83 protein-coding genes, 1 pseudogene and 1 riboswitch are annotated in these 86,825 nt (G+C 60.9%); of the genes and pseudogenes, 40 read left to right on the top strand and 44 right to left on the bottom strand.

The features are described 5' to 3' along the window. Nucleotides 1-185: 185 nt before the first annotated feature. The 8 genes and pseudogenes from AC2YI2_RS28475 to AC2YI2_RS28440 form a co-directional block, all read right to left on the bottom strand. Nucleotides 186-596 (bottom strand): annotated as a pseudogene (locus tag AC2YI2_RS28475) (allophanate hydrolase-related protein); the annotation flags it as partial. A gap of 58 nt (nucleotides 597-654) precedes the next feature. Further along, entirely contained in the window at nucleotides 655-4,188 is a 3,534-nt protein-coding gene (gene uca / locus AC2YI2_RS28470; protein ID WP_487389911.1) for an urea carboxylase, read from the bottom strand. A 2-nt stretch (nucleotides 4,189-4,190) separates the two neighbouring features. Next, nucleotides 4,191-4,841 (bottom strand): urea amidolyase associated protein UAAP2, encoded by a 651-nt coding sequence (locus AC2YI2_RS28465; protein ID WP_487389910.1) that lies wholly within the window; start codon nucleotides 4,839-4,841, stop codon nucleotides 4,191-4,193. 11 nt (nucleotides 4,842-4,852) lie between these two features. Continuing rightward, nucleotides 4,853-5,674 carry an urea amidolyase associated protein UAAP1 gene (locus AC2YI2_RS28460; RefSeq protein ID WP_487389909.1) on the bottom strand — a complete coding sequence of 274 codons (822 nt, stop codon included), beginning with the start codon at nucleotides 5,672-5,674 and terminating at the stop codon, nucleotides 4,853-4,855. Further along, on the bottom strand, nucleotides 5,671-6,510 hold the full coding sequence (locus AC2YI2_RS28455) for an ABC transporter ATP-binding protein (RefSeq protein WP_487389908.1): 840 nt from the start codon (nucleotides 6,508-6,510) through the stop codon (nucleotides 5,671-5,673). The genes AC2YI2_RS28460 and AC2YI2_RS28455 overlap by 4 nt, the downstream gene beginning before the upstream one ends. Continuing rightward, nucleotides 6,507-7,325, bottom strand: a complete 819-nt coding sequence (locus tag AC2YI2_RS28450; protein WP_487389907.1) for an ABC transporter permease — start codon at nucleotides 7,323-7,325, stop codon at nucleotides 6,507-6,509. Before AC2YI2_RS28450 ends, AC2YI2_RS28455 begins: the two co-directional genes overlap by 4 nt. Before the next feature lie 44 nt (nucleotides 7,326-7,369). Continuing rightward, nucleotides 7,370-8,443 (bottom strand): putative urea ABC transporter substrate-binding protein, encoded by a 1,074-nt coding sequence (locus AC2YI2_RS28445; RefSeq protein ID WP_487389906.1) that lies wholly within the window; start codon nucleotides 8,441-8,443, stop codon nucleotides 7,370-7,372. Nucleotides 8,444-8,520: 77 nt separating this feature from the next. Beyond that, a riboswitch (guanidine-I (ykkC/yxkD leader) is annotated at nucleotides 8,521-8,629 on the bottom strand. Between the two features lie 214 nt (nucleotides 8,630-8,843). Next, entirely contained in the window at nucleotides 8,844-9,800 is a 957-nt protein-coding gene (locus AC2YI2_RS28440) for a LysR substrate-binding domain-containing protein (protein WP_487389905.1), read from the bottom strand. Nucleotides 9,801-10,058: 258 nt separating this feature from the next. On the opposite strand from AC2YI2_RS28440, the gene AC2YI2_RS28435 reads away from it, so the two are divergent. The 3 genes from AC2YI2_RS28435 to AC2YI2_RS28425 are packed head-to-tail and all read left to right on the top strand — an operon-like array spanning nucleotide 10,059 to nucleotide 12,186. Further along, entirely contained in the window at nucleotides 10,059-10,868 is an 810-nt protein-coding gene (locus AC2YI2_RS28435) for a transporter substrate-binding domain-containing protein (protein WP_487389904.1), read from the top strand. Between the two features lie 2 nt (nucleotides 10,869-10,870). Continuing rightward, a complete protein-coding gene (locus AC2YI2_RS28430) occupies nucleotides 10,871-11,539 on the top strand; it encodes an amino acid ABC transporter permease (protein ID WP_487389903.1) in 669 nt (222 codons plus the stop codon). Next, a complete protein-coding gene (locus AC2YI2_RS28425) occupies nucleotides 11,536-12,186 on the top strand; it encodes an amino acid ABC transporter permease (protein ID WP_487389902.1) in 651 nt (216 codons plus the stop codon). The genes AC2YI2_RS28430 and AC2YI2_RS28425 overlap by 4 nt, the downstream gene beginning before the upstream one ends. Nucleotides 12,187-12,494: 308 nt before the next feature. Here AC2YI2_RS28425 and AC2YI2_RS28420 read toward each other — a convergent pair whose 3' ends face one another. The 4 genes from AC2YI2_RS28420 to AC2YI2_RS28405 all read right to left on the bottom strand — a co-directional run bounded on the left by AC2YI2_RS28420 (nucleotide 12,495) and on the right by AC2YI2_RS28405 (nucleotide 14,633). Next, a complete protein-coding gene (locus AC2YI2_RS28420; protein WP_487389901.1) occupies nucleotides 12,495-12,761 on the bottom strand; it encodes a hypothetical protein in 267 nt (88 codons plus the stop codon). 13 nt (nucleotides 12,762-12,774) lie between these two features. Beyond that, nucleotides 12,775-13,038, bottom strand: a complete 264-nt coding sequence (locus tag AC2YI2_RS28415) for a hypothetical protein (protein WP_487389900.1) — start codon at nucleotides 13,036-13,038, stop codon at nucleotides 12,775-12,777. A 302-nt stretch (nucleotides 13,039-13,340) separates the two neighbouring features. Then, entirely contained in the window at nucleotides 13,341-13,610 is a 270-nt protein-coding gene (gene rpsU / locus AC2YI2_RS28410) for a 30S ribosomal protein S21 (RefSeq protein WP_487389899.1), read from the bottom strand. 426 nt (nucleotides 13,611-14,036) lie between these two features. Continuing rightward, a complete protein-coding gene (locus tag AC2YI2_RS28405) occupies nucleotides 14,037-14,633 on the bottom strand; it encodes a TetR/AcrR family transcriptional regulator (RefSeq protein ID WP_487389898.1) in 597 nt (198 codons plus the stop codon). A gap of 102 nt (nucleotides 14,634-14,735) precedes the next feature. Here AC2YI2_RS28405 and AC2YI2_RS28400 point away from each other — a divergent pair, with 102 nt between their 5' ends. Next, on the top strand, nucleotides 14,736-15,779 hold the full coding sequence (locus AC2YI2_RS28400; protein WP_487389897.1) for a saccharopine dehydrogenase family protein: 1,044 nt from the start codon (nucleotides 14,736-14,738) through the stop codon (nucleotides 15,777-15,779). 579 nt (nucleotides 15,780-16,358) lie between these two features. Here the strand turns inward: AC2YI2_RS28400 and AC2YI2_RS28395 are convergent. Continuing rightward, nucleotides 16,359-17,684: an NAD(P)/FAD-dependent oxidoreductase gene (locus tag AC2YI2_RS28395; protein WP_487389896.1), complete on the bottom strand. Its 1,326-nt coding sequence runs from the start codon at nucleotides 17,682-17,684 to the stop codon at nucleotides 16,359-16,361. A 218-nt stretch (nucleotides 17,685-17,902) separates the two neighbouring features. Between AC2YI2_RS28395 and AC2YI2_RS28390 the strand changes: the two genes are divergently transcribed. Beyond that, the gene (locus tag AC2YI2_RS28390; RefSeq protein ID WP_487389895.1) at nucleotides 17,903-18,379 is read left to right on the top strand and encodes an Lrp/AsnC family transcriptional regulator; all 477 of its coding nucleotides are present in this window, start codon (nucleotides 17,903-17,905) and stop codon (nucleotides 18,377-18,379) included. Here AC2YI2_RS28390 and AC2YI2_RS28385 read toward each other — a convergent pair whose 3' ends face one another. From AC2YI2_RS28385 to AC2YI2_RS28360, 6 genes are all read right to left on the bottom strand, one after another. After that, on the bottom strand, nucleotides 18,380-20,035 hold the full coding sequence (locus AC2YI2_RS28385; RefSeq protein WP_487389894.1) for an ABC transporter ATP-binding protein: 1,656 nt from the start codon (nucleotides 20,033-20,035) through the stop codon (nucleotides 18,380-18,382). Then, nucleotides 20,035-20,886 (bottom strand): ABC transporter permease, encoded by an 852-nt coding sequence (locus tag AC2YI2_RS28380; RefSeq protein ID WP_487389893.1) that lies wholly within the window; start codon nucleotides 20,884-20,886, stop codon nucleotides 20,035-20,037. The genes AC2YI2_RS28385 and AC2YI2_RS28380 overlap by 1 nt, the downstream gene beginning before the upstream one ends. Continuing rightward, nucleotides 20,883-21,833 carry an ABC transporter permease gene (locus tag AC2YI2_RS28375; RefSeq protein ID WP_487389892.1) on the bottom strand — a complete coding sequence of 317 codons (951 nt, stop codon included), beginning with the start codon at nucleotides 21,831-21,833 and terminating at the stop codon, nucleotides 20,883-20,885. Before AC2YI2_RS28375 ends, AC2YI2_RS28380 begins: the two co-directional genes overlap by 4 nt. Nucleotides 21,834-21,919: 86 nt before the next feature. Beyond that, a complete protein-coding gene (locus AC2YI2_RS28370) occupies nucleotides 21,920-23,530 on the bottom strand; it encodes an ABC transporter substrate-binding protein (protein ID WP_487389891.1) in 1,611 nt (536 codons plus the stop codon). 216 nt (nucleotides 23,531-23,746) lie between these two features. Beyond that, entirely contained in the window at nucleotides 23,747-25,120 is a 1,374-nt protein-coding gene (locus AC2YI2_RS28365) for an aminotransferase class III-fold pyridoxal phosphate-dependent enzyme (protein ID WP_487389890.1), read from the bottom strand. 14 nt (nucleotides 25,121-25,134) lie between these two features. Further along, complete coding sequence (locus tag AC2YI2_RS28360; RefSeq protein WP_487389889.1) at nucleotides 25,135-25,965, bottom strand: GNAT family N-acetyltransferase; 831 nt, start codon at nucleotides 25,963-25,965, stop codon at nucleotides 25,135-25,137. 304 nt (nucleotides 25,966-26,269) lie between these two features. Between AC2YI2_RS28360 and AC2YI2_RS28355 the strand changes: the two genes are divergently transcribed. Next, nucleotides 26,270-26,938, top strand: a complete 669-nt coding sequence (locus AC2YI2_RS28355) for a haloacid dehalogenase type II (protein WP_487389888.1) — start codon at nucleotides 26,270-26,272, stop codon at nucleotides 26,936-26,938. 13 nt (nucleotides 26,939-26,951) lie between these two features. Then, entirely contained in the window at nucleotides 26,952-28,229 is a 1,278-nt protein-coding gene (locus AC2YI2_RS28350; protein WP_487389887.1) for an NAD(P)/FAD-dependent oxidoreductase, read from the top strand. Nucleotides 28,230-28,306: 77 nt separating this feature from the next. Here the strand turns inward: AC2YI2_RS28350 and AC2YI2_RS28345 are convergent, their stop codons facing one another. The 6 genes from AC2YI2_RS28345 to argE all read right to left on the bottom strand — a co-directional run bounded on the left by AC2YI2_RS28345 (nucleotide 28,307) and on the right by argE (nucleotide 34,900). Next, complete coding sequence (locus AC2YI2_RS28345) at nucleotides 28,307-29,764, bottom strand: NAD-dependent succinate-semialdehyde dehydrogenase (RefSeq protein ID WP_487389886.1); 1,458 nt, start codon at nucleotides 29,762-29,764, stop codon at nucleotides 28,307-28,309. A 15-nt stretch (nucleotides 29,765-29,779) separates the two neighbouring features. Further along, on the bottom strand, nucleotides 29,780-30,823 hold the full coding sequence (locus AC2YI2_RS28340; RefSeq protein WP_487389885.1) for a tartrate dehydrogenase: 1,044 nt from the start codon (nucleotides 30,821-30,823) through the stop codon (nucleotides 29,780-29,782). Beyond that, complete coding sequence (locus AC2YI2_RS28335) at nucleotides 30,820-32,295, bottom strand: aldehyde dehydrogenase family protein (RefSeq protein ID WP_487389884.1); 1,476 nt, start codon at nucleotides 32,293-32,295, stop codon at nucleotides 30,820-30,822. Before AC2YI2_RS28335 ends, AC2YI2_RS28340 begins: the two co-directional genes overlap by 4 nt. A 166-nt stretch (nucleotides 32,296-32,461) precedes the next feature. Then, nucleotides 32,462-32,815 carry a cupin domain-containing protein gene (locus tag AC2YI2_RS28330; protein WP_487389883.1) on the bottom strand — a complete coding sequence of 118 codons (354 nt, stop codon included), beginning with the start codon at nucleotides 32,813-32,815 and terminating at the stop codon, nucleotides 32,462-32,464. Between the two features lie 27 nt (nucleotides 32,816-32,842). Next, on the bottom strand, nucleotides 32,843-33,766 hold the full coding sequence (locus tag AC2YI2_RS28325; protein ID WP_487389882.1) for a 2-hydroxyacid dehydrogenase: 924 nt from the start codon (nucleotides 33,764-33,766) through the stop codon (nucleotides 32,843-32,845). Between the two features lie 9 nt (nucleotides 33,767-33,775). Next, entirely contained in the window at nucleotides 33,776-34,900 is a 1,125-nt protein-coding gene (gene argE, locus AC2YI2_RS28320) for an acetylornithine deacetylase (RefSeq protein WP_487389881.1), read from the bottom strand. 250 nt (nucleotides 34,901-35,150) lie between these two features. Between argE and AC2YI2_RS28315 the strand changes: the two genes are divergently transcribed. From AC2YI2_RS28315 to AC2YI2_RS28305, 3 genes are all read left to right on the top strand, one after another. Further along, nucleotides 35,151-36,026 (top strand): GNAT family N-acetyltransferase, encoded by an 876-nt coding sequence (locus AC2YI2_RS28315; RefSeq protein ID WP_487389914.1) that lies wholly within the window; start codon nucleotides 35,151-35,153, stop codon nucleotides 36,024-36,026. Between the two features lie 149 nt (nucleotides 36,027-36,175). Beyond that, nucleotides 36,176-37,171, top strand: a complete 996-nt coding sequence (locus tag AC2YI2_RS28310) for an ornithine cyclodeaminase family protein (protein WP_487389880.1) — start codon at nucleotides 36,176-36,178, stop codon at nucleotides 37,169-37,171. Between the two features lie 109 nt (nucleotides 37,172-37,280). Further along, nucleotides 37,281-38,252, top strand: a complete 972-nt coding sequence (locus AC2YI2_RS28305) for a threonine/serine dehydratase family protein (protein ID WP_487389879.1) — start codon at nucleotides 37,281-37,283, stop codon at nucleotides 38,250-38,252. Between the two features lie 437 nt (nucleotides 38,253-38,689). On the opposite strand, the gene AC2YI2_RS28300 is transcribed toward AC2YI2_RS28305, so the two are convergent. The 4 genes from AC2YI2_RS28300 to AC2YI2_RS28285 all read right to left on the bottom strand — a co-directional run bounded on the left by AC2YI2_RS28300 (nucleotide 38,690) and on the right by AC2YI2_RS28285 (nucleotide 41,521). Beyond that, nucleotides 38,690-39,691, bottom strand: coding sequence for an NADP-dependent oxidoreductase (locus tag AC2YI2_RS28300; RefSeq protein ID WP_487389878.1), 1,002 nt, complete (start codon nucleotides 39,689-39,691; stop codon nucleotides 38,690-38,692). An 87-nt stretch (nucleotides 39,692-39,778) separates the two neighbouring features. Then, on the bottom strand, nucleotides 39,779-40,234 hold the full coding sequence (locus AC2YI2_RS28295; RefSeq protein WP_487389877.1) for a DUF2147 domain-containing protein: 456 nt from the start codon (nucleotides 40,232-40,234) through the stop codon (nucleotides 39,779-39,781). A 109-nt stretch (nucleotides 40,235-40,343) separates the two neighbouring features. Continuing rightward, on the bottom strand, nucleotides 40,344-40,700 hold the full coding sequence (locus AC2YI2_RS28290) for a hypothetical protein (protein ID WP_487389876.1): 357 nt from the start codon (nucleotides 40,698-40,700) through the stop codon (nucleotides 40,344-40,346). Nucleotides 40,701-40,711: 11 nt separating this feature from the next. Further along, on the bottom strand, nucleotides 40,712-41,521 hold the full coding sequence (locus tag AC2YI2_RS28285) for an oxidoreductase (RefSeq protein ID WP_487389875.1): 810 nt from the start codon (nucleotides 41,519-41,521) through the stop codon (nucleotides 40,712-40,714). 101 nt (nucleotides 41,522-41,622) lie between these two features. Here AC2YI2_RS28285 and AC2YI2_RS28280 point away from each other — a divergent pair, with 101 nt between their 5' ends. Beyond that, nucleotides 41,623-42,210, top strand: a complete 588-nt coding sequence (locus AC2YI2_RS28280) for a TetR/AcrR family transcriptional regulator (protein ID WP_487389874.1) — start codon at nucleotides 41,623-41,625, stop codon at nucleotides 42,208-42,210. A 294-nt stretch (nucleotides 42,211-42,504) separates the two neighbouring features. Here the strand turns inward: AC2YI2_RS28280 and AC2YI2_RS28275 are convergent, their stop codons facing one another. Then, a complete protein-coding gene (locus AC2YI2_RS28275) occupies nucleotides 42,505-42,741 on the bottom strand; it encodes a hypothetical protein (RefSeq protein ID WP_487389913.1) in 237 nt (78 codons plus the stop codon). Between the two features lie 240 nt (nucleotides 42,742-42,981). Between AC2YI2_RS28275 and AC2YI2_RS28270 the strand changes: the two genes are divergently transcribed. Beyond that, entirely contained in the window at nucleotides 42,982-45,567 is a 2,586-nt protein-coding gene (locus AC2YI2_RS28270; protein ID WP_487389873.1) for an EAL domain-containing protein, read from the top strand. 277 nt (nucleotides 45,568-45,844) lie between these two features. On the opposite strand, the gene AC2YI2_RS28265 is transcribed toward AC2YI2_RS28270, so the two are convergent. Continuing rightward, nucleotides 45,845-48,307 carry a glycoside hydrolase family 3 C-terminal domain-containing protein gene (locus AC2YI2_RS28265; RefSeq protein WP_487389872.1) on the bottom strand — a complete coding sequence of 821 codons (2,463 nt, stop codon included), beginning with the start codon at nucleotides 48,305-48,307 and terminating at the stop codon, nucleotides 45,845-45,847. Nucleotides 48,308-48,493: 186 nt separating this feature from the next. Between AC2YI2_RS28265 and AC2YI2_RS28260 the strand changes: the two genes are divergently transcribed. The 9 genes from AC2YI2_RS28260 to AC2YI2_RS28220 all read left to right on the top strand — a co-directional run bounded on the left by AC2YI2_RS28260 (nucleotide 48,494) and on the right by AC2YI2_RS28220 (nucleotide 56,566). Continuing rightward, nucleotides 48,494-49,129 carry a TetR/AcrR family transcriptional regulator gene (locus tag AC2YI2_RS28260; protein ID WP_487389871.1) on the top strand — a complete coding sequence of 212 codons (636 nt, stop codon included), beginning with the start codon at nucleotides 48,494-48,496 and terminating at the stop codon, nucleotides 49,127-49,129. Nucleotides 49,130-49,133: 4 nt separating this feature from the next. After that, on the top strand, nucleotides 49,134-49,487 hold the full coding sequence (locus tag AC2YI2_RS28255; protein ID WP_487389870.1) for a hypothetical protein: 354 nt from the start codon (nucleotides 49,134-49,136) through the stop codon (nucleotides 49,485-49,487). A gap of 172 nt (nucleotides 49,488-49,659) precedes the next feature. After that, entirely contained in the window at nucleotides 49,660-50,679 is a 1,020-nt protein-coding gene (locus AC2YI2_RS28250) for a sugar phosphate isomerase/epimerase family protein (RefSeq protein WP_487389869.1), read from the top strand. A 26-nt stretch (nucleotides 50,680-50,705) separates the two neighbouring features. Next, nucleotides 50,706-51,758, top strand: a complete 1,053-nt coding sequence (locus tag AC2YI2_RS28245) for a sugar ABC transporter substrate-binding protein (RefSeq protein WP_487389868.1) — start codon at nucleotides 50,706-50,708, stop codon at nucleotides 51,756-51,758. A 62-nt stretch (nucleotides 51,759-51,820) separates the two neighbouring features. After that, nucleotides 51,821-53,332, top strand: a complete 1,512-nt coding sequence (locus tag AC2YI2_RS28240; RefSeq protein ID WP_487389867.1) for a sugar ABC transporter ATP-binding protein — start codon at nucleotides 51,821-51,823, stop codon at nucleotides 53,330-53,332. A gap of 17 nt (nucleotides 53,333-53,349) precedes the next feature. Continuing rightward, on the top strand, nucleotides 53,350-54,324 hold the full coding sequence (locus AC2YI2_RS28235) for an ABC transporter permease (RefSeq protein WP_487389866.1): 975 nt from the start codon (nucleotides 53,350-53,352) through the stop codon (nucleotides 54,322-54,324). Further along, a complete protein-coding gene (locus tag AC2YI2_RS28230; protein WP_487389865.1) occupies nucleotides 54,321-55,193 on the top strand; it encodes a MurR/RpiR family transcriptional regulator in 873 nt (290 codons plus the stop codon). The genes AC2YI2_RS28235 and AC2YI2_RS28230 overlap by 4 nt, the downstream gene beginning before the upstream one ends. Continuing rightward, on the top strand, nucleotides 55,190-56,074 hold the full coding sequence (locus AC2YI2_RS28225) for a ribokinase (RefSeq protein ID WP_487389864.1): 885 nt from the start codon (nucleotides 55,190-55,192) through the stop codon (nucleotides 56,072-56,074). The genes AC2YI2_RS28230 and AC2YI2_RS28225 overlap by 4 nt, the downstream gene beginning before the upstream one ends. 51 nt (nucleotides 56,075-56,125) lie before the next feature. Continuing rightward, nucleotides 56,126-56,566, top strand: a complete 441-nt coding sequence (locus tag AC2YI2_RS28220) for an RbsD/FucU family protein (protein ID WP_487389863.1) — start codon at nucleotides 56,126-56,128, stop codon at nucleotides 56,564-56,566. A gap of 94 nt (nucleotides 56,567-56,660) precedes the next feature. On the opposite strand, the gene AC2YI2_RS28215 is transcribed toward AC2YI2_RS28220, so the two are convergent. The 4 genes from AC2YI2_RS28215 to AC2YI2_RS28200 all read right to left on the bottom strand — a co-directional run bounded on the left by AC2YI2_RS28215 (nucleotide 56,661) and on the right by AC2YI2_RS28200 (nucleotide 60,470). Next, nucleotides 56,661-57,716 carry an Ldh family oxidoreductase gene (locus tag AC2YI2_RS28215; RefSeq protein WP_487389862.1) on the bottom strand — a complete coding sequence of 352 codons (1,056 nt, stop codon included), beginning with the start codon at nucleotides 57,714-57,716 and terminating at the stop codon, nucleotides 56,661-56,663. Beyond that, a complete protein-coding gene (locus AC2YI2_RS28210; protein WP_487389861.1) occupies nucleotides 57,713-58,600 on the bottom strand; it encodes an alpha/beta hydrolase in 888 nt (295 codons plus the stop codon). The genes AC2YI2_RS28215 and AC2YI2_RS28210 overlap by 4 nt, the downstream gene beginning before the upstream one ends. A gap of 21 nt (nucleotides 58,601-58,621) precedes the next feature. Continuing rightward, the gene (locus tag AC2YI2_RS28205) at nucleotides 58,622-59,527 is read right to left on the bottom strand and encodes a VOC family protein (RefSeq protein WP_487389860.1); all 906 of its coding nucleotides are present in this window, start codon (nucleotides 59,525-59,527) and stop codon (nucleotides 58,622-58,624) included. A gap of 94 nt (nucleotides 59,528-59,621) precedes the next feature. Next, nucleotides 59,622-60,470: a fumarylacetoacetate hydrolase family protein gene (locus AC2YI2_RS28200; RefSeq protein ID WP_487389859.1), complete on the bottom strand. Its 849-nt coding sequence runs from the start codon at nucleotides 60,468-60,470 to the stop codon at nucleotides 59,622-59,624. Between the two features lie 185 nt (nucleotides 60,471-60,655). On the opposite strand from AC2YI2_RS28200, the gene AC2YI2_RS28195 reads away from it, so the two are divergent. The 4 genes from AC2YI2_RS28195 (at nucleotide 60,656) to AC2YI2_RS28180 (ending at nucleotide 64,955) form a co-directional block, all read left to right on the top strand. Next, the gene (locus tag AC2YI2_RS28195; RefSeq protein WP_487389858.1) at nucleotides 60,656-61,387 is read left to right on the top strand and encodes a GntR family transcriptional regulator; all 732 of its coding nucleotides are present in this window, start codon (nucleotides 60,656-60,658) and stop codon (nucleotides 61,385-61,387) included. A 257-nt stretch (nucleotides 61,388-61,644) separates the two neighbouring features. Continuing rightward, nucleotides 61,645-62,760 carry an alcohol dehydrogenase catalytic domain-containing protein gene (locus AC2YI2_RS28190; RefSeq protein ID WP_487389857.1) on the top strand — a complete coding sequence of 372 codons (1,116 nt, stop codon included), beginning with the start codon at nucleotides 61,645-61,647 and terminating at the stop codon, nucleotides 62,758-62,760. 65 nt (nucleotides 62,761-62,825) lie between these two features. Beyond that, nucleotides 62,826-63,365 carry a cupin domain-containing protein gene (locus AC2YI2_RS28185; RefSeq protein WP_487389856.1) on the top strand — a complete coding sequence of 180 codons (540 nt, stop codon included), beginning with the start codon at nucleotides 62,826-62,828 and terminating at the stop codon, nucleotides 63,363-63,365. A gap of 6 nt (nucleotides 63,366-63,371) precedes the next feature. Beyond that, nucleotides 63,372-64,955, top strand: coding sequence for a bifunctional 3-(3-hydroxy-phenyl)propionate/3-hydroxycinnamic acid hydroxylase (locus AC2YI2_RS28180; protein WP_487389855.1), 1,584 nt, complete (start codon nucleotides 63,372-63,374; stop codon nucleotides 64,953-64,955). Between the two features lie 94 nt (nucleotides 64,956-65,049). On the opposite strand, the gene AC2YI2_RS28175 is transcribed toward AC2YI2_RS28180, so the two are convergent. Further along, entirely contained in the window at nucleotides 65,050-66,159 is a 1,110-nt protein-coding gene (locus AC2YI2_RS28175; RefSeq protein ID WP_487389854.1) for an alcohol dehydrogenase catalytic domain-containing protein, read from the bottom strand. A 156-nt stretch (nucleotides 66,160-66,315) separates the two neighbouring features. Here AC2YI2_RS28175 and AC2YI2_RS28170 point away from each other — a divergent pair, with 156 nt between their 5' ends. The 8 genes from AC2YI2_RS28170 (at nucleotide 66,316) to AC2YI2_RS28135 (ending at nucleotide 72,840) form a co-directional block, all read left to right on the top strand. After that, a complete protein-coding gene (locus tag AC2YI2_RS28170; RefSeq protein ID WP_487389853.1) occupies nucleotides 66,316-66,666 on the top strand; it encodes a DoxX family protein in 351 nt (116 codons plus the stop codon). A 156-nt stretch (nucleotides 66,667-66,822) separates the two neighbouring features. Continuing rightward, on the top strand, nucleotides 66,823-68,010 hold the full coding sequence (locus AC2YI2_RS28165; RefSeq protein ID WP_487389852.1) for a cytochrome P450: 1,188 nt from the start codon (nucleotides 66,823-66,825) through the stop codon (nucleotides 68,008-68,010). Then, the gene (locus AC2YI2_RS28160) at nucleotides 68,010-69,035 is read left to right on the top strand and encodes an amidohydrolase family protein (RefSeq protein ID WP_487389851.1); all 1,026 of its coding nucleotides are present in this window, start codon (nucleotides 68,010-68,012) and stop codon (nucleotides 69,033-69,035) included. Before AC2YI2_RS28165 ends, AC2YI2_RS28160 begins: the two co-directional genes overlap by 1 nt. Nucleotides 69,036-69,064: 29 nt before the next feature. Then, on the top strand, nucleotides 69,065-69,988 hold the full coding sequence (locus AC2YI2_RS28155; protein WP_487389850.1) for an ABC transporter substrate-binding protein: 924 nt from the start codon (nucleotides 69,065-69,067) through the stop codon (nucleotides 69,986-69,988). 25 nt (nucleotides 69,989-70,013) lie between these two features. Then, entirely contained in the window at nucleotides 70,014-70,685 is a 672-nt protein-coding gene (locus tag AC2YI2_RS28150; protein ID WP_487389849.1) for a 4-carboxy-4-hydroxy-2-oxoadipate aldolase/oxaloacetate decarboxylase, read from the top strand. Next, entirely contained in the window at nucleotides 70,678-71,235 is a 558-nt protein-coding gene (locus tag AC2YI2_RS28145; RefSeq protein WP_487389848.1) for a cupin domain-containing protein, read from the top strand. The genes AC2YI2_RS28150 and AC2YI2_RS28145 overlap by 8 nt, the downstream gene beginning before the upstream one ends. Before the next feature lie 4 nt (nucleotides 71,236-71,239). Then, nucleotides 71,240-72,481 (top strand): NAD(P)/FAD-dependent oxidoreductase, encoded by a 1,242-nt coding sequence (locus AC2YI2_RS28140; RefSeq protein WP_487389847.1) that lies wholly within the window; start codon nucleotides 71,240-71,242, stop codon nucleotides 72,479-72,481. A 38-nt stretch (nucleotides 72,482-72,519) separates the two neighbouring features. After that, complete coding sequence (locus AC2YI2_RS28135; protein WP_487389846.1) at nucleotides 72,520-72,840, top strand: 2Fe-2S iron-sulfur cluster-binding protein; 321 nt, start codon at nucleotides 72,520-72,522, stop codon at nucleotides 72,838-72,840. A gap of 81 nt (nucleotides 72,841-72,921) precedes the next feature. On the opposite strand, the gene AC2YI2_RS28130 is transcribed toward AC2YI2_RS28135, so the two are convergent. The 8 genes from AC2YI2_RS28130 to AC2YI2_RS28095 form a co-directional block, all read right to left on the bottom strand. After that, nucleotides 72,922-73,668, bottom strand: a complete 747-nt coding sequence (locus tag AC2YI2_RS28130; RefSeq protein WP_487389845.1) for an ABC transporter ATP-binding protein — start codon at nucleotides 73,666-73,668, stop codon at nucleotides 72,922-72,924. Beyond that, on the bottom strand, nucleotides 73,661-74,392 hold the full coding sequence (locus AC2YI2_RS28125) for an ABC transporter ATP-binding protein (protein ID WP_487389844.1): 732 nt from the start codon (nucleotides 74,390-74,392) through the stop codon (nucleotides 73,661-73,663). Before AC2YI2_RS28125 ends, AC2YI2_RS28130 begins: the two co-directional genes overlap by 8 nt. Continuing rightward, nucleotides 74,389-75,372, bottom strand: coding sequence for a branched-chain amino acid ABC transporter permease (locus AC2YI2_RS28120; RefSeq protein WP_487389843.1), 984 nt, complete (start codon nucleotides 75,370-75,372; stop codon nucleotides 74,389-74,391). The genes AC2YI2_RS28125 and AC2YI2_RS28120 overlap by 4 nt, the downstream gene beginning before the upstream one ends. Continuing rightward, nucleotides 75,369-76,235, bottom strand: a complete 867-nt coding sequence (locus tag AC2YI2_RS28115) for a branched-chain amino acid ABC transporter permease (RefSeq protein ID WP_487389842.1) — start codon at nucleotides 76,233-76,235, stop codon at nucleotides 75,369-75,371. Before AC2YI2_RS28115 ends, AC2YI2_RS28120 begins: the two co-directional genes overlap by 4 nt. Before the next feature lie 56 nt (nucleotides 76,236-76,291). Then, nucleotides 76,292-77,494, bottom strand: a complete 1,203-nt coding sequence (locus AC2YI2_RS28110) for an amino acid ABC transporter substrate-binding protein (protein ID WP_487389841.1) — start codon at nucleotides 77,492-77,494, stop codon at nucleotides 76,292-76,294. Nucleotides 77,495-77,859: 365 nt separating this feature from the next. After that, nucleotides 77,860-79,242 (bottom strand): aminomethyl transferase family protein, encoded by a 1,383-nt coding sequence (locus AC2YI2_RS28105; protein ID WP_487389840.1) that lies wholly within the window; start codon nucleotides 79,240-79,242, stop codon nucleotides 77,860-77,862. A gap of 246 nt (nucleotides 79,243-79,488) precedes the next feature. Next, entirely contained in the window at nucleotides 79,489-80,169 is a 681-nt protein-coding gene (locus AC2YI2_RS28100; RefSeq protein WP_487389839.1) for a TetR/AcrR family transcriptional regulator, read from the bottom strand. A gap of 216 nt (nucleotides 80,170-80,385) precedes the next feature. Continuing rightward, on the bottom strand, nucleotides 80,386-81,342 hold the full coding sequence (locus tag AC2YI2_RS28095; RefSeq protein WP_487389838.1) for a LysR family transcriptional regulator: 957 nt from the start codon (nucleotides 81,340-81,342) through the stop codon (nucleotides 80,386-80,388). Between the two features lie 117 nt (nucleotides 81,343-81,459). On the opposite strand from AC2YI2_RS28095, the gene AC2YI2_RS28090 reads away from it, so the two are divergent. From AC2YI2_RS28090 to AC2YI2_RS28060, 7 genes are all read left to right on the top strand, one after another. Further along, nucleotides 81,460-82,668 carry a cytochrome P450 gene (locus AC2YI2_RS28090; protein WP_487389837.1) on the top strand — a complete coding sequence of 403 codons (1,209 nt, stop codon included), beginning with the start codon at nucleotides 81,460-81,462 and terminating at the stop codon, nucleotides 82,666-82,668. A 12-nt stretch (nucleotides 82,669-82,680) separates the two neighbouring features. After that, the gene (locus tag AC2YI2_RS28085; RefSeq protein ID WP_487389836.1) at nucleotides 82,681-83,001 is read left to right on the top strand and encodes a 2Fe-2S iron-sulfur cluster-binding protein; all 321 of its coding nucleotides are present in this window, start codon (nucleotides 82,681-82,683) and stop codon (nucleotides 82,999-83,001) included. Between the two features lie 46 nt (nucleotides 83,002-83,047). Further along, the gene (locus tag AC2YI2_RS28080; protein ID WP_487389835.1) at nucleotides 83,048-83,215 is read left to right on the top strand and encodes a hypothetical protein; all 168 of its coding nucleotides are present in this window, start codon (nucleotides 83,048-83,050) and stop codon (nucleotides 83,213-83,215) included. 438 nt (nucleotides 83,216-83,653) lie between these two features. After that, nucleotides 83,654-84,520 carry a hypothetical protein gene (locus tag AC2YI2_RS28075; RefSeq protein ID WP_487389834.1) on the top strand — a complete coding sequence of 289 codons (867 nt, stop codon included), beginning with the start codon at nucleotides 83,654-83,656 and terminating at the stop codon, nucleotides 84,518-84,520. A gap of 17 nt (nucleotides 84,521-84,537) precedes the next feature. Then, nucleotides 84,538-85,122 carry a YceI family protein gene (locus tag AC2YI2_RS28070; RefSeq protein ID WP_487389833.1) on the top strand — a complete coding sequence of 195 codons (585 nt, stop codon included), beginning with the start codon at nucleotides 84,538-84,540 and terminating at the stop codon, nucleotides 85,120-85,122. Nucleotides 85,123-85,240: 118 nt separating this feature from the next. Then, nucleotides 85,241-85,384 carry a hypothetical protein gene (locus AC2YI2_RS28065; RefSeq protein WP_487389832.1) on the top strand — a complete coding sequence of 48 codons (144 nt, stop codon included), beginning with the start codon at nucleotides 85,241-85,243 and terminating at the stop codon, nucleotides 85,382-85,384. A 198-nt stretch (nucleotides 85,385-85,582) separates the two neighbouring features. Then, a complete protein-coding gene (locus AC2YI2_RS28060) occupies nucleotides 85,583-86,731 on the top strand; it encodes an extracellular catalytic domain type 1 short-chain-length polyhydroxyalkanoate depolymerase (RefSeq protein ID WP_487389912.1) in 1,149 nt (382 codons plus the stop codon). Nucleotides 86,732-86,825: the final 94 nt, after the last annotated feature.

Here is an 86,825-nt window from a genome sequence, read left to right as displayed (position 1 = left end):
AATCTTCTAAATATATCAACGCACTATCGGCCTCCCAAGGGAGGCCAAAGGCGTTTCTACCCCTATGGAAGATCGGCACTCACTGCTGGCGCGGCCGATGTGCACCATTTCGGACATCAAGCCGACACCTTCGAAACTCGAGAATCGGGCATTGCGGGCAGGCCATGCTGGGTCTTGCCAACTTCCTAGCCGCTTGTCTTGGTCATGCTTTCTATGTAGCTCCGCCAACCTCCGAGGTGTGTGACCTCCTTTGCGCCAGCGATCGCGTATGCTTCACAAAGAAATCCGGAGACCTGGCTGCCGTCATCCAGCGTTACCTTGCCGATGCCAAGTGGCGCGGGGATATTCTGGACGAAGCGACCAAACGCCGCCGCCGACACATGCCAGACTTCGACTTCCAAACCGGCTCCGGCGAAACCAGGTTCGCGGATCAGGCCGGGCTTCGGCGGCATCGTGTCCGGCAGAACGAAGAGGCGATAGTCGCCGGCCGTGCGGCAGGATCTAGCCAGCTTTCCCCCTGGCCCCGTCAGTTCGTGGTTGAGCGGCATGCCCGTCAGATGTGCGCCCACGACCACGATCGATACCAATCCGTCCTCGGGTTCTGCGGCATCCGCGGCGCGGAGTTTCGGGAGATCGGAAATTGTCGGCAGCATGTCAGTCTTCCTCCAGAACGACGATGATATCGCCAGCTTTGATGTTTCGGCCGGGCGCTGCTCGCAATTCCTTGACGCGCCCGGCGGCATGCGTGGTGATGCTGATCTCCATTTTCATGGATTCGACGATGGCGAGACTATCGCCCGCGGCAACCGTGGTGCCGGGCTCGACAAGCATCTTCCAGATGCTTCCGGGTACGGCGCTCGCAACGCCGAAGCAGCCGGCGGGAACGTCGCCATAGGGGGCCGCGTCGCCGCCGTCATCCGCGATGAACGTGTCGAGACCCTCTTCCTTCCAGCGCAGCTTTTCAGCTTCGAACGCCGATTGCTGCCTGTTCTTGAACGTGGCGATCGACTCCGCGTTGGCCAGCAATTCCGTCTCATAGCGTGCGTAGGAGAATTCGGTCTCCTCGATCCGCACGGGATAGCCCCCGTACGGGAAGGCAGCGCGCGCCTCCGTCAATTCGGCATTGCTCACCGGAAAGAAGCGGATCTGGTCGAAAAAGTTCAACAGCCATGGTTTGCCCTTGGCGAATTCCGGGGTCTGCCGCCAGGTGTTCCAGACCTGTATCGTCCGGCCGAACAGCTGGTATCCGCCAGGCCCCTCCATGCCGTAGATGCACATGTAGGCGCCGCCGATGCCGACGGCATTTTCAGGGGTCCATGTGCGGGCAGGATTATATTTCGTCGTCACCAGCCTGTGCCGTGGATCGACGGGCGTCGCCACCGGCGCACCGAGATAGACATCCCCGAGTCCCAGCACCAGGTAGCTGGCGTCGAAAACGATGTCCTTGACCGCCTGCTCGTCGGCCAGACCGTTGATGCGGCGAATGAATTCGATGTTGGATGGGCACCAGGGTGCATTCGGACGCACAAGTTCCTGGTATTTGCGCATCGCCAGTTCGGCATCGGGGTCGTTCCAGGAGAGCGGCAGGTGAACGATGCGGCTGGGCACAGTTACATCCTGCGCACGCGGCAGGGTCGTCTCGACCTCGGAAAGGAAAGCGAGAAGGCGGGCCCTCGTGAGCACGCTGCTCTCATAGTGAATCTGCAACGAGCGAATGCCGGGCGTAAGGTCGATCACCCCCGGCAGTCTTGCCGCGATAACCGCCTGCATGAGCAGATGAACCCGTAGTCGAAGTGCGATGTCGAGCGCCATCGGGCCATATTCGACCAGCAGGTTATCGTCGCCCTGCCGACGGTAGACGACGGGAACGGGGCCATCGTCGCGGCGGCCGACGATCGCTGAGCCGGCCTCGGCACGATCATATAGGCCTGGCCCCATGATCGCGTCGGCCGGTCGTGCCACCGGGTGGAAACGGATGGTGTCGCCGGGCTTGAACTGGCCCATTTTCCACTGCTCGTCATGGGCGATGACCGCAGGGCAGACGAAGCCGCCGAGGCTCGGGCCATCGGGGCCGAGGATGATCGGCATGTCTCCGGTGAAGTCGATTGCACCCACGGCATAGGCATTGTCATGCAGGTTGGAAGGATGCAGCCCGGCTTCGCCGCCGTCGTTGCGTGCCCATTTCGGGGCTGGCCCGATCAGGCGGACACCGGTGCGGGCGCTGTTGAAATGCACCTCGTAATCGCTCGTGAAAAGCGTCTCGATATCATCGTCCTGAAAGAAGTCCGGGGCGCCGTGTGGGCCGTAGACGACGCCGACATTCCAGCCATGCGTCAACTCCGCCGGGGCGATGGCTGCATTCGGCGTATCTTGCGCTTGCCGGGCGAGATGCAGGACGTGGCCCGTTTTCAACGTGCCGGTGGCATTGCCACCGAATTTTCCAAGGTCGAATGTGGCGCGCGACCCAAGCACGACAGGTGCCGAAAAGCCTCCCGCAACAGCGAGATAGGCGCGCTGTCCCGGTCCGTCGATCCGACCGACCGAGAGCGTCTGTCCGGCAAGGATGGTGACCGGTCGGGCATGTGGCAGGCGCTGGCCGTCCACCCTCATCGGCATGTCGGCGCCCGCGATCGCAATCACCGTCTCGGCATGGAATTTGAGCGTCGGCCCGGCGACGGTGAGTTCCAGTGCCGCGACTTTGTCCTCATTGCCGACCAGCCGGTTGGCATGACGAAAGGACCGTTCGTCCATCGGCCCGCTGGGCGGTACGCCGACATGCCAGAGCCCAAGCCGACCAGGCAGTTCCTGGATGCTGGATTGCGCTCCAGGCTCGAGGACCTCGATGATATCAGGGGTAAAGTCAAAGTCCTTCAGTGCGGCCGTCGACACGATGCCGCTTGCCAGCAGATCGGAGGCGGCGATGGCGCGGAGATAGTCGAGGTTGGTCTCGATTCCGGCGATGGATGTGTCCGCCAGTGCCGACTTCAGCTTCGCGATCGCGGTTGGCCGATCCGGGGCCGCGACGATGATCTTCGCGAGCATCGGGTCATAGAACGGCGTCACTTCGGTGCCGGTCTCGATCCAGCGGTCGACGCGGGCGGTTTCGGGAAACGCGACTTCGGTCAGCAGCCCGGCGCTGGGGCGGAAATCTGCGTGCGGCATCTCCGCATAGACACGCATTTCGATGGCGGCACCGGAGGGCCTCAAAGCTGCGGCTCCGGTCAGGACATCCTCGCCTGCGGCCTGGAGGATCATCCATTCGACGAGATCGATGCCGAACACGGCTTCGGTTACAGGGTGCTCGACCTGCAGCCGGGTATTGACCTCGAGAAAGTAGAATTCTTCCCGTATCGGATCATAGATGAACTCGACCGTGCCGGCGGACTCATAGGAAACCGACTTGCCGAGGTCCACCGCCGCCTTGTGGAGACGACTGCGTACGGCGTCCGGCAAGCCTGGCGCCGGCGTTTCCTCGACGACCTTCTGGTTTCGCCGTTGCAGCGAGCAATCCCGCTCTCCGAGTGCGACGACGCGCCCACGGCCATCACCGAAAATTTGCACCTCGACATGACGGGCTTCGGACACGAAGCGCTCGATATAGACGCGCGCATCACCAAAGCTTGCCCGCGCTGTCCGCTGCACGCTCTCGAAGCTCGCCTTGAGCGCATCGGCATCGGCGCAGAGCTGCATGCCGATGCCACCGCCACCGGCCGTGCTTTTCAGCATCACAGGATAGCCGATGGTCTCGGCTGCGGTCAGTGCCTCAGCCGGTGTTGCCAGCAGACCGGTGCCCGGCAGCAGTGGCACACCGCTTGCGCTGGCCAGTTCGCGCGCCCTGTGCTTGAGCCCGAAGGCGGACAGGTGCTCCGGCTTCGGGCCAATGAAGACGATTCCTTCGCTCGCCAGTCGTTCCGCGAAAGCGATATTTTCAGACAGGAAGCCATAGCCGGGATGCACTGCCTGCGCGCCCGTCGCCTTGCAGGCGGCAATCACGGCATCGACGTCCAGATAACTTTCGCTTGCCGGTGCAGGTCCCAGTCGCACGGCCTGGTCGGCGTCGAGCACATGGCGGGCAAAGCGGTCGGCGTCGGAATAGACCGCCACCGAGGCGATGCCGAGGGTTTTGAGGGTGCGGATCACCCTGACCGCGATCTCCCCGCGGTTGGCAATGAGGATTTTCGTGAACATGTCTATTCCTTGCCGTCCCAGATCAACACCCGGATCGGAGTCGGATCGAACCCGTTGCAGGGGTTGTTGATCTGCGGGCAGTTCGAGATCACGCAGAGCACATCCATGTCCGCGACCAATTCCACGAAGTCCCCCGGCGACGAAATCCCGTCGACAATAGTCATCTCGCCATTGGGCGTGATCGGTACGTTCATGAAGAAATTGATGTTGGGCACGATATCGCGCTTGCCCATGCCGTGCCTCGAGACCTCGAGGATGAAGTTGTCCCGGCAGGCATGGAGATATTTCGTGCCATGGCCGAAGCGCACGGTGTTGCTCTCGCAGGAGCATGCGCCTGCCGACGTATCATGCCGGCCGCAGCTATCGGCGGTCATGGTCAGCATCACCCGGCCTTCGTTGGACATGATCTTCGTGCCTGTCCCCACATAGGCGCCGCCCTGCTCGCGCATGGTGTCCTGGTTGGAGTAGCGTTCGGCGAAATCGCCGGCACGGTAGAACAGCGTGTCGATCGCCTGCTGGCCATAGCTGTCCTCGATGCGGATGGTCTGGCCCTTCTTCACCAGGCCGGACCATGGCGCCTCGGCGGGGATGAAGTGATCGCCAGCCGCATTCTCGATCGTGCGGGCGGGGGAGGTCTGGACAAAATCGTTCATCGGGTCGCTCCTCAGGCCTGCATCATGGTGTTGTTTTCGATGCCGCGGACGGCTTCGGCGGTCGCCGTCCGACACAGGTCGTCCGCTGCCGGAGGGGCCGCCCGGAAGCGGGTGATCGTCACGGGCTGCGGGTCGTAGACCGGACTTGGATCAAGCGGATGCGGGCAATTGGAGAATCCCAGCAGCAGATCCATCTCGGCGCGCAGTTCGGTATAGTCGCCGCTGTTGGAACGCTTCGATGTCCAGCCGAAGCTGCCGGCATCGTCCACTCGAACGGGCGCGAAGAGATTGAGCACGCCGGGCAGGTCGCGGCGATCGAGCCCAAGCTTTGCGGCGACGAGGATCAGGTTGTCGCGCGTGTTGCGGGATTTGGTGTCGGGATATTTCGCGGCGTTGGAGGCGGCCGTCGAGCCGCCCATCAGGCAGTCATGCGTGCCGGAACTGTCCTCGATCAGGGAGATCATCACCCGGCCCATGTCGGAGAAGATCACGCGACCTTTGGTGAGCGCCGTGGTCCATTGCACCTTGGCGGTATCGACCAGGTTGATCCGCTCGGTCGTATCATGGACATTCCAGGCCACGAGCGCAACGGTCGAATTGCCCTCGGCCTGGTCGATCCGGATTGCCTCGCCCTTCATCAGCTTCGTCGACCAATACCAGCCACCCGGAACGACCTCCCGGTGGATGATGGCGGCTGCATCGATCGGCGGCGCCGGCAGCGGGCTCGGCTCCGGCATCGCCTTCGGCGCGAATTCCAGACCCTTCTTCTGGTGTTCCTCGTAGCGCGCGCGGTTGCCGGCGATCTCCTCGGCGGATCGTCTGATATGCATCATGATTGATCTCCTGATGGTGCCGGGTCGTCCCGGGGGTGCCCCGGAGTGTTGACCGGGCCGTCCCGATCGAGGCTGTGGATGGCGGGGCTGTAGATGGAATGCACGCCGGCCACGCGCGGCGGCCATATGGCAATGTCCCTGGTGATCGTGGCGCCGTAGCGCAGCTTTTCCTCGGGCCGGTCCCGTCGGCGTTCGAAGGCGACGACGCGGCTCGCCAGCGTGAATGCCTCGCGCATATCATGCGTGACCATGACCACTGTCATCTGTGTCTCGTTCCACAGCCGCTTCATCAGCTTGTGGATTTCAGCCCTGATGCCAGGGTCGAGCGCTCCGAAAGGCTCGTCGAGCAACAGCACCTTGGGCTTCTTGAACAGTGCCTGCGCCAGTGCCAGTCGCTGCTGCATGCCGCCCGAGAGCTGGGCGGGATATTTGTCTTCGGATCCGGCAAGCCCGACCTCGGCTATCATCTGGCGTGCTTCGTCCAATACCTGGCGGCGAGCGGCACCGAAAAGGCGCGCACTGAGCGGCGCGGCGGCGAATTCCTTGCCGAGCAGAACATTGCCGAGCACCGTCAGGTGTGGAAACACCGAATAGCGCTGGAAGACGACACCCCGATCGGGGCCGGGCTCGCCGGGCAGCGCATTGCCGTCAAGCAGGATCGTGCCGCGCGTCGGACGTTCCTGTCCGAGCAGCATTCGGAGAAAGGTGGACTTTCCACAGCCCGATGGACCCACCAGCGCGACGAAGGCGCGCGACGCCACCTTCAGCGACACGTCTTCCAGGACGATCTGGTCGCCATATTCCTTCCAGAGATTGGAGATCACCAGTTCGCTCATGCCGGCTTCTCCAGCTCCGACCACGGGAAGAGCGAGACCCGAAGACGATCCAGCAGGATATTGGCGACGACGGCGAGAAGGGTGATCCAGACGACGTACGGAAAGATGACATCCATGGCCAGATAGCGGCGCACCAGGAAAATGCGATAGCCGAGCCCGGCTTCCGACGAGATCGCCTCGGCGGCGATCAGAAACAGCCAGGCCGGTCCGAGCTGCAGTTTCACGCAGGTGATCAGTCGCGGCAGGATTTGCGGCAGCACCACGCGTAGCGCCACCTGCCAGGAATTGGCGCCCAGCGTCTCGGCTTTGACAATCTGCTCGCGTGGCAATTCAAGTGCCTTGCCGGCGAGGTCGCGGATCATCGCGGGTGCCACGCCGATCACGATCAGCGCGATCTTGGATGCCTCGCCCAGCCCCATGACGATGAACAGGATCGGCAGCAGCGCCAGCGGCGGCACCATGGAGAAGACGGCGACGAACGGTGCCAGCAGTGATCGCAGGTAAGGCAGCATGCCGATCAGCATGCCGATGACCAGCGCCAGCGCCGTTGAAATGCCCAAGCCGACGAGAAGGCGGGCAAGGCTCGCCTTGGTATCCATCCACATCAGGTATTCGCCGGTGCGCTGGTCCGGCACCAGCGCCATGCGTTCGATGGCCGCAGCGAAGCTCGAAAGCCCCGGCAGCAGCTTGTCATTGGCGTTGTCGGCCAGCCGCGCGGCCGAGCCCATGGCGTAGAGTGCGATCAGAATCGCGAAAGGCAGCATCAGCAGGAACAACTGCATTCCGCGACTTGGTCGGGCATTGATCCAGCGCATCGGCTCGGGTCCGGTCTCGGGAGGGTGAGAGGTTGAGACGGCGCTTAGAGACCGCCGTCCGCCGCAGCCTTCATGTAGACCGACGAGAAGCGGAACTTCACGTTGGCCTTGTCGCCGAGAACGGTGCCGTCGGGCATTTCGATGCCGATCACGTCGGCCGACGCAGCACCACTGCCGAGCAGGGCCTTATCGAACAGGAACTTGCGCACGAGATCCATCGTCTTGGGCAGTTCGGCGGAGGTGGTGAAAGCAAGCGCGTCAGCGGGCTTGGCGTACAGTTTCGTCGCAGCCATCTGGCTCTCGAAGCCAGCGAGGTCGGTGCCGGATGCCTTGCCCATCGCCTCGCGCGCCGCCTTGCCTTCGGCAGAGTCGGCGATCATCAGAGCAGCCGTCTCATACCAGATGCCGGCCAGTGCCTTGCCGAAATCCGGATTGTCCTTCAGGACCTCGGTATTGGCAACCATCAGATCGATGATCTCGCCTGGCACCTGGGAACTGTCGAACACCTTCTTGGCCGAGGGGTCCTCGAGGATTGTTGAGACGAGCGGGTTCCAGGTGACGACAGACGTCACTTCAGGCGTCTTGTAGGCGGCGACCATGTCGGCGTCGGAGGTGTTGACGACCTTGACGTCGCGTTCGCTCATGCCGATGCTTTCAAGTGCGCGGGCCAGGAGATAATGCGACACCGAAAATTCGACCAGGCTGACATTCTGTCCCTTGATATCGGCCAGCGCTGCCTTGTCCTTGAGAATGACGGCGTCATTGCCGTTGGAAAAATCCCCGACGATCACGGCAGTCGTGTCGACACCGCCCGCGGCCGGAATGGAGAGGCCGTCCATGTTGGTCAGCGTCACGGCGTCGAAGGCGCCGGCCGTGTATTGGTTCATCGACTCGACGTAGTCGTTGAACTGGGTGACATCGATCTTCAGGCCGTATTTGTCAGCCCATTTCTTGACGATGCCATGATCGTTTGCATAGCCCCACGGCATCCAGCCGACATAGATCGACCAGGCGACCTTGAATTCCTTCTTCGGTGCAGCGTCGGCCAAGCTCGCGGTTCCGAGCGCCAGGGTTGCCGCCACGACCGAGATCGAGAAAATTCTTGAAAGTATCTGCATTTCATCATTCCCCTTTTTGTTTCACTCAAAAAGGGATCGGCATCGACCATCGCGCCGCCAATCCCTTGGCCAACGAGGTCTCCCGGGCTTTTCTCCCGCCGTGCACCCGGTGGGATGTCTCCCCAAACCGGTGGCAGCTCTCGGACCAGCACGTTTTTCAACGCCGGAACCCTAGCCACCAACTCTGCGAGCTTACACGCAAGCTCCGTGCCAAGAGGGTGGACACGGGAATTTCAACACTTGCGCTCACAACAAGCCAAATCTGTTGCTTAAAAAAATAGCCTAAAAACTGCCGATGGAATCAAAATAGGCAACTCAGATTAGTTGCATGCAATCGAGCCTTTCTCGATGACATGACGATAGGCATGGGCGATCGACGGCTGCACTGGCCCCGGGCCTATTATCCCGGTGTGCCAACGAGAGGCATCTTGCTGCGTATCAATGTGCGCGCGGCATGTTGCGGCCCGGGCATCGGATCGCTCTCGAGCGCTGAAAACAGCCAGTCGATGAAGACCTTGACGATCGGGGCGGCGCGAACGTCGTTGCGGCAAGCGACGTAGAAGGCATTGTTGGCAGGCACCGTCAGGTCGAACGGCGCGATCAACTCGCCTTTGGCGATCAGACCTCCTGCGGTGATCGTGTCCCCCAGCGCGACCCCCTGATTGTGCAGTGCCGCTTCTGTCGAAAGGCGTGCGTCACTCATGAAATGCTGGCGGCGGCGCGGGACCACCCCGCTGTCGGCGGCGGCAAGCCATGTGTTCCATTCCCGCCCGTCATCTGCGTGAAGAATGACGTGATCGCTGAGATCGCGAATGGTGCGAAGGGGCTGCATGTTCAACAGCGCCGGGCTGACGACGGGAAACAGCACCAGCGGACTCCAGAGCCGCGACCAGTGGTCCGGCCAGTCGCCATTGCCATAGAGCAGGCAGAGATCGACATCTGGCGAATAGAGCTGCGCCAAGTCATTGGAGGCGATCAAGGTCAGACTGATATCGGGGTACTGGTCGGTGAACTCGTGCAAACGCGGGATCATCCAGAACGACAGCAGCGCCGGCACGCACGCAAATCGCAACTGCCCGCTGGTGGTCGGCCGTGTCATGGCTGCCGTCGCTGCCGCGATTTCTTCAAACGCATGCGTGACGGCCGGCAAGAGAAGCGCACCCTGCGGGGTCAGTATCAGGCGCTTGCCCCCGCGCACGAACAGCGAGACATTGAAAGAGAGTTCCAACGCCCGGATCTGATGGCTGACGGCGCCATGCGTTACATTGAGTTCGCGCGCGGCAGCCGACACTGATCCGCGCCGCGCAGTCGCCTCGAAGGCTCTCAATGGGTTAAGTGGCGGCAGACGGCTTGACAACGACGGTTCTCCGAACTGAACAAGATGTGAGTTTTTCTCACACCGCAGCCGACAACATTGTCAATTGATTTTCAATTCGATTTGCCACCTAATATGCAGAACAGGGAAAAAAACTGGGAAATGCCTCAAAGTGTGAACTTTGGCTGGGTCGCAAAGCCAGAGGCGCGATCTTTGAAGCTTGGCCGAATGTGATGCGGCAATTCGTGTGGCAACTGACACGAGGCCTAGATTCCAAAATAGCTCAAAAAGGGGAATAAGATGACAACCAAATCCAAATTGAAATTGTCGTTCGCGGCACTCGTCCTAGTCGGCGGTGCAATTCTTGGCATGGCAACAAGCAGTGCAAATGCCGATGCACTTGACGACATCGCCAAAGCCGGCGCCCTGAATGTCGGCGTTTTCTCCGACTTCCCGCCCTTCTCGTCCGCCAGCGCCGACATGAGCCTCAAGGGCTATGACATGGATGTCGCCCAGGCGATCGCCGACGCGCTGAAGGTCAAGCTCAATCCGGTCAGCGTTACCGGCCAGAACCGTATCCCATACCTGACGGAGCGTCGCGTCGACCTGCTGATGAGCGTCGGCTACAGCAAGGAGCGCGCCGAGGTTCTCGACTATGCCGCAGCCTATGCACCCTACTACATCGCCGTCATCGGTCCCGCTGCCCTCGAAGTCAAGGCTGCGGCAGATCTCGCCGGCAAGAGCGTCGCGGTCAATCGCGGCACGCTCGAAGACACCTCCCTGACAGCAGCCGCTCCTGCCGACGTCGATATCAAGCGCTTCGACAACTATAATTCCGTCATCCAGGCCTTCATATCAGGCCAGACGCAGTTGATGGTCGTCGGCAACGACGTCGGTGCCCAGGTGCTGGCAAAGCAGGACGCGTTGAAGCCCGAGCAGAAGTTTCAGCTGATGACGTCTCCCTCGCATATCGCGGTCAACAAGGGCGAGGATCGCCTCAAGAAGCTGATTGACGACACGATCGCCAATATGCTGGCCGACGGTTCCCTCAGCAAAAGCTCAGAGGCCTGGTTGAAGGTGCCGCTCAATCCTGACAACCTCAAGGATTGAGGATGGGCTATGCGCTCGATTTCGGCTGGCTAGAAGAAGCGGTCGGAGCAATTGCCAACGGCGCGGCCATGACGGTCTTCCTGATCGCCGTGACCTCTGTGCTAGGCATTGTGTTGAGCATTCTCGGGGCGGCTGCCAGGCGCAGCCGCTACCGGATCTTGCGTAGCGTGATTTCGGCCTATGTGGAGGTGATCCGCAACACACCCTTTCTCGTCCAGTTGTTCTTCATATTCTTCGGACTGCCGCGCTTCGGCATCCGGCTCGATCCGGTCGTCGCTTCGATGCTTGCCATGACGCTCAACATGACCGCTTACACGATAGAAATCGTCGGGGCCGGTCTCGATGCCGTTCCATCGGGCCAAAAGGAAGCTGCGACGGCACTCGGCCTGAGGCCGATCCAGGTCTTCATCAAGGTCGTCCTGCCGCAAGCGCTGAAGGTCATCTTCCCGGCGCTGACCAGCCAGATCGTCATCATGATGCTGGAATCCTCCGTGGTCTCGCAAATCGCGGTGCGGGAACTGACCTACGAGGCGGACATGCTGCAAGCCCGCACCTTCCGTGCCTTTGAGACCTATTTCATCATCACGCTGGTCTATCTCGGCCTGAGCATCGGCCTGCGCAGATTGTTGTTTGCCGCCGGCCGGAAGATGATACCCGGGGGCATGGCATGATCGAGTTCACCCTCTGGGACATTGTCCGCAATCTGCTGCTTGCCGCGCGCTGGACCATCATGCTGTCGATCGTGGCCTTCGCGGGCGGGTCTATCGTCGGTATTCTCATCCTGTTGCTGCGCATATCCAAGCGCCCCTGGCTGCGTCGATGCGGCGAGTACTACATCGGTCTGTTTCAGGGTACGCCGTTGCTGATGCAGCTTTTCCTGCTGTTCTTCGGCCTGCCGTTGCTCGGCTTTCGCATCGAGGCATGGACGGCGGCAGCGCTCGGACTTACGCTCTGTGCGAGCGCCTACCTCGCGGAAATCTGGCGGGGTGGTGTGCAATCTCTGCCGACAGGTCAATGGGATGCCGCCCAGAGCCTTGGCCTGCATTACATATCGCAGCTTCGCCTGATCATCCTGCCCCAGGCCTTTGCCATCACGCGCGCTCCAATCGTCGGCTTTCTGGTGCAGTTGATCAAGAGCACTGCGCTGACCTCGATCATCGGTTTTGACGAACTGGTCAAAACATCCAACGCCATCAACAACGCGACCTTCGAACCATTCACGGTCTATGGTCTCGTGGCGGTGATCTATTTCTGCCTTTGCTATCCGCTGACACGACTTGCAAGACGGCTTGAGCTTCGTACTGAACTTCGTAGCTGATCGCCTGGATCGTCACGCTCCCCGCTGCGGCGGCAATCTCCGCCTCGTTCTACTTCGTTGCCTCAATTTTCCAATTGATGCACACCGCCGACGCGCTCACCCCGATTTACTCTGGCCTGTATGAACTGCTTTGCGAACCAATCCGAGTCTTTCGCGCCGAGTACCCAAATGCCCGATTTCGCGATGGATTTTCCGACAGCAGACGGTCTGCCCGGCTCCAGCTCAGACATTCGCTCAGGCCAACACATGACGATCGGGCGCTGTTGAGACAACTGGGAGAGACCCACGGAATAGCGTAGTGAGGCCGATCAGAAAGCTCCCGCATTCTGAGCTCGATAGATCACTAAGACGGCGATAATGGCAAGCAGCAGCACTGCTGCGACAAAATAGGCAAGCGCCAGGCGCGCCGCGTCACTCTGCCGGCGCTCCAGCGTGAGCAAAAACGGGATCGCAACAACCGAAACAACGAGACCATACAGCAGCCAGGTCGAGGCGCTCCGGCCTTTCCATTGCGCGATGCCTGCCGTGATCAATCCTAACGCGAGCGCAGCGAGGAAGATGAGCACTGAGGTCATGGACCGAGGTCCTTCAATGGGCAGACCCCTCATTTTTGCCATGGCTCTCAAGCAGGAGCCCTACATCCGTCTCACCGTGTGTGAACTCATCCCAAGCTGCCTGGTCTGTTGCGAACGTGGTACTCCACTCGATAGATGTCTCTTCATCGACGACGAGTTCAAGCGTCCAGCCGTCGCTACCTTCTAGTTTGTAAATTTGGACGTCAACTTTGATGCCGTTGTCAGTGAACTCTTCAGAAAGTGGGGAGATCTCGACCTTCGGGACAATGCCCGTCATTCTACTTCCAATCTATAGGCCGGCAATTTGCAGGCTCTCAGTCGATATCTGGAACACGACTCCCGCGCAATCAGAAACGCAAGCAATCGCCTTTGACGAGACTATGGGATCGACGGAACTCGGTTTCCGTCTCTCACGGACCAACGAAAAGATTCTCCATCTTCATCGTCCGTTCTCGCCCCGAAGCACCGGGGAAGCTTGCCGCAGTCCGTGCGGTAAGTCGCTTGAATTGGATAGTGTGCTTGGTTCGCTGGCAAAACACGGCGCCGCGGGCGAGGCCGTCCAAGAATGGCCTATCGCGATCAACTCACCTTCGTCTCATCGGACTTCTTCGCCCGAACAGGAGACTTAGGCTTTTTTGGAGCAGAGATCCCGCTTTCGCGTTCAAGCTTCTTGCGGGCCATTTTCCTGACGCGACGGATACCTTCTGCCTTCTCGCGCGCGCGCTTTACAGATGGCTTCTCGAAATGCTCCCGCAATCGCATTTCACGGAACACGCCTTCGCGCTGCAGTTTTTTCTTCAGAAAACGGAGAGCTTGATCTACGTTATTATCGCGTACCAGAACCTGCAATTTCGACTCCTTGCACTGAGCGTCTCGTACTAAATCAATATCGCCTCACTTATCAAGAGGGGGGTCGATTCACGTCGAGCGCTGTGCCACCTTAGCGATCTGTTGTCCGACGCTGCTTTCGGACCGCCTCCTGCGGAGGGCGAGATCATTGATACTGGAGCTTTGACGCTCGAGATGGGTGCGTCCCCGGGAGACGAATATCGCGCGGAGCCTATGGGCATTGCCTTATCGCCGATAGATTCGGGGCCGGATGATGTCCGTCCGATTTCGCCCGATCCAAGCGAAAAACTCGCTGTTTGACGCCAAGCTGCGATTAGCTTTGGCGACATCATACTGTCCGATGGCCGGCAATCCCGGACTTCGAAAGCGGGGGCCCAAGACGCCGGTCCATAAAGTCACCATATCGTTTAACAGCCGTGAGTCTAATCAGTCGCGGCCTGCCGCGATCAGAGCATGGGCGGCATCGCGCAGCAAACCGGTTGCCTCGCCAGGTTCAAAAAGCTGCATGCTGACAAAGGCGCCGTTGATCAGGACTGCGAGCTGACCGGCGAGCCGGTCGGGTTTGGCAACCGCCAGCCCCTCGGCTATGGCCTTCAGGCGCCGCCGCATTTCGTGCATATGGGCCTCGGCTACCTTGCGGGCGGGGTGATCCGCCTCAGGAAACTCGGCCGCCGTGTTGATTTGCGGGCAACCCCGGTAGTTGTCCCGTCCGACCCGCTCGCCGATCCACTCGAAATGAGCGTCGAGCTCGGCTAAGGCATCGTCCGGATGCTGTTCTCTCACCCGGTCCCAGGTGCTCCAGAAATCCAAGTCCTCGCGCTTGAGAAAGGCAGCGATCAAGTCGTCTTTCGTACCGAAATGGCGGTAGAGGCTGGTCTTCGCGACACCGGATTTTTCCACCACCAGATCGACGCCCACAGCGCGCACGCCTCGTCGATAGAAGAGCTCCGATGCGGTCTCTAGAATTCTGTCCCGCACCTCGTTGGTAACGGAGGCGGGAGAGTTCGCTGTATTCTTTGCCATGTCTCGATCTCCAATATCTTCCCTTCTAGCAGAAAGTTGGTTGACACGCTACAGACCTGTATGTTTATTGCTACAGACAGGTCTGTAGCGAAGGAGAGAGCGATGACCCCTAATCAAACCAATGTCACCAACACACAACAGCGCGTAGCGGTCATAGGCGCGAACGGCCATACCGGCCGCTTTGTTGTCGCCGAACTAATACGGCGTGGGCTTAGGCCGGTCGCCATCGGCCGGAGTGCTGGAAGACTGGCCGATGCGGGTTTTCCCGAGCGCGGTGTGGAATGCCGCGAAGCTGCGGTGGAAGACGACGCGGCGCTGGATCGGGCACTTGCCGGGGTGGCAGCGGTCATCAACTGCGCTGGACCATTCATGGATACGGCCGACGCAGTGGTGCGCGCCGCGTTGAGGGCGGGCATCCACTATCTCGATGTGACGGCCGAACAGCCGAGCGTGCAGGCCACATTCGAGCGTCACGAGCGCGCAGCCCGGGACGCAGGCGTCGTCGTCATCCCGGCGATGGGCTTTTACGGCGGCCTGGCCGACCTGCTCGTCGCAACCGTCATGGGCGAATGGGATCACGCCGACGCCATCGAAATCCACGTTGCGCTCGACAGCTGGCTCCCTACCAAGGGCACACGGGTGACCGGGGAAAAGAACACCGCGCGGCGTCTTGCAATCAGCGGCGGACAGTTGACCCCGATGCATCAGCCACCTGCTGAAAAGGTATCCGTCCTACCTGCCCCGTTCGGCCGGCAGACCTTCGTCGAGCTTCCCTTCTCGGAAGTGCCACTGATCGCCAAGCATGTCCGGACAAAGGAGCTGCATGCCTTTCTCAGCACGACAGCGCTACGGGATGTGCGCGATCCATCGACATCTGCGCCTCAGGCTGTCGATGAAACTGGACGTTCGGCGCAGCGATTCGCCGTTGAAGTGATCGTCACGCTAGGGGGAATGCGCCGCCGGATCATCGCGCAGGGCCAGGACATCTACGCCGTCACGGCGCCGATTATCTGTGAAGCGGTGCAGCGCATACTGTCGGGCGACATCCGCGATACCGGCGCAAAGCCGCCAGCCGCGATTTTCAATGCCGCTAGCTTCCTGCGCGCCCTCGACCAGCACCTCTCGGTCGAGATAGCAGAAGCGTAACCGGTCGGGCGAGATCCAAGTCCTTGCGCCCGATGCATTGTTGGCGGACGTCGGAGCGGTGTTTCAACATCTGCCGTCTACCTCGGTGTCTATGGCCCGGTCATGGTCAAGATCGCAAAATCTGTTCAAACGCATGGTGACACAGCCAGAGGAAAGAGGTCACTTCTCCAATGAGTCGGTGCCAACAATAGAGACGGCGACGACCAGGCAGGGATAGACCATCGCGGTGCCCGCACCAAGCGGGACGCTACAAGCCAACGACCACCCGAAATGGCCAACGGGTGCGGCGAGCAAAATGCGCAGGCTGGCGACTTTCCGTCATGTTATGGAGTTACTCTCTCAAGCGGTGTCAGCGACCGTCTTAATGATCTCACGTGTGAAATATCGGATGCTACGGCGACGGGCGGCGAGCATAACACGAATGCAACCAAATCGCAGTGATGCGTGCAGCCCTCATAACCTACGACCCCGAACAGGCCGCCCTGTCACGAGATGGCACGGATCGTTCTTCACGCGGCGGCCACCTTGGATTGCCGAACGAATATCAGTTGCAGCGAACCCGCAACCGGCGAGAAGGCGCTAAAACTCAGCGACGTTGCCCCAGGCGGAGGAGGTGAGACGCTCCGGCCTGTAGGGAACAGGGTCGACAAGGGGTGAGCAACCGGTGACGATATCCGCGATCAGATGGCCGGCACCGGGGCCGATGCCGAAGCCGTGCCCGCTAAAGCCGGCGGCGAGTACGAAGCCAGGAATGCGGGGAATGTCACCCACCGCGGGTACACCATCGGGAGTGCTGTCGATATAGCCCGCCCATTTCGACGCGATCCTGGCTTTTGCGAGAGTCGGCAGCAAATGCCGGGCCCGGCGGAGTATTTCGGAAATAGTGCTCTCATCAACAGCCGGATCGAGAATGCGCATCTGCTCCATGGGTGTGGGTTCGTCGAGCCGCCAGCGCGTGCGCGATTCATGTCCCGAGCGCCAGCCTTCAAGCCCGCCGGGCGCAAGGTTCCGCCAGCGGCGGGCGAACATCGGCACGAAATATCGGGCAAACCGCACCTGTTGTGCCGTAACATCGACCCTGGCGCGGCCGCTGATCGCCAAGGTGTAACCGCCATCCGCACGCCGTGTCGTGGAAACCTCCGTCGTATGGAGAGCATCCGGCAGGCCCTCGACACCAGGTTCGACAGACAGGATTGACGACCGGACCGAGGCCTGAGGGAAACGCACATCCAGGTTGTTGCAGAAGGATGAGGCCCAGGCGCCGCCGGCAAGGACGGCGATTTTTGTGCGGATTGTACCCTTCTCGGTGACGACAGCGGAAAGCCGACCGCCACTTGTCTCGATGCCGCGGGCTGCGCAATTCTGAAGCACGATGCCGCCCGCACCGATGATCGCGCGTGCCACCGCCGGCGCTGCCTTCGATGGATCGGCCGTTCCGTCAGAGGGAGAAAAGACGCCGCCTTTCCAAGGCTTGCCGGTGGCTTTGCCACGCTCGGTGGCCTCCGCGGAGGACAGCATGAGGGTGCTCACGCCGACGGTGCGAGCGAAGTCCCGCCAGCGTGCCCAGCCATCCAATTCCTTGTCGCTGTTGGAGAGATAGAGAAGGCCGCAGCGCCGGAAGCCCGTATCCTCTCCCGATTCCGCCGCGAACTGATCCCAGAGATCAAGGCTCTTTGTGGCGATCGGCAGTTCACGGGCGTCGCGGTTCTGTTGCCGGCACCACCCCCAATTGCGGCTCGATTGCTCAGCACCGATCAAACCCTTTTCGACGAGAACCACTTTGAGGCCGCGGCGAACAAGGTAGTAGGCCGCAAAAACGCCGATGATGCCGCCACCGATGACGACCACATCTGCAGTCCGGGGCTGGGAGGCCGTGGTTTCGATACGAACGAGCGGAGCAGGCATGATCATCTCCATCGAGGCAGATCCCATCCTATTTTGGATCCGACCGAAGGGGCGTGCGCAATTCCGCGGCGAACGAAATAATGTTCTGCAATCCCGCCCAGCACAACACTTTATGCCGGCTCGATGTTTTCTTCCGAAAATGGACAAGGCGGGCGGCTGTGGTATCCTCGTCGGAATAATCTGCTGAAAGGGGGCCGATACGGCCCGGGGAGACCCGCATGAAGCTCGACCGCATCGATATCAAGATCCTCTACGAATTGCAGAAGAACGGCCGGATCACCAATGTCGAGCTCGCCGAGCTGGTTCACCTGTCGCCGAGCCCGTGTCTGATGCGGGTGAAGAAGCTGCAGTCGGAAGGTTATATCGACGGCTACTCCGCCCATATCAACACCGCCAAGCTCGGCCAGACCATGACAGTGTTTACCGAAATCACCCTGAAGAACCACCGGCAGATCGATTTCGCGCGCTTCCTATCGACTGTCGAGAAGATCGACTCGGTCATCGAATGCCACCTGATTTCGGGCGGGTACGACTATCTGATTAAATTTGTCACCAGCGGCATCGCCGAGTATCAGGAGATCATGGAGCGCCTGACGGACATGGACATCGGCATCGACAAGTATTTCAGTTATGTCGTGCTGAAATCGCCAATCGTCAAATCGCACTTGCCGCTGACCAGTCTGTTTCCCTTGTGATTATCGCCCGCTGAAGGCGCGGACCAATTCCGGATCCTGCTTCAGCCCGTCCAGCCAGGTCGGGTCGAGCTGGGGAACAGACGAGAACAACAGCTGGGAATAGGGGTGGCTCGCGCTGCTGCCCATGGCGGACGGCGGAAGTTGTTCGATCTTTTCTCCCGCATACATGACGGCGACCTCGTCGCAGATCGCCTCGACCACGGAGAGATCGTGGCTGATGAAGACGTAGGAGAGCGAAAGCTCGCGCTGCAACTCCTTCAGGAGGTCGATGACCGCGGCGGCGACAACCGTATCGAGCGCTGACGTCACCTCGTCGCAAAGGATCAGTTTCGGCTCGGCGGCAAGGGCGCGCGCAAAGTTGACGCGCTGCTTCTGGCCGCCGGAAAGTTCGGACGGGCGGCGATGCTTCAAGGCGCGGGGTAGGCGAACCATGTCCAGGAGTTCGTCGATCCGCTTCTCGCGCTTCTCCCCCGCCATGTCATGATAGAAGGTGAGCGGCCGGCCGAGGATATCGCTGATCGATTTGGCCGGATTGAGCGCGGTGTCGGCATATTGGAAGACGATCTGCAGCTCACGGAGTTGTTCGCGTGAGCGGTCGCGGGCGGCAGGCGCCAATGTCTGCTCGTTGAACGTGATCTTGCCCGCGGAAGCCGGAATGATTCCCGCGATCGTCCGCGCCAAGGTGGACTTGCCGCAGCCGGATTCGCCGATGATTCCCAGATTGCGGCCGCGCTCGACCTCTACACTCACGGATCGGAGCGCCTTGATCATCGGCGTGCCGTCGGCCTGGATCGGGCCATAGCCCGCCACGAGATCCTGTACCTGCAGGATCGCTTTGCTCTGCTGCGGCTCAAGACTTTTCGCCCGCGCTTCGGGCTTGAAAGCACCCAATAGCTGCTTGGTGTAGGGATGCTGGGGGGTGGAGAGGATCTGCTCGGTCTTGCCGATTTCCTGGATTTCACCGCCCTTGAGGACAACGATTCGGTCGGCGATCTGGGCCACAACCGCAAGATCATGCGAGACATAGACTCCGCCGATGCGGCCCTTGCGCATCACGGACTTGAAGGCGCGCAGCACCTCGATCTGTGTGGTCACGTCGAGCGCAGTCGTCGGTTCGTCGAAGATAACGAGCTTCGGATCGCCGATCAGGGCCATCGCCGCCGACAGGCGTTGCAATTGCCCGCCCGAGACCTGATGCGGATAACGCGCACCGATCGTGTCCGGATTGGGAAGAGAGAGCGCCTTGAACAGTTCGATCGCGCGAGCGCGTGCCTGCTCCGGGGGCATCAGGTCGTGGATGCGGGTTATCTCGATGACCTGTTCCATGATCGTCTGGGACGGGTTGAACGCCGCGGCGGCACTTTGCGGCACATAGGCCACTTCGGTCCCCCGGATCTTGGCCCGTTTGCGTTCCGGCAGGTTGGCCATGTCCTGACCGTCGAGAATGACCGAGCCGCCGCTGATCCGACAGCCTGTCCGGGCGTGCCCCATGAGCGTGAGCGCGATCGTCGTCTTGCCGGACCCGCTTTCGCCGATCAGGGCAACGATCTCGCCTTCGCCGACGTCGAAACTGACGCCGCGGATGATTTCGACAATACGGCCGGAGTCGGTCTTGGCTTCGACCTTCAGATCACGGATTTCGACAAGGTTAGCCATCATTCGCTCCGGTCACGGATTTTGTGGGGGAGGTTGTCGATCAGCAGGTTGACGCTGATCGTCAGCGTGGCGATGGCGATCGAAGGGAAGATCACCGCAGGCGCGCCGAAGGGCAGGCCGCCGATGTTCTCCCGCACCAGTGCGCCCCAGTCCGCATAGGGTGGCTGCACGCCAAGGCCGAGGAAGGAGAGGCCGGAGAGTAACAGCACGATGAACACGAAACGCAGGCCGAGATCGGCCAGTACCGGCCCGACGATGTTGGGCAGGATTTCCGACGCGACGAGATAGAGCGTGCCCTCACCGCGCGCGCGGGCCACGGTGATGAAGTCCATCGTGTTGATGTTGACGGCAAGAGCACGCGCGAAGCGGTAGGAGCCCGGCGTGTAAATCACCGCAAGCGTCAGCACCAGGACGGGAATGGAGGAACCGAGTGCGGCGACGACAACGAGGCCGAAGAGCTTGCTTGGGATCGAATTCATGGCGTCGAGGAAACGGCTGAGCAGGGTGTCGACCCAGCCGCCCGAAACCGCCGCGATCATGCCGAGCACGACACCGGAGAAGCAGGCGATCGTAACGGCCACGAGTGAAATGCCCACGGTGTAGCGCGCGCCCATCAGGATGCGCGAAAGCATATCGCGTCCCAGATAGTCCGAACCCAGCCAGAACTGCTGGCTCATCGGCCCGAAATAATCGAAATCGACGATCTCGCCGACCGGATAGGGAATGATCCAGGGGGCGATCAGAGCAATGATCGCCCAGAAGGCAATGATGGCAAAGCCCGCCATGCCAACAAGGTTCATGCGATAGGCGAACTTCCGGCGCTTCACGGTATGGGTCTCGATCGTGGTCATCGCAGCCTCGGATTGGCAAGAATGGCAATGATGTCGGCGGCGGTGATCAGGATGAGATAGCCGACGCAGAAGATCATCGCGCAGGTTTGGATCAGCGGCAGGTCGCGGGTCGCGACCGCGTCGACCATCAGTTTGGCGATGCCGGGATAGTTGAAGATGGTTTCGACGATGATCACGCCGCCAAGCAGGTAGGACAACGACAGCGCAACCGCGTTGACGATAGGGCCAAGTGCATTCGGCAAGGCATGTTTCAGCACGACGCGGCTGCGCGACGCACCCTTCAGCAACGCCATCTCGGCATAGGGCGTATTCAGCGTCTCGACCACTGCGGCCCGGGTCATGCGGATCATCTGGGCAGACACGCCGAAGGTCAGCGTGATGACAGGCATCGCATAGACCCTGAGCATATCGGTAAAGGTCTTTGCTTCGTTGGTGAAAGAGATGGCGGGGAGCCATTGCAGATAGACCGCAAAGAAGAGGACGGCCGAGGTCGCGATCATGAATTCGGGCACCGATATGACTCCGATCGTCAGCACCGTCACCGTTCGATCATAGAGGGAGCCCCGCATCATGGCGGCGGTAACGCCAAGTGTCAGCGCGATCGGAACGGCCAACAGGGCGGTGATGCCGGCGAGCTTCATCGAGTTGGCGAAACGCCCGCCGATCAGGTCGGCAATCGGCATGTCGTTGGCGTAAGACGTGCCGAGGTCGCCCGACAGCAGGCCCATCATCCAATAGGTGAAACGCAGGAAGGCCGGCTCATCGAGATGCATGGCTTTGCGAAGCCCTTCGACTGCCTCGGGGGTCGCGGCCTGCCCGAGCAGGATCGACGCCGTGTCGCCGGGAAGCATCGTCGTGGCGAAGAACACCGCGAACGAGACGATCAGAAGCGTGACGACGGAGATGAACAGTCGACTGGCAATAAGGGATAGGACTGGATTCTTCATGTGCAGACCTCCCGTCGGCCGTTGGCTGACAGTGTATCACGAAACGGGCGGACGACCGGGGGCTTGTCGCCCCCGGCATGTGCCGATCAGCCTTCCAGCCAGATATATTCCGGGAAGGAGTAGCCCATCATGCCGCCGAGCGGATTGGTCTCGAGGCCCTTGATCTTGGAGGACACGGCATCGACGTTGGAGAGGTAGGCCGGGATGATCGTGCCGGCTTCTTCCGACACCATGACCTGCATCTCGTTGTAGATCTCGCGGCGCTTTGCCTCGTCGAGCGACCCGCGCGCTTCGAGGAGCATCCGGTCGAACTTCTCGGACTTGTACTGGCTCTCGTTCCACGGTGCATCCGACGCATAGAGAAGCGAGAACAGAATGTCGGGCGTCGGACGCGGATTGATATTGCCGAAATGGATCGGGGCCTTGAGCCAATAATTGTCCCAATAGCCGTCGGACGGCACGCGTTGTACGTCGAACTTCATGCCGATCTCGGCGCCGGCGGCCTGGACGATCATCGCCATGTCGATGGCGGAGTTGGCCGCATCGGAGGCGATCACCGGGATCGACTGGCCGAGAAGGCCCGCTTTGTCGAACAGGAACTTTGCCTTTTCCGGATCGAACGCTTTCGGCTTCAAGTCGGCATTGTGGTAGAAATTCGATGGCGAGATCGGCTGGTCGTTGCCGATTTCCGCGAGACCCCGTAGCGCCGATTTCTGAATCTGTTCGCGGTTGACCAGATGTTTCATGCCCTCGACGAAACCCTGCTTGTCGCCGGGTGCCATGTCCAGGCGGATATTGAGGTTCGTGTAGTTGCCTGATGTCGTCTTGGAGAGGAAGACGCCCTCCTTGCCGTCCACCAGCCGCACGGAGCGTGGATTTATGGCGGCTGCAAGGTGGATATCACCCGCAAGCAGCGCGTTGACGCGGGCATTGTCCTCGGCGATCGCGAAGAATTCGAACGAGTCGACATTCGGCTGGTTGGGCTTCCAGTAGTTCTTGTTCTTGAGACCGACCGAGCGGACGCCGGGCTCGAAGACCTCGCGGACGAAGGCGCCGGTGCCATTGCCCTTGGAGAAGTCGGTCGTGCCGTCGGCGACGATCATGAAGTGGTGCATGCCGAGGATCATCGGCAAGTCGGCATTGGGACTTTCCAGGGTGATCTCGACCGTCAGCTTGTCGACCGCCTTGAAGCCGGTCATCTGCTTGGCGATCTTGGCGACCTTCGAGCCGACGGCCGGGTCGAGGTGGCGCTTCATCGAGAAGACGACGTCCTCGGCCGTGAGCGGCTTGCCGTCGTGGAAGGTGACGCCGCTGCGCAGCTTGATCGTCCAGACCTTTGCGTCCTTGCTTTCGACCGACTCGGCGAGCTCCATTCGCGGCGTGCCGTCCGACTGGATGTAGGTGAGCCGGTTATAGAACGCGCAGCAACGCACGTAATCGGTGGAGAGAGATGCCTTGGCGGGATCGAGCGTGTCGGCGGTCGACGACGACCAGCCGGCGGCCTTCAATGCGCCACCGGAAACCGGTGTCGCAGCAACCGCCTTGGTCGCGCGGCCGAGCACGATGCCGCCGGCAGCGGTGGCGACGCCGCCAGCCAGCAACATCTGGAGAAGTTCGCGGCGGGTCGCACCGCGTCGGATTGCGCTTTCGACGATGGCATCGTCGGTGCTGGTCCAGTTGGTGATCTGGTCGGTCATAGCATTCCCCTTTGTTGATCAAGATTGGGTTGGCGTTCCGGCTTGTCGCCGCCGGTTTCGCCGGGCTCTGTGCGGGTCGGCCTGCGCCGGACTGCCGCCTCTCTTTCTGTCAGTTTGGCAGTATCGCCGCGTCGGAGTCGCTGAATGGGCGGAGCGCCACGGCAGAAAATTGCGAATTTGGGAGCAAAGCGGTATTTCGCGCCCACCGTGCTACCGTCATGCCACGAGCGCCCGGACATCCCTGTCTTCCAGCGTCTGGTCGAGCGTCTTTCGTGTGCGGGCGACGATCGCGTCGATGTCCTCGTCGGTGCAGCAAAGCGGCGGCGCATAGCCCAGCACGCCATTGCCGAAGGCGCGGATGATGAGGCCGTTGTCCCAAGCCCGGTCGAAAATCCGGCGGGACGGATCGGCCGCGGCCGGAAGCGGCGTCTTCTTCGCCTTGTCGGTGACGAGCTCGATCGCCGCCAGCATGCCCCGGCCTCTGATGTCGCCGACGAGGGGATGGTCGGCAAGGCTCTGCAAGCCCTTCATGAGGCGCTTGCCGGCCGTGCGGCCATTGTCCAGGAGCCCGCCCTCATAGAGGCGCAAGACCTCGAGCGCGACTGCCGCGCTCACCGGATGGGCGGAATAGGTATAACCATGGCCGACCAGGGAAGTGCCGGCCCCGTCCGCAATCGTGTCATAGATGTGGTTGGTCATGAAGACCGCGCCCATCGGCACATAGCCGGAGGTCAGGCCCTTGGCGACGGTCAGGAAATCGGGAACGATGTCGTCTTCGCTGCAGGCGAAGAGCGGGCCGGTGCGGCCGAAACCGGTGATCACCTCGTCGGCGATGAACAGGATATCCAGTTCACGGCAGAGGTCGCGCATCGCCTTCATCCAGCCCTTGGGCGGCACCAGCACGCCGCCCGAGCCCTGGATCGGTTCGGCATAAAATGCCGCCACTCGTTCGGAGCCGATTTCCTCCACCTTCTGCCGCAGCGCCTGTTTCGACGCAGCGATGATCGCTTCCGGGTCAGTCCCGACCGGATTGCGGTAAGCGTAATGCGAGGGAATCTTGTGCTGCCAGTCGAAGGGGATGCCGAAGCCGGCATGGAAGGCCGGAAGAGCCGTCAGCCCGGCCCCGACGGTCGAGGAGCCGTGATAGCCCTGTTCGAGCGAGATGAACTGGTCTTTCTGCGGCGTTCCCTTGGCATGATAGTAATAGCGGATGAAACGCACCGTGCTGTCGATCGCGTCGGATCCGCCTAGCGTGAAATAGACATGATTGAGATCGCCGGGAGCCCGCTCGGCGAGTTCTGCGGCGAGACGGATCCCGGGCTCGGCGCCGAGACCGAAATAGGCAGTGGCGTAGGGCAGTTCGCGCATCTGCCGCGCGGCCGCCTCGACGATGCTTTCATGACCGTATCCCGCATTGACGCACCAGAGGCCGGCGAAGCCATCGACGAGTTGTCGACCGGTGTTGTCGGTCACCGTGGCGCCGGAGGCGGATGACAGCACGCGCACGCCGAGCTTCTCGTGAGTGCGATAGGACACGACCGGATGAACGAGATGGGCACGGTCGAGTTCGATAAGGGAGTTGCTGAGCATCTTTGTCTCCGAATTCAGCCGAAAGCCTGATTGGCTAGGGCAAAGGTTTTGACACGGGGAGAGGGATCGACTTTGCCGCCCCGCCGCATCGCCGTTCCGCCGCCCACATGGGCGAGGCCGTGTTGGTCGAGCCAGGTCGAGAGGGATGTTGTCGTCGTATCGACGCGGACGAAAATGCCGGCGCAATCGGCCATCAGAAAGCGAATGAGCTTTTGGACGTGGTCGGTGTTTTCGGCCACGACCGGGCCGATGACCTTGCCGCGCCCGAAGTCGCGCAGGCATGAATAACCGATCGGAACACCACCCCTCCGCAGGATGGCGAGGCGGCCCACATTCTGCAGATAGGAAAGGAGCATGCCGCGATCGGCAACGAATGCCTCCCGGTCAAGCGCTGCGACCGCGGACAAGTCTCCAGAGGTGGCCCATTCGACATCCGCGGGTGCGGCTATTTCAGGGCAGATCCCCTGATGCTGGAGGATGATCCCGGCCTCTCGGAATCCAAGCTTCCTATAGAGCGGCAGGCCCTCCTCGGTGGCGATGAGGCGGCATGGCAAGTCGCCGGCTGCTTCCAGGCCGGCCTGCATGAGCTTGCGTCCCAAACCGCGGCCACGCATGGACTCGGCGACGATCACCATATTGATCGTCGCGCAATCATTGCCGTAGCGGGTGGTCAGGGTCGTGCCGACCACGCTTTCCCCATCCAAGGCCACGACGCCCGTGCTGAGCGCCAGCGCCATCTCCCAGTCTTCGGGACGATGCGGCCAACCGGCCTGGCGCGAGAGCATGAGAGCGCCTTCCAAATGACCGTGCTCGAACGGCACGAGATCGAGTTGGGTTGCCTGCATTGCTGAATTCCCTTGCTGCTTTCGAAAAGCATAGTCCCGGGCGCGTAGCAGATCGTCCCGACTGTCTCGGTCGGCCGGTATCTTTCTCCGTCTATTGCTCTGCTGACCGCATCATCTGCCGAATGGCCGCATCACCGGCACCGCTCGCAACTTTGGAGGCGCTCGCTGCGCAACTCTCTGCCAAACCGGCCGGAAGATACGGAAGATTCTGCTTCCTGTGCCGCCAAATGCGGCCATTCATCCGGATCGGGAGACCTATGATGAAGGGGAGGAAAGCGCCTCGGGCACAGCAAGGACCAACACGATGACCCAGTTCCGGCCGAAATACATCACCTTCGATTGCTACGGCACACTCACCAATTTCCAGATGGCGGAGGCGGCCCGCGATCTCTACGGCGAGCAGCTCGACGAGCCCTGCATGCAGCAGTTCATCAAGAACTTTGCGGCCTATCGGCTCGACGAGATCCTGGGCGATTGGAAGCCCTATAATGAAGTGGTGCACAATGCCATCGAGCGCACCTGCCGCAAGAACGGCGTGACCTTCCGCGACGAAGACGCCCGCATGGTCTATGAGCGGGTACCGACCTGGGGACCGCATCCCGATGTTCCGGCCGGGCTCGCCAAGGTCGCCAAGGAAATTCCACTGGTGATTCTGTCGAATGCGATGAACTCACAGATCATGTCGAATGTGGAGAAGCTCGGTGCTCCCTTCCACAAGGTCTATACCGCCGAGCAGGCGAATGCCTACAAGCCGCGGTTCCAGGCCTTCGAATATATGTTCGACATGCTCGGATGCGGCCCGGAAGACGTCCTTCATTGCTCGTCCTCGTTCCGCTATGATCTGATGTCGGCGCATGACCTCGGCATCAAGAACAAGGTCTGGGTCAATCGCGGTCACGAGCCGGCCAATCCCTATTACGGTTATGTCGAGATCAAGGGCATTTCCGAACTGCCCGGCGTTGTCGGCCTCTAGCGGAGCGCGGGCGATGAAGTTCGAATCCTACTGGCACGATACGGCACCGGAATTCTCGGGCGCAGCGACCGGTCCTGTTGAAGGTGACTTTGACGTTGCCGTCATCGGCGGCGGCTTCACGGGCCTTGCCGCCGCGCGACAGCTCGCGAAGTCGGGCGCCCGGGTTGCCGTGCTGGAGGCGAACCACATCGGTTGGGGTGCATCCGGCCGCAACGGCGGACATCTCAACAACGGTCTTGCCCATAGCTTCATCGCGGCCAAGGCAGAACTTGGGGGCGAGCGCGCGGTGGCGCTTTATCGCGCGTTCGACGACTCGATCGACACGATCGAAAGGATCGTCACCGAGGAAAAGATCGACTGCGATTTCCGCCGGGCGGGGAAACTGAAGCTCGCGTCGAAGCCACAGCATTTCGACATAATCGCCCGCAATTTCGAAGCGGTGCATCGCGAAGTCGATCCGGACACTGCGCTCCTGACGGCGGATGATCTCAAGACAGAAGTCGGCTCGCTCTTCCATGGTGCCATGCTCTCCAGGAAGAGCGCCGTGATGCATATGGGCCGGTACGTCGTGGGGCTGGCCGAGGCGGCGGCGCGGCACGGCGCGACGTTATTCGAAAACGCCCCGGTGACGCGTCACACCATATCGGGGCCGAAGCATCAGCTGAAGACAGCCCGCGGCGAGGTGACCGCCGACCATGTCCTGGTCGCGACCGGCGCCTACACATCCGGAACCTCCTTCAACTATTTCCGGCGCCGCATCATCCCAGTCGGCAGTTTCCTGATCGCGACCCGGCCTCTGACCGCGGCGGAAGTGGCCGCCACGATGCCGGGCAACCGAACCTGCGTGACGTCGATGAATATCGGCAACTATTTCCGCCTGTCGCCGGACAACCGGCTGATCTTCGGCGGCCGCGCCCGCTTTGCCGCGACGTCGGACCAGCGATCGGACGAGAAGAGCGGTGCCATCCTGCGCGCCAGCCTCGCCCAGATCTTCCCGCAACTCGCCGACGTCGAGATCGACTATTGCTGGGGCGGCCTGGTCGACATGACCAAGGATCGCTATCCGCGTGCGGGCTATGTCGACGGTGTCTGGTATGCGATGGGCTATTCGGGCCATGGCGCGCAACTCTCGACCCATCTTGGCATGATCATTGCCGACGCGATCCTCGGCAAGGTTGACCGGAACCCGCTTCATGATCTCGAATGGCCCGCCGTGCCCGGCCATTTCGGCAAGCCATGGTTCCTGCCGCTCGTCGGCCTCTACTACAAGGCCCTCGACAGAATTCAGTAAGCAGCTCCTCCTCCCAAGCCGCCAACTCAAAGGCGCGGATCTTGCGATCCGCGCCTCTTCTTTTGATGTCGATGGGCTCAGGCGAGCCCACCGATATGGAAGCTCTTCACCTCCAGATATTCCTCAATGCCAAGCTGCGATCCTTCGCGGCCGAGCCCTGATTGCTTGACGCCGCCGAAGGGCGCAACCTCGGTGGAAATTGCCCCGGTATTGAGCCCGATCATGCCGAATTCCAGTGCCTCGGCGACCCGCCAGGACCGCTTGAGGCTTTCGGTGTAGAAATAGGCGGCGAGGCCGAAGGGCGTGCCGTTAGCGATGTCGATGGCTTCTTCCTCTCGCTCGAAGCGGAAGAGCGGCGCAACCGGGCCGAACGTTTCCTCATGCGCGAGAAGCATGTCGGTCGTGGCGCCGGTCAAAACGACCGGTGAGGTATATTGAGCACCGCCGGGCAGGGCGGGCCTTGTTGAAACGATCGTGGCACCCTTGGCCAGAGCGTCCTCGACATGCCGGTTGATCTTGTCGATCGCCGCCTCGTTGATCATCGGCCCGATGTCGACGCCGTTCTCTGTGCCGGGACCGACCTTCATGACCGAGACGCGGGCAGCGAGCTTGGCGGTGAATGCGTCATAGACACCCGCCTGCACGAGAATCCGGTTGGCGCAGACGCAGGTCTGGCCACCATTGCGGAACTTCGAGGCAATGGCGCCTTCGACGGCAAGGTCGAGATCGGCGTCGTCGAAGACGATGAAGGGCGCATTGCCCCCGAGCTCGAGGCTCAACCGCTTCACGCTGTCTGCCGCGCCGCGCATCAGGAGCGAACCGACGCGGGTGGAGCCGGTGAAGGAAATCTTCCGCACCGTCTCGTTGGCCATCATTTCGTTGCCGATCTCGGTTGGCATGCCGGTGACGATGTTGATCACGCCTGCCGGGATGCCAGCGCGTTCGGCCAGGACGGCGAGGGCCAGGGCCGAATAGGGAGTGAATTCCGACGGCTTGATCACCACGGTGCAGCCGGCGGCGAGCGCCGGTGCCACCTTGCGGGTGATCATCGCATTGGGGAAGTTCCAAGGCGTGATGATCGCCGACACGCCGACCGGTTCTTTCAGGACCACGATCCGCCGGTCGCGCATCGGTGACGGAATGGTGGTGCCGCCAATGCGCCTTGCTTCTTCGGCGAACCATTTGACGAAAGATGCGCCATAGCGGATCTCGCCGCGGGCTTCCGACAGCGGCTTGCCTTGCTCCAGCGTCAGCAGCAGCGCCAGATCCTCGAGATTGTCGATCATCAGATCGTGCCAGGCCTCGAGCATGGAAGCGCGTTCGGCATGGGTTGTCTGCCGCCACGGGCGGAAGGCCGTTTCTGCCGCCGCGATAGCGGCACGCGTTTCCGTCCCGCCCATATCGGGCACCGTGCCCAGCACCTTCCGCGTTGCCGGGTCGATCACCTCGATTGTCTGCTCCGACGCGGCATCGCGCCAGGATCCGCCGATCAACCCCTGTTGGCGAAAGAGGCTCGTGTCCTTCAAATTCTGCATGTTCCAGCCTTTCTCTTAGCCGATGAAACCGAGGACGACCCTTGTGATCGCCTCGGTCTTGTCTTTTCCAGGAATGGTGCCGATCCCCGCCTTCGTCGCCGCTTCGATGGCCACCATGATCCGGGCCGCGCCGTCTCTTTCGCCGAGATGGTCGAGCATCATCGCGCCCGACCAGATGGCGGCGATCGGGTTGGCAATGCCGAGATGGGCGATGTCGGGCGCCGAGCCATGGACCGGTTCGAACATCGACGGCGCGGTGCGATCCGGATTGATGTTGGCCGAAGCAGCGAAGCCGAGCCCGCCCTGGATGGCGGCCCCGAGATCGGTGAGGATATCGCCGAACAGGTTGGAGGCGACGACGACATCGAGGGTTTCCGGCGCCATGACCATTCGCGCCGCCATCGCGTCGATGTGATAACTCGTCACCTCCACGTCGGGATACTGGAGCGCCAGCTCCCGCGTAATCTCATCCCAGAACACCATCGTATGTTTCTGGGCATTGGATTTTGTCACCGAGGCCAGCTTGCCGCGGCGCGCGCGCGCCCGCTCGAAGCCGAAGCGCAGGATGCGCTCGACGCCCTTGCGGGTGAAGATCGCGGTCTCGATAGCCACCTCGTCCGCGGTTCCCTGATGGACCCGGCCGCCTGCGCCGGAATATTCTCCTTCGGTATTCTCGCGGATGCAGAGGATATCGAAATCGCCACTCTTCAGTGGGCCGGAAACACCGGGCAGGAGCCGGTGCGGGCGGATATTGGCATATTGCGTGAAGGCCTTGCGGATCGGTAGCAGGAGCCCGTGCAGGGAGACGGAGTCCGGCACTTCCGCAGGCCAGCCGACGGCGCCGAGCAGGATCGCGTCAAAGCGCCTGAGGGTTTCGATGCCGTCAGCCGGCATCATGGCGCCGCTCTGCCTGTAGAAGTCGCAGGACCACGGAAAGGTCGTTCCTTCGAGGGCAAAGCCCGACACCGTGGCGGTCGCCTGCAGGACATGCCAGGCGGCCTCGGTGACGGGTTTGCCGATGCCGTCCCCCGGCAGAAGCGCGATGGAATAGGTCTTCATGTCTGATCCTGGAGGTTGATGAGCACGCTCTTGCTCTTGCGGTTGGCATGATAGGCTTCGCGGCCGAGATCCTTGCCGATGCCGGAACGCTTGTAGCCGCCGGTCGGCAGGATATGGTCGCGGGAGCGGCTGTAGCGATTGACCCAGACGGTGCCGGCTTGCAGCTGTCGCGTCACGCGGATGGAGCGCGAGAGATCGCGGGTGAACAGGCCGGCCGCCAGTCCATAGGTCGGGTGATCCGCGAGCGCGAGCGCTTCCTCTTCATCCTTGAAGCTCTGCACCGTCAGCACTGGCCCGAAGATTTCCTCGATGACCGCCGGGGAGTCCTGGTCGACGTTGGACAGAAGAGTCGGCGCGTAGAAATAGCCGTCGCGTTCGAGGCGTTTGCCGCCGGCCAGGCTTTCTGCTCCAGACTGGCGTGCGGCCTGGACGATGGCGTCGATACGAGCGATCTGGCGCTCTGAAATAACAGGCGAATAGTTGCTTGTCTCGTCCCAGGTCGGACCCGGCCGGATCGTCGTGACTTGTGACAAGATGGCCTCAATCAGCGGCTCCATCACCGATTGCTCGACGATGACGCGCGAGCCCGCGACGCAGGCCTGGCCGGCATTGACGAGGATGCTGTTGGCGATGGCATTGGCGGCAAGGGTCAGGTCGGCATCGGCAAAGACGATCTGCGGGCTCTTGCCGCCGAGTTCGAGCGTCATCGGCTTGACGCCTGTCCTGGCGATATTGGCCATGATTGCCGAGCCAGCCGCTGTCGAGCCGGTGAAGCTGATCTTGGCGATATCCGGATGGCCGGTCATTGCCTGGCCGGTGGTCTGCCCGTCGCCGAGCACGATATTGATGAGGCCCGCCGGAATGCCGGCCCGCACGGCGAGCTCGGCGAGGTAGAGCGTCGAGAACGGCGTCATTTCGGATGGCTTCAACACAATGGCATTGCCGGCGGCAAGTGCCGGGCCAAGCTTCCAACCTGCCATGGAGAGCGGGAAGTTCCATGGCGTGATCGCACCAACCACGCCGTAAGGCTCGGTCATGATCATGCCGACGCTCGCGTCGTCAGTCGGCACGAGGTCGCTGCCTTCCTTGTCGGCGAATTCGGCAAAGAAGCGTATCTGCTCGGCTGTGACCGCGACATCGCCCTGTAGCAGTTGGCCGATCGGGCGGGTGGAGGAGACCGCCTCCAGGCGGGCAAGGGTTTCGCCTTCGGCCTCGATCAGGTCGGCCCAGCGATGCATGGCATTGGTGCGCTCGCGCGGGCGGCGGGTGGACCAGCCGCTCTCGCGAAGCGCCGTCTTCGCGGCCGACACCGCTTCATCGACGAGGTCGGCGCCGGCGATAGGGCAGTCGGCATAGGCGACCGCATCGGATGGGCGTCTCATCGGAAGCCCATCCTTGGCCTCGATATAGCGCCCGCCAATGAAATGGCCTTTTGGCAACGCAATATTGTCGGGGTCGAAACTCAGAGCCATGACCGTGTCCTTGCGGATGATATGAGCAAGTTACTCCCAGGAGCTCGGCACGATGCATCGTCTGGATTTCGGCGACGGAGGAAAACCCTGTTTTTCCGCCGTGCGACAGACGATTGTTCGTCCGCGTCGATCGGGCCGCCGCGCTTGCAGGACGGCCCGCTGGCAGTCACATGACTGTCACGTAAATCTTCCTGACCGTTTCGATGGTGCGCCAGGTGCCGGTGAAGCCCGGCTTCATGACGAAGCTGTCGCCCGCCTTGTAGGTAACCGGCTCGCCACCATCCGGTGTGAGCTCAACAAGGCCTTGGAGGATATGGCAGAACTCGAAGGTCTCGCCCTTGACCGAGCGGGTAAGACCCGGCGTCGCTTCCCAGATACCGGTATGGACGAGCCCGTCCCGGGCCACATCCTGGGCCCAGGTCTTGAACGACGGATCGCCCGAGATCAGCCGCTCGGGGAGTGGTCTGGATTCGCGCGGCGTCTCGGTGCTGTTCGGATCGATGGTCTTGAGAAGGGACATGGTTTCTCCTTGCTGTCCTGCCGTGTTTCAGTAGCCGCGGCCGCGGTCGACCAGTCCGATCGGGTCGAGCCCGGCCTGATGGCGTTTGATGTTTTCGATGACCGAGCGGGCTGCGCTTTGGGGTTGCGTCACGCTGGCGATATGCGGCGTGAGCAAGATTTTGGGATGGCGCCAGAACGGATGTTCGGGCGGCAGGGGTTCGGGTTCGGTGACGTCGATCACAGCGCCCGACAGCTGGCCCGCGTCGAGCGCATCGATGAGGGCTTCATGATCGAGCTGGGCTCCGCGGCCGACGTGAATGAGTGCCGTGCCCGGCCGAAGGGCCGAAAAGAGCCGCGCATCGAGAATGCCGCGCGTCTCGTCCGTGAGCGGCAGAAGGCAAACAAGGATGTCCGCCTCTCCGAGGAAGGAGGCGAGGGCCTCAGTGCCGTGATAGCAGCGCACGCCTTCGATCTGGCGCGGAGTGCGGCTCCAGCCCGAGAGCGGAAAGCCGAATGGGGTCAATCGTTCGATGACCGCTTGGCCGAGCATCCCGAGACCGAGCACCGCGATCCGCCGGTCAGTGGCCTGTCGGGCGGCCAGTGCTTGCCATTTTCCCTCCGTCTGCTGGGTGAGATAGGCCATGAGATTGCGGTGAAGTGCCAGCACTGCAAGCGTCACATATTCCTGCATCATGCGCACAATGCCGTCTTCGACCATCCGGACGAGCATCACCCCTGGAGGGAGGTTCCCAACCCGGAACTGATCGACGCCGGCGCCGATCGAAAAGACGATTTCCAGATTTTTGAATCGGTCGAGATCCGGCGGCGCGGTCCATGTCAGCACGTAACGGATGTCATCGGGGTCGACCTGCGTCGCATCCATGATGAAGGGGAGATCGGGCAGTTCCCAGGCGAAGGCTTCGGCAAAGACACGCCCCCTCTCGCGGTCGGAGTTGAACCAAAATGCCATGGAGATCCCTCAGTGTCGGAGTTTTTCGGCGAGCCGCTCGATCATCGCCTGACACGCGGTGAGTTCGTCGACGCGGATGAACTCATCGGCCCGATGGGCTCTCGCGATGTCACCGGGGCCGCAGATGATCGCGTCGATGCCGGCTGCCTGATACAGCCCGGCCTCAGTTCCGTAGCTGACGGCGCCGAGCGTTTCGGTGCCGGTCAGTTCTTCCATGAGCCGGGCAAGCGACGCATCGGCGGCGAGCGACAATGCGGGGTAGCTGCTTAGAAGATCCCACTTCGTCTGGAACCCTCGCTGCTCAAGGGCGACTGCGGCAAGCCTTACCGGCTCGAGGAGATCGGTAGGGGTCACTCCCGTGATGGCGCGCGCCTCGATTTCCGCCGTGAGGACATCCGGAATGATGTTCACTGCCTGCCCGCCAGACACTGTTCCGACCTGGAGCGAGGAATAGGGCGGCTCAAAGCTCGGGTCCAACCGGCTGCTCAGCAGCGCGTCTCCGGCACGAACGGCGGCGAGCAGAACGCATGCAAAGGCATGGATCGCATTCAGGCCTTGATCGGGCCGCGACGAATGGCCAGAGCGCCCGCGGATCTCGACTCTTGCAGCGGCCTTGCCCTTGTGGGCGCGGATCGCGCGCAGGCCGCTCGGCTCGCCGATGATCGCACCGATCGGCTTGGCACACAGTTCGGGCAACCGACGGATGAGATGGGGAACGCCCCGGCAGCCGGCTTCCTCGTCATAGGAAAATGCTAAATGGAGGGGGCGCGCGAGCGACATGTCGGCGATTGCGAGCAGTGCGGCCAATGCGGCCGCGAGAAAGCCTTTCATATCGCTGGTGCCCCGACCGAAGAGCAGATCGCCGTCCGCCCGCAGGCGAAAGGGATCAGATGTCCATGTAGGCTCCCGGGCGGGAACAACATCCATATGCCCGGAGAGAATATAGCCGGGCACATGATTGGGACCGATCGTTGCGAACAGATTGGCGCGGTCGCCTTCCGGCCCCGGCAAAACAGTCACCCTGGCACCGCAGCGCTCGGCAAAGTCCCTGATCGATGCAACGATGCCGTCGTTCGGCGTGCCGACGACAGAGGGAAAACCGACCAGCCGGTCGAGTATCTCCGTGGCGTTCATCGCAGGTCTCCTTGACGTAACCTTCCAGCCGGCGCTTTCATCCTCCAGACTAGGGTTCCACAGGGTCTTTTCCTGCCGAAAGCCTGCTCGCTTCAGTGGATTCTGTCGAATTGGGCGGCATTTGAAGCGGAATCTACGGCGCGGCTTGATCTATGGTGCCTCAAATCGATCGTGAGGTCCGCGGCCGATTGCACGTTTTGACAACCCTGTCGGGAGGTATTGGAAAGTGACTTCGCCTGCAGCCGGTTCGATGCAGCTCAATTCATTCAAGCTTGAATTGACCGACGTCGCCAAAGTCGATCTCGAGAAGCTGCATGCGCTGTCGATCAGCGTCGGATGGCCGCATCGTGCCGAGGATTGGCAGTTTCTGCTTGAGTCCGGCCAGGGTATCGCAGCGCTCGATGGCATCGGCCGCGTTCTCGGTTCGGCCATGTGGTTTCCCTATGGCGACGATTTCGCCACCATCGGCATGGTCATCACCACACCGCGGTTGCAGGCCAGGGGTGCCGGCCAGTGGTTCATGGAGCACTTGTTCAGCAAGGTCGGCGATCGGAGCCTCGGTCTCAGCGCCACGCACGCCGCGCGCCGGCTCTACCTGTCGCTCAATTTCCAGCCGGAAGCGATCGTCTATCAGTACCAAGGCGAAGCCATCGAGCCGCCCGCCGTGCCTTTGCCAGCGAGCACCACATTGAGGCCTCTTGGACCGGGCGATCTGGAGGAGATTGCAGCGCTCGACGAAGTGGCGTTCGGAACGGATCGAAGCGCGCTTCTTGCTCGCCTCGCGGCCCGCTCGAAGGGCGTCGTGCTGGTTCGCGATGGCCAAATCGCTGCTTTCTCGCTCTGCCGGCGCTTCGGCCGTGGGCACGTGGTTGGGCCGGTGGTCGCCGCCGATGATGCCGATGCGATCGCTGTCGTCAGGCCGCATGTGGCAAGGCATGCCGGATCCTTCCTGCGTCTCGACACGCGCGAGAAGAAAGGAGACTTCGCCGATTTCCTGGGCGGATGCGGACTGTCCGTGTTCGATACGGTTACCTCGATGTCGCTTGGGCGCACATGGCCGCCGGCGCGGCCCGCCGATGGCTCTGCACCCCGAACCTACGGGCTGGCGAGCCATACTCTCGGATAGGCGCTGCACGGGAAGGACGCGCCGGGCGCCGCGTTTGAGGACTTCGAAGACCACATGGTAGCGGACGGAGAACGGGGGTCATTCCAAAGCCGCGGGGCTTTCGGCCGCGCATATGCGGCTCATGTCGAATCTGGAACGGGAGTTGATGCGTGAAAACCCTGCTGCTTAAGAAAGAGGAAGTGAGCAGCCTGATCTCCGTGACCGAGGTCATCGACGCGGTTGAAGAGGCATACAGAGCCTTCAACAGTGATCAGGTGGAACAGCCCGGCTATATGGGGATCCACCTCCCGTCGCCCCGTGGCGAAATCGACTTCAAGCTCGGCTATTACAAAGCCAGCGAAATGATTTCCATGAAGGCGTCTTCAGGAGGCTTCGTCGACAACCCGACGGCATACGGATTGCCCGGCGGCATGGGAACAATACTCCTGTTCGACGCCAGGAGCTGCGCATTGGTCTGCATCATGGATGGAAGTCTGATCACCGGTCTGCGGACCGGGGCGGCTGGAGCTGTTTCCGTCAAGGCGCTGGCACGGAAAGACGCGAAGAAAATCACATCGATCGGGACCGGAAACCAGGCGCGAATGCAGATCCGGGCGATATCCGAAATCATGAAGATCGAAGAGATCCACGCCTGGGACAACAGCCCGCAGTCGTTGTCCGCCTACAAGAGGGATATCGAAAGCGAATTCGGCATTCCCGTCGTGATGGCGAGTTCCAAGAAGGCTGCGGTCGAGCAGGATGATATTCTGATCACCACGACCCGTGGAAAAGGGTCGCTCGTGGAAGCGGATTGGGTGAAACCCGGCACGCATATCGTCGCCATCGGTACCGACCAGCGCGGCAAGCAGGAACTGGATCCGGAAATATTCAGGAACGCGAAAGTCGTCGTCGACTCTCTCTCGCAGTGCATCGAGAAGGGTGAAACCTGGCACCCTCTCGATAGCAATATCATTGCCAAGGGCGGCATTCACGCTGAGATCGGCGAGATATTGCTCGGAAGAAAGCCGGGAAGAGAGAGTGACGCGGAAGTGACCATTTTCGACTCTACAGGCATGGCCATACAAGACGATATTACCGCCCGCAAAATATACTTCAATGCTGTGGAGAGAAACACCGGCACATACTTTGAGTTCTTAAAGACATGACCGAGTGTGCTCACACGAAGCGAGTGGAGCCAAGCCAATAGTAGCCAAAACAGATCCAGCCTTCCTCATGGACGCTGGGAACGTATGTCGGCAAGAAGAAGGCCAAGCGATGCGCAGCTATCCAACCATCGAAGATATCCTGGAAGCCCGCGAAAGGCTCAAGCCTCACATCAGACATACGCCGCTATTGCGCGCGGAAAGGATCGAAGAAGCTGTCGGATGCCAAGTCTATCTGAAGCCGGAAACGTTGCAGATCACCGGCGCCTTCAAGATCCGCGATGCCCTGAACAAGGTGCTTTCGCTTCCAAGGGAAGCGATCGCAAACGGCATCATAGCGAGTTCGTCGGGCAACCATGCCCAGGGTCTCTCATACGCGGCCCGTATGCTGGGCGTGAAGGTGGTTCTGGTTCTCCCGACTACAACACCCAAAATCAAGATCGCCAATACGCAAGCCCTCGGCGCGGAAGTCATCCTTTTTGACGGCGATACCGCAGTCAGGTGGAAAAGAGTCTACGAGATTGCCGCGGCAAACAATTATGCGACCGTCCACGGTTTCGAGGATCCCCTGGTCATGGCCGGGCAGGGAACCATAGGGTGTGAAATACTGGAAGACTTGGAGGACGTGGACACGGTTATCGTTCCCCTGGGAGGTGGAGGCTTGATCTCGGGAATTGCGACCGCCATCAAGGAAACCAAACCATCGGTGCGTGTCATCGGCGTTGAGCCTGCGCTCACGCCCAAATACTATCAAAGCCGGATCAACGGCGAGCGAACCTCTTTGCCTCTGAAGAACACCATTGCGGATGGCCTGAGAATCAGCGTTCCGGGTCAGAACCCGTATCCCATCATCGAGAAATACGTCGATGAGATCATTCTCGTCGAAGATGGGCACATTATCGCAGGCATGCGCGCGCTTGCCCAGGACGCTAAGTTGATCGCTGAACCGGCCGCTTCGATTGGTATCGGAGCTCTGCTTGCGGGCTCCATCCGCTTTAGGACGGACGAAAAAGTCTGCGCGGTGTTGACTGGAGGAAACTGGGATTTGTGTGATCTTGCTGAGGTATACAAAGGCGCAAGGTGAACGTTATGCCGCCCACCGAGCTTCCCCACTCCAAGTGGGCAGGAGAGGTTGGCTACATGCGACAAGCCATGATTAGTCCTCTTTGTAAGTCGCCTGGAAGCGGTCCACGTCAGCACCCCGGAGACACAAACCTCCGGTCTGCATGGTCCTCGGCACTGACGGTCTACCGTTCTACTCTCTTCAACAGCATATCGCGACCGCCGGTGGCGCATCAGCGCATGCCGCATCGACCCCTGTTGGCGGCGGAAACGTCGGTATTGCAAGCGGAAATGATATCCGCAAATCGCTTGCTACTTAACTGAATTTACAAGCCTCTGTGCGTTCGGGCCCCCCAACCAGATTCCAAGGCCCGTCTGCAGAAGTGCGGCGGGCTTTTCGTGTCCTCTAACCGCCATCGCGACCACCGCTGCAGAGATGAAGTCCTGGATCCAGGCCACTTACCTGACCTTGACGACCACCTTGCCTTTCGCGCGGCCCGTGTCGACGTAAGTAAGAGCTTCCTCGGTCGCTGCGAACGGAAAGGTCCGATCGATGACCGGCCGTATGTCGCCGGAATCGATGAGCGCAGTGATCTCGCGCAACTGATCGCCGCTTGCGCGCATGAACAGGAATGAATAGCTCACGTGATGGCGTTTTGCTTTCTTCCTTATGCCGTAGCTCAACAGGCGCATGACGGTTCGCAGGAACCAATTCGCCCCCAGCTCCCTCGCAAAATCAGGATCAGGCGGGCCCGAGATCGAGATCAGCTTGCCACCGGGCTTCAGCACCTGGAGCGATTTTTCGAGCGTGTCCTTGCCAAGGCTGTTCAGGACGACATCATAGTCTTTAAGGATCGTCTCGAACTTCTCCTTCTTGTAGTCGATGACCACATCGGCGCCGAGATTTCTCACCAGCGCAACATTAGCGGTGCTCGTCGTCGTCGCGACGGTAGCGCCGATATGCTTTGCCAGCTGGATGGCGAAGGTTCCAACCCCGCCCGAACCGGCATGGATCAGGACCTTCTGACCCTTCTTCAGGTTGGCCCTTTCGATCAGGGCCTGCCAGGCTGTCAGGCCGACGAGCGGAATAGATGCCGCTTCCTCCATGCTGAGACTGCTCGGCTTGAGCGCGACATCGCTTTCATTCATGGCGATCAGTTCCGCGAAGGTTCCGATGCGATCCTTGTCCGGTCGCCCATAGACTTCGTCGCCGGGCTTGAACCGCTTCACCTTGGGGCCGACCCGGACGACGACGCCAGCCGCCTCATTGCCCAGGACGAGCGGCAGGCGATAAGGCAGGATGAGTTTGAACTCGCCAGCCATGATCTTCGAATCGAGCGGGTTTAGACCGGCGGCATGGACCTGGACCAGAACATCGTCGTCCCTGAGCTGCGGGTCCGGCCTCTCGCCGATCCGTGCGCCGCTGTTCTTGCCGTAGCGATCGATGAAAAACGCTTTCATGCCGTGTACTCCTGTATGGTATTCTGCTTTCTGGTTCTGCTGATTGCATGAAGCTCACCACCGGTTTCCCGGTGGTGCGGCATCCTGTTACTGACGTATCCAGGTCTGCGAACGGCCGAGCAATGATACGCCGATATAGCCGCGCACGCTGAGTTTGTTGCCGCCATCGATCAGGTGCAGATTGCTGCTGTAAACCTCACCATTTTCAGGGTCGAGGATTTCGCCGCCGGTATATTCGTCGCCGTCCTTTTTCAGGCCGGACAGAATCCGCAGGCCGACGATCGGTGCGTTCTTGAGGGCGCCTTCACACTTCTCGCATTTCGGATTCTGGTCTTCGTCGGGGCCTGGGAAGACCTTTATCACCGTACCCCGCAGGGTTCCGCTCGTCTCGCTAATGCGGATCAGTGCTCTCGGCTTGCCACTGACATCGTCGATGTTCTTCCAAACGCCGACCGGCGACGTGTTGTCCGCTCGCGCGGCGGAAGACATGAGTGTAGCCGCCAGGGTGATCGCGAGGACGCCTGCATGTTTGAAAGTCAGCATTGTCTTGTCTCCAGGAGTTTGGTCGTTGTTTGGTTAAGAACCAGCCGCCGCCGTGTTGGATCTGGATGGCGGAATTGGTGTTTCCGGCCGGCGCAAGGCCGGTCGATTCTCACTCGCAGCCCTTGGACTGGATCGCGGCATCGATCGCTGCGAGCTCGCCCTTGCCGCGCGCGACTTCGTCCTCCCGGTCCTGGCCGGACATTGAGGCGACAGGAATGTGGATGACACCCATGGCTGCCTTGTCGCGCTCTGCAGCCTCGTGCTGCGCCTGCTCCAGTCGCGCCTGTTCGGCCTTCTTGCCGGCTCGGCTCCCCAACAGCTCGGCGCAGGACATTGGCAGATAACGATCCGTGGCGACCGGACTTGGCGCGATCTGGTCAGGCTGTCTGGCACAGCCGGCAGCAAGCAGCGCCATCGCGCAAAGAACCATTCTTTTGATGTGGATTTTCCCAAGGGTCACACGCATGCTCATCAACCTCACGCGAGACCGAGTTGCTTGCGCAGGCTCTTGTCGAAAGCGGAGGCCGGCACAAACCGCCTCAACAGGCTCAACTGAAAAGCCAGTTTGCCGACCGTGTATCGCTTCCTGGGTGCGGCGGTGGTTGCTGCCTTGACAACGGCCTCTGCCACCAAACGGGGATCGTCGGCGGTCTTCATGGCTTCCTGGACAACGGTGGCCACCTGCTGGCGTGCCGTTTCATAGAAGGGGATCGGCCGGTCCGGGGGCACTGCATTCTGATCGAAAGCTGTCCTGATGTAGGCTGGTTCGATGAGGATCGCGCGGATGGCATGCGCGCGCAATTCGTGGTCCAGGGACTCGGTGTAGCCCGCCAGCGCGTGCTTTGTGGATGCGTAGAGTGCCGAGAAGGGAGCGGGAATAAACCCCAGCACGGAACCGATATTGATGATCCGGCCGCGTCGCTGCTTTCGCATATGCGGAAGCACGGCATTGGTTATCCGGATAACGCCGAACAGATTGACATCGAACATGGCCTGCGCTTGCGCCACCGAGGATTCTTCGGCGCCGCCGATCAAGCCGAGGCCCGCATTGTTGACGAGAATGTCGATCCGGCCGGTCTTCGATAGCACGGTTTCGACAAGGGAATTGACCGAGGCATCATCGGTGACATCACAAACCAGCATCGATACGCCGTCCGGACCGTCACTGCCCGCCCGGCGGCTTGTCCCGAAGACCTTGTATCCCGCCCGCGCCAGGGCCTCAGCGCTGGCGCGGCCGATGCCCGAAGAGGCGCCTGTCACAACAGCAGTTTGCGAATGCACATCCATTCAATTCTCCAATCCGCGATCCGAAGATCTTCATTCTTTAAATTATGATCGTAATATTAGATAACACTCGTAATTCAATTTGAAAAGCCCTAAAACGAATCATGCGCTACGAAAAAGGTCGGAAGGACGCATCGCGTCGCCAAATCATGAAAGTCGCAAGCGAACGCTTTCGCTGCGACGGCATTGCCGCATCCGGATTGGCCAGTGTCATGAGCGACGCCGGTCTGACCAACGGGGCGTTCTATGCCCATTTCGACTCCAAGGCGGAGTTGGTGCGCGAAACAGTCGCGGCGGCGCTCGAGGATCTGTCGAAGCAGGTGGAGGACGCCGTCGCCGCCGGCGGGTTGGCGGCGGCTGTCGCAACCTATCTGTCGCCGCAACATCGAGACGATCCGGCGCATGGCTGCTCATTCGCAGCGCTTCTGCCGGAGCTCGCCCGTCAGCCAGCCGAGGCGCGCCATGTCTACACCGAACGGTTCCTGACTCTCGTACGCCAGCTGGCGTCGGCGTTGCCGCCGCAAACCCCAAATCCAGAGAACACGGCCATGGCGATGCTCGCCACTCTCATCGGCACGCTTCAGTTTGCCCGCACAGTGGACGAGCCGGAGCTTTCGGGCCGCATACTGACAGCAGGTTCGGATGCGGCGCTGCGGCTGGCCAACCCGCCTCAGGGGGGAACGACCACCTAGAGTTCAGCGGCTCGCCGCTCTCGCAATTTCGATCGCAGGGAAAGCGTCGGCCCTCAAGCGTCCGCAAGAAACCAAAGCTGCGCCGGAACGTGACATCGTTATATCGATGGATCGAGTCATAAACGTGCGTGCAAATGGCCGCATTTTGGCGTGAAGCTGCCGCTTGGAGGTGACGGCCAACAGCACGGAACGGACGCGGCGCTTCAACTCGCGTTGGAGGGCTGAAGCTTGGTTTCACGCCCATGGAACGTCATCAGATCAGCGGTCACATCGGCTTGCTTGACGCCATAAGGCTCAGGATGCCGAGTATTTGACCGTGACTCCGCGTTGCCGGAAATAGGCCTGCATCAGCTTCCTGCCAGAACGGTTGTTGTGCGCGAGCTTAGCCGGGTCGAATACGGCCTCCTTCAAACCCGCGCGCGTCAATGCTGCCTTAAGAGTCGCGATATGCATGTCGATGTCGGCATTGTCCGCCTGAAGCGATTCATAGATGCGGTTTGTTGCATCTGCCACGGTCGGTTCGCTCACTATTACACTCCTGCTATTGTTTGGCAGGCGCTTACCATATTTTTCCGCTTGAATTGAAAAAATCTCTGGCGACTAAGGCCGGAAATTTTCGCCGTAAGATTGGTGTCACCTCTGCGATAGGTGCGATCGCCTATGCCGCACCGTTAACGGGAGATTTAGCGAATCTTGATATTGGTGCTTATTGGAGCCGGCCCAAGGATTAGATTTCTTGCTCAGGAGACCATCAATCTGGAGGCAGCACATTTGAATCCGGCAACAGAGGGCTGGTTTTCATCGCCGAAAATCACCAAACGTCTCCTTCACCGTAGACTGTCTGACGCGTTGCGCGCCGGCCACATTTGGCCCGCTTTCCAGCCTATCGTGGATATGCAGCGGGAAGAAATCGTCGGCTTCGAGATTTTGGCGCGATGGACGGACCCAGAATTCGGCGAGATTGGTCCCACGACATTCATCCCGTTGCTGGAAAGGCATCATCTCATCGACGATTTGTCGAAGGCGCTTGTCCGTTCGGCGTGTTCGGCGGCGATCGATTGGCCGGGCAACCTGCATCTCGCGTTCAATATGTCACCCGATCAGCTTCTCTCGGGCGATCTACCCGATTGGATCGCCACGCTGGCTGCCGACATTCGCTATCCGCTCGATCGACTTCAAATTGAAATCACGGAAGGGTCATTGCTCTCTGATTCCGAGCAGGCCTATACGACCCTCCGGAGGTTGGACGCCCTTGGCATAAGCGTCTCGATCGACGACTTTGGAACCGGCTACTCGAGTCTCGCCCGCCTGGAGGCATTTCCTTTCCGCACGTTGAAGATCGATGCACGCTTTGTGCGCGGTGTCGATCAGGATCAAGCCAAGAGACGCATCGCTGCGGCGATCATCGGGCTTGGTCAAAGCCTGGGCATGACCATCGTGGCTGAGGGTGTGGAGACCAGGGCCGAGGAGGCGATCCTTCGTGACCTCGGTTGTACAATCGGGCAAGGCTGGCTCTATGGGCGAGGGACACCGGCACGCGATGCCGAGACAATGCGGACCAGATTCCGCAGCGAGCAAATATCGACGACATCCCTGGATGCCTCACCATTCCAGCAACTGCACCAACTTCGTACCCTCTATCATCAGGCCCCGGTCGGGCTCTGCTTCCTCGACATGCAGTTCCGGTATGTGCGCACGAACGACGCCTTTGCGTCGATGCATGGATTGTCGGCAAAGGAACTGGAAGGCAGGGCCGTCAACGACGTCATGCAAGGGGCCTTGCTTGATCGCTTCAACGCGCTGTTGGTTCAAACACTCGACCAAGCATTGCCGCCGCAGGACTACAAACTCAACGATCATGATTTTCGCGTCTTTGCACAGAAGGTTGTCGATGTCGGGGGTGATGTCATCGGCATTTCGATCGTTTCCATCGACATCACCCAACAGAATCTGCTCCTGGAACACGTGACGCTCAGCGAGCAGCATTATCGGCAGGTCATTGAGTTGGGCCCAAACATAGCTTGGGGCGCCAACGCCCAAGGCGTGGTCGATTACATGAGTCCCTCCGCCGACGACCCGCCTGACGATACACTCCAGAATCGCATCGAGCGCTGGTACACAACAATGCACCCGGTGGATCGCCTGCGGGTACGGGCGGAATGGCTGCATTGGATCCCGTCAGGTGTGCCATTTCGCACGAGCTTCCGCATACTTTGGCGTGATGGCCTGTACCGGTGGGTTGAGAGCCGCGCGCATCCGAAGTTCGGTCCGAACGGGTCGATCGATCGGTGGTGTGGCATGATCTGCGATCTGCCGATCGATCTTACATCCGCGGGCCCAAGGAGCGCGGCAGGTCTGGAATTGATCGGGGCAGACACGATCCATGCTCGAACGGATCAGGGCGCACACCCCGCGCCAGACCCGATGGCTCTGCTATTCGAGGGGATCTCCGCCAGCGACGCGCCCATCGCGATCTTCGCGCCCAATGATCGGCTGGTCATCGCATCATCGGCATTTCGGGGAATCTACGACCTCCAGCCCGGCGAACAGACGTTCCAGAGCATTATTCGGCATTGCCACGCCACGAGGCGTGGAGTGTTGGTCGAGGCCAAGGATATCGACCAGTGGCTCGGTATGGCGACTGCCAAGCGACGTTCGCAGACGCACAGGAAGTTCGAAATAGACTTGATTGACGGTCGTTGGTTCTGGGCCCTGGAAACCACCTTCAATGACGGGTGGATCATCATGACCATGACGGACATGACCGCGCTCAAGAAGACGGAAGCGGATTTGCGGCTTGCGCGTGACGCAGCAATCCATCAGGCCGAAACGGACGCGCTTACCGGCCTCCGCAGTCGACGGGCAATTATGGGATATTTCGAAGACTGCCTCACGGGCGCGACGCCAAGCTCTCCTGTCAGCATTGCCATTCTCGATATCGATCATTTCAAGCATATCAACGACCATTACGGCCATGACGTCGGCGACTTGGTTCTGGAGGAGTTCGGCGCCAACTGCCAGCGCATGTTCCGTGATAGCGACTGGATCGGCCGCGTTGGCGGGGAAGAGTTCTTGCTCGTCATGCCCAACACGAGCGAAGCGTCCGCAAGGAAGGCCCTGGAGCGGTTTAGCGGATATGTGAAGCGCATCGGTTACAAGGAACTCGGCGGCCGCCATGTGACATTTTCGGCAGGCTTGATCCAGCATAGATTGGGGGAGACAGTCCAAGACACCTATAAGAATGCCGACAAAGCGCTCTATGAAGCAAAGACGTCTGGTCGCGACCGAATATCGTCTCTTGATACGGGACAAGAAGGTGCAGCGCGAGCGGCCGATTACGGCTCAATTCGTCGATAGCAACCAGACTGGCCGGCAAGCGAAGGTCGGCAAAGCATGACCGCAGCAATGGTTCGATCTGCTGGGCGTTGCGTAACAGCTACGCGGGTTCTCTCCAGATCGTTCGCGAGAGTTCGGATTCTTCTCCAATTCAACAGAATACAGGCCCCAGTCGACGGGGCGCACTTCTCGATGTGATGGCTGGGCGACAGGCGTCATTGCTTGTTGGCGACGCTTTGGGGTGGGGTCGCATCAAGTCGAGTAACGGTGATTCAGTCGCAATCTTGCCAGACCGTTGCTAGCACGAAGGCGGTAGCACGTAGCAAAACGGCGACGGCAGGTCGACCACGGACCTAGTGTCGGCGGCATTCGCCGCCACGACCAACTGGTAATTGCCTGCCTCGGCTCGGAAGGCTCCGGCCTCGATATCGAAATAGGCGAGGTCGCGCGGCATGATCTTCATCACGGCAGTGCCGGTTTCGCCGGGCGCAAGCGAAAGCTTGGCAAAGGCGCGCAGTTCCTTGTCCGGCCGCTCCACCTTGGTTTTTGGCGATCGCACATAGAGCTGCACCAGTTCCGATCCGGCGCGGGCGCCGATATTGGTCAGGTCGACGCTGACGGTCACGCCGTCAGGCCCCATTTCGCCGGCTGACAAACGTGGCTCGCCCCAGCTGAAGCGGGTATATCCAAGGCCGAAGCCGAACGGGAAAAGCGGCTCGACGGCACGCGTATCGTGATGCCGGTAGCCGACGAACACGCCTTCGGCATAGCGTACATGCCCGTCTTTGCCGGGATAGACGGCAGGGTCGCCGGTGATGGCGGAATTGTCGGCGAGCCGCTTGGGGAAGGTCTGCGGCAGCCGGCCACCGGGTTCGACGTCCCCGAACAACACGTCGGCGACAGCATTGCCCAGTTCCTGGCCCGGATACCACATCTGCAACACGGCCCGCACCCGGCCGAGCCAGGGCATCTCCACGGGGCCGCCGGTCTGCAGTACGACGACGGTGTTCGGATTGGCGGCGGCGACCCGCTCGATCAGTTCCTCCTGCCGACCCGGAAGCCGCATATCGGGCAGGTCGAGACCCTCGGTGTCCCACTCGCCGTCGCGGCCGACGAAGAGGAGCGCCACATCGGCATTGCGGGCTGTCTCGACCGCTGCCTGAAGATCGGCCTCACCCAGTGGCTTCTCGACGCCGAAGCGAATGGCCGTGAGATTGATCCCTTCTTCAGTCACCGGCGACGGTTCGTAGTCGACGGTGACCGCATAGGCCCGGCCTGCCTCAAGCAGGACCGCGCCGCGCTGTTCGTCATTGGCGGTGCCGAAATAATTCTCCCCGCGCGTCCAGCCATCATGCCCGTCGACCGTCAGCGTGCCATCGACGAAGAGGCGTGCCAATCCGGCATTGGTCATGCCGAACACGTGCTCGCCACTCTCCTCGGGAACGAACTGCATCGACATCCGGGCCGAGAAATTGGTCGGGTCGAGCTCGCCCGACGGCAATTCGAACCAGAAGAATTCCCCCTTGTCGACGGTTTCGACATAAGCAGGCTCGCCCTGGCAGCCACGCCCCCTAAAATACTCGACCGTCATTTTGCCTTTGAAGACGTCGATCAGGCGATTGTGGCGGCATCCGACCGCGTGGCTGATGCTGTTGGCATTGGAAAGGGCCGCCCGGATGCCTTCGAGCGGACTGACCGTGTAATGCGCCGCGATCTGGGCACTGCCGCCGCCCATGACACGCGCAGTCGCCGCATTTGGTCCGATCACGGCAAGCCGGTCGAGCGAAGTTCTGGTGAGAGGCAGGATGCCGTCGTTCTTGAGGAGGACTGCGCCTTCCGCGCCAAGACGCCGGATCAGCGCCCGGTCCTCCGGCAGATCGACTGCCTGTTCGGTGAGGTCGGGTCTCGCCTCAAACGCACCGACCCGCTCAAGCAACAGCAATATTCGCCGCGCCGCTGCCCGCACTGTGGAGGCATCGACCTCGCCTTCGCGTACCGCTGCAACCAGCTTCTCGCCGCGATCACGCGCCGGGCCTGGCATTTCGAGATCGAGACCGGCATTGATCGTCTCGGCGGTCGAATGCGAGCCGAACCAGTCGGACATGACGATGCCGTCGAAGCCCCACTCTTCGCGCAGCACTTCGGTGAGCAGCCAGGGATGTTCGCTCGTATAGGTGTCATTGAGACGGTTATAGGACGACATCACGGCCATCACCTTGGCGCGTTTGACCGCCTGCTCGAAGGGCGGCAGGTAGATCTCGCGCAGCGTCCGCTCGTCGATATCCGAGGACATGGTCTGCCGCTCGATCTCGGATTCGTTGCCGGCGAAGTGCTTGATCGTTGCTGCGATCCCCTGGCTCTGCACGCCCTGGATATAGGCAACGGCCAATTCCGCGGTGAGCATAGGATCCTCGGAATAGCATTCGAAATTCCGCCCATTGAGCCCGGAGCGGTGGATGTTCACCGTCGGTGCCAGCAGCACGGCGGCGCCCTTGCTTTTCGCCTGACCGGCAAGCGCCACGCCCATCTGCTTGACGAGGTCAGGATTCCAGGTGGCGCCGAGCGCGATGGCGACCGGAAAGCAGGTTGCCTTGACGCCGCCGACCAGAGAGCCGGCCCCGCGCGCGCCATTCGGCCCATCCGTCACCTTGATCTTCGGCACGCCAAGCCGCTCGACGGGAACGGTGGTCCAGAAGTCGGCACCGGATAGCAGCGAGACCTGCTCTTCGAGTGTCATTTGGTCGAGGATGGAATCGATCATGCAAACCTCCCAGCGTGACAAATTCTCGGAAACGAGAGCGCTGCTACCATTTCACCTTAAACCTACCGATTACTCGGTATTTTTAATATGTCAACTGCTCGAAGCTGATGTATGAATGGCGAAGCCTCGGAATCGGATACGGGTTTTGCCGGTCGTACCGTTGGCGGGAAAGGACGGAGAGAGCGGATGGCGGAGTTTTCCGAATTGGGGGCCGGGCAAGACGAAAAGCGGCGGCGCAAATCCCGCAAGGGCGAAACACGCCGCGAGGAGATCCTGACAGCCGCGATGCGCCGCTTTGCCGAGGACGGCTACCAGAGTGCCGCGATCGGTGACATCGCCCAGGACGTGGGTCTGTCCCTGCCGGGTCTGCTGCATCACTTTCCGACGAAGGTCGATCTCCTGCTCGCCATTCTGGAAAGGCGTGATCTCGAAAGCGCCGGCATCATCGACCATCGCTCCGACCTCCCCACGCTGCTCGCGGGCCTGGTCGAGGTGTTCCGCCGCAACGCCGAAATTCCGGAGGTTGTTCGAGCCTTCGCGATCCTGAATGCCGAAAGCCTCACAAGGGATCATCCAGCAAAGGCATGGTTTCTTGAACGTGCCAACCAGCTGCGAAAAAGCATCGCCATGACATTCGACCGGGCTGTTGCCGACGGCACGGTGGACGGCAACATCGACGGCAGTGCGATGGCAGCCGAACTGATCGCCGTGATGGACGGCCTCCAGATGCTTTGGCTAAGGGATCCGGACCGGTTTGACATGGTCGCCGGCCTGGAGGGATATGTCAGGCGTCTGCTGGCAGATCTTGATCTTGATGACTGAGTCAATGTCTTATGATCGCGAAGTCACATGCGACGGCACCAAGCACCGTCGTGGCCAACCAGACGTTCTCGTGCAGCATATTGCGACCCTGGTGGTCTGGGGCGTGGGCCAGATAACGTCGGACTGCGTCGTCATGGAGAGCGGCGTGATCACGCCCCTGCCACTCAAGCAATGGTCTGTGGGCCGCCCGATTGACCTGAGGGCCAAGGCCCGCCGTGATGCTGACGGCATTTCCACCGCAGGCCTTGGCAGTGTCCCGATGGTAGCCGGAAACGATTGGGCAATCGGCGCCGACGTCATCGCCGAGGTCGCTGCGCGTTCCACGGCCCGAAAGCACCCGGGAACAACGCCTGAGTAGGACGGCTACGTCGTTGTTCGTCGTCACCTGAACAAACCGTCCCCGCTGTCCATTTTCTCTTCGCGCCGCTGCACGGGTGGTGGCAGTCGGAGTTTGATGCTGCTTTGCAGCATAAATTTCATGTTGCGCATCAAAGTTTCGACTTTACAAACAATTATGAATATGTGAAGTAATGCACAATTTCACAGATTGGACCGATGCCTTGAACTCGACGCGCTTTGCCACCCGGCTGAACTCATTCGCTTCCGCTTCCCACATCGAATGGCCGGGCCAGTCGTCGAAGCCTTCGGTCATGCAGATGGCTGAACGTGCCGCTCGGGTGAAGGGGCTCACAGACCTCGACCTGAACTATCCCGATCATGTGAAAGAAAATCCCGCGGAATTGGCACGAAAGCTTGGCGATCTCGGCCTCTCGATCAACGGCTTCGCCATGCGCTACTATACCAACCCTGCCTTCAAGCTCGGCGCTTTCACGCATCCTGATGAAGCCGTCCGCCGTGAAGCGATCGACTTGACGAAGAAGGGGATCGATGCAGCCCGTGAAGCAGGCGCCAACCTGATGACCATCTGGCTCGGTCAGGATGGCTTCGACTATGCCTTTCAGGCCGACTACGCCAAAATGTTGCAACACGAAATAGACGGGATTCGTGAAGTTTGCGCGCATGATCCCGATTGCCTGATCTCGATCGAATACAAGCCGAACGAGCCCCGGTCCTACAGCCTGATGCCCGACGCGGCCACAACGCTGCTCGCCATCAAGGAAGTCGGGGCCGACAATCTCGGCGTCACGCTCGACTTCGCCCATGTCCTTTATGCCGACGAGCAGCCCGCCTTCGCGGCCGCCCTGATCGCCCGCCACAGTCGCGTACTCGGTGTCCATCTCAACGATGGTTACGCCAAGCGCGACGATGGCCTGATGGTCGGCGCGGTGCACACGCTCCAGACGATCGAACTGCTCCGCCAGATCCGCCGCGACGGTTATGACGGCGCGATCTATTTCGACACTTTCCCCGATATGACCGGGCTCGATCCGGTCCACGAATGCGAGGTTAACATCAAGACCGTCCAGCGGATGTTGAAGGTCGTCGACCGCCTCGAGCAGGACAATCGCCTTCAAAGCGCGATTGACCGACAGGACGCCGTATCCACGCAGTCCATCGTTCAGGAGTTGATGTTCGGCGCGGAGCAATAGACCCCAAGAACCTCCGGGAGGAAAACATGAAGAGAATTTTTGCTGCGGCTCTCGCCGCAACCCTTTCTGCTGGCCTTTTTGCTGGCATCGCGACCGCCCAGGACCTCAAGCCGCTCAATTCCGACTCCGAACCTGATCGCATGGACTGGTCCGATCTCGAAGCCAAGCTCGGCGCGTTGCCGAAGCTGCCCGAAGGCCTCAAGGTCGGCGGCGTGTCCAAGACGCTCACCAATGAATACTGGCGCTCGCTCGGCGAAGGCTATCAGAAGTTCGCCGACAAGGTCGGCGTGACCGTAGCCTACCAGGCCGCCCAGAGCGAGGGCGACCAGCTCGGCCAGTTGACCATCGCCGAAGGCATGGTGACCCAGGGTTACAATGTCCTGCTCGTCTCCCCGCAGACCGACGCCAACCTCCAGCCGGTGGTTGAACAGGCGAAAGCGGCCAACGTACCCGTCGTCAACGTCAACGACGCGGTGATCCCGCAGGCCGAGCATTATGTCGGCAACGTCCAGCGCGACAACGGCGTCCGCGTCGCCAAGTGGTTCATCGACAACCGTGCCAATGGCGGCAAGGTCGCGATCATCGAGGGTCAGGCCGGCGTCTACGCTGCCGTGCAGCGCACCGATGGCTTCAAGACCACGATCGAGGAAGGCGGCAAGTTCACCGTCGTCGCCAGCGTGCCGGGCAACTGGGATCGCCAGATGTCCTATGACGCTGCGACCAACATCCTCCAGCAGCATCCCGATCTCGTCGGCTTCTATTGCAACAATGACGGCATGGCGCTCGGTGTCGTCGAGGCTGTGAAGGCCGCCGGCCTGCAGGACAAGGTCGTCGTCTTCGGCACAGACGGTATCTCCGACGCCTACAAGTCGATCGAAGCGGGCGAACTCACGGGTACCGTCGACAGCTTCCCGGTCCTGACGGGCGAGGTCGCGATGGAAGTCGCGCTGCGGCTGGTCTCTGGCCAGAAGCTGCCGCGCGTCGTCGCAACCCCGCAGGCACTGATCACCAAGGACAACATCAAGGAATACCAGAGCGACGACGTCCGCTCGGTTCTGATGAAGGCAGCCGGAAAGTAAACGCCTGCCAAGCGGGACGGTCGGCGGAGCCGGCCGTCCACTCTCTCAAAGGTTGGACTTTCATGACCACTGCCAGACTGGCGTTCGACAACATTTCCAAGGCATTTCCCGGCGTCAAGGCGCTCTCCGACGTGTCCTTCGAGGTTGCGCCCGGTGAAATCCATGCGTTGCTGGGGGAAAACGGTGCCGGCAAGTCGACCCTTCTCCGCATCCTCTCGGGCGTCTTCCGCCCGACCGAGGGCGACATCAGGATCAATGGCGTTGTTCATCACTTCAGGCGCCCTGAGAGTGCCCGCCAGGCCGGGGTCGCCATGATCCACCAGGAACTCCAGCAGGTGCCGCATCTCAGTGTGGCCCAGAACATGTTCCTCGGTCATTCGCTCACTCGCTTCGGAGGCATGATCGTCGATCGCCGCGAACAGGAAAGGCGGGCAGCCGAGGCGCTTGCGATGATCGATCCGTCGATCGACCCTTCGGTTCCCATTTCGACCCTGAAGGTTGCTCAGCGGCAGGTCGTCGAGATTGCCAGAGCCCTCCTCGACAAGGCCAAGATCATTGCCATGGACGAACCCACGTCCAGCTTGACCCCAAGCGAATTCGAACGGCTCGCCGAGGTCATCGAGCGGTTGGCGGCGAGCGGGGTCTCGATCATCTACGTGTCCCACAAGATGGATGAGGTCTTCCGTGTCTGTCAGCGCGCCACGGTGATGCGCGACGGCAAGGTTGTCGGCATAGGTGTCGATCTGAAGACGACCTCACCGGAAGACGTCATCGCCAAGATGGTCGGCCGCGAGCTCTTGTCCGAGGAACATCACTCCCACACCACCGATGCCGTGAGCGCCGAGGTCCGCAACCTGTCGACCCATCGCATCCGCGACGTGTCTTTCGACCTTCACACCGGTGAGGTCCTTGGCGTCGCCGGACTTGTCGGCTCGGGCCGCACCGAACTGCTGCGCGCGCTTTCCGGCGCAGACAAGGTCGTCTCCGGCACGGTCAAGGTCGACGGCAAAGCCCTGACGCTCTCCAACCCCCGCGCCGCCATTGCCGCGGGCATCGGGTTGCTTCCCGAGGAGCGCAAGCGCGAAGGCATCATTCCGGGCCGCTCCGTCAGCATCAACATGGCGCTGCCGTCGATGAACCGGTTTTCGAAGGCCGGGATCATCAACCACCGCAAGCTCAAGCGCACGGCGGAAGACCTGCTCAAGCGCGTCAACCTGCGACCTTTCCAGCTCGACAGGCAGATCAGGCTGTTTTCCGGCGGCAACCAGCAGAAGGCGATCATCGCCCGCTGGCTTGCGGCCGGCTCGCGCATCCTGCTGTTCGACGAGCCGACGCGCGGCATCGACGTCGGCGCGAAATCCGAAATCTATCACCTGATCGAAGAACTCGCCGGCGAGGGACATTCGGTGATCGTCGTCTCCTCCGAGCTTCCCGAGGTGATGCGGGTCTCCGACCGCGTGCTCGTCATGCGCGACGGCGCTGTCGTTGCTGAACTCGGCCGCGGCCAACTCTCCGAAGAAACCATTGTCTCCCACGCTGTTGGGAAGGCCGACAACCGCCGTGGTGCGGCATGACCAACAGGAACTTATCCATGTCTGACACGACCCAGAATGCCGCAGTGCCTACGTCCAAGCTGTTCGGCTCGTTCTCGGTACGCGACGCCGGCACCCTGATCGGATTGGTCGCCATCGTCGTCATCTTTGGATTGTTGGCACCCGACTTTCTGTCGCAACGGAACCTGCTCAACATCCTGCAGCAGTCGAGCATCAATGCGTGCCTGGCGCTAGGCATGACGCTGGTCATCATTTCCGGGGGCATTGACCTCTCGGTCGGCCCGACCGCTGCGATCTCGGCCGTGATCACGGCGACGATGCTTGTCGCCGGGGTGCCCGTGCCGCTTGCCATCCTGGCAGGTCTGGCGATCGGAGCCATCTGCGGCCTCGTCAACGGCGTGCTCGTCGCCTATGCGGGCCTTCAGCCCTTCATCGTCACACTCGGCACGCTCAGCACCTATCGTGCCATCGCGCTGATCTACACGGGCGGCAATCCAGTGCTGGGCATTCCCCCGGGTTTCCGGTCGCTGTTCAACGGGTCCCTCGTCGGCCTTCCTATTCCCGTCATTATCGTTGCTGTCGTTGCGTTGGCCGCCTGGGTTCTTCTGAAGAAGACGCCGCTCGGCGAATATCTCCTCGCTGTCGGCGGCAACGAGGAAGCCGCCTATGTCGCCGGCGTTCCGATCGCCATTACCAAGATTACCGCCTATGTCATCTCTGGCGTCCTGGCGGCCCTCGCTTCGATGATCCTGATCGGCCGCCTCGGCGCTGCAGAACCCATTCTCGGCAACCTCTGGGAACTCGATGCTATTGCAGCTGCGGCGATCGGCGGAGCCTCCCTCATGGGTGGCAAGGGCAGCGTCATCGGCACAATCCTTGGTGCTGTCATCCTGGGTGCGATGCGCAATGGACTGACGCTGATGAACGTCCAGGCCTTCTATCAACTCCTGGCCACTGGTCTTATTATCCTTGTCGCGATGATGATCGATCGCGTCACAAGGGGAAGAGGATGAATTCTGCAAATGATCCCAAGGCGGTAGGCCCGCGCATCCGAATGATGATGCCGCAGCTCACCCCTCTGGAGGCACGTGTCGTGGAAACGGTGTTCGGATTGAGGGATTTTTCGGAGGATACCGCATTGAAGGACCTGGCGGCGGAAGCCGGCGTCTCCGAGGCGATGGTGGTCAAGATCACCAAGAAGCTCGGCTTCAGCGGGTTCCGGGATTTTAGGTCTGCGGTCTCCAGCTATAACAGGCTGCCGACGGCCGAGATGCATCAGGAACTCTCGGTCGAGGACAGTTCGAGGGAGATCATCCAGAAGGTCTTCCGGACGTCGATCAATGCGCTCGAGGAAACGCTGGCGATCCTGGACGTCGACGGCTTCGACCGTGCCGCCGACATGCTGGCGAAGGCGGGGCAACGTGACTTCTACGGTGTTGGCGGCTCGGCGCAGATCGCGCGCGATGTAGCCCACAAATTCCTGAGGATCGGCGTTCGCGCCAATGTTCAGGACGACTCGCACATGATGCTGATGTCGGCGTCGCTGCTGGGGACCGACGACATCGCGATCGGCTTCTCCCATTCGGGGAACACCACCGCCGTGATCGATGCCATACAGCTTGCGCGCAAGTCGGGGGCGCGGACGATCGCCATCACCAATTACGGCGGATCGCCGCTGGCGCAGATCGCCGACATTGTCCTGTGTTCCACCGCGCAAGGCTCGCCCCTGATGGGCGAGAACGCCGCGGCCCGGATCGCACAGCTCAACATCCTCGACGCGCTCTTCATGGCCGTCGCACAGCGAAACTACCAGGCGGCGGAGAGAAATCTCGAAAAGACGATGTCCGCCGTAACATCCAAACGCAAGGACAGGTTTCCATGAGTTCCGCATCGCCCTCCGTCGTCGTCTTCGGCAGCCTGCACTATGACATCATGGTGCATGGCCCGGCACGACCTCGGAAGGGGGAAACCGTGACGGGAGATCGCTGGCACCCGAAATGCGGCGGCAAGGGTGGCAATCAGGCTGTGTCTGCGGCGAAGACAGGGATAGCCACGTCGATGGTCGGCGCGGTCGCCGATGATGACTTCGGCCATGCCCTCACCGACAACCTCCGGCGCAACAAGGTCGATCATCGCTTCGTCAAGGAAGTGAGCGGTGTCGGCAGCGGCATGAGTGTCGCGATCTTCGACAGTGAAGGCGATTACGGCGCGGTCATCGTCTCCGGCAGCAATTTGACCCTTGGTCAGGGGGATGTGGGCGCAGCTGCCGAAGCGTTCGTCGACGGCGCGCTCTTGGTCCTGCAGAACGAAGTGCCCGATCACGCCAACGTCGCCGCAGCCAGGGCGATGAAGGCCGTGGGCGGAAAAGTGGTTCTCAATGCAGCACCCGCGCGGCCTCTCTCCGCCGACCTTGAGCAGTTGGTTGATGTTTTGGTCGTCAACGGCATCGAGGCCGAGCAACTGGCCGAGCTTCCGGTAGTCGATACGCTCGAAGGTGCGGCGAACGCCGCGAAACTGCTCGCGGAGCGATATCCAGTAGTGGTGGTGACTGCCGGTGGGGAGGGCGTCGCCTGTGCGACCCATGAAGGCGAAGCGTTCTTAGTCGAGGCGATCAAGGTGGAACTCGTGAATACTCATGGCGCGGGCGACGAGTTCACCGGCGTCCTCGCCTCGGAACTCGCACGGGGCAGGGCAATCCGCCCCGCGATTGAGTCTGCAAACCGTGCGGCGGCGGTTCTGGTGAGCACACCGCGCTCACGCTGAGTTCCTCATCGAAGATAGACTTCGCGTCAGTGATTTAGGGGGCATTGTCGAATGTTGATGGGTATCGATCCGATTATTCATGCGGAGCTGATCTACGCTCTGATGTTGATGGGCCACGGCGACGAGTTGGTCATCTGCGATATCAATCATCCGGCACAGACAATCGCCAAAAACACGACCTACGGCAAACTCATCGATCTATCCGGGTGCGGCATCCCGCGCGCCGCGCAGGCCATCCTGTCGCTGTTCCCACTGGACACGTTCGTAGATGCGCCGGTGAAGCGGATGAAGGTGGTCGATGATCCCGACAAGCAGATGCCGATCTTCGACGCCATCCAAAGGGTCGTCAATTTCGCGCACGGCAGTCCCGTGTCCATCGAACCCTTGGAACGCTTCGCATTCTACGATGCCGCCAAGAAGTCGTTCGCCATTGTAAGGACATCGGACCCCGGACCGTACGGTTGCTTCATTTTCAAGAAAGGCGTCGTCTGATGGGTCACGTTTCGCTTCGCTTCGTCCGGATCGATGAACTGAACGTCCGGTATAAGGTTCGATTCCACTTCCCTTTACCCAGGTCAAAAGCAATTCACAAAAGTGCGGACGGAATTTGAACCGAAAGCTTTGAAGCCTTCTCTTTCAGCTTGGCAATCGTGCCGGCAACAAGAGGGATGCCTTTCGCCTCGCGCTCGGCCGCAAGGTCGAAGCCGCCCTCGCCCGGAAGGCGAACCCGTCCCGGACCTTCCGCCGGAGGCAAGTCGTGGATAGCGTCGGCAAGCTTGTCGACATCGTCCGTGAAAATGTGGCCCAAGGGGAAAGCTTGCGGATTGATCGCGATCGCAAGGCCATTGAAGCCGGCATCGCGCTTATCCGTCAAAGCCGCGGAAATAAGCGGATTGCCGGCCAGCACGCTCACCAGGATCTCGATCATCAGCGAGAGGCCGGAGCCTTTTGGCCCGGCCATCGGCAGCACGGCCTTGGCCTTGGCGGGATCGGTGGTGGCGGCACCTTCGGCGTCGACAGCCCAGCCTTCTGGAATGGACTTGCCGGCATCCTTCGCCGCCATGATCTTGCCGAGCGCGACGGCGGCCGTCGACATGTCCAACAGGATCGGCCGTTGTCGATCTCCCGTGGGCACGCCGATCGACAGTGGATTGGTGGAAACGCCTTGGGTGCGGGAGCCGTGGTAGATCATCAGCGGCTTGGAAGCCGACATGATGAGGCCGATCTTGCCGGCCTTCGCAGCCCGCTCGGCAAAATACCCGATTGCGCCGGCATGGCTGGTGCGCAGGATGGAGCAAAGACCGATGCCAAATTTCCCCGCCAGATCCACCGCCTTGTCGGTCGCCATGATCATGCCGGAGGCGCCGGGCACGCGGTCACCCTCGATAACTGCGATGGCTCCGAACTCTGAGGAGGTCTTCGGAACGGCCTGGCCGTGGACAATGCCTTGCTCGGTCATTTCGATATAGCGGGGAATGCGCAGGACGCCGTGGGAGTCGGCACCGCGGAGATTGGCCCAGACCAGGAGTTCGGCGGTCTGCCGGGCATAATCAGTTCGAAAGCCACCGGCTTCCAGAAGCGATGCGGCAAAGGTTTCAAGCCCCCTCTTGTCGATCAGCCTTTTCGGCGCGGCCACATTCATGACGCGCTGCCAAGCGGCGAGGGGAAAAATTTGTCGAGCCAGCCCTTGATCATCATCTTGGTGCGCGGCGCGTCATTGGGGGCGAGCGGAAAATGCGCGGTCGTGTCGATCAGCATGAGTTCGGTCGGCTGGCCGGCCTTCTCGAACATCTGGATGGATTCGACCGTCGGCGTGATGATGTCGTTTGCGGTATGGAAGAGAAGCAGCGGTCGTGGCGCAATATTGGCGATCACATCGTCGGCGCGGAAATTGAACATCGACCATGCCGTCTCGACCGGAATTTCCATGATCGCCTTGGGCGAGAGGTTCTTGCGCAATTGTTCAGGGATCGGGACTGCGTCGAAGCGTGACATCCACAGGCTCTCACCGGTTTCCTGTTTGTGCTTGCGCCCCTTTTCCAGAATGCCCATGAACTTGTCCCAGGATTCCGGTGTGGGATGCTGGCCGCGGAACTTGCGTTCTCCATTGCCCCAGCCGCAGGAGGAGAGGCAGCAGGCGACGCGGTCGTCGACGCCGGCTGTGTAGACCGAGACTGCCGCGCCGAAACTGTGGCCGGTGATGCCGACCCGCTTCGGATCGACCTCATCACGGCCGGCGAGGAACGTCAGCGCGTTCTTGGCATCCGCCACCTGGTCGAAGCAGCGCACCTGGCCGCGTTCGCCATCGCTCTCGCCGCAGGAGCGGAAATCGAAGCGTAGCGCGACATAACCGAAGGCTTCCAGCATCTCGGCCTGGATCTGCGCATGGCTCTCGTCCTTGGAGCCGACGAAACCATGGCAGACGATGAAGGCCGGCAGGCGCTCGCCGGATTTGCGTCCGTCCGGAACGTGAAGGACGGCCGAGAGTTTCAGCCCGTCGGACATGAAGGAAAGCTTTTCCTGCATTTCAATTCCTCGATTTGGGGCTCAGCCGATCTTGGCGAAGGGGTGGAAATATTCGCGCCACTCGACAGGCGCGGGCGTACCCCAGACATTCATGTCGCGGACATTGCCGGGACGATCGAGATTGGTGATCACGTTGGGCGTGAAGTCGGCATCGTCGGCGATGTGTGCCATGACGCCCGAGCACTCGATCATCATGCCGCTGGCATCGGTGTAGTAGGCATAGGTATTGTCGCCCGGGCGGTGCCGACCCGGTCCCCACATCAGCTGGCGGTCGAACTGGTCGAGGATGTCGCCCAGCCTGAGATACTGATTGAATTCCAGGAATTCGAAGGAGACATGGTGCAGGCCGGCGGCCTCACCTTTGACCAGTCCCAGCACGTGGTGCTGCCGGTTGCCGCCATACATCCAGCTCAGCGCGTCGTTGACCATGCGCTCTGACAGTCTGAGGCCGCCGATCGCCTCGAGCTGGGCGCGGGTGGCGGCAGGATCGGGCGTGATGAGGTTGATATGATCGAGCCGGTTGGGACCGACACCTGTCGTCGGATAGCGCCGCCCATAGGTCTTGTTGCGGATCGGCGTATGGATTTCGAAGCGCAATCCTTCCGGCGTCGCGAACGTCACAGCCGCGGCGATGCAGTCGAGGCTCGGCTCGCGCGAGAGGATGCGGCATCCTGCGGCCTCGATACGGGAGGCCGCTTCGGTGACCAGCTCGGGTGTCAGGGCTTCGAGCCCGATCGTGTGGGCGGAATTCTCGTTTCCATGGATCAGGACGAGTTCAGCGGCGCGGCCATTCGAGCTCAACCATGTCTGGTTGTCGTCTTGCCGTGTAACATGCAGGCCAAGAATCTCCGTGGCATCGCGGACAACCGCCTGTGGATCGATGACATTGACTTTCATGTGCCCGACGGCATGCACGATGTGCGTCATGGCTTCCTCCCGAATTCTGAAATCCATCGTGCTCTGTGATACTTCAAGGATCGGATGATATCAAGATATTTCGAAATAAAAAAAATTATCGAAATTATGAAAAGGTGTTTGTTTCGGCTGTGACGACATTTCTCAGCGTGCCCACTCTCTCGATCTCAACCTCCACGACATCGCCGACATCAAGAAAGACGGGAGGTTTGCGTGTCGAGCCGAATCCCGATGGCGTGCCTGTCACGATGACGTCGCCCGGTTCGAGAATGGTGAACTGGCTGACATAGGAAATCAGCCAGGGAATGGAGAAAATCATGCGGCTGGTATTGTTGCTTTGCCTGATTTCTCCGTTGACCCGCGTTGTCAGCTCGAGGGCGGTCGGGTCAGGAATCTCGTCGGCGGAAACCATCCAAGGGCCGAAGCCGGCGGTTTGGACAAAATTCTTGCCGGGAGTGAATTGGGTCGAATGCTTCTGCCAGTCGCGTACGCTGCCATCGTTGAAGCAACTGTAGCCAGCGATATGGAACAGCGCGTCGGCCTCCGCGATCCGTCGTCCCTCGCGTCCTATGATGACTGCTAGTTCGCCTTCATAGTCGAATTTGTCCGATATGAATGGCTTCACAAGCGGTTCGTCGTGACCAGTCTGCGAAGCGGCGAAGCGGGAGAACAGCAGAGGATATTCCGGCCGCTCCGTCGTTTCGTCATCGTGCTCCCGGTAGTTGATCGCGACGCATAGGACTTTCGACGGGCGGGGAATGACCGGGAGGTATCGAATTTCATCGAGCGGGATGTCGGGGCGAAGTCCCTTCTCCGATCCGAGTTGTGCAAAGTGGGTACCGAGATAGCTGGCGAGGTCGGGCTCGCCACTACGCGAGCGAAGATCCGCGACGCCGCCTTGCACGATGCAGCCATAGCTCGCCCGATCGCGATGGATGAAGCTGAGAAAGCGCATTGCCGATCTACTTTTCGAAAATATTTGGACTATCGTAAACATTGAAGGCCGCGACGTGACAAGCCCTTGATCAAGGGCAAAAGGTGGAGAATTTCAACAACATTGATTTTTTTCGAAATTTTCTGTAATCCTTCGAGGCAATGGCTGGACGCGGCGGTAGCGCTCGAGGATGTGGGAGAAATCGCGTGGAAACTCAAAAGGCTGGCGGAGAGACGAGGGCGGGCGATGTCCTGCTACGCATGCGGCTTGATATCATCAACTGTGTCCTGAAGCCGGGCGAGAAGCTCCGCTTCGAGGCCCTGAAGACCCTGTACAATGTGAGCTTTTCCACGCTGCGTGAGGCGCTCTCGCGGTTGGCTGCGGAAAATCTCGTCGTTTCCGAGGGACAGCGCGGCTTCATGGTCGCGCCCGTATCGATCTCCGATCTCAACGACCTGACCAATGTGCGCGTCCTCATCGAGCGCGAGGCGCTGGGCAAGGCGATTCGCAATGGCGACGATCGCTGGGAAGCCAATATCCTGTCGACCTATCACCGCATGGACAAGCTGCAGCAGCGGTTGGGCAAGGAATATTATCTCTCAGAGGAGTGGAGCGCCGTGCATGGCGAATTCCACTATTCACTGGTCTCGGCCTGCGGGTCGCCCGTGCTGCTTGAAATTCGCAGCAAGCTTTTCGAGCGTGCGCATCGCTATCGGCGCATGTCTTCCCAGTTCCGCACCCAGTGGCGCGAGAAGGGCGCCGAGCACAAGATGATCGCGGATGCTGCGCTGGAACGCGACGAAGAGAATGCGTTGCGCCTTATCGATCGCCATATCCGCGAGACGAGCGAGAATGTGATCGAGTTTGCCGGCCACCTGTTCCCCGACCTTCCGGCTGCTCCTTCAAAATCCAAACGGTTCGACGCGGCGGCTGAATAGCTGCAAGCTGTCGCCAGTCTCAGATTTCTAATGACTGAAGATCGATCGCAGCGTGCGGTCGTGCGGCATAGTGCATTGAAAAAGAATAGCAATTTCCGGCATTGAAGTGATTCTGACGCGATACTGGATCCTCGGATGAAAAACAATTTTTACGAAAAGACTTGAAATTTCGAAAATTTTGGAATACCAACGTCCTCAGGCGGAGGAGCGCCAGACCCATCAAGGTCTTCTTGATTTTGGTATACGAGGAGGAATTCATGACTATTTCGCAGACAATGACGGCCGCGCGCATGCATACCGTCGGCGGCGCGATGAAGGTCGAAACGCTGGAAACACCGAAGCCGGGCGACATGGATGTCCTCGTTCGGGTGAAGGCCTGCGGTATCGTTCCCAACCTGCACAACATTCTCGCCAACTGGCCGACCTGGTTTCCGCACATGCCGCAGCCCCCGCTTCCGGCTGTCTTCGGCCTCGACCCGGCCGGTGAAATCGCCGCGGTCGGACGCCAGGTCCATGGCCTGAGGGCCGGCGACCGGGTCTATGTCAATCCCGGACGCAGCTGTGGCACCTGCCGTCACTGCCGTCGCGGCGATTCAATTTCCTGCAAGCACTATGCCTTCCAGGGATATTTCGGCTTCTCCGAACATGCGATGCAGACCTTCGCGGACTACCCGATCGGTGGCCTGAGCGAATATATGGTCGCGCCGTCCTCTGCGATCGTGAAGATCCCGGACAATATGGACTATGGGCAGGCTGCGCGTCTGGGCTACCTCGGCACGGCCTATTCGGCGCTCAAGAAGGTCAGTGCCGGACCCGGCGATACGATCCTCGTCAACGGCATCAGCGGCACGCTCGGTATCGGTGCTGCGATCTTCGGCCTTGCCATGGGGGTTAACAAGATCCTCGGCACCGGCCGCGACAAGAAGCTTCTCGAAGAGATCAAGGCGCTGGCGCCGAACAGGATCGAGGTCTTCTCGATCGACGATGGTTCCGTAACGGATTTCGCTCTGGCGCATACCGATGGCGAGGGTGCGGATGCCTTCATCGATTGCCTTGGCCCGGGCGCCAAGCATGAAACCTTCCTGCAGGGGCTGCGGGGCATGCGCCGCGGTGGCATTGGCGTCGACGTCGGGGCAGTGGCCGGCGAAGTCGCGCTCGATGTTCACTGGCTTATGGATCACAATCAGCGACTCTATGGCTCGGCCTGGTTCACCACGCAGGAAGGGCAGGAAATGGCCGACATGGTCGCATCCGGGGTCGCAGATCTGTCCATATTGGAAACGCAGCGCTATCCGCTCTCGGAGGTCAATTCAGCAATTTCGGGCATCGCGCAGCGCCATGGCGGCTTTTCCAACTATGTGATCTGCCCCTGATTTTCATCTGCCCGCCGAAGGCGGCGGGCATTCCAGCTTTTCGACATATGACGTGGGAGGATGTCATGACTTTCAGACGCGTGGTTACTGCGAAGAATGCCGCCGGCAAATCGGTCGTCGTCAGCGACGGGGCTTCGCCCCGGGAAATGGCACTCAAGCATACGCCGGGTTTTATCTCTGCCCCTATCTGGACGACGTCGGACGTGCCGTCGCTGCCTCATGACGGCAAGGATCCGATGGCTGATAATGGAACGCTGCTCCAGCCGGCGGGCGGCTCGACCTTCATCATCGTCACCTTCCCGCCGGACGCCGTGATGATGTCGCCCAACTTCCGACCCGAACTTGCGGGCCCGGAACATGCGATGGCAGCGCCCGGTATCGCCGAGACCTTTGAGATGGAGCATCCCGGCATGCACACGACTCCGACCGTGGATTTCGGGGTGGTTCTTTCCGGCGACGTCGTGCTTGAACTGGACGACGGAGTCACGGTCAAACTCGCCGCCGGAGACACATTCGTGCAGCACGGCGCGCGGCACGCCTGGCGGAATCCTCACAATTCTCCTGCGACGATTGCCGTTGTGCTCGCGGGCGCGAAGACAAACTGACTTGCCATGCAAATTTCCGACACGTCCCCGTATGCTGTTGTTGTCGGGCTCGGTCCTGTCGGCATAACGCTCTGCAATATCCTGGGACGTTTGGGAATTGATGTTCTGGGCGTGGATACCAGGGAGGACGTCTACGCCCTGCCGCGCGCGATCGGCATGGATCACGAGGTGATGCGTGTCTTCCAAAATATTGGCGTTGCCGATCAACTGGCGGAGGTCGTCGGGGAATACAGGGATTCCATCTATCGTGCGGCCGATGGCACTGTCTTGCGCCGGTTCGTTTCGCCACCACCACCTCACAAGCTCGGCTGGCCGGCATATCTCACATTTGTCCAGCCGCAGCTCGAAAGAGTTCTGCGCGACGGAGCCAGGGCGCAGGACAGTGTGACGCTTCTCACGGGTGTCGAACTCACATCGCTGAAAAGGCCCGAAGCGCCGATCGTCAACATCAGGGATGTCGAAAGCGGCGACAGCGCAGAACTGCATCCGCGCTTTGTCATCGGCTGCGACGGTGGCCCGAGCTTGGTGCGCTGGACCCTCGACATCAAGTTCGAGGACCTGATCTTCGACCAGCCGTGGCTGGTCATCGATGTCATCGTTGGCGAAGACGTGGTTGGTCTTCCCGAGACCAATATGCAGTTTTGCGACCCCTCCCGGCCTCACACTTTCGTCGTCCTGCCGGGTCGACTGCGGCGCTGGGAGTTCATGCTGCTTCCCGGCGAGATCGCGGAGGAACTCAATCGACCAGATCGCATCTGGGAGCTGCTTTCGCCATGGCTCAAGCCGAGACAGGCGAAAATCTGGCGCTCTGCGACCTATCGCTTCCATGCGCTGGTGGCTGAGACCTGGCGCGTGGGAAACGTATTCCTGGCCGGTGACGCATGTCACATGACGCCGCCATTTCTGGCTCAGGGCATGGTCCAGGGTATCAAGGATGTCGCCAATCTCGGATGGAAACTCGCTGCGGTGCTGAAGGGCGCGCCGGACGCTCTGCTGGACACCTACGAGCAGGAGCGGCGTCCGCTGGTTCATAAGGTCATTTCCATCACCAAGGAGTTGGGCGAGGTGATATGCGAAATAGACCCTGCCAGGGCCGAAGTGCGCAATGAGAGAATGAAGGCTCTCGCGCAGGAAGGAAAGGGTGTGCTCGTCAGGCAGGATCTCTTCCCGCCGATATCGGACGGCCTGATCGCGCGTGATACTGCAGGAACGCCCGCGCCTGGCGCCGGCGAAGTGTGTCCTCAGCCGTGGATCGGTGTCGAGCATGGCCGAAGCCGGCTCGACGACCTTGGAGGCAACGGCTTCACCCTCATGACCTATGGTCTGGATTTGACTGACGCCGAGAGATTGCGCGCAGGTTGGCTCGACGTCGCCATTCACGAATTCGGGGATGCGTTGGGTGATTTGCGCGAGGAGGACGGCGTTCTAAAGACCTGGCTGTCTTCTTTCCAGGCTCTCGCGGTGCTGGCTCGTCCCGATCACGTGGTTTTCGGCGTGGCGTGCAATCACGACGATCTGGCAGAACTGTTTGATCAGCTGGAAGCGCGGATGGGCCGATCCGTCGTTTCCCGCCTTGCCCTTCCTGCCTGAAGCCCTCGCCATGGGGGTGAGCGTTCAAGGCAGCGAATGCGCATCCCTGCGGAGATGGCATGGAGAGGTCGTCGTCCATGCCTTGCTCGCGGGATCAGATCGTCACCGCATAGTATGTGAAGCCGCCGTTCTCCTTGGTGACGCCGGAAATCGCTTCGTTGATCCGTTCGAGCGGCCAGACCATCGGCTCCATTACCGAGAGGTCGATGACACCGCTGTCGACCATGGCAGCAATCTCCATGCCTTCAGCGGCAGTGAACCAGACCGAACCGATCAGTTCCATCTGCTCGTCCATCCACCATTTGACATCGACCGGAAGATCGCCCGCCGTGCCGCCGATATTGACGATGCGGCCGCCGCGGCGGACGCCCTTCATCGCGTCGAGCATGGATTCGAGGGGCGCCTTGGCACCAAGCGTGTCGAGCATCAGATCGGCGCCGACGCCATTCGTCTTCGCCTTGACGAAATCGGCGGTCGAGCCGGTGCGATTGGAGAAGGTTTCGATCCGGTCCGGCGCGAGCGCCTTGAGGCGGTCGAGCAATTCTTCGCCGCGCGCCACGGCATAGATCTTGCCGACACCCATGGCCAGCGCGAAGAGCGTTGCGCCGACTCCGAGCGTGCCGCTTGCACCGTTGATGATCAGCGACCGGCCCGTCAGCCGCCCGCACTTTTTCAGCGCCGCATAGGACGTGCCGAGATAGCCCATGCGCGAGCCCTGGACATAGGACATGGTGTCGGGGATTTTGACGACCTGGGCCTGCGGCGCCAGCATGTGTTCGCAAAAGCCGCCATAGGGATAGCGCGCGAACATCTCCAAGCTCTTCGGGTTGTAGCCGAAATAGCCGCCGAGCGTCCAATGCTGGCAGGCCTGGGGACGGCCCGAACCGCATTCGTGGCAAGCGCCACAGAAGCGGCCCGGATTGACATAGACGCGGTCGCCAGGCTTCAGCGCCACAACCTGTTCCCCGACCTGGTGCACGATGCCGCATGGATCAAGACCGTGGATCGCCGGCCGCGGCGGCATCGGCATTTGCGGATACCAGGTTTCCCAGTTCGCCAGCACATTGGCGAGGTTGGGCACCATGCCGCAGGCTTTTACCTCGACGACCACATCGGTGCCCGTGGCGACCGGCCGGGGCACCTGGTCAATTCTCATCGGCTCACCGACGGTGTGCAGGCGCGCGGCCCGCATTGTCTGCGTCATGTTCTCCTCCCTCTCGTTGATCTACCAATCCGTATTGACATACGTTGTGGTTTTTAAATACTGTATGGTATCGCAATTTGCAAGACCAATCGTGCCCGGCCGCCGCGGGAAGAATCGGGTGGCGGCGACGACTGGGTCAAACGGGAGGGGAACGGTATGGAATGGAGTCTGGTCGAGTTGCTGCGCGTGCTCTGCGGAATATGGTTTTTGCCCCACATGTTGGGCAAGGCCATGTACTATGCCAAGGCATCCGGCACTTTCGACGCAGCGGGTTTCAAGCCCGGAATGGTCTTTGTCGGACTGACGATCGCTGTGGAGGCGTTGGCTGCAATCGGCCTCGTCCTCGGCATCTATCCCAAGGTCGCCGCCGTGCTAGCCATCCTCGTCCTTCTGGGAGCCAGCTACGCGGTCGTCAGGATCAATGGCCTCAATTGGCGCTGGCAGAAGATGGGGCCGGAATTCCCGCTTTTCTGGAGCCTCGTCCTCGCGCTGACCACTCTTGGCTGAAGGCAGGCCCCAGGGGGCTGTTGACACCGGCATCGCTTTAAGATACCAGATAGTATCTGAAGTCTTATAGGTATTTTAATGCAGAAACGACCTCGACGCCGGTGCGAGGAGAAGCGCCCCAGCGCTGCATCGGAACGGGATCATCGGGAGGAAAGCATGGCTGAAACATCGGCGCTGACGGGCGAGAATCTCTACAACGACCCCTATCCGATCTATGCGCGGCTGAGGCGGGAGGAGCCGGTCGCCTATTTCGAGGGCACACACGAATATTTCGTAACCCGCTTCGACGACTGCCGCACGGTTGGCTCGACGGACAGGATCTTCGGGCCATCGGGCTCCGCGGATCGTCCCGAGGCGCGGGTCATGGGCATGCCGAATGTCCTCACCATGTCCGGCGAGGTGCATGCCTGCCTGCGCGAGGGTATCGACTTCAATCTGTCCCAGGAGCGGGTGCGGACCTATGTCGAGCGCCTGACACGTCCGGTCGTTCAACGCTTCATCGATGGAATCAAGGCGAAGGGTGAGGCCAATCTGACGACGGAACTCTTCGAGCCGATTTCCGTGCGCTGCATCGGAGACGTTATCGGGTTGACCGAGACCTCGAACGACAATCTCGTCGAATGGTTCTATGCCATGGCGCTCGGCCTGCAGAATGTCGCCAATGATCCGGCGGTCTGGGATCGGCTCGATGCGGCGCTCGCCGATATCGATCGTCAACTGGGCGTCCTCTATGACGAGGCGCTGGCAAGGCCGAACAATACGTTGATGAGCCACGTCATGTTCGGCGGCATGCCGGAGGGCAAGGCGCGCAGCCTCAGGGAAATTTCGCCGACCATGCGCGTCATCATCCTGGGTGGCCTGCAGGAGCCGGGCCACGCGGCGGCCAATGCCTGCGCCGGCCTGCTCTCCAATCCTGACCAGGCCAAGACAATGGCGGAAAGCCCGGACGAGCATGCGATGCGGGCTTTCGACGAGGGCCTGCGCTGGATCGCGCCAATCGGGGTGACGCCGCGCGTCTCGAAGGAGGATTTCGAGATCGCCGGCACTGTCATCCCCGCAGGTTCGTCCGTCGCGATCGTCATGGGCTCCGCCAATCGCGACGAAACTCGCTTCGAGAATGCCGACCAGTTCGACATGTTCCGCAAGAAGAAGCAGCACGTGACCTTCGGCTTCCGGCCGCATTTCTGTTCCGGCCACTATCTGTCGCGCGCCATGGGCGAGATCGCGCTTCAGGAAGCCTTCAAGCAACTGCCCAACTTGCGCCTCGACCCCGACCAGGAAGTCAAGGCAAAAGGCTGGCGCTTCCGCGGCGTCAACGTGCTGCCGGCGAAGTGGGACGCGTGATGACGCTGATCATCGACTGCCACGGCCACTTCACGACGGAGCCGCAGAAGCACCACGACTTCCGCAAGGCGCAGGTAGCCTATGCGGAGGGCATGGCGAGCGAGATGCCGGCCTATCCCGGTATTTCCGATGAAGAGCTGGTCGCGATCATCGAGGCGAACCAGCTTCGGCTGCAGCGGGAACGCGATTCCGACCTGACCATTATCAGCCCCCGAGCATCCGGCATGGGGCATCACATCCCCAATGTCGAGATCGCCAACAAATGGGCGCGTGTCTCCAACGCCAATATCAAGCGCATCGTCGACCTGTTTCCGGAGAATTTCGCCGCCGTCTGCCAACTGCCGCAGACCGTGGATGGCAATCTCGGATCGGTCATCGCGGAACTGGAGCGCGCGGTCGAGGACGGTTTTGTCGGCTGCAATCTCAATCCCGACCCGTCGGGCGGTCGTTGGAGCGCCCCTCCGGTCTATGACCCATGGTGGGACCCCCTGTGGGAGGCGTTGGTCGCGCTGGATGTGCCGGCGATGATTCACGTTTCCGGATCCTGCGAGCGCTGCCTGCACACGACCGGCGCCCACTACATCAATGCTGATACCGCCGTCTTCATGCAGCTCATTCAGGGTGACCTCTTCGAGCGGCATCCAAAACTCAGGCTGATCATTCCGCATGGCGGAGGTGCGGCGCCTTATCATTGGGGGCGCTATCGCGGCCTGTCGATCATGCTGGAAAAGCCGCCGATCGATCAGCACCTGATGGGCAATCTCTATTTCGATACCTGCGTCTACCATCAGGCCGGCATCGACACCCTGTTCAGGGTCGTCGACCGCAAGAACATCCTCTTTGGATCCGAACTGCTGGGCGCCGTGAAGGCGATCGATCCCGAGACCGGGCACAGCTTCGACGACACCAAACGCTACATCGATGCACTCGATTTGAGTGCCGAGGATCGTCACGCGGTCTTTGAAGGCAACGCGCGGCGGGTCTATCCGCGGCTCGGCAGGAAACTCAAGGCGCAGGGCAGATAGGCCGAACCCATGGATGGGAAGGAACGCTCATGACCACCACACTCAAACTCGCCGGCGGCGCGCAGGGCTTCAACTGGCTGCCGGTCTTCGTGGCCGAGGAACAGGGCCTGTTCGAAAAGCACGATCTCAAGATCGACTATCTGCGGATGGGAAGCGTCGACAAGGCAACCACCGCCGTCGTCGATGGCCAGGCGGATCTGGCCATCACGCCGCCGGAAGGGGCGGTTTCGAATTTCGTCAAAGGCGGCGAATTGCGGGTCATCGCGTCGAACTCCAATCGCCTGCCGATGTCGCTCGTGGCACGGCCGGACATCGGATCCGTCGCCGAGCTGAGGGGCAAGAGGATCGGAACCTCGTCGCTGACCGAGGGCACCGCGATCTATACGCAGATCCTGCTTTCCTATGCCGGGCTCACCTATCCCGGCGACTATGAATTCGTGCTGTCCGGCATCCACACCAAGCGCTGGGAGGCGCTTCAATCGGGCGAGATCGACTGCGCGCCGCAGCCGGCGCCGTGGAATTTCCTCGCCGAACGCGCGGGCTATAATCTGATCGGCGAGATCAATGACGTCATACCGCAGATCCTGTTTGCCGCGATCATCGGCCGGAAAGGCTGGCTCGAGAAGAACGGCGATGCGGTCGTGAAATTCCTGAGCGCACTCGCCGAGGCCCATGCGATCACCAACGACGCCTCGAAGGAAAGCAGAACGCTGCCGATCTTCCAGCGGATCACGGTGCCGGAGGATGAAGCGCTCGCGTTCAGGGGCCTCCGCTACATGCGCGGCATGGGCATGTGGCCGGCGGATCTCGCCATTCCTTTCAAGGCACTGGAAACGACCATCGACCTGATGATCCGAGCCAACTTGCTGGATGGGGACAAGCGGGTATCGGCAACTGGCGTTTTTGACCGGACCTACCTTCGCAAAGCGCTCGGCCAATCGGCCGCAGCTTGAAGTCCTGGGACGGGAGAAACCAGCCTTGGCCAAAGTCATCACGAAAACCGAACGGACGGACCCGGCGATTTGCGCGGCGCTGGGCGCGCTGGGGGTTGCCACGGTTCACGAAGCTCAGGGACGCACCGGGTTGCTCGCACCGCGTCTGCGGCCGATCCAGGACGGCGCGCGGATCGGCGGCAATGCGCTGACCTGCGAGGTCGCGCCTGGCGATAACTGGATGATCCATGTGGCGCTCGAATTGGCGCAGCCGGGCGATATCCTGGTCGTGACCCCGACCTCGCCCTCTGACGACGGCTATTTCGGCGACCTGCTCGCGACCTCCGCCAAGGCGCGGGGCATTCTCGGCCTCGTCATCGACGCCGGCGTCCGTGATGTCGCTGATCTGCGCCAGATGGGATTCCCGGTTTGGTCCAAGACGATTTCCGCCCAGGGCACGGTAAAGGAAACCCTAGCCGATGTGCAGATGCCGATCGTCTGCGCAAGCGCCTATGTCCGACCGGGCGATGTGATCGTCGCGGATGACGACGGCGTCTGCGTGGTCCGCCGGGAGGCGGCTGCGGACACTCTCGCCAAGGCCCGGAAGCGGCAGGCGATGGAAGAAGAAAAGCGCGCGCTCTACGAGGCGGGCCAGTTCAGCCTCGACATCAACGACATGCGCGCGCGTCTTAGGGAGAAGGGGCTGATCTATGAGTAAGTTCGAGAGACCGCGCGTGCCGCGTCGTGTCGTTACCGGTCTTCGCGGTGGCAAGTCTGTCTTCGTCAATGACGGGCCGGTACCGAATGCCCATCACTATCAATCCATTCCCGGAATGATGACCTCGGTCATTTATGCCACGGCCGCGAAGCCGGCTCTGCCGCAGGACGAAGCCGAACAGGCGCCCCCGCAGATGCACATCCCGCCGGCGCCGGGAGATACGCGGTTGATGATCGTGACCTTCCCGCCGGATGCCGGCTTCATGAGCCCGTCGTTCGATCCGGCTGCTGCCGATGCTGAGCAACGCATCCATGTTCCCGGCCTCGCGGAGAGATTCGAGGCGGAGGCGCCGGGCATGCACACGACCGACACCGTCGATTACGACATCGTGCTCGACGGCGAAATCTGGTTGGAGCTCGACGACGGCGCCGAGGTGCATCTCGAACAGGGGGATGTCGTGGTCCAATGCGGCACGCGTCATGCCTGGCGCAACAAGGGCAGCACGACCGCCACCATGTGCTTCGTCCTGATCGGCGCGGAGCGGGAGTAGGATGATGATGGGCAATGCGTCGGCGACGACATATGACTGCATCATCGTCGGAGCGGGCCATGCGGGCGCGCAGGCCGCCGGTGCCCTCCGGCAAGTCGGTTTTGCCGGCTCCATCGCGCTGGTCGGTGCGGAGCCTGAACTGCCCTATGACCGTCCTTCACTTTCCAAGGAATATCTGGCCGGCAAGAGGACGTTTGACCGCATATTGCTGCGTCCGGCCGATTTCTGGTCGTCGAGGGCGGTCGATCTCCATCTTGGCAAGCGCATGACCGCTGTCGAGCCGCTCGGACGAGTCATTGCGCTCGACGATGGATCGGAGCTCGGTTATGGCGCGTTGATCTGGGCTACCGGCGGCGAGCCGCGCCGATTGAATTGCCCTGGTCACGATCTTGCTGGTGTCTTCTATGTCCGTAGCAAGGCGGATACCGACGCGCTGATGTCCGCCCTGCCGCGGGCGGAGCATGCGGTGATCATTGGCGGGGGCTATGTCGGGCTCGAAGCTGCCGCAGTCCTCCGGGGACTCGGCAAGAGGGTCACATTGATTGAGGCGCAGGACCGGGTGCTGGCCCGTGTCGCGGGCGAACAGGTGTCCCGTTTCTACGAGACGGAGCATCGTGCGCAGGGCGTCGATATCCGCCTCGATGTCGGCCTTTCATCGATCAACGGCGGGGACGGTCGCGTGACCGGCGTCACGCTGGATGGCGGTGAGACGATCGCGGCCGATCTGGCGATTGTCGGCATCGGCATCGTGCCGGCAGTGGACCCGCTTCTTGCAGCGGGCGCGAAGGGCGGCAACGGGATCGACGTTGATGAATTCTGCCGGACCAGCCTGCCCAATATCTATTGCATTGGAGATTGCGCCCGCATGATCCATGGCGCCGGCATCCGAATCGAGTCCGTCCAGAATGCCAACGACCAGGCGATGACCGCGGCGTGGTCGATTTCGGGCGATGCCAAGCCGTACCAGGCTTTGCCCTGGTTCTGGTCGAACCAATACGACCTCAGGCTTCAGACTATCGGACTGAACGTGGGTTATGACGAGACCGTATTGCGGGGCGACCCCGCGACACGGAGCTTCAGTGTCGTCTACCTCAGGGACGGCGCGATCCTGGCGCTCGATTGCATCAACGCCGCCCGCGACTATGTCCAGGGCCGCAAGCTGATCGAAGCCGGTGCGAGGGTGCCGCTCACGGTCCTCGCGGACACGTCGATAGCGCTCAAGGACCATCTGCTGCTGCAGGTGTGACGGCCTGGCGGGCACTGATTTCAAAGGGAGAGGAATGCATGGCGACCATCACGGTCAGGACACGCAGCGGCGTAGCTGAGGATTTTGAGGGTAGGGAGGGGCTGTCGCTGATGGAGAATATCCGCAATGCCGGCCACGACGAATTGATCGCCATGTGCGGCGGATGCCTGTCCTGCGCCACCTGTCATGTCTATGTCGAGAGCATGCCCGATGGCTTCGAATTGCCCGCGATGTCAATCGATGAGGAGGCTCTGCTCTCGGGGCTCGACCATCGGCTGGAAAATTCGCGCCTGTCCTGTCAGATCCCGTTTGTGGCCGCGATGCATAGCATTGCGCTGGCGATCGCGCCCGAGGAATAGGCCGGAGATCAATACCGCTATTGCAAAGGGCGGCGGCCGTCCATCCGGCCGCCGCCCTTTCTTTTGCAATACGGGAGGAGATCAGGCGCTGGCGTGGGCCATGGTTTGTTCACCGGCATGCGCGCCACCGAGATAGGCACTGATGACAGCCGGATCGTTGAGCAGATTTTCCCCTGTGTCCTCTCCGGTGATACTGCCATTCTCGATGAGATAGCCGCGATGGGCGATCCGGAGGCTGAGCTTGGCGTTCTGCTCGACGATCAGCAGGCCGAAGCCGCCCTCCGCGATGTGCTTCAGCGATTTGAACAGTTCCTTGGACAGAAGCGGCGAGAGGCCGAGCGAGGGCTCGTCGAGCATCAGAATATCGGGTTTCGACATCAGCGCCCGCCCGATCGCCACCATCTGCTGTTCGCCGCCGGACATGGTCCGTGCAATCTGCTTCTTGCGCTCGGCGAGCCGCGGGAAAAGGTCGTAGACGAATTGAAGCGTCCGTCCAGCAGCGTCGCGGGCGCGCCGGGCATGGGCGCCAAGCTGGAGGTTTTCGGCGACGGTCAATTCGCCGAAAATGCCGCGGCCCTCGGGCACCAGCGCGATCCCCTCTTCGACGATCAGATGCGCGGGCATGCCCGAGATCTTCCGGCCGTTCATGGAGATTTCGGTCTTGTCGCCTGCCTTGACGAGGCCGGCTGTCGCCTTGAGGAAGGTCGATTTGCCGGCGCCATTGGCGCCGAGGATGACGCAGATTTCGCCCTTTTCCACATGGGCTGATACGCCTTGCAACGCAGCGTGCCGGCCGAAATGGACTGCGAGATTCTTGATTTCAAGCATCGTCGTCTCCCAGATAGGCTCGGATGACTTCAGGCTCGGCGAGGACGTCGGCCGACGGTCCGTCGGCGATCTTGATGCCCGAGCTCATCACCACGCAGCGCCCGCAAAGCGCCCGGACGGCATCCATCACATGTTCGACCATGATGATCGTGCGGCCTTCCCGGTTGATATTGCGAATGAGGTCGATGCCGACCACCAGTTCCGTCGGGTTGAGGCCGGCAAGCCATTCGTCGAGGAGCAACAGACGCGGTTCCGTGGCGAGCGCCCGTGCAAGTTCGACGCGCTTCTGGTCGATATAGGTCATGGACGCGACGGAGAGATCCTCGCGGCCTTCAAGACCGACCTTGGCCAGCAGTTCCCTGGCGAAAGCATCTGCCTCGGTACCCCAGGGCTTCCTGCCGGCAAAGGCGGCGCCGGCCTTGACGTTTTCGACTGCGGTCATGGAGGGCAGTACTCGAACGAGCTGGAATGTGCGGGCGACGCCACCACATGCGATCTGATGCGGCGCAAGCCCGGAAATACGCCCGCCTGCGAGCCGGATTTCGCCCGAGGTCAGGCCAAGAGCGCCTGAAATCAGGTTGAGCATCGTCGTCTTGCCGGATCCGTTGGGACCGAGGAGCCCAAGCAATTCGCCATCGGCGACGTCGAAGCTGACATCGTCGACGGCAACCAGGCCGCCGAATTTCTTGCGTGCATTGTGGACGGTGAGGACCGGTGCGCTCATGCCAGTTCCTCCGCGCCGGTGGGCTGCGCGACTCCGGTCGCGCCGCCATTGTGGTTCCGGAACTTGTTCAGCAACTGCTCAAGCCTGCTGGTGAGCCCGTCCGGCAGCGCATAGACGATCGCGAGAAAGGCGATGCCGATGATGACGGGCGTCTGGTCAGGAAAGTGGGCGGACACGAAATCCATGAGGATGGTGAAAGGCACGACGCCGATGAGCGGTCCCCAGAGCCGGCGCGTGCCGCCGAGCAGCGCCATGATCACGACCAGGAACGAGATCATCGGATTGAAGGCGGATTGCGGCTCGATATAGGAATAGCGTGGGGCGACGATGGCGCCGGCTATGCCGATGAAGGCGCCCGAGAGCATGAACAATATGATCTTGAGCCGCGCCGTGGCGATGCCGACATGCCGGGCAACCGCCTCGTCGTCGCCGATGATCCGAAGAGCGAAGCCATGGCGGGAACGTCTGATGGCCCAGCTTGTCAGGAAGACGACGACGGCGAGGGCAAGCAGCATCCAATAGATATGTGCCTCGGTGAAGTCAGTGAAGACATAGAGACCGGCGGAAGCAGCGATCTTGGTCTGGATCCAGTTCACGACCTGGCGGATGAATTCAGCCAGCCCGAGAGTGAAGATGACGAAGTAGACCCCGGAGAGCCGGAGCGTTGCCGCCCCGACAAGGCCTGCCAGCAGCGCCGCGCTGACCGCACCGCCGATAAGCAGGATCGGGAAGGGCAGGACATCGATGCCAACAGCGACGCTATAGGTGCCAAGCCCGAAGAAGGCGGCGGTCGCCAGCGATACGAAATGCGTCGGTCCGGAAAACATCGCCCAGGCCGTACAGAGCACGATATAGAGCATGATGTTGACGCCGAGGGAAAGGTAGTAGCCCTCCGTCAGCAGCGGCAGGCAGGCCAGGATGGCAGTCCCGGCTGCGGCCAGAAAGGCATGGAAGGCCGGGGTGGAACGCAGGTTCGTCACGCGGAAGACCTCCCGAAAATGCCCTGTGGGCGAAACAGAAGAACCAGGATGAACAGGGCGTAGGTGGCTGCGAGTGTCAGGCCTGGATCGATCAGCGTGGCAACGGTCGTCTCGGCAATGCCGAGGATCAGGGCCGCGAGGACGGCGCCGCGCACGTCGCCGACACCGCCCATGATGACGATGATCAGGGCCTTCATGGTGAAGACGACGCCCATCGTGGCGTTGAATGTGTAGAAGGTCGAGAGAAGTCCACCGCCGCACGCCGTCAGCGCGCCACCGAGCGCGAAGGCGAAAGCTGCGGTCTTCGCGACATCGATGGCAACCAGCCTGGCCGATGATGGATCGACGGCCACCGCACGCACGGCGGTGCCCTGTCTGCTCCGATAGAGGAACAGATAGAGCGCGACGGCGATGATGGCTGCAGCACCGAATGCGACGACGCGGTTCAGGCCGTAGGAATTGCCGAAGATCGGGAAGGGCGTGGCGAGGAACGTATAGCTGAAATAGGCGCCACCGAAGACCAGCAGCATGATGCCCTGGGTCAGGAACAACAGGCCGAAGGTCGCGAGGATCGAGTCGACCTCCAGCATGCCCCGGTTCCTGGCGCGGTTGACCAGCGGTCGGAGCAGGACCGAGTAGATCAGCCAGTTCAGCACGAACGCGATGGGCGCTATGATGATAAGCCCGATGATCGGATTGATGTTCAGCGCCGTGTAGAGCCAGAATGCACCGAAGCAGCCTGCGACAAGCGTTTCGCCATTGGCGAGATTCATGATGCGCGCGACGCCATATTGCAGCGTCAGCCCCAGCGCGATCAGCGCGTAGGTCCCGCCCAGCAATATGCCGGTTATGATGATGTCCATTGGTCCCTCCCGAAGGAAGGCCGGCGATCATCTCGCCGGCCTCGACGCTGTTGTGATCAGGTCCATGCCGGCTTCTTGATCGGGGCTACGGCACCTTCGACATTCGTGCCGTTGATGCCGTGGAACGCTCCGCCCTGCCACTGGCCGGCCGTCCAGACCTTGTCGAGGATGTTGTGGTCGAACTTGACGCTGCCGATCACGGTGTCGAATTCGCCGGCCCTGATCACTTCGTTGACCGCGGCGCGGTCCTTGCTGCCCGCTTTGGTTATCGCCTGTTCCAGCACTTCGAGCGAAGCATAGGTGACGGGGTTCGCCCAATAGTCGGAATCCGAGCCGGTCACCTGTTTGTGCTGTTCGCGGAACTTCGCATATTTCGGATCCGCGGTGTTGATGCCACCCATCGCCATGACGCCTTCGGCGGCCGCACCGAAGCGCTGGCCGAACGCGGTCAGCGCACCGCCGACGCTGACAAAGAAGACCTGGGTGTTGAGGCCCTGGATCTGTGCCTGTTCGGTGAGCGCGAACGTATCCGGCGGGTAGGAATAGGCGATGAAGGCATCGGGGTTTGCGGCCTTGGCGCCGGCGATGATCGGCGACAGGTCCTGCGTACCCAGCGGATAGGAGGTCTCGTAGACGACCTCGAAGCCGGCTTCCCGGAGGCCCGGAATGCCCGAGGCGCTCATTTCCTGGCCGAAGGCGTCGCCGACATAGACGACGGCGACCTTGTTGCCGACCTCGCCTTTGTCGCGCATCCCCATCAGCGTTTCGACGATGCCCATCGATAGCGTGACGGACGAACCCAGCATCCAGAACGTGTTCGGCCAGCGCTCGACGAACTTGTCCAGTTCGTTGGCCGAGCCGGTCGCGATGATCTGCGGATAGCCGTATTTGGCGATCAACGGTGCTGTCGCGAGATTGATGCCCGTCGAATAGGGAGCTATCAGGAAATCGACATTGTCGACGGTCGCAAGGCGCTGGATGTTCTTGATCGCCACCTCGGGCGAGGTCTGGTCGTCATATTCGATCAGCTCGAGCTTGAGCTTCTCGCCGCCGACGTCGATGCCGCCCTTTTCATTGACGTTGTACGCCCAGAGCTTCACTGTGGGCCAGTATACGGCTGCCGTTCCACCCGAAAGCGGGCCGGTCTTGGCCGCGCTGACGCCGATCTTGATCGTGCCGGTATCCGCCAGCGCGGCGCCCCGAGTGACGGCCATCGCGGCCGATGTCAGCAGCAAATTCGTGAAGGTTCTTCTGAGCATGTTTTCCTCCCGTGCAAGCTCGTTGTCCCGAAATCCGTCTCAGCGTTGAGCCGGCCTTGCTCCTCCAAGCGCCGAAATCATACTGATAAGAACTAAGATACTATATAGTATCCAATTACGCAATGGTACATAGATCCCCACCGGTACTGTAATGTCCTCTAAAAGGGCGCCAAATGAGATTGGCCTTCAGTGCGTCGACATTCGCTCAAATATTACGAAGAGTCAAGAAATTTTCGAAAATATAGAAATATGCGATAATTTTGATGGTTGTCGCAAACGCGGGGCTGCTCCTGAATTGATTGCGGCGCCAGCAGAAATGCGTGGCGCCGCGAAAAGGGAGTTCTGGATAACGTTCCGACGAACAATCACTGGGTCCGTGTCTTGATCACCTTCTCGAAATAGGGTGCTGGCGCCACCCTGGCGCGAATTTCCCGGACCTGGTGCTTGTCGACAGGGCGCCGGGTGGAGTTGGGCTCGCCCCAGAGCACGGTCACCTCGGTGCCCGGCTCGGCATGTTCGAGATCGACAAGCGACAGCGAGATAACGCGGTCCGCATTGGCGGAGAAGGCCAGCCATTGCGAAATGCCGGCATGCCTTCCGCCCTTGAGGATCGTATCGGACTGGAAGGTCGCATACATCGGATTCGGCAACTTCATGAACATGCCCCCGGTGCCCGGCGATGTCAGCGATGACCCTATGCAGGCGAGCACGTCGTCGCTGTTCCATTCGAGCGTTACCTTTTTGCGCCGGGGATTGGCGACCTTTTCGCGCAGGGCTTCCCGGCCGATGAAGTCGTGGTTGAAGTCGATCAGCGACTTGTAGCCGACTTCCACCGGATCGACGTAGTAGTCGACGATATTGTCTGAGACGAAGCTGCCGCCAAGCGAGCCGACCGATTCCAGGAAATACTGGTTCAGCCATTCGCGATACGGCTTCATGTCGGCGCCATGGTAGATGGCGGGAAGCGGCATCGGCATCCAGCCGGATTCCTGCGCGGTGGTCGAATAGGCGAGCGCTCCGATCTTGCGCATGTCGTATTTCTCGCCAACCTTTTCCAGTTCGGCGCGGATGGCTGCCTGAATGTCCCAGGGACCATAGATTTCGTAACCCGGCTCGCCGGCCATGCCATGACGCAGGGCACGCACCGCATGGCCTGCGATCTTGAACTCGCCGATATCGAAGAATTTGATATCGGGCAGCGTATTGTCGGTGACTTCCTTCATCAGCGGCAAAGCCAGTGGACCCTGGACCTGTACTCGGAAAACGTCGCGCGTTCCGGAGCGGATGGAGAAGTTGTCGTCGCGGGTCGCGGTGACATTCATGCCGCTCGTCTCAGCATTGTACTGCACCCAGTCGCTGGCGAAGGGTGCGCCGACGATGCGGAGGAAATCCTCCGATTCCCGGAAAACGATCGCATCGCCGATCATGTTGCCGTCATGGCCGGCGAGCACCAATTGCTTGCCGCGCAGAACCGGATAGGGATCGAGCTTGTTGGTCGCGAGCGTGGACAGGAGCTTGACGGCGTCGGGGCCGCGCAGATGCAGTTCGGTCATGTGGTAGGAGAGTTCGAGAAGGGCGACGCCGTCTTTCCAGGCGCGCACTTCGTCCCGCCAATTGGTGAATTCCGGGGGTATGACGGGGAATGTGTAGGGGCCGATGTTCGAGCCGCGCAACAGTTTGACCGGGCCGCCGGCCTCCTGGAGAATTGTCTCGAGGCTCCGGACCGGAGCATTGTTGGGAACCGCCATGATTATTCCTCCCTCATGATCGAAATGAAATCCGCGTCGTCGCCAGCGAGGTTCGCTCCCCCTCCTCGGAGAACGGACCGGCGAACGGCGTCGAATTAATATACCATTGAGTATTGGAAAACTTTTTGGTATGTCAACTGAATTTTTCGAACGGCCGGCAGATCGGATCTGTCGGTGCAAAAAGAACAGCAACATAAACGGATGGCCCAGGGTCGTCGGCGAAGCGGATCCGGCCGTTGAGCGGGCTTAAGCCTTGCGGGCTGTCTTTCGCTTGGAGTTGACGGCTTCGGGAGCGGCTGCCGGTGCCGGTTTGCCGTCACCATAGGCAAGCAAGAACGCGATCAGCGTGGTCTTGACCATTTCGCCAACTGTCGGGCCAATCATGAAGCTGGCCGCTGCCTGGTAGGTGAGTTCGCACACAATACCACCAAGCGCTTCGGCCCTTGCCGGTGCAGCGCCGGGTGGAAAGATCCTGAGCAGGATTTCCCCCAGTCCGGCCCATTGCTTGCGGAAGAGCTGGGCGTGGCGCTCGCCGAAGGTGGAATCCCGCTTGGCGCGCCGGAAAAGGTCGAGCGCGAGCATGCCCCAGCTGGAATCGCCCGACCGTGAGTCGGCCCAGTTGGCGATCACGTCGATGATTTCGCGGGGATCATGGACATTCTCGAGCAGTTTGGTGACTTCGCTGACATCCTGCAGCGAGTGCCTTTCGAGCAGTTCGAGAAAGATCTCTTCCTTGCTGGAGAAATTGGAATAAAACGCGCCCTTGCTGAAGCCGGCCTCCTCGGCGATGCGGTCGATCGAGGCGCTTTCATAGCCCTCGCGGGCCATGACGAGATAGGCGGACTCGAGGAGTTTCTCCCGGGTCAGCGCGCGGCTTTCCTCTCGTGTCAGACGCTTGGGACGTCTTCCAAGTTCGGTCACGGCCATGTCAATTCTCCGCTTTCATCACCGGGATTGCGTCGGCAAACATGCCGATCCATACCGCACATCCACAAGCCCGGTCGATATCCGATGTGACGTTGCTTCCGTCGATGCACAGCAATCATCGGCAATGTAAGTCGCCGAGTAAATCAGAAAAATACCATTTGGTATCTTGATACCTTTAGGTGTCAATTTCTGCAAGCGCCTGACGATATTCGCCTCTTATTGTCCCGAATGGCTCACCGCCTCGTCCCTGCCGCGGTCGGTGATCTGGTCCGGAAGTGTGCTTCGCGCAACGTCGGCCAGAAGCTGCCGTGCCCAGCGATGTACGCCCGAACGGTGTGTTCGTTCCGTCCAGTACATGTCGATTTCGATCGGGATGAGGATCGGGAAGCTGCGCACGACAAGCGTGTCCGGATAGACGCTTGCGAGGCGGTTTGGGATGGTGGCGACCAGATCGGTGCTGGCTAGCATGAATTCCAGGCTATCATGGCTCGGCAGCGTCAGCTGCGGCTTGAGGAAGATATCCCGTGCTCTCAAAGCGTCGAAATAGAGCGCCTGCCATTGTCCGTTATAGGTGATGGTGACATGGGCGGCGTTTCGATAGCGGTCCAGCGTCAGGGTCCCGTCAGCAAGCGGATTTTCCGCATCCATCACGCAGGAATAGTGGTCGGTGAACAGCCGACGGCGGAAATAACCCTCGCCGAGTATCCGTACCGGACCGAGCACGATGTCGGCCATGTTCTCCTTCAACTGCTGCTTACCGTTCACCGCCGATTCCAGAATGTTGAGCTGCACATGGGGTGCGGCGCGGCGCAGTGCCTTGAGGAAGTCCGGCACCAGCAGAAAGCGCTCATGGTGATTGCAGGAGAGCGTCACCACGCCTTCTGCCGTGGCCGGAGCGAATTCCACGGGGACGGCGATTGCGAGCATGCGGTTGACGACCTCGCGCGCCTGGGAGACCAGTTCGCGGCATTTTTCCGTTTCCGTGACGCGGTTGCCCTGACGCACGAACAAGGTGTCGCCAAACGCCTTCCTGAGTCGGTCCATGGTGTAGCTGACGGTGGACTGGCTGACGCCGAGCTGCGCCGCCGTTCCCGAAAACGATCCCGTATCATGCACGGTGACGAGCAGTTGCAGGGATCGCAGATCGATCTGGGCCAAATCTTCCGGAATCATCCTCGCCCCTCCCCAAGGTCATCGAATTTATCGATGGGCTACATCGTATCCATCCAATTGTCAGAATGGAAGGTCGCCGATAGGCTTTTGGGCAGATCATTTGCTTGGGAGGGTGAGATGGGAGTGCAGGCCTCAAATACGGAAGTCGCGACGGCCGTGCCGGTCATTTCCGATGTGACCTTCGCCGAGCTGCTCGATGATCCCTATCCCACCTTCAAGCGCGCCCGCGACATGGCTGCGATCGTCCGGATCGAGGCTGCCAATCTCATGGTCGCCACCCGTTACGACGACATCATGGCGATGGAGCGGGACTCCGAGACTTTCTCCTCGGTGAATCCGCAGTCCCTGGTCAACAAGGTCATGGGCCATACGATGATGCGCAAGGACGGCGCGGATCACGCCCGCGAGCGCAAGGCGGTTGAACCGGCGCTGAGACCCGGTGCCGTCAAAGCGTGCTGGGCGCCAAGATTCGAGGCCATCTTCGACGAGGTCATGACCAGCTTCGAGGGGCAGGGCGAGGCCGATCTCTTTTATGCGCTCGCGGCGCCCATGGCGGGCCGGGCGCTGGCCGAAGTTTTGGGCTTTCGCGATGTCGATTGGCAAACGATGGCGTTCTGGTCGCAGTCGCTGATCGACGGCGCCGGCAACTATTCCGGCAATCAAGAAATAGCCCGCAAGGCCGCGGATGCGGCCCTCGGCGTTGAAGCCGCCATCGATCGGGCTTTGTCCAATCATCGGGAGAACCCGAACATGTCGGTTCTTTCCTCGATGATCCACGCGGACGATCCGCACACGATCGAGCAGATCTATGCCAATATCAAAGTCGCGGTCGGTGGCGGACTCAATGAACCCCGAGATTCCATTCTGACGCTCGTTCTCGGTTTGCTCGAGAATTCGGACCAGTTGGAACGGGTCAGGGCCGACCCCAATCTCTGGCCGGTCGCCTTCGAGGAATCTGTCCGCTGGATCTCGCCGATCGGCATGTATCCGCGACGCGTGACGCGCGACGTCGTGTTCTCCGGCGTGCAGCTCAGAGCTGGCGACCAGATTGGTCTCTGTGTGGGAGCGGCCAACCGCGACGGCAGTCGTTTCGAAGACCCCGACCGCTTCGATGTCTTCCGCGAAAAGAAATCGCATCTCGCCTTCGGAGCCGGCCCGCATTTCTGCGCCGGAACCTGGGTCGCCCGCCACATGGTGGGCCGACTCGTCGTGCCGCGACTTTTCGAGCGGCTGAAAAACCTGCGTCTGCGCGATCCGGCCGGCCTGCGCATGCAGGGTTGGGTTTTCCGCGGCCCGACCACGCTGCCCGTCGCCTGGGACGTCTGAAAGGAGACAATCATGCCTGAGATCACCTTCATCCTTCCCGCGGGGAGGGAGCAATGCTGCACGGCCAGGGAAGGCCTGAGCCTGATGGAAGTGGCCATCCAGAATGCCGTGCCCGGCATCATCGCCGAGTGCAACGGTTCAGCCGCCTGTGCGACCTGTCACATTGTCGTCGACGATGCCCTGGCGGGCCTGCTCGATCCGATCGGCGATCACGAGAATGACATGTTGGATTTTACCGCGGCGCCACGCGCACCCGGGAGCCGGCTGAGCTGTCAGGTCAAGGTCGATGGGCGCCTGGACGGCGCGGTCATCCGCATCCCCGCGGACATGTAGCGCCGATGGTCCGGAAGATTGTCATTGTGGCACAGGTCAGGCAGGGTTGGCAGCCGCTACGAAGCTGCGCCAGGAAGGTTTCGAAGGCCTGATTACCGTGCTCGGCGACGAATGCGTGATGCCGTATCAGCGCCCGCCACTCAGCAAGGCTTATCTTCTGGGCGAGCTCGAGGCCGAGCGTCATCATACAGCAGAACATCATCATCCTGAATGACGCACTGGCGTTGGCAATCGACGGGATTGCAAAGCTCGTTGTCACTGCAGATCGAAGTTATGAGTATGACGACCTCGTCCTCGCCACTGGCGGACTGCAGGTCATACTTGTCGAAATTGCGCCACGCATCCTCAGTCGAGTCGCTGCCGAGCCGACTGCATCCCATTTCCGAACAAACTCGATTGACATTCGAAATCTCGGAGACTAGATTGAATGCAGAAACTGGATGGTATTTGAAAACTAAAAGTACTTTAAATGCCAGCAGTGGACCGCTGTCGGGGGACCGCGGAAATGGGAGGGATTCTGATGAAAAACCAGAGGCATAAGGTCCGCTGCAAGGGTTGACCCAGGCGCCCCGCCAATCATGCTGTCGGTGACGAGTGCTCTTGAGCAGTGCTCGTTTAGACCTGTCGATCTCTGAACATCTGGAACATCACTATGGTCGGTTTGGGCAGTTCGCCTGAGGAGGCGCTCATCGCTTCGGCTCTGGTCGCGATGGCGGTAGCCCTGGTCCTGTCGGGTATATTGCACTGGCGAAAGATCGTTTCGCCGACCGACTTTCTGCTGCCCGTTGCCTTTCTGGGTTCCTACTGGCTGACCTACAACAAGGTCCCGACCTTTCCGCCAGTTGGAGCAGTCAACAAGATATTCTACCTGGTCTTGATCGGGATTCTGGTGGGGATGGCGGCCGATCTGCTCAAGCTGCCGAGGCTTGTCCACATGCTGGCGCTTTGCCAGCCCGTGGCGACGGCACTCTATATCGGCGCGCCGCGGCTGTCAGTGGCGCCCTGGGAGGTGATCCTCGCCGCCCTTTTTGGGGCGTCCGCAATCCTTCTACTGATGATGAGCGATCGAGCGGGGGACAGTCGCGAGAGCAGCCTGCGACGCGGTGGCGTGTTGGCGGTCGTGAGCCTGGGGTTTGCCCCGATCGCCCTTCTCGGCGCCTCCTCATCGACTTTCCAGTTCTGCCTGATCTTTGCGGCCACCTGCTTCGGCGCACTTGTCTGGCATCTGCGCAATCCCGCTTTCCGCTTTGGCGAGGCATCGTTTCTCGGCGCTGCGGGTGGCCTGATCGCAACCGCCGATACCGTCGTGCTCATTACCCGCAAGACCGACCTCGTGGCGTTAGCGATACTCGGCCTGAGCCTGGTGTTTCCGCCGTTGCTCGCGCCAGGCCTTTCGAAGGCGCTCGGTATTGCACGGCCATTCACCCATCTCGCCGTCTACATCGCGCTCGCGCTCCTGCCGGCTGGCGCGGCGGTCGCGGTGGCCTCTTTCAACTATGGCGCAAGCTTTCCGGTCTAGCAGAGGAGGAGAATGAAATGAGAAGAAGACTGAACGCAATAATCCTGGCAGCATCATTGCTGGCTGGTGTGATCCAGCTGGCCCATGCAGCCAAATTCGACATCGATATCGTCCATTCGGGCATTGCATTTTACATCGATCACCTTGGCTTCTCGCGAGTGATCGGCACAGCAACGGATTTCTCGGGTTCCTTCGAGTTCGACGCTGCAAAGCCCGAAGCGAGCAGTCTGGACGTCAAGGTCGGCGTTTCCAGCATCAGCACCAACAACAAACAGCGCGACGGTGACATCCAGGGCGCGGACTGGTTCAACGCGACCGAGTTCCCGGAAATCACTTTCGTCGGCAAGGAGTTCCGGAAATCGACCGATACGACCGGCGAAATCGTCGGAGACCTGACGATCGCCGGCGTCACGCTGCCGGCCAAGCTCGACGTGACATTCAACAAGGAAGGGCAAAATCCCTGGGACAAGAGCCACGTCGTGGGCTTCAGTGCCCGCGCCAAGATCAAACGCAGCGACTTCGGCATGAAGGCGGCCTTGGGAATGATCGGCGATGACGTCGAGCTCGTTATTGAAATCGAAGGACGCGAGCATCAAAACTGACCTGGTTTGATCGGGTCATCTTGGACGGCTCCTACGAGGGCCGTCCCAGTCACAAATTGGTTCGAGAGGCGCAGTGCCCGAGGGCTCGCGGGGAATTGGTGAATGGAAGAGATGAAGCATGCCGACATTGGAGACGGAGATCGTAATCGATGTGCCGGCCCAGCTTGTCTGGAGCGTGCTCGACAACATGGAACGATACCGCGAATGGAATGAAATCATATCAGATCCGAAGGGTCGCATGACCGTCGGAGAGCGAGCCTGAAGGCGATACCAGGACCTTGGTAATCTCTGGCCCCCGCTCGACCGCATCGCCAGGGGGCGCCAGCTGAGAGCCCAGCAGGTACAATTCAGAAAGCTCTCCCAAGCTCCCGGTGCATGTTGCGGAAGTCGCCGTTTGGTACGATTCCGCACCCATCGATATTTTTCTCAGAATAATTTGTGCAGCGCAGCATTCATCCCCATGTGTTCTTCATGCTCATATCGGGCAAAGGAGAAGGCATTGTCCCGAACAAAGACCCCGCGCGCATTGGTAGAGGTGACCCGCTTCGGTTCAAATCCCGGCTCCCTCAGGTGCTGGCTTTATCTACCGACCATCTTAGCTCCCAAGGCGCCGTTGGTCGTTGTCCTGCATGGATGCACACAGACAGCTGCTGGTTATGATCATGGCTCGGGTTGGACGCGGCTTGCGGAGGAGAAGGGCTTCGTGGTGCTGCTTCCCGAGCAGCAGCGCGCCAACAACGCCAATCTGTGCTTCAATTGGTTCGAACCGGGCGATACCAGGCGGGACGCCGGAGAAGCCCTGTCCATCCGGGAGATGATCGAACAAGTCGTCCTTTCGCACGGAACAGACCCGACGCGGGTCTTCGTAACCGGGCTGTCGGCGGGCGGAGCCATGGCCAATGTCATGCTGGCAACCTATCCGGAGGTGTTCGCAGGCGGCGCAGTGATCGGCGGGCTTCCCTATGGTGTGGCATCCTCCGTCGGTCAGGCGTTCGAGCGCATGCAGGGTCGCAACGCACCAAGCGTGACACAACTGCGGTCGGCTGTCGCGACTGCGTCGCCGCATGCAGGGCGCAGGCCCAGGATTTCGATCTGGCACGGCACGCATGACCAGACGGTCAAGCCGGTCAACGCCGAGCACATCGCAGCGCAATGGGTTGGCGTTCACGGCCTGCCCGAACAGCCGAGCATGGTCGAAACCGTCAACGGCCATGCGCGAAAGACCTGGCCCGACACGAGCGGCAAAGACGCCGTCGAAGTCTTTCTGGTCAAAGGCATGGCACACGGCGTCCCTCTCTCATCCGGCGCGAAGGCCCCGCTGGGAAATACCGGGCCATTCATGCTCGAGGCCGGGATCTCGTCGACAGCACGCATTGCCCGCAACTGGGGCCTTGCCGACGACAGTGACGTCGCCGAAGCCGAGGGCATAAGTGAGATCCACGCAACGCAGGAATCGACCGCAGCGGGCATAGAGGCGGTCATTGCCAAAGCCATGGGATATGCGAGATCGAAGGTATCGGTGAAAGGCGGGGCCAGCAAAGGCAACGCCAGCCACGGGGTCGAGAAGGTGATCAACGATGCCCTTCGCGCTGCCGGATTGATACGGTAGCTCGCCTCACGCAACAAGGCGCCGACGTTCCAATGGCCGTCGGCGCCAGCTTGGACAAGCAGGTTTCAAGCTTACAAAGGAGCCATCCCGCGGC

This window comes from Rhizobium sp. SRI_017 (genome assembly GCF_057586295.1).
The sequence above is the reverse complement of the archived record's forward strand: the minus strand, read 5'-3'. Positions and strand labels throughout refer to the sequence as shown.

Excerpts from the sequence above, each read along its gene's own strand:
- uca (WP_487389911.1), bottom strand. The coding sequence starts at position 4,188 with ATGTTCACGAAAATCCTCATTGCCAACCGCGGGGAGATCGCGGTCAGG.
- AC2YI2_RS28465 (WP_487389910.1), bottom strand. The coding sequence starts at position 4,841 with ATGAACGATTTTGTCCAGACCTCCCCCGCCCGCACGATCGAGAATGCG.
- AC2YI2_RS28460 (WP_487389909.1), bottom strand. The coding sequence starts at position 5,674 with ATGATGCATATCAGACGATCCGCCGAGGAGATCGCCGGCAACCGCGCG.
- AC2YI2_RS28455 (WP_487389908.1), bottom strand. The coding sequence starts at position 6,510 with ATGAGCGAACTGGTGATCTCCAATCTCTGGAAGGAATATGGCGACCAG.
- AC2YI2_RS28450 (WP_487389907.1), bottom strand. The coding sequence starts at position 7,325 with ATGCGCTGGATCAATGCCCGACCAAGTCGCGGAATGCAGTTGTTCCTG.
- AC2YI2_RS28445 (WP_487389906.1), bottom strand. The coding sequence starts at position 8,443 with ATGCAGATACTTTCAAGAATTTTCTCGATCTCGGTCGTGGCGGCAACC.
- AC2YI2_RS28435 (WP_487389904.1), top strand. The coding sequence starts at position 10,059 with ATGACAACCAAATCCAAATTGAAATTGTCGTTCGCGGCACTCGTCCTA.
- AC2YI2_RS28430 (WP_487389903.1), top strand. The coding sequence starts at position 10,871 with ATGGGCTATGCGCTCGATTTCGGCTGGCTAGAAGAAGCGGTCGGAGCA.
- AC2YI2_RS28425 (WP_487389902.1), top strand. The coding sequence starts at position 11,536 with ATGATCGAGTTCACCCTCTGGGACATTGTCCGCAATCTGCTGCTTGCC.
- AC2YI2_RS28420 (WP_487389901.1), bottom strand. The coding sequence starts at position 12,761 with ATGACCTCAGTGCTCATCTTCCTCGCTGCGCTCGCGTTAGGATTGATC.
- AC2YI2_RS28415 (WP_487389900.1), bottom strand. The coding sequence starts at position 13,038 with ATGACGGGCATTGTCCCGAAGGTCGAGATCTCCCCACTTTCTGAAGAG.
- AC2YI2_RS28405 (WP_487389898.1), bottom strand. The coding sequence starts at position 14,633 with ATGGCAAAGAATACAGCGAACTCTCCCGCCTCCGTTACCAACGAGGTG.
- AC2YI2_RS28400 (WP_487389897.1), top strand. The coding sequence starts at position 14,736 with ATGACCCCTAATCAAACCAATGTCACCAACACACAACAGCGCGTAGCG.
- AC2YI2_RS28395 (WP_487389896.1), bottom strand. The coding sequence starts at position 17,684 with ATGCCTGCTCCGCTCGTTCGTATCGAAACCACGGCCTCCCAGCCCCGG.
- AC2YI2_RS28390 (WP_487389895.1), top strand. The coding sequence starts at position 17,903 with ATGAAGCTCGACCGCATCGATATCAAGATCCTCTACGAATTGCAGAAG.
- AC2YI2_RS28385 (WP_487389894.1), bottom strand. The coding sequence starts at position 20,035 with ATGGCTAACCTTGTCGAAATCCGTGATCTGAAGGTCGAAGCCAAGACC.
- AC2YI2_RS28380 (WP_487389893.1), bottom strand. The coding sequence starts at position 20,886 with ATGACCACGATCGAGACCCATACCGTGAAGCGCCGGAAGTTCGCCTAT.
- AC2YI2_RS28375 (WP_487389892.1), bottom strand. The coding sequence starts at position 21,833 with ATGAAGAATCCAGTCCTATCCCTTATTGCCAGTCGACTGTTCATCTCC.
- AC2YI2_RS28370 (WP_487389891.1), bottom strand. The coding sequence starts at position 23,530 with ATGACCGACCAGATCACCAACTGGACCAGCACCGACGATGCCATCGTC.
- AC2YI2_RS28365 (WP_487389890.1), bottom strand. The coding sequence starts at position 25,120 with ATGCTCAGCAACTCCCTTATCGAACTCGACCGTGCCCATCTCGTTCAT.
- AC2YI2_RS28360 (WP_487389889.1), bottom strand. The coding sequence starts at position 25,965 with ATGCAGGCAACCCAACTCGATCTCGTGCCGTTCGAGCACGGTCATTTG.
- AC2YI2_RS28355 (WP_487389888.1), top strand. The coding sequence starts at position 26,270 with ATGACCCAGTTCCGGCCGAAATACATCACCTTCGATTGCTACGGCACA.
- AC2YI2_RS28350 (WP_487389887.1), top strand. The coding sequence starts at position 26,952 with ATGAAGTTCGAATCCTACTGGCACGATACGGCACCGGAATTCTCGGGC.
- AC2YI2_RS28345 (WP_487389886.1), bottom strand. The coding sequence starts at position 29,764 with ATGCAGAATTTGAAGGACACGAGCCTCTTTCGCCAACAGGGGTTGATC.
- AC2YI2_RS28340 (WP_487389885.1), bottom strand. The coding sequence starts at position 30,823 with ATGAAGACCTATTCCATCGCGCTTCTGCCGGGGGACGGCATCGGCAAA.
- AC2YI2_RS28335 (WP_487389884.1), bottom strand. The coding sequence starts at position 32,295 with ATGGCTCTGAGTTTCGACCCCGACAATATTGCGTTGCCAAAAGGCCAT.
- AC2YI2_RS28330 (WP_487389883.1), bottom strand. The coding sequence starts at position 32,815 with ATGTCCCTTCTCAAGACCATCGATCCGAACAGCACCGAGACGCCGCGC.
- AC2YI2_RS28325 (WP_487389882.1), bottom strand. The coding sequence starts at position 33,766 with ATGGCATTTTGGTTCAACTCCGACCGCGAGAGGGGGCGTGTCTTTGCC.
- argE (WP_487389881.1), bottom strand. The coding sequence starts at position 34,900 with ATGAACGCCACGGAGATACTCGACCGGCTGGTCGGTTTTCCCTCTGTC.
- AC2YI2_RS28315 (WP_487389914.1), top strand. The coding sequence starts at position 35,151 with ATGCAGCTCAATTCATTCAAGCTTGAATTGACCGACGTCGCCAAAGTC.
- AC2YI2_RS28305 (WP_487389879.1), top strand. The coding sequence starts at position 37,281 with ATGCGCAGCTATCCAACCATCGAAGATATCCTGGAAGCCCGCGAAAGG.
- AC2YI2_RS28300 (WP_487389878.1), bottom strand. The coding sequence starts at position 39,691 with ATGAAAGCGTTTTTCATCGATCGCTACGGCAAGAACAGCGGCGCACGG.
- AC2YI2_RS28295 (WP_487389877.1), bottom strand. The coding sequence starts at position 40,234 with ATGCTGACTTTCAAACATGCAGGCGTCCTCGCGATCACCCTGGCGGCT.
- AC2YI2_RS28290 (WP_487389876.1), bottom strand. The coding sequence starts at position 40,700 with ATGCGTGTGACCCTTGGGAAAATCCACATCAAAAGAATGGTTCTTTGC.
- AC2YI2_RS28285 (WP_487389875.1), bottom strand. The coding sequence starts at position 41,521 with ATGGATGTGCATTCGCAAACTGCTGTTGTGACAGGCGCCTCTTCGGGC.
- AC2YI2_RS28280 (WP_487389874.1), top strand. The coding sequence starts at position 41,623 with ATGCGCTACGAAAAAGGTCGGAAGGACGCATCGCGTCGCCAAATCATG.
- AC2YI2_RS28265 (WP_487389872.1), bottom strand. The coding sequence starts at position 48,307 with ATGATCGATTCCATCCTCGACCAAATGACACTCGAAGAGCAGGTCTCG.
- AC2YI2_RS28260 (WP_487389871.1), top strand. The coding sequence starts at position 48,494 with ATGGCGGAGTTTTCCGAATTGGGGGCCGGGCAAGACGAAAAGCGGCGG.
- AC2YI2_RS28255 (WP_487389870.1), top strand. The coding sequence starts at position 49,134 with ATGTCTTATGATCGCGAAGTCACATGCGACGGCACCAAGCACCGTCGT.
- AC2YI2_RS28250 (WP_487389869.1), top strand. The coding sequence starts at position 49,660 with ATGCACAATTTCACAGATTGGACCGATGCCTTGAACTCGACGCGCTTT.
- AC2YI2_RS28245 (WP_487389868.1), top strand. The coding sequence starts at position 50,706 with ATGAAGAGAATTTTTGCTGCGGCTCTCGCCGCAACCCTTTCTGCTGGC.
- AC2YI2_RS28240 (WP_487389867.1), top strand. The coding sequence starts at position 51,821 with ATGACCACTGCCAGACTGGCGTTCGACAACATTTCCAAGGCATTTCCC.
- AC2YI2_RS28235 (WP_487389866.1), top strand. The coding sequence starts at position 53,350 with ATGTCTGACACGACCCAGAATGCCGCAGTGCCTACGTCCAAGCTGTTC.
- AC2YI2_RS28230 (WP_487389865.1), top strand. The coding sequence starts at position 54,321 with ATGAATTCTGCAAATGATCCCAAGGCGGTAGGCCCGCGCATCCGAATG.
- AC2YI2_RS28225 (WP_487389864.1), top strand. The coding sequence starts at position 55,190 with ATGAGTTCCGCATCGCCCTCCGTCGTCGTCTTCGGCAGCCTGCACTAT.
- AC2YI2_RS28220 (WP_487389863.1), top strand. The coding sequence starts at position 56,126 with ATGTTGATGGGTATCGATCCGATTATTCATGCGGAGCTGATCTACGCT.
- AC2YI2_RS28215 (WP_487389862.1), bottom strand. The coding sequence starts at position 57,716 with ATGAATGTGGCCGCGCCGAAAAGGCTGATCGACAAGAGGGGGCTTGAA.
- AC2YI2_RS28210 (WP_487389861.1), bottom strand. The coding sequence starts at position 58,600 with ATGCAGGAAAAGCTTTCCTTCATGTCCGACGGGCTGAAACTCTCGGCC.
- AC2YI2_RS28205 (WP_487389860.1), bottom strand. The coding sequence starts at position 59,527 with ATGACGCACATCGTGCATGCCGTCGGGCACATGAAAGTCAATGTCATC.
- AC2YI2_RS28200 (WP_487389859.1), bottom strand. The coding sequence starts at position 60,470 with ATGCGCTTTCTCAGCTTCATCCATCGCGATCGGGCGAGCTATGGCTGC.
- AC2YI2_RS28190 (WP_487389857.1), top strand. The coding sequence starts at position 61,645 with ATGACTATTTCGCAGACAATGACGGCCGCGCGCATGCATACCGTCGGC.
- AC2YI2_RS28185 (WP_487389856.1), top strand. The coding sequence starts at position 62,826 with ATGACTTTCAGACGCGTGGTTACTGCGAAGAATGCCGCCGGCAAATCG.
- AC2YI2_RS28180 (WP_487389855.1), top strand. The coding sequence starts at position 63,372 with ATGCAAATTTCCGACACGTCCCCGTATGCTGTTGTTGTCGGGCTCGGT.
- AC2YI2_RS28175 (WP_487389854.1), bottom strand. The coding sequence starts at position 66,159 with ATGACGCAGACAATGCGGGCCGCGCGCCTGCACACCGTCGGTGAGCCG.
- AC2YI2_RS28170 (WP_487389853.1), top strand. The coding sequence starts at position 66,316 with ATGGAATGGAGTCTGGTCGAGTTGCTGCGCGTGCTCTGCGGAATATGG.
- AC2YI2_RS28165 (WP_487389852.1), top strand. The coding sequence starts at position 66,823 with ATGGCTGAAACATCGGCGCTGACGGGCGAGAATCTCTACAACGACCCC.
- AC2YI2_RS28160 (WP_487389851.1), top strand. The coding sequence starts at position 68,010 with ATGACGCTGATCATCGACTGCCACGGCCACTTCACGACGGAGCCGCAG.
- AC2YI2_RS28155 (WP_487389850.1), top strand. The coding sequence starts at position 69,065 with ATGACCACCACACTCAAACTCGCCGGCGGCGCGCAGGGCTTCAACTGG.
- AC2YI2_RS28145 (WP_487389848.1), top strand. The coding sequence starts at position 70,678 with ATGAGTAAGTTCGAGAGACCGCGCGTGCCGCGTCGTGTCGTTACCGGT.
- AC2YI2_RS28140 (WP_487389847.1), top strand. The coding sequence starts at position 71,240 with ATGATGGGCAATGCGTCGGCGACGACATATGACTGCATCATCGTCGGA.
- AC2YI2_RS28135 (WP_487389846.1), top strand. The coding sequence starts at position 72,520 with ATGGCGACCATCACGGTCAGGACACGCAGCGGCGTAGCTGAGGATTTT.
- AC2YI2_RS28130 (WP_487389845.1), bottom strand. The coding sequence starts at position 73,668 with ATGCTTGAAATCAAGAATCTCGCAGTCCATTTCGGCCGGCACGCTGCG.
- AC2YI2_RS28125 (WP_487389844.1), bottom strand. The coding sequence starts at position 74,392 with ATGAGCGCACCGGTCCTCACCGTCCACAATGCACGCAAGAAATTCGGC.
- AC2YI2_RS28115 (WP_487389842.1), bottom strand. The coding sequence starts at position 76,235 with ATGGACATCATCATAACCGGCATATTGCTGGGCGGGACCTACGCGCTG.
- AC2YI2_RS28110 (WP_487389841.1), bottom strand. The coding sequence starts at position 77,494 with ATGCTCAGAAGAACCTTCACGAATTTGCTGCTGACATCGGCCGCGATG.
- AC2YI2_RS28105 (WP_487389840.1), bottom strand. The coding sequence starts at position 79,242 with ATGGCGGTTCCCAACAATGCTCCGGTCCGGAGCCTCGAGACAATTCTC.
- AC2YI2_RS28100 (WP_487389839.1), bottom strand. The coding sequence starts at position 80,169 with ATGGCCGTGACCGAACTTGGAAGACGTCCCAAGCGTCTGACACGAGAG.
- AC2YI2_RS28095 (WP_487389838.1), bottom strand. The coding sequence starts at position 81,342 with ATGATTCCGGAAGATTTGGCCCAGATCGATCTGCGATCCCTGCAACTG.
- AC2YI2_RS28090 (WP_487389837.1), top strand. The coding sequence starts at position 81,460 with ATGGGAGTGCAGGCCTCAAATACGGAAGTCGCGACGGCCGTGCCGGTC.
- AC2YI2_RS28085 (WP_487389836.1), top strand. The coding sequence starts at position 82,681 with ATGCCTGAGATCACCTTCATCCTTCCCGCGGGGAGGGAGCAATGCTGC.
- AC2YI2_RS28075 (WP_487389834.1), top strand. The coding sequence starts at position 83,654 with ATGGTCGGTTTGGGCAGTTCGCCTGAGGAGGCGCTCATCGCTTCGGCT.
- AC2YI2_RS28070 (WP_487389833.1), top strand. The coding sequence starts at position 84,538 with ATGAGAAGAAGACTGAACGCAATAATCCTGGCAGCATCATTGCTGGCT.
- AC2YI2_RS28065 (WP_487389832.1), top strand. The coding sequence starts at position 85,241 with ATGCCGACATTGGAGACGGAGATCGTAATCGATGTGCCGGCCCAGCTT.
- AC2YI2_RS28060 (WP_487389912.1), top strand. The coding sequence starts at position 85,583 with ATGTGTTCTTCATGCTCATATCGGGCAAAGGAGAAGGCATTGTCCCGA.